Here is a 115,343-nt window from a genome sequence, read left to right as displayed (position 1 = left end):
ACTTAAGTTATAAAAAAATACCATAAGAATGTTTTTTCAAAAGCCCTACTTTAAAACACTCCCAAAAAACGTTAATTACATTGGATTTAGAGCTTTAAAATTCCATAAAAATAATTGACCAGTACTACAGCATATTTTTTCTAATATTAGCTATTCTTGAAACAACTCAAGATGCTATTTGGATTGTTCTCATTCCGAGAAATGTACCTTGCTACAGATTTATGGAATTGGCCTGCAGCTGCTCCTTCCAATGCTATTCTTTCTATTAATTTATTTTTACAATTCCGGACGCTATCTTCCCATTGAAGAAGATTTTGAATGACTATATTGTCAGGGACCTGAATACCAAAAAGATTATTATTTGCAATGTCTCTCCGCAGCGAATGAATGGTACTTCTTGCAATGTTGAGAATCTGTTCATCACTCAAGTTTTTTAGACCACCAGCGATTTGACTAAGCGTACCCCATTCAAAGTACGTATCGTCAGTCCCTGGGTTAGCTAACTTTGTCAATGCACATTGAATACGTCCCATACGTATAATATCATCATTAAGATGAAGTTGTACTAATGGCACTAATCTAGCTAAATTCGGTACATAACTAAAGGCGTCTAGAAGTGGATCTATCTCAACCGCAGCATACTTTACGACAATTCTGCGATTCAATTCCCTTTCAGGAAGCGTTGTAGCACCAGTATAAAGATTGCTTGCTCCATAACCGAAAAGAGAAAACTCGGCTGCATCAACTTCAGAAGGATTGCCACCACGCTGTCGGACAAGTTCTTTGGCTTTATTGACAAGCCATGTTTGTGCCGCTTCTGCTCGTGCAATACTTACTCTCATTTCAAAATCAGCACCTTGAGGATCTCGGTCGGCGTGGCCAGCAATTACGAATGCAACAATAGGTGAGTTCCCCAGAATAAAGCTATCTGCTATTTCTTTAGCCAATGCATCCATCTTCACCTTTTCTTCTAGTGGAAGCAAATCAATATCTGAGCTATGTTGTGGAAATCGAAAAACAGTGATTTCTTTCTTCGTCACCTTCATACGGTTGGAAAACCTATCTATTATAGTATCATTAGGACAAGTTATTGATTGGGAATAGGGATGGGAATAGGGATAAAAAGATGTGCCAACAGGAGGAGAATACAAATGAGAAGTTAAAGTTTCAGGTCCTGAATAGGGATAAGAATACCAATAAGAATTTAAATTTTCGGATCTTGAATAAGGATAAGAATACCAATAAGAATTTAACATTTCAGATTGTGAATATGAAGAAGAATACGAGGGTACAAAATATGGACGATGAAACAAGTCTATCACTCCTTATATCTTGCTCTATAATAGTAAAATATTTTATTTAACGATTTATGTTCCTGAATCTTGTCTATGCATAATTGTGCCGTTACCTAATAATAATTACTTACCAATTTAAATTCATTTATTTATGTAATAGAAATATTTAATTCATCTTTACTTAATAGAAAGTCAGCCTTAAGTTACCAATAAAATAATAGGAATTTTAAAAAGGAAAGTACACCCTTAACATACCGGGATGTATTTTCCCTTTTATTAAAATTAAAGGATTGTCATTTTAATAGGATATAAAGTCTCCAACTGTTTTCTTTATTCCTTCTTTCGTTCGTTCACAACAATTAAACCAACGGATTTTTCTTAAGTCAATGCCGTTCTCCACCCAATTATGCCCATCCCAACGGTATCCATTTACTAAACAACTTTCAATAAAAACCGGATAGTACCAAAAGTCTGTACCATCAGTTAATGTAACATAAGTACGTTTGCAAAAGCAGCAGTCCATGTTCATCCCTCCTTTATTTCATGTGTTCCCTCTAATTTATTCAATTTGTTTTTATGAGTGATTGCTCTGTGGACAATGCGCTATTTCGCTTGTTTTTCTTGCCGATTTCATATTAGATTTTTTCCCTACTAAAAAATCTAATATGAAAACACAGTCATAAAATGACATGTGGGAACAATCCTCAGAAGATGATTACATATGGAGATATATGAGAAATTCCGGTATTTTTAATCCAACAGAGATTTTGGAAATATATGGTCTAGCAGGATTCCCCGATACATATTTATGTACTATTAATCCAGCTATTAAGATGACATACAAAACCTCTTTTTCAAAAAAGAAGGGAGAGAAACTTGTGTCTAATCATAATCTTTTCATTCGAGTTTTAAGGAAAGAAGACTTCTTAGACCTGACTTTTGAGCTAGTCAACATACACACTTATGGAGCTCCTCTTTACCTTTGCCGGAGTAATGCAGGTGAACCAGCATTATTAATCGTTCATTTTCCCTCACAACATATTGTAGAAGAAGTATTTTATGAAAATGAAGATATAAAAACTCCCATTAAAGCCATGCTTTCTGGTCCAAGTCGCCTAGTGTTCAAGCTTCCAGACGACGAGGACACCTGGGCACTCACAATGGAAACTTTACTTAACTGGAAGGATTATAAATCCGTAGTACCTGACCCTATTGAACGAGATCCTTTATGGCCAGCAGCACCACCTTTTTCCTTACCAGATCCAAAGATATTCGAGGGAAAGACTTCTTTAGAAATTCCCACAGGACTTTATATTTCTCCAGATAAATCTGGTATTTGGTATAATATCGTACAATCTGAGGGACAAAATGGTCGATTTGTATTATGGCATACACAACTTGGAGAAAAGCAAAAAGCAAACGAATATTTTATCCGTGAGGGCGGCGCTACACATTTTATCACTACATCTAATCATCCTATCCCATTTAACAGTTCCCCAACCCAGAATGAACTGAAAGAAATTGTACAGCTAACAACAGATTTCTCTATGCCAAGACTTCCTACTGGAATGTCTATAGAAGATTGGAAAAATAGTTTAAAAGCACAAAATCTTCCACTAGAATACATACCGAGTCCTATTATGATTCGACGTCTGATGCTTTCTTCTGCAGGAGCTTGGGCTAACTTTGAGGCCGTGTGGAATTACCCTACGCTTTTGCACGATACACTTGGTTATAAAGGTGGTTTATCCCTAGAACAGTGGCAGCACATTATGACCCAGGGTAGAGACCAATTTATTAAAACCGTAAGGAAGGCCTTTCTATGTGATACAGGGCATGCAGTATCAATTATAACCATTACTGAAAGACAATTTGAACCTTATGATATATCAAACGAGCAAAACATGAAGGGGGCAAAAGCTGTCTTAAGAAAATATTCATACATCGAAGTCCGAGAGCCTGTTAAAAATTACGAAACGCTAGCTTCTGTTTATAAGCACGAACGTCGAGAAATTCCATTTAAATGGATAAAAATAACAACACGTACAACTCCAAAGTTAAGTCGCGAGAACAAAATAAATGTGATTCTTCCCTGTACTATTGAGGAAGACGATAAGCCTTTCTGGCCTACTAAGTCAGGCGAAGACAAACCTTTTCACTTCAAAATGATCGCAGAAGATTGGGATGGAAATATAGTTTCCTTTGAACGGCCTCTTCTGTGTGTTCCAATTGCTACATGTATGCCAACTGAAGAACAAATAGTTACAGAATATAACAAATCTATTTTTCGACTTGTCCAACTAAATCATCAGCCTATTGCCTTTGCTAATACCGATTCTAACAGTACGGGTAAGACTACACTAGAAACGGCAACAGTAACCTTTAGAGCACAGCTTGTGGAAGGTGAAAAAAAAGAAGAGTTAAAAAAATTGAAGTTACCTTTCTTTCAACCTAGCTTTCTTCCAGAAGTTGAATCAGCGGAAGTGAACATTCCTGCTGCTGAACAGGTAACCGGTCGGAAATTAGAGCAAAAATCTATCGAATTTGAAAAAACTTACTTAGATCATGGTTTTAATTCAAATGTAAATAAAGCTGAGGTTTTTATGAGACTTGCTCCAAGTCTCACAAAACTCGAATTATCCTTGCCTACAGAGAAAGCAGGTGGGCTCATTACCCCAAATTCAACTATTGAGGGATTATCGAGGGCGCTCGGTCCTGTCGCAAACCCATCTGATATTATTAGCGGGGAGTTCGACCCATCAACACTATTTGGGCACGCCAAATTTTTAGGAGGAATCACATTACAGGACATTCTACCAAAGAAGGTAAAAATTGATTTATTAAAAATTAAGGAGTTAGAATCAGTATTAGATCCTGATCAATTAATAACGAAACTTGATGACCCCAATTTCAAACTTGAATCCCCTATGCTAACGAATCGTCGTCTACCAAATAATGCTATCGAAACACGCTATTTGTGGAAGCCAAATATTGAAAACTGGGGAGATACAGCAGGTTTCTTCCGATTCTTAGCAAAAAGGGGTGATACAACATTCGAGCACGATGCTCAGCTAAGTATAAATGTTCAAATGATTACGACGCCCAACGGTAGCCCTCCTACCTACTTGGTACTAGGGAAGTTAAAAGAGTTTGCTTTGGAGTTTGTCGAAGCCATGTTGCTTAAATTTGATGAATTAAGGTTTACTGCTGATAACGGCAAGAAAATGGATGTCAGTGCAGAAGGCCTCGACCTGGTATTCAAGGGACCGCTTGAATTTGTGGAAACACTCAAAAATATCATACCGGCTAATGGCTTTTCGGATCCTCCTTTCTTAAACGTGACAGCAACCGGGATTACGGCAGGTTTCACACTAGGTATCCCGGCTTTCGGTGTAGGCATATTCAATTTACAGAATATCAATCTTAGTGCAGCGCTATCTCTCCCTTTTGTCGATCAGCCTGTTGGTGTAAAATTTGCTATTTCAGAGCGACACAAACCATTTAATGTCTCAGTAAGTGGCTTTGCAGGTGGAGGTTTCTTTAGTCTTGCACTCAGTGCTAAAGGAATTGAAGCAATTGAGGCATCCATCGAATTTGGTGGAAACATCAGCTTAAATCTAGGAGTAGCCACCGGCGGTGTGTATGTGATGGCAGGCATTTACTACGGTATGATTGGAAAGGAAGTAAACCTTACTGGCTACTTGCGCTGTGGGGGCAATTTGAGTGTTCTAGGCTTGGTTTCGGTGACAGTTGAATTCTACTTGGGCCTTACTTACCGTAAGAAAGAAAATAATCATGTAGAAGTCTGGGGGCAGGCCACTTTAACCGTTGGCGTTAAAGTCGCATTTTTTAGTAAGAGCGTCAGCCTCACTGTTGAACGCAGGTTCGCAGGAGCAGCAGGGGATCCAACCTTTGCACAAATTATGGGCCCTGAATATGAAGGTGACTATCCCTATGAATGGGAAAAATATTGCATGGCATTTGCATAGAAATAATTTATTCGTAAACTATATTCAATCTATAAAAATAACTTATAAAGGAGTTTTTTATGGATACAACTCAAAGTATATTTTGGATTGCTCTGCCCAATGGAATAACAAAGAATGAAAAAAAACAACATTTAAGATTGTCTGTTTATATAAACCCACGTTTACGGTCAGAACACATCACAACCTTAACTTCTTTTCCTGATTTTCTCAACTGGGCATGCACTATGCATCCAGACCATACGAAATTTTCTATAGAGGTAAATGATGGAACTCAGACGAAAGTAATACCAGCGTATAGGATAACACCTCCTCCTATACAAACACTTTGGTGTTCACTTTTCGAGCCAACTATTCCTGTCCAACCACATGAATTTGATGACTATTCCAGTCGGCCTATTTTGAGTTATCCGGTTAAAAACGTGTTGGAGTATCTTAAGAATTTTTATCAAAAACTTGTAAAAAAAGCACGCTTTGATCTACCTTGTTTAATTCCTCCAAGAATAGATTGGTATGGAGAAGGAAGACAGGAAGAATGTATAAGTATCTATGAATTAATTAATGAATTGGTGGAACTTCACAATCTTTTTGATGACCATGAGATACATACAGAGAAAGACTTAAGTAATTTATTGAACAATTCTCTTGAAGAAGCCAAAGTCAAAGCTCGCAAGCGCCAGGCTACAGGAAGAACTGGAGATACAATTACACCTCCTTTTCCCTTTAATCAAGGTCTGGTCAGTCCAACAGTTCCAGGTGCCTTTCGTAATCATGATATTCAAGTTGATTATTACCGAACCATGCATTTTCACCATCGTCCAGCCCGTACTCATCCCAAAACGCTGCCCGATAGTTCTGAAGCCAAAACTCACTTTGAGAAAGAAATCGACTTTCACCAAATGCTCTCGTCCTTAGGGGATTTCCCTGAGATTTTGCGCCGATTGGGACTGATTATAGACCTTTATATACCAGCTGATTCTATACCGAAAACAAATAATAACCCTGGCAAGTTTAAATTACGTATCGTTCCTAGTTGGTCTTCTCAACTCCCTACCCGTCAAAATGATAATCAAGCTTCCTGGACGGAAGACTACTGTCCATGGACGGCTTATGATTATAGGGAGGAAAATGGTTTAGAATTATTTACTGCCTACTCTTCTACAAACGAAATAGACGGTGGGATTTGGATTCCTAAAAAAGAGGATGTTGAATTGGTTCAAGTTGACGTAGATGGTGCTGCACTCAAGACATTGAACCTTGCGGCAACTATAGCAGCTCACCTGAAAAAAGATGTAACCGATAAACCTATTGATTCAAATGAAAATTCCGGGGTTTCTCCTATGCGTAACGGTGGTATCTCAGTTGTACGTAACAACAATGCCGACCACTTAAACAATATCTTTAATCGATCTAACAAACTGAACCAGCTGCTTAACAATGGTCCTTCAGAAGAACCTTTATATGCAGAGGATCTTGTACGTGGATACAGACTAGATGTGATTGATCAAAATTCAAATCGATATTCACTACATCAGCGATTTGGCCAATATAAAATACTAAATGCTGATGGGGTATACCAAATTATTGACGAAGGTTTTATACAACCTAGCATCACAAGTTCTCCTGAAACTCTAGATCCCGTTAATGAACTTTATATTCATGAGTCTCTTTTCACTTGGGATGGATGGAGCTTGTCAGCTCCACGTCCTGGTAAGAGTATTAGTCGGACTTCTAGTGCACCAAATCCCGACGAACCTGAAACCATGCCAACGAAAGTTAAAAACACTGCTATGACGCGACTTGGATTAGAGACAGATTTCATGGTGGAGCATGGAACCTTGCCCCGTCTTCGTTATGGAAATGATTATACATTCCGTGTTCGAACAGTTGATTTAGCAGGAAATGGACCAAATTTGGAGGAAGCAAAAAAGATTGAAGCCGCGTTATCGCTTGATAAATCACCTATAGGTTATCTTAAATATCTTCGCTTTGATCCAGTCAATCCGCCGGAACTTGTACCTAGACAATTGTATACCCCTATAGATAACCTAAATGATACTGATACGACCGCCTATGCAGAAGGTGAATCATTGGAGCGACTGGTTATCCGAAGCAATTATAACAAAACAACAGAAGAATATGCTGCGGCCAACCCTGCATATCTATCTTTTAACGACAGACATGTGGCACCACCTAAAGCCTCGCTTCAAATGATAGAAGAACATGGTCTTCTAGATGAAGCTCTTGATGCAAAGAAAAGTGGCATGGATCAAAATCAGATTCGTGAAGTCATACAGAATGTATATTGCTTAGCTACTCGTGAGGCTGGATCATTTAATGATGATACATTAGATTCCGTGTACTTTATTCGTACTGGGACAGATCCTTCATCGAACGATGGTTATGCAGTCCATACTGAGAAACAGCTGATTCTTCCTTACTTGCCGGATCCCTGGGCAACAGGTGTAGTTTTTCAAGGACTACCTGGTCTTAATCCTCAAGATTTATTTTACATTGACTTAAAATCAAATCCTTGGTATGAAGTTACACCGTTCCGCATTCGTATAGTTGAAGGTTCTGCTCTAACTTGGTGGGACGAAAAAAAACGAGTACTTAACATCCAACTTCCAAAGGCAAGTATAATTCCCAACATCCGTGTTAGCTCAAAATTTGGAGGAAACCTTGAGGAAATGGGGCTTTTACAGTGGGTGAAAGACGACAAAACCAGCTGGACCGATCAGGAGCTGCTGGAACTAGAAAATGATATCTTATTCGGCCGCATCTGGTTATTTACCCCTTTTCGGGAAATCACTCTTGTTCATGCTGTTCAACAGCCGCTCGATTTCCCTGCGCAACCTATTCTTAAAATAACAGATCGTACGGAAAACAGTACTGAAGCTTATCTCTTCGGAAATATCTATGTTCATATCCCTAGCACTTCCAAAGTTGATATTCTTGCTGAATGGAGAGAAAGAATTGATGATATAACTAAAAGCGAACCAGAATTAGATCCTGTTCCCTTCCGTAATCATGTTATGGAATTACCTATCTGGTTAGACAACAATAAAGAGGTTCTCCTTAAAGATGACCCTAATGCCTTGCATTTAGAGAATAACCAATCACGCCTTGTTTTCAACAGTACTCTTGCGGAAACTGTATATAAAAAATTATTAAATAATCCTATGAATCCAGAAAATCAGGAACAAATAAATTTGGCAACTAAAGTTGAGAAACACGGATTTGGAGATACGAAGTACAGACATGTCTGCTACAAAGTTAGGGCTACTACACGCTTTCGTGAATACTTTCCAACAAATATGTCAAACGAGAATCTTATTCGAGAAACTGAAGAGATTAAAATTGATGTCCTAAGTTCTGCTAGACCTTCTAAGCCTTTAGTTAAATACGCCTTGCCTACCTTTTCTTGGCAACAAATGAATGAAAATGATGAAAAAGTTACGAGTTTGCGGAGCGGAGGTATTCGGGTTTATCTCGACCGCCCATGGTGGTCCTCCGGAGATGGTGAGATGCTGGGTGTTGTTTTAGTTGAAAATATAGAACCCAATCGAGAAGATGATATTTACAGTTACTTAACTTTTTGGGGTCAAGATCCAATCCGAGAATCACCTGGACTTCCACTTCCGACTATAGCAGATTTTAAGAATTATAAAGAGGTTTATGATGCTAATCTATTCGAACTTCCTAACAAGTCTGTAAAAGTAGTTTGTTTCGAAGTAAAATGGGATAGCGAACGCAAGATGTGGTACTGTGACCTAGAGCTTGATGCCGGTAATGCCTACTATCCGTTTATCCGTTTAGCTCTTGTCAGGTTCCAACCAAACTCATTAATCTCTCCTACTGATTTACGCATATCACCCGTAGTTCTTGCAGGAAATGTTCAAACTGCACCGGATCGTTCCTTAACTGTAACACGGGACCAAAGCCAGTTTAACGTCTACAATGTCTCAGTAAGCGGTGTAACCTATTCTGCAAAGAAGTTAAACGTACCAAGCGATACGGTAGCTCCATCTACAAGCTTGATGAGTATCCAAGTTCAACGTCAGCTTTCACAAATTGAGGATGAAACCATAGGCTGGGAGGACGTTCCGAACTTAGATGAAATAGTAGTCCATCCTGGCTCTCCTGATACGAATGGTGTGGTCACATGGGAAGGCCAAGTAGCTATTCCAGAGGAAAATCAATGGTATCCGTTACGACTTGTTGTCAAAGAAATAGATGTATTTTATGGTGCACAACCAACGGAAACCTACCAACGTATAGTCTATATGGATATTATTCTCTTATAAAATGAAAATTGGTGTAACGATAAACGTAATAGCGGGAATTGAAATGATTCCCGCTATTATTTTTTAAGATTTAAAGTTTTCATTTCTCCCTCTTTTCTCTCAAGGGTCTTTTTTTCTTTATGGATAGAGTAAAACCTTAAGTTCATGCCTCTTAACCCCCAGTACATTCTTCGGTCTTTTTTATTAGTCATTGTATAAGTTGTCAGTTTGAATTATATAGCAGAGAAGTAAGGGAGAACTACTCGCCACTTAATTTATCCATTTTTATTTCCTGCATAATCTAAAAACAGGGACATGGTAGCATCAACACCTATATAGAATATAAACTTTGAAAATCTAAAATTTAACATTAATTTATTTGTATATTTTAATACTATATGTTACGATATAATAGTTGTTAAATTAAGTAATATTATTATTGCTTTCTTAAAGATTTATAATAAAAAACAACTGGTAAAATCAGTAAAAATGGGTGTTATTTTTCGGGTACGCTCGGCTAAATAAAATGCCGATAGAGATAAAAATTCAGCGGAGTTCTTTTCTGTTTCACCTCCGTAATTATACAAATTCAAAGAACAGGGACATATTTAGCGAAGTTCTTACCCATTCACCTTCGTAATGATATAAATTAAAAGAATGGTGATTAAAATTGGTGTAGCTCTACTGTATTGAGCATAAAAAAACTGCCTCCAAATTCCTAGACTTACCTAAGAATTTGAAGGCAGTTTTTTTGTAAAATAAAGAATTACATTCTTATCCTCTTAATACATTTACTTTTAATTCTATACTAATTTTTGTTATATATTTTTCCGAGAGAAGACTCCCTCCTTATTTAACTTGAAGGTTTGACGGCACCGGCACATAGGTAGGAAATGAATATTAGTTAGCGTAAGCTAAACTGTTTACTCATAATTTTTTTATTTTTATTATTTAAATGCACAGTGAAACGCCTATATAAGTTCGGACTTACCAACATTTGAACTATATCACTTTTTAAGTTAAAAATATTTGAGCTTGTTGAATTTTGTATACCGCTCAATTACAATCTCTCTTAATAATAATGATTAAAAAAACTGTAAAACGGTTATCGTTTTACAGTTCGTTATATTTTTTATTTTTTCCAAACGCCTTTTCTACTGGATATTTCTCTGCATTCTTGCGTAATTTAGCATGAACTGCCTCTTCTAAATCAATATTTAATTTATCACTTAACATAAGTAAATAAATCATTACATCAGCTATTTCTTCCTTCATTTCTTGCATTTTCGTTTCTGTTGCTTCTTCACTTGACTTCCATTGAAAAACCTCAAGCAATTCTGATGCTTCTAAGTTTAATGAAATGGCTAAATCCTTAGCATTATGAAACTGACCCCAATTTCTCTCATCTCGAAATTTTATTACTGCCTCTTGTAAATGTTGCATTACTATTAATCTCCTCTCTATCCCTTACTATTTTTTTATATAAAACTGAACACATATAGAATCTCTTCTAATTAACCCGAATCCAGATATAGTCATCCTCATATTTAACATTTAATTTTAATCGAATCCCCTTCATATAAACCTCTAATTGTTTCATAAGGTCCTCATCATCAGGTTGATCATATCTATCTAAGTTTAGATATAACTTAAACAGATTTCCATTCGTTAACTCAAACTCCCATTTTAAAAAGTTATGTAGCATATTTTCTTTATTCATATAATTATTTGCTTCCATATAATCTAGCAATTCATATAAATTATAGTATACTAAGCTACTTGGTTTAAGACCTTCACATCTTAGGTAAAATTCTCTATATCTGTCTTGTAAATGCATAATCATTTCTGTTCCACATTGATTACAGTTATACATATAACACCCTCCTCTACTAGATATCCCAATTTCTCTTCCTTATTACCTGCCCCTGAAATTATAAATTATACTATTTTATTTAATAAATATTCCTTATTCAACTTAAAGTATAATTTATTCTCCTGGTTAATTTCTATATATTTAAAACCCCTCTTCATAAAAGAACATACGCTCTTTTATGAGGGGCAATCACAGTGTATGACTATTCAATCCTAACTAATAAAATCATCTTATGTGTAGTTCTATGAAGTTTTTACACTTCAGTAAGTTGCATCAAAATGGGATTAGACCCTATGCATACAAAATTAGCAGTAGTCGGTGATGTAAATAGAAGCGGTTCAATCGTTCTAGCCGCAACTCCCCCCTTAAAAGCATTGGGTGTAAAGAAGAATGTATGGTTTGGTATTTATGAATGTAAATCAGACCGTATTTTGTACTTTGGAACATTATCCTTTATATTTTTCATTCTTACTGCTACTTATGTTATTTCTAAATTAATATGGTCATAATTAAAAAAGAGGGTGCTCACAGCTCCCTCTTTTTTTAGATAATTAAATATGCTCTCCATGATCCATAAACACTTCAATAGTTTCATTTTGTGATACGTCTTTTACATTAGTAAGACCAAAAGTAAAAACAGCAGATAACATCATCATTAATAAGATTGCTTTTTTCATTTTAGCGCCCTTCTTTCTATACTCTTTTTGTCTGCATCTAAAGCGATGTGTAAATACTTGCTGGCTTTTTCGTGATTTTCTGAACCATAGAATATATTACCTAAAAGATACGCATATTCTTTTACCCAATCATATAATTCTTCTCTTTCAAAATACGAAATACCTTCCATGACCACCTTTTCTAATTCTTCTTGTGGTGCATAGTTATGTACTGCTTTTAAAATTTGAAAATGATGACGATAACATAAGTCACTAATCTTATAGCCATTCTCAATATATTCATTAGCATTATGATTATGACCTAACTTAAAATGTTCTCTTGCTAAAAGAAACATCGTTTTAGCGTTGTTTTCTAGTGATTCCTCTAAATGCTTAATTGCTAACTCTGACATGTTTTGACTTGCATATAAAAGTCCTAAATTGTGCTTTACACGTTTAGTAAGACTTTCGTCATGAGATTTTTGGAAGGTACCTAGTGCTGAAAGTAAATATTCCTCTGCACTTTCGAATTCATTTAGTCGAATGTGTGCCATCCCTAAAGTATTTAAGCATGCTGCAGTTTTTAATTCATACCCTGGACTAATTGAAAATACTTCATTCGCCTTTGTAGCCAATTGAACTGCTAGGATCGGTTTTAATACGTGATAGTAATGGACTGCAAGCCAATAATTAAATTCAGCTTTTTCAATTTCATCATGCATGTACTCTAAAAACGTTTCAGCTTTTTCAAATTGCATTCTTGCTTCACTATGGTTTGCTGTATTAATAGCATAAATTGCTTTAAATAAATGATGATAGTACTCTAAAAATGTTTCTGTAGGCTCTTGTAATGGCTCAATTTTATCCAAAATATCTTTTGAACTATCCATATCACGAATTAGCAGATTATACCGTGCATTCAATAAAGCATAGTAGACTAATATTGTTTGGTCTTCCTTAATATTATTGATTTTATCTGCAATCTCTTCTTTTATTTTATTAGACTGTAATACACGTTGTGAAATTATAGCTTGATACCAGTCGTTTAATAATTTTGTGATTTCTTCTTTAGAAATAATTTCAACATTCATATACGCTACCCCCTTTTGTTAAATGTTACCATAACATACTTGTTTATATAAATGATTTTTTGAATATTAAAACTTGATAAACTTTTTTTGAATACTTATATTAATCAATGTTAATTTCAGATTTAATAAAAACTGATGACATATGAAATCCATCTACCTCGAAAATACCCCACTTTAAATAATTATCTGTTAATCTTATCAATCCAATTAGTACAACAGTTAACATGATACACAGGGAAGCTTTAATTGAATAGAAAATATATTTTGAATAACTTTCCTTAAAATTAGTATCAGTATCCCTCATTCCCTCGTCTACCGATTTTAATATCCATATTTCTTTAAGTGCACGTATATTTGATTTGATTTTATAGGAAAATCATGAATTATTAAAAATTTAGTTTCAGATAGAATACGTAGACCATAGGAGCTGGTGTTTCTTAATCCAGAATACATTACTGGGTCTTTTTTTATTAGTACAAGATATAAATCGTCTGTTTGAATTATATAGTTGAGAAGGAATGCTTAATAAAGAAGGAGGATCATGATGAAATATCAAACAATATTTCCCTCATTAAAAAAATCGCTTTTTATCTTTATCCTTTCTTTCAGTATGTTAATTTTCACACTCCCTGCCTCTACCTTTGCACAATCCAATAGCAATGCAAACCCTGTTACGAATTACTATGTATCTCCAACAGGAAATGACCTCAATCCTGGTACATTAGATCAACCTTTCGCTACCATTCAAAAAGCTGCTAATGTCGCAAAAGAAGGAAGTACAATCTACATAAGAGGCGGAGTTTATAACCAAAAGGTTCGTGTCACTCATTCTGGTGCCTCAGGAGCACCCATTACTTTTCAAAATTTCCAAGATGAAAAAGTAATCCTCGATGGTTCTAAAGTCAAGTTAGAAGATGATGGGTTATTTACAATAGAAGACAAAAATTATATTCAAGTAAAAGGATTAGAATTTCGTAATTTAAAATCAACGAAAGTTAACGAAACCCCTATTGGTATTTATATCACTGGAACAGGAAGTTACATTGATATTAGAAATAATTATATCCATCACATTGAAGCGAATGTACAGGATGGAAACGCACACGGTATTGCTGTATACGGTACTTCATCTAGTGCACAAAATAATTTAAATCATATTGTCATTGATAATAACGAAGTAGCAAATTTGAAATTAAGATTGAGTGAGGCAATTGCTGTGAATGGGAATGTAGATTCCTTTGAAGTTACCAATAACAAAGTACACGATAACAACAACATTGGAATTGTTCTGATTGGACATGAAGGCGTATCTCCAGTAGCTGCTTTAGATCAAGCACAGAATGGAGTTGTTCGTAATAACATTGTCCATCACAATTCATCCATCAATAATACTAGTTATAATGAATATTCCGCTGATGGTATTTACGTGGATGGTGGGAAGAAAATTATCATTGAGCAAACTCAAAGCTATGAAAACGACCTTGGTATTGAAGTAGCCAGCGAACATGCAGGAAAAAGCGCAAGCCAAATTATCGTTAGAGACAATACAATATCCAATAATATTATGAGTGGCATTGCAATTGGTGGATATGATAGTCAGCAAGGATATGCTGAAAATAACACGATTACAAACAATGTGATTTATAAAAATGATACAAAAGATCAAGAGAGTGGCCAAATCGAATTAAATTATGATACCCGCAACAATGTAATTACCAATAACCAAATCTATGCAAGTAATAGCCGTATTTTTATTAGCAATAATTTTAATAAAAACACTGGGAACAAACTGGATTACAATCATTACTATGGTGAATTCGATCAAAGTAATGGCTTATGGCAATGGAAAAGAAAAACGTATAAAGGATTTACATCTTATCAGGCAGGAATGAATCAAGAAGGAAATGAACAACATAGTGTATTTAGCAAATTGTCTCCTTCATTCAAACTTATTTTAAAATGAAGCAAATTTACTAAAATGACTTTATCTTAGCACACTTCAAATCCCCTCCCCTATAATGGCAAGGATGAATTAAAAATTGCAGTTTCAATTGAAACTGCAATTTTTCCATGCCTATAAAAACTCTGTATTTATTCTTTAAGTACATAGGCGTATCTATAATTATATAAGTAAGCTTCGGCCAATTTCTCTTAATATCAAGTACTAATACCTCCGCAGAAATTAATCTATTATTAATTCAGGAACAAGTATATTAAAAATATGAACCTTATTTTTAGTATTTCTTTTTATATTTAATAGCTCCTTCTCCAATATGAATAAGCAACTTTTATTATCCCTAAAGAAATAAAGAAATATAAGAGGATATTCACAAATTGTTCTGCTGTAATATATTGAAGTATGTTAAGGAGAAATAATATAACTATTCCCAGATAAAGAGTATTATATAAAAAATTAGTAGTTTTATACTGAATTTCTAAACCTCTCTCATCTCTTGCCTCTTGGCTTTTTTGAAATTTAAACATATATAATTCACTTAAGCATGATAAAACTATAATAATAATTACAGCATACTTTATAAATTCCATTTGTTTATTCCTCCTTAAATTCAAAAACTTCCTCTAATGGTTTTCCAAAAGCTTGAGCTATTTTAAATGCAAGAATTAAAGAGGGATTATATTTATTCCTTTCCATAGAAGCGATAGTCTGTCGACTAGCACCTACTCTCTCTCCTAAATCTTGCTGTGTCCAACCTTTTTCGGCACGACAAACAACTATCCGGTTGTTTAACAACTACCTCCACCTCCTATAAACATTTTATCCTATTTTTAACATTTTGCATATAATCTTTAACATATTGCGTACTATTTTTTACATTTTATTTAAAATATCATATGAGGAACATTGAATATTTGCAAGAAGTTGTCTCTTCCAACGACTAGTATTCTAGGAAATTGCAACTAAAGAAGTGGCTGTTTCTTTTATTCCCCTAAAAACTTAATCGCTTTGCGGTACTTCTCCAATCGTTTTAGATCTTTATCTGTTATTCTAGCAAGTCTTGAGCGATCAGAATTATGTTTTAAGTCTGCAAGTTTAACTGTACGGGCAAGAGAATTTTCTTTCACTCTGCTCAGATACTCAAAATAAGGTGTGTATTTCTCTTTTGTCAGTACCTGCACTGCCTCAACTACGTTATGAGGTATACTAGCATTTAATAAATCAGCAGCTGTTATCTCAGTATCTTCCAGAACGTCATGCAAATAAGCAGTAGCTTTCTCTTCGGCCGTATTTACAAAGCTAGCAACTGCCTCAGGGTGTTTGATATAATCCATACCTGCTTTATCTACTTGTCCAGCATGGGCTTTTTTGGCTATCTCATGAGCTATTTTTATATAATTAGGTAACATTGCAAAATCTCCATTTCTTTAAACGCCCCTCCCCCTCTAGCAAGCTGTTCTAAAAGTGAAGAAGGAAAATATTGATATAATCTCTCAGCAAATCATTGAAGTTCATCTTGAAACAAAAAAATTTATAAAAAATGCCATCCTCTCTGTATATCTCTACAAAAAGAATAGCGTTTTTTGGTTATACGGATACAATTTTATTTTAATTTGAATTATACCCCTTTCCCTTACTGGTATTTACTAAATTAATGAAGAAAATTAGTCCGCAGATAAGGAATAAAAAAGGAGGGACCCATGTTCAAAAATTAACTAGACTTATAATAAGCATTATAATACAAAGGATACAACCTATAATATCAATGCTAAAAGATAACTTCCCCTTTATTGTTTTCATTTATAACTATTCCCTTCCAGATGCCACCTTTAATTTATAATTCTCAATATAATAATAACATACGTTTCGACTTTTAACTTTTTTACATTTAATTGCTTTTGGGGGTCTGGTGCAAAAAATACTGTTATTGCGTGCACCCGAGTAGTAAGATAGCAATAACCCCTGAAATTAAAATTAAATCTGAACAGATTGAAGAATCCACTACAAAAAAGCTACCGAAGCAAAAGTAAACAACATATAGATTTGAATTATATTTCTCAACAACCAAAATTACTTAATGTGGTAAAATAATAATTGGATTGGCATCCAATACCATATTACGTTGGTTCAAGTCGCAGAAAGGCACCTTAGGGTGTCTTTTCTTTTGTTAGAAACACATTCTGCCAAAATACCTGTATCTTTGTTGATTTACGACTCACATAATCCAACAAACTTCGTATATATAATTTGTTACCCTAAATAGGTTGACGATACAAACAGTTATAGGAGGATTTTGTGAATGGTAAAAACAGCTTGTGTAAGTATGATTACTGGCATTCTTTTAATATGTTCAACAGGATGTGCCACTCAAACTGATTCTATTACAACTAAAACTCAATCAATAGATGATGGCACATATACAACAAAAGAAATCACAGACGCATTTCCTGTAGGAACCCCCATAACTACTTACATTCAAAAAGAAGAAAAACTGAACGTAAAACATCTCACCAGTATTGCACTTACAGATGGTGGCGTTGGTAGAGTTCTGGAAGCAACAGATGGTTTTGTTGTCGTATGTGGGAATGAAAAAGGAATTTTTGATGTGTTAATATTTAAAAACATGGAAGATGTAAAGAAATATGAACAGAGTTTAAAGCGATAATTAATATCCTCCTTATGCCTTTTACACAGACATCGTCCTCTTGCTCTTGCTATGGCTTTTTCTATGTACTGTATAATTGCATCATGAATACACACACGTTATAATAGTCACCTAATTACATATTAAGAGGTGCAGAAAATGAATAAAACAGAATTAACAAAAGTAGTAGCAGAAAAAGCTGAACTTACACAAAAAGATGCTGCAGCAGCAACACAAGCGTTATTAAATACAATAACAAATGCGCTAGTAAATGGAGAGAAAGTACAGATTCTTGGTTTTGGTACATTTGAAGTACGTGAAAGATCTGCACGTACAGGACGTAACCCACAAACAGGTGAAGAAATGCAAATCGCGGCTTCTAAAGCACCTGCTTTTAAAGCTGGAAAAGAATTAAAAGAGGCAGTGAAATAATTATATACATTGAAAGGGTCTTGATATTCATATCAGGACTCTTTCAATAGCCTTTTTGTTCATAAAACAAAAAAGTATCATCCAATATGGATTAGATGATTCCTCCTCTCCCACCTATTTCCGTAGGTGGGCCTTATCTTTATTACACAATTCAAATCATACTCTGATTTTTCATAAACTTTATGCAATTATACATATCTGTAAAAAATTACACCAAATAAATATTACATATAATAAAATAGTAAACGTGGATACATTCTATAAAGCAGATTCTTTTGAAAGGCTTCACTCTAATACTGATCTCAAATCTCTTGTACTTTGTGAACTAACAATCTGTTGTATATAGACGATCCTGTTTTATAGGATATGTTTACACGTATAAGAAAGGGATAATACAATAAGTTTATACTAAATGAACTTGGTTCAAGTCGGAAGAAGGCACCTTAGGGTGTCTTTTTTTGTACATAATAAAAGCCTCACCATCCTCTGGAAACGGTAAGTCATTTAAAACAAATAACAATTGCAACTATACTAACTTTACATTACATTAAAAGTTAGAGAAAACGCTTATACTAATACAGTGCGAAATAGTAGGTGAAAAAATGGAATTTAACGATTTGGGTATTACCATTAAAGAACTTAGAATTAACAAAAATATATCACAATCCGAATTATGTCACGGAATATGTTCACAAAGTCAAATTAGCAAAATCGAAAAAGGTGTGATTTATCCATCTAGTATATTGTTATATCAATTATCAGAAAGACTTGGCATTGATCCGAATCATATATTTGCACTAACTCAAAACAAAAGATTAAAATATGTAGAAAATGTAAAATACGTAATAAAAGATTGCTTAAAGCAAAAACAATATAAAGAACTTTATGAAATAGTAAAAAAAGAGAAAAACTTAAATAATTTTCAAACAAAAGAAGAGAAACAATTTCTAATATGGCATGAAGCAATCGCTATATTTGAGGTAAATAGATCAACAAAAACTGCTTTAACTCTTTTAAATCATGCGTTAAAACTAACTTTAACCAATTCTGATTTTTTATCAGAAAGAGAAATACATATTATGCAGACAATGGCTATATTTCATGGGGAAAATAAAGAATATGAAAAAAGTATTACGATATTAAAAAGATGTTTAACTAATTTTAATAAGTTAGATTTTCCTAGAGACAAAGAAATTAAATTAAAAATCATTTTCAATTTAGCAAAATGTTTAGACTTCACATATCAACATGAAGAGGCTATAAAATACATTGATAGGGGCATCAAATTAGCAATTAATCTACATACTTTATACCTATTAGGTGAACTATTCTATTTAAAAGGTCAGTGTTTATTAAAGATTAAACAACATAATGTAGAAGATGTTGTTTATAACTGGAATAAAGCATTATTTATATTTGAACTAACAGAAAAAGAATATTATATAAAAATGGTACAAGATGAACTTATTAAAATACAAAATAAATAACACTCATAATTTCGTAAAAACTACTTAAAAAAACCACAGGAAAAGTTTCTGTAGGTATTACATTTATAAACATATTATTATTTTTTATAAAACCGCATTCCCAATGGATTAGATAACTATCTAATCCATTGGGAATGCGGTTCACTTAGGTCATTAATGTTTCAGCTATTTTCTTTATTTGAAAATTACATCTACCATACTAATTTAATATTATATTCCTGAAGCCAACCATTAACTTGAAGTAAATAATCTATTATACTTCTTGCATCATTACCTGAAATTACTTCGTCTTTTCCTTCTGCAATAGCACGAACTCTTTCTACATTAATTAATGGCAAAATAGGTGATTCAGGATTGTTCAACACATGTAACATCCAATCACTAATACCTTGTAGATAAGAGGCATCCTTTGTGCTTGGATATGCACTTTTTTTGCGATAACGTACATCTTCTGGAAGTACATTTTCAAAAGCTCGACGTAAAATACCTTTTTCAATATTGTCTATGCTTTTCATTTCGAATGGGACATTCCATAAGTATTCTACAAGCCGGTAATCGCAAAATGGAACTCGTACTTCAAAGCCATTCATCATACTTGTGCGATCTTTTCGTTCCAGCATAAATGGCAAGAAACGTGTAATAAACATGTAAGACATTTGACGTTGCTTCATTTGCAGATCACTTTCACCTTCTAAGAAGGGAACCTCAGCAACCGCATCTTCAAATTTTTGTTTTTGATATTTTTCAGGGCTAATCTTCGCTTTAAAATCCTCTGATAAAATTTCTGTACTATACCATAAATTAACACTCCAAGGGAATATCTCTGCATCTAGAAACTTCTCTTGATGGAACCATGGATACCCTGAGAATACTTCATCTGCGGATTCGCCTGAAAGTGCAACTGTTGCGTCTTTTTTCATTTCCTTAAATAGCAAATAAAGAGACGTTTCTAGTTCTCCAACTCCAGGTAGATCACGCGCTCGCATTGGAGTTAATAAATACTCTATTAAACTATCTGATCCTAACTCTATAGAATGATGCTTTGTTCCTACATATTCAGCCACACGTTTCACCCAAGGTTCATCACGATCAAAACGAAGGAAGTCTTGCTCAAAGTCTTTTTCATCATTGATGAAATTCAGAGAATATGTATGAAGGCGTTCCCCTTTATTCCCAAATTCATTTCCTGCTAAACCTGTTAAACCACTGGAATCTAAACCTCCGGAAAGCATAGATACCACTGGTTTATCAGCAATTAACTGACGTTTAACCGTATCTTGTAATATGGAGCGGATTGTCTCGACTGTTGTATCAATATCATCTACATGTTTTTTACTTTCAAGTTTCCAATACTGTGTCGTAGTCGAGCCATTAGAGGTAAACGTCATATAATGGCCAGCACGCACTTCATGTATATCCTTGAAAATAGCATGACCAGGAGTACGTGTTGGTCCAAGGCAGAATATTTCAGAAAGTCCTTCTTTATCTACCTCAGCATCTACAAGTGGATGCGAAAGTAAAACTTTTAACTCTGAACCAAAGAGAATTGCGCTTCCCCTTTGAGCGAAAAATAAAGGCTTCACGCCTAGATGGTCACGACCAAGCATCAATTTCCCAAATCTTTCATCCCAAATACCAAAAGCAAAAATCCCATTTAAGTGTTGAACACAATCTTCTTGCCACTCTAAGTAAGCATGTAGTAACACCTCTGTATCTGACTTGGTCTGAAATTCATGACCTTTCTCCTCAAGTTCTTTACGTAATTCTTGATAGTTATAAATTTCTCCATTGAACGTAAGGCCAATCGTATCATTTTCATCTTTATACAGCATAGGTTGAAGGCCACCTTCAGGATCAATGACGATGAGACGTCGATGACCTAATGCCGCTCGTTTTGAAAACCAATGCCCCTCTGCGTCAGGTCCTCGGTGAATGATAGCATCTGTCATTTTTTTTAACGTTTCTTGTTCATGAGACAGGTCTTTAGACCAGTCTATCCACCCTGCAATTCCACACATAGTGTCTACCTTCTCTCAAATAGTATAGAAACCGACTAAAATTAAATATCAGTCGGTTTTCCGTAAAAAAATCCGACTAAAAACATCTTTTAGTCATGTTTATATAATAAAATGAATTGAATAAAAAATCAAATAATTCAATCGAGAAAGAAGTCACTGTCCCCTTTCATTTGAATTCTCATCGTCCGATTATAAAAATTATTACCACAAACTTTCACCTTTATCCCTAGGTTATGAAGGTGCATTCTATTATAGTTATATACTAGAAATAAAAATGGTGTATGTTATTCTATAAGAAGTAAATAAAGGACTTTCTATTAGGAGTTACAAAATTACAAATGAACTGATACAGAATGTAAAGACAGAAAACTTCGCTAAATATTTCAAGGATAGGGTGTAGACAATGATCAAATTAGAAAAAGAAAATAAAAAGATGAAAATCATTCAATCTGCCACAATACTGTTCTCTACGCGTGGTGTCCGTAACACAACGGTTGATGAAATTGCAAAGACAGCTAAAGTTGGTAAAGGTACTATTTATTATTACTATACAGATAAAACTGAAATATTATGCGACTGCTATATGCGTCATATTCAGCTCAAACGCTCACAATTATTTAATTTATATAAAGAAGAAAAAGATGTTTTACTTCGAATACAAAAAATTCTTCATTATATCAGCCTAGAATATCATCAAGATCCGTTTGTTTCTACACTCTTTCAAGAATATAAAGAGTACCATTCACCTGAAATTACAACTTGTTTTAAACAATCTGAAGAAGAAGCAATTAACATGATAAGTAATTTGCTCGAAAAAGGTTATCAGCAAGGAGCTTTGCATAAGGTACCATTACCACTTACAGCTTTTATGTTAGTACGAATGATTTTTAACTACGAACAGGATTATATAAAAGATGATAAAAGTGATACAGAATTTCTGCAGTTGCTAAAGCATATGCTGCTTAAAAACTAGTTTTAACAGCAAAAAAATAATTGTAGTACAAATATATGAAGAAGAACGTGAATAATGGATGGTTTCATAAGCTCTTTTCAGACTGGACAAACCTGCAAAATATCTAACGCTTATGTAGGAATGACTGATAAAATCCCAACCCGTGTAATTGTTCATCGACTAATAAAAGAATAACAGCGATTACAAGATCAAACTGTAAGGGAAAAAAGAATGAAATAAAGTATTCTGCTCGTAGCTAATACTTAGCGATATTAACAAGAAGTACCAATTATTTACTTGTGCTGATGGGAGAAGTAAATGATTGGTATTCTTTACGTTAGCCAATATAATTTTAATTTAAAACATGATAAGCATTCTTCCTCATTCATCGTTGCAAAAAAATAAAACGAGAAAGATTAGAATGCGAATTCAGATGATGTTTTTATCATGTACTAATATTCGGGTTCATTTCAATGTGCTTAAGCTTTTTATTTTTTACCCTATTAGATATGGGTTCACATTACTAATCTAATTAAATTAGATTTCTTTACGCACCCTCTTCTGAATCCCATACCTCAACAAATTCGAAACCTTTTAAATTGTTTTCTAAAACTGTATTTCTAAATTCATCAGATACTAAGACAGTAGAAGAATGTAATCTTTGATTTAAAAATGTTTTAAATATTATCTGCGCCTCAACTTTATTGGCTAAAAATGCGTATTTTTCGAACCCTATTATTAACCCTGTACTTAGTTTTTCCAAAACTGCTTTATTGTAGTTAATTGCATCAACTGTATTTAGAACGTTTATTAGGTAATAAACTTCACTTGTAACATCATGAATTAATGGAAGGAACTCAACATTATTACAGATTAGAGGCTCTAATATTTCTTTTGCTTTTCTGCTAATCAGTGGTGTACCAAGTTCTCCCCAGAACATAGGACAGTCACTTTTTTTATCACCTTCTACACATTCAATAAAAATTTCCCCCCACGAATCAGACAGTTTTATTGTCAAATCAATTTTCCCATCAAAATATTTTTTACGGTCTTCTTTTAAATTTAGTAGCTGAAAAGATTGATAGTTATCAAATAAGCTTTTTAATTGCCAAATTTTCATACCTTTTTACTCCTTCAGAATTTAATTATTAAGTATCTATGATTGGTTAAATTAATTTAGTTTTAAACTACCATCCAATAACCTCTCTCTTATACTATGCAAGGCAGCAACTGCATCTTCTTGATTACCCCCAAAGCGTTTCACTTCACTTAATACTCTGTATACTTCCCTTATATACTCTGGACTATGATTACCTATATGTAGCGCTTCAGTAGTCACATAATCGTTCACTTTATAGGGTAAAAATACTCCATTAGCCGCTGAATCATGGTGTATTTCAAACTCTTCTAATAGCTCTTGCACTTGTTTGGCCCTTTTATCCTTCCAAGGTGCAATATGATGTGTTGCATTAGGATATGGCGGTGTTTCAACTCCTGCATCTTTAAGTTCTGCACGCAGTTTTTGAGATGCTGAATAGGAATCGGGATATTCATTTTTCATCTCAACTCTATCAAAAACTTTATCTGCATAGTCCTGAATTACTTCTTGTACATCTTTAACTTTACTTCTTCCACCAGTTTTTGAAAACATAAATGTTTCACGAGCTTTGCGTAAAACTTCAAATGTTTTTATTTGATTGCTTCCAAATCCACTTGCACCTGCAAATGCCAACCGATCTGTCAGTGGCAATTTATTTGCGAAAGAAGACATTCCTGTAGAGAATTTTGCACCTTTTGCTAATGTAGTGACTTTACTTATCCCCTTATCACCAATAAGTCCAAGTCCAATTTGTGTAAAAGCATAACTTCCCCACTTAGCACGACTTTCAGCGTCTCCATTTATTACATCATTAATAAACGAATCTGATAATGTGTTCCACATAGCAGGTAAGGTTTCATTTAAATGCGTAACAGCGTACCCCATGTTCTCCCATGTTTCCCATTTACTAAGTGCCACAACACCATCTATTGTATCTTCAACTGCTTGACCCGTACCTTCTAAAATACCATCTATAATTTTTTCAGAAGTAGATTTTTCAGGAGGTTTCTTGCACACCGCTCCCTCTTCCATTGATCCTTCCTTTAAAAGATTATCAACTTGACGTTTTCTTTCATCAGCAATTTCTTGGATCGAAATGGTCCAATCCATATTTAATCCTTGTGTACTAAACGTACCACTTACAGGACTAAAGCCTTTTCCACTTTGGACTTCAGCAAGGCCGGCAGTAATACTAGCCACTAGTTGAAGAGCTGTGTTGTAGTTATTACTGGACGTATAGTTAAATTCATATAGATGCTCTAATTTTTCTTGCAGTTTTTTTCTCATCTCCACTAAAACAATAACCATGGCATCTATTCCAGGCAACACTGTAGCAATACTAATCGATTCTATACTTGAGATCATTCGATTAATTTCTTGAATTTGCTCTCTTATTTCTTGTTCAATGACATCTGTGGAAGCAACTTGTGATTGAAAATCGCTTGGAAATGCATCATTTTGACGGATTAATTCTTCACATAAATAAATGATACCTTGTGCTAAAGGACGAAAAGTTTGGACAAAAAATATTTTTGCACTACTATATGTTTGCCCTTGTAAAACTGTATCAGTTGCAAAGGTATCAATTGATTGGATTGCTTGCTCCATAGCTTGGATAGTAGCGACACATACAGTATTCATGCTTTGGGTCTGATTTTGTACTTCCCCTAAATACATATTTAAACTCATGCTTTGTCCTCCCTTTTTAATCGCTGTTGCCGATAGGTAAGGTCGGTTTCTAAATCAATAAGATTGCGTCTTTCTTTAAGTAATGTTTCTTTTTGATTTTCCAATTCCAATGTTAATTTCCGCTCAATATGTTGCGACTCTTGAAGCTTATTCATAAAAAAATGAGAAACATCTTTATCACCATGCCATGTTTCTAAAATCCTATTAAATAAACGATTATTTCGATTTCTCAATTCGTGAAAATCCATTTCTGCTTGTCTCTGGATTTGAATCTCTGTTTGATTTCGATCCTGTTTTTCAAATACTATCCGTAATTCATGATTAAATTCATTTATTTGCTTTTCCACATCTTGACTCATCTTATTCTTCCTACCCTTCTCCCTTTACCGTAGGTTGCCACATTAGCGAAATGTCTTTTGTAGTTCGTTATCCATTCTTTCAAAATCCTTAGCTACCAAATGAATATTATCAATGGCTTGTTGAAAGGCCCCACAAAATTGTCTAGTCAAATCTAGCATTTGTTGATTCACTTCTTGCGCCTGAGCATTAACAGATAGTGTAGTACGGCTCGACTTTGCTATAGAAAGATTTGTCGCACCTTGAATTGTATCCGATACATTTTTCATTTGTGTAGCAATTTGTGTAGCTGTTTGAAAATTACTTTGAAAGTTTCCCATCATTTAAACCCCTTCTAGTTCCAAAATCATCAAGAAAATTATACCATGTAAGAATATTTCAATGTATCAAATATTTCTAGTTACGAATTGATAGCTCTTAACGATGAGAATGAAGCTTTTCATACCGAATTTCAATTAAGGATCGCTTCACCAGATGTAGTTGAACTAGAACTATTAGAACAAATTGAAGAGATTGACCGAATCAGAACAAATACTGAAGTTACGAAGCAAGTTATGCCACTAGCAGGTATGGGTGCAATGAGGAACAAATATTTTTATGGAGTTTGGTTTAGGGTAGATGTTGAGTAAAGAAGCAGGCAAAATTGGAAAAGTAACTTCCCTTGGAGACTCTGTAAAATTAACAAGATTCTCAGAGCATATCCCCCCTATTTCAAGTCCATTATCATTGAAAGACCGATTTGCTTTTGCTGGTATAAGTCCACTTAAAAATGAAAGACCTACAATTAAAGATTTGTTTGTTACTGTATGTAGAGTGAACAGTAAGGGCGTAAACAATACTACAACTAAAAGCTTTGAAGTTACGAAAGTAGAGGAAAAAAACTCCCATGAATCTAGAGGTGCAAGTTTAAAGGAAATTAAATATACCAAAATCTCAACATCCAATCAGTCAAAAAATGGTGCCATTGACAGATAGTAATGGAAAATGAATACTAAATGATAAGAAACAGCCTGTCCAAAACCATAAAGAATTTATTCATCTAACATTAAAAGAGCACCCCTTTTTGGATGCTCTTCGTTATAACTATATATTATTTAATTTTCTTCATTTATTGGTACCATTTTTCCATGTTGAGAATCCGTACCTGTACCTTCTGTTCTTTCAACAGTTTTTGCATGTTTTCCAGGTTGTGATTCTGTACCTTCTTTTGTTTCTACCATTTTTCCTTCTTGAGAATCTGTACCTGTACCTTCTGTTCTTTCAACAGTTTTTACATCTCCTTTAGATGCTGGCACTGTATCTTTAGGTACATCAAAGTTTTTTGAGAAAGACGTTGTTCCATCTGCACTCATTGTAACCCATTGATTCGAACTATTTTCATTTGACTTTAAATTGTCCGTTTTCGCATCATCTGTACCTATTGCACCACCCGCTAATAATCCTGTACTTAAAAATGCTCCTGCTAATAATGTTTTAATCATTTTTCATTACCTCCTGTTTATTTGTAATATTCATCAAAAAAAGTATCTAGAGTTAATGTTTTAGTCATTATCTTTATCTACTTGCTTTTTGATTACATTTAGCATAAGGCAAGAATCTATAGCTGATATGGACTGTATCTGGAGATTATGTAAAGAAAAATAGATGATCAATTGTATATCCTAATGGATGCTTAGACAAGATTAAAATTTTATATGAGTTTGATAGTTGAATTATCCTTTGTTTTTGAACACAAGATTTATGGCTGGGGTAAAACCTATTGAGGACCTAATCTTTTCTAATTTAAAAATAAACTTTTAAATATTAGTTTAAATTCAAATGTTAAATTTATTGTTACTTGCGTACTTCCTCCAAAATCACTATCAAAAGTATACATTTAAATCATTGTAAATAAGGCGTTTATAAAAGATATAGGGATATGGCGGTACCCCATTGCTATCAAACTAATAAAAAGAAATGCCTCAAAAAAGATAAAATACCTACCCATTCAATTTAGGCAAAGAAATACAAAAAATTGTACGTTTCTTTGCACTCTCTAAACTAATCTTCCCTCCATGTTTCTCCACTATATGCTTAGCAATAGTTAATCCAAGACCTGATCCCCCATTATTTTCTCGAGAATCATCTACTCGAACAAATGCATCAAAAATACTTTGTTTCATATCCTCAGGTATTCCAATTCCATTATCTATAATGTTTATATATACTTTGCTTTTATCCTCAATTAACGCTACAAACACGGTCGTACCTGCCGTATTATACTGTAGGGCATTAGATATTATGTTAGAGATAGCACGGTATAGTAATCTGTTGTTAATTGGAGCAATCACTTCTTTAGAGGGAATTTGATATTGAAGGATTAAGCGCTTCGCTTGAAATAAATCATAATATTCTACAAGCAATTCACGAATAAACTCAGATACATCAGTTGGATGTACTTCAAAAGGGTAATCAGAATGCTCTAATTTAGACAGTTCAAAAATATCTTCAGTTAATACCGCAATGATTCGAATCTTATTATATATTACATTCAAAGTTCTTTCTCTTTCACCTTTTTCAGTAATGATCCCTAGTTGTAATGCTTCAACATAACCTTGAACGGTTGTAATTGGTGTCCTTAAATCATGAGACAAATCTACAAGCATCTTCTGCTTGGCTTCTTCCAACTTCTTCTTCTCTTTCTCTATTTTATCGAGTTTTTCCGACATAACATTAAACGAATGCTGTATTTGCATTAACTCAAAATATGTTTCATAGTTTAACCTTTTATCATATTTCCTACTAGCAATTTCCTCAAATCCATTTGCTAGTTTATCCAATGGCCTGGTTATTTTCCTAGCAATTTGCCTACTAAATATATATACATTCATAGAGAAAAATACAAAAAATAAAACGATTGTAGAAAGTAATATCTTATAAAAAACATATACGTATTCCTCATTTTTATCAGAAAACGTATATTCATACTTTATTGCTTTTTTAGGAACCTTAACAAGGCAATATAATGTTTCACCTTTTTTTGTTACAAATGTTGCTACAGATGAATAATAAGGAAGCTTATCATTATCAAAAAATAAAGTAGCAAATTCTCTTTGTGAATATGATAAAAGCTTATCCTTCTTTTCCCCTTTGGTATAGATAATTTGTAAATTTTCATTAAGAATTTCTACCCAACCACCAAATGATTCTATTGATTCTGAATTAATAGTTTCAAAGTTTTCAAGTACTACTTCACTTGCTTTTAAATTATTTAACTTTCCTAGTTGCTTCTCTGTTTGGTACATCAAAAATATAAATAAAATTATCACCGTGAAACCTATTGCTAGTGCAAATATAACGTAATTTTTAATTAAGATATATAAAACTTTATTTTTCATAAAGTTCTTCCTTCCTAGCAAATCTATACCCAAGTCCTCGGATCGTTTTTATATAAACTGGATTCTTAGGAGAATCGTCTAATTTCTCTCGCAGTCTACTAATATGAACCATAATAGTATTATCATCTGCACAGTAATAATCAGACCATACACTTTCAAAAATTTGTTTTTTAGTAAATATTCTCCCTGGTTCCTCCATAAAAAGTGTTAAGATTTTATATTCTGTAGCACTGAGAGTAATGGATTCGCTTGATTTATAGAGTGTACAAGAATGATGATCTAATACTAAATCACCCATATGAATTTGCTTCTCCTTACCTTCTATAGCCTTTTCATTAAATTCATAGGACCTTCTAAGGTGAGCTTGAACTCTAGCTATAATTTCTAAAGCACTAAATGGCTTTGTAATGAAGTCATCTGCTCCAATTCCTAAACCTATAATTTTATCTACTTCTTGAGATTTGGCTGACAATATAAGTATTGGGAATTGTAACGTCTCACGAATCTTTTTAATTAATTGATAACCATCCATTTTAGGCATCATAATATCAACAATAGCTAAATCAATATGATTTTCTTCTAGACACTTTAAGGCAACTTCACCATTTGAAGCCTCTATAACAAAAAAATTTTCCATTTCTAAAAAAAGCTTTAAAAGATCAATAATATCTTTGTCATCATCAACAATTAATATATTTTTTTTCATACTCTCCCTCTCGTAAGTCAGAATTTTCAAAAATCAATTTAAGGTTATTGTAAGGTAAATGAAAGTGACATGAAAGACTAAAAGTTTAATATACAGGTATGAATTAAAAAAGGAGGCATTATCACATGAAAAAATTTGTTGGAATTGCGTTAGCAGCTACCATTGGAATTGGAGGTTTAGGAACTTTTGCTACTACTAAAACTCACGCTGCAGTAAACAATCAAGAATCAACAAAATCGGTTTATCAAGTATCTGACGTGCAAGGGGAATTTATGCACATTAAAGTGGGGAAACCTTGGCCAATGACGCCAAGCGGAAAACAATACAAATATGTCTTATTTAGTGAAAACAAAATTTATGTAAACCCTAAAACTGGTGTAGTAACAGCATATGAAGAAGGAGCAGCTGAAGGCAGAGTACTTGATAAAAATGGAAATATTGTTTCTATTTGGTATATCACGGCTTTTAAATAATGAAGGGTTAATTTTACAAGGTTGAAAAGAGCATCTTTAAGTTTATTATGAAAGTAGTAAAAGAATTTCAAAACTTGTAATTACACTAAAATAAAAAAGCTTATCCTTTAACACGTAATGATAAGCTTTTTTATTATTCTTTTCATTTTTTGTTTTCGGAAGTATTTCTTTAAGTTGATAGCAATGCGGTGCTATCCCATCACTAGTTAAAATTTTATAGTGCCCCAAAATGGAAACAACGAGTTGTATATATATAAATAGCTTTTGGAAAATTGATAATTTTATTTGGGGGTACTTTAAGATTTTAGCTTGAATGACATATAGTGTTACCTCATACAGAGTGATTAGAATATTAAACTTAAACGTGTTATTTTTAGCATTCTAAATAATCGGGTTCAATGTATTTCTCTGTTTCAGGAGAGCTTTTAATTTCTATAGGATATTTCTTAAAAGCTACAACAGTAATCCTATCTTCTTGAACTAAACTTCTGGATTCATTTATAGAAGAGAAACCTGTTCGCGTTAAAAAATTGTATAGAGAGGATTTTGTCATCCAAAAACTAGTAACGTTATCTAATGATGCCCATTTTGATTTTAAACGTTCTTCTATTGATGAATTAGCAGAGTGTTCTAGCATTGTGTGTCCCTTATATTCATAATTTTTATAAAGTACTGATACATTAGGAGTAGAAGTGATATGAGTATCAATTATTACAAACCTTTTGCATACTTCATACACTTTTTCTAAAAAGGGGAATACATCTGAGCAGTCTAAATGATATAAAATACCAGAGCATAAAACAATATCAAATTGACCATATTTTTCAGCACTTAAATTTCTTACATCATCTTGATAAAAGGTTAAGTTTTCCAACCTTAATAAATCTTTAGCGAATATAGCTTTTTGTATGTTTGATTCTCTTCCTTCTATCCCTACAACAGTTGCTCCTTGCATAGCAAACTCAATAGCGTAATGCCCCTCTAAACAAGCTAAATCTAAGATTCGAAGATTTTTAAAATCACATTGTGTGATATCTTGAATCATTGTCACAATTTTTTTTAATGCAGGATTTGGTTGTCGACTATCTCTTGTATATAGAGTATCCGTTAATTTAATATCATAAGCGGTCCATTCACCATATTTACGAATAATGTTTTCTTTTTCGAGAACAAAATCTTTCATGATACAATTCGCCACCTTTAACATAATATTAGTGTAATATATATCTTTATACGATCAATATATGTGTGTATAACTTGTATTTAGACGAAGGTAAATATTTTAAAGCTTGTCACTTTATCATGTGGTACGTCAACGATCCCTTCTTTTTGGGAGCCACTCGCAAATTTATAACAATAGACAGCTCAAATAGTTAACTATTTAAACTACCTATTCATCTCACCTATCTAAATTATAGAAATAATTCTAATTTAACTAATTAAGATTTTTTATTCTACATAGAATATCTTATTATATTCATTTTTAGCCATTGCAAATGTCATAATGATAAGTGGGACAACACATTACTATCAAGCTAAGCAAACAAAATACTCCATAAAATAAAATGAAAAAATACATTATTTTTTCTTATAAAAGAAAAGCAAAGAATAAACTTTAATATGTATTAATCCAAACAAGAGAAGATGATTCATGTGAAACAATTTACTAAATTTCCGCTGACATTTTTAGTTATGTTCCTAGCCAATTTAGCGAACTATTATTTTATCCTATTTATGTAATAATAAAAGCCTTCCTAATTATAGGAAGGCAACGTTCTAAAATGAAAACCTATATTTGATTAATAATTAAATTACCTCAAACTGATAATATACACTTTTCCCATTTTCCCTAGTTACTTTAACTTCAGCAAACCCTTTGCCAATGACATCCATCCTAACCATTCCATCGTCTTGTAATGTAACTTTTACAACTTTTTCTCCATCTTTTATTGTATGCTTTGCTGCAACTCCTTCCTCAACTCTAGATTGACCAACACGCCAACAGTCACTGCACTTTTTTTGGCCCTTAGATATCATTTCATTTTTTACATGTACACTGTTAGTAGATGCATCAGCAATACCATTTGTACTCAACAAAATTAAGGAAGTTACTAAACCTATTCCCAGTTTCTTTAACATTATTTCATCCCTCCTGTGTTAATTCATACTTTTATATTAAACTGAGATTCTTTCGGGTAACTTTCATTTACCTTACAATAACCTTAAATACCTTTCTGTAGATAATGAATTCTTTGGAAGAAAGAATTCACATATACATCAACTTAAAAGTTGTAAAAGGATCTCAAGGCAAAAAATTATAAACCTTCACTTGAGGATATCAATTTTCTCATTTTAGGTATTTCGTTTATTATCTTGATAGCAATGTGGAGACATATTAGGCTTTAGAAACCTTATCTTTTCCGTCTATTACGCTGACCTTTCCTTAACGACATACAAGACATCTAGTGTTAAAGTCATCTCTTATTTCCTTTACCAATGTCCATTTGGTCCAAAATAAAAAGTTCACCAATTAAGGCGAACTTTTTATGTACTATTGCTGCGAGTTTCGTTCACATCATTCTGTCCGTTATTTGAAAAACAAAGAAGTTTTCATGATATATAATATGTATCTCTAAAAATAATGTGCTTATACCCAATTTCTTTTTAGGTGTTAAATTTGATAATTATTGTGTAATTTCTACATAACAAAGAAAAAACACCCATTACGGATGCTATTCTTTAATTAATACCTTTCTTGCTGTATTTCCTTTATAGGGGTATCTTTGATTATTTCTTTTTTCCCTCGTAGCATCCAATGGACTTATGAGCCCCAGTTCCTTTAAAGTACCAAGTGATTCCTGTTTCTGGATCAGTAAAAGAGTTAGTGAAAATCCCATTTTCATTTATCATTGACATTCTATAGGGAGCATTACTAGTAAGTCTAGGACAACTAGTATGATATTCATAGATGTCATAAGATGAAAACTGTGGTGAATCAAGTTTTTTATTAGTATGATCAACTGTAGATGTTGCAACTGAGGCCCTCATACCCCCTGTTAATACAAAACCAGTTGCTAATGCTCCCACTACTAATTTCTTGAACATAAAAATTCAACCTTTAATAGTTTTATAACTGTAACAATATTTACATTACAGTAAATATTTATAATATACATAAAATTTAATTTAATTATTATGAATATTAGGAACTCATTTTCTCAATGCAAGAAAATAAATTCTAATATATAAAGACCTTTCTGTAAATTCAAGATAATCCATGCTATTTTAACTCTATTAAAAAAGGAGCCACTCAAAGTTGAGCCGCCCCCCTTTTTATTTCACATATACATTTCAAAAAATATTCCTCAGAGTTTTAGAATTGCAAATAACTACATTAATTAAACGAATACATTATTCAAACGGACGATATTTCTTTCTTAATACTGCCAGTTCTTCACTTAATTTTTCCACATCTGATCTCCAAAACAAACTTATATTTTTCATTTGTTTTAATGGGGTAATCCGTTCCTTCTTAACTAATACATTTAACCTAGCGCGATTTACATTCATTATTTCCATTGCTTCTGATGTTGTCAAAATATAATCATTTACAAATTTTTCAATATCCTCTTTACTTTTTAATTCATACATGCTTAATCCCTCGCTTTTATAATCGTTCATTTATAATTGTCGTAACTATATTAAGTAGTGTGACTACTGCAAAAAAGATAGTTGATATAATAAAAACATAATCTATTGTTTTTAAATCGTTCCAATCAATAACAAATACAAAAACCATTGCAAATAAAAGCACAGGTCCTATCGAACTTTTAAAAATCCCCCAGAGTTTATCTTTTAAATTTTCCATCTCTATGCCCCACATGATTCATGCATACCGAATCATTCCTTTCTATAAGGTATAATCCCAAAAAACTAAATAGTTTTAAGAAATGTTATATTTACATTGTTTAAAACCAAGTTGTAACTGCATATATAATTAAAGAAAGGGCCATGATAGCTCCAACAACTATCACAATTAGTCCTATACACCCCAAAAGAATTTGAAATAGATAGTATGCTCCAATTATAATCACGAAGATCAGCGCTAAAAGTGCAAGTATCTGCAACATTATTGTTTTAAAAAAGATTAGTCCTATAATAATTACAGCTATTATGGCAAAAATCCTCATATCGAAAAAATGACCTCCAATTTTCAATAACCATATAGAGCACAGACTTTGCTGCCCTAAAATCATAGTAAATTATTTTATTTGTATATCAATTATACTTTATGTTATGATATAACAGTTGTTAAATTAAGTAAAGTTATTGCATTTTCCCATCTTAATACTTTATAATGAAAACAACGATTAAGCGAAGTAAAGACAGGAGCTGTTTTTCGGGAGACGCTCACCTAAATAAAAAACCGATATAGATCAAATTCAGCGGAGTTCTTTTCTGTTTCACCTCCGTAATTATATAAATTAAAAGAACAGGCACATATTCAGCGAAGTTCTTACCCATTCACCTTCGTAATCATACAAATTAAAAGAATGGTGATTAAATTTGGTGTAGCTCTACCGTAGTGAGTATATAAAAAACTGCCTGCAAAATCTTAGACATATGTCTAAGATTTTGCAGGCAGTTTTTCTGTAAAGAAATATAATTTATATTAAACCAATAACTAAAACTTGGTTTTATGAGGATGTTTTCAGTTTGATCACACTAAGTTTAGACTTCTTGAATTTGAAAGTATAAACTTAAAAAAAACGCCCAATTCAAGATGTTTTTTCCATGTTTATATCAATTTTTTAAACATGGCCATGTTCAGGTAAAGGTTTGAACATGTTTTCCATATGGATTGGCCCTACATTATCAGCTAATGAAGACGAAATTTCTTTATAAATTAAAGAAGGAAGATTTATTATAGTATTTTAACTTAATATACAAAAACAATATTAGTACACCTATGATACTCTAAATTGTCACATGTATATTTTCAAAAACTCTTTTTTTATCACCCTGTTTTAACTCCCTCCCCAGCCCCCTACATTGTAATATTAATAATCTAGTCTCTGCACATATCTTTTTTTGTAGAAAAACTATAGTATAATAAATAACCAGAAGATCTATTTCTAGATTATCCCTATTTATGTGCCTTTCAGTTCATTTTCTGCTATTAGTTCCTTTGTTACATACATCAAATACATAATGACTGGGAGAATTAGATAACTAACAGTTTTACCTTTATCAGTAATAGGATGCCTTTCTTCGACTAGAACGACTTTTATTATTAACAGAGTTCCCCTAGATCAAATGTAACAATTTATGAGTAGAAGAATATTTTCTGAACTTTAATGTAATGTAAAATTAGTAAAAAACGTATTTCATGAAAAAATGTTAACTAATAAAGAATTAGAAGTGATTATGTGAATAAATTATTACTATCATGTTTATTAGTTGCATTCTGTCTAAATACCGCAGGATGTTCTAATGATATGACTATACTAAAGGATAGTTCTAAACCTTCAACACCTACGAAGGTTAAATGCATTAATAAAGCGTGGTACAAAAAATATATACCATGTAATAGTTTATGATAGAGGTCATAAGGCGAAATCATTATATATTAATCATGCTATAAACATGTTGGAATTAATTGTTCTAAATCTACCTAAAAAGACTATCAATAATGGTGGTCTTGTTTATATTGGTGAGATTGTACTAGTATGATAGAATAGATTTAACTTTATGACGTAGGGTGGTTGGTTGCTGTCCTTTCTCTTTTTTTATGTAGAGGGAAAGGAGGTGACTCCTATGATGGAATATTTACTGTCTTTGCTACAGGATTTGCTGAAAGTATTTTTGATAATTCTTGTTACCGGTTATGGAAACAAACTGGTGAGTAATATTAGCAAAAAACGTCAAAGAACCTCCCTACGCCGTCGGAAGCAAAAGGGAAGTTCTAGAAAAAGAAGATAACTTTATTTAGTAACTACCCGCCTTACGGCAACAGTTACCTGAAGAGATGTATCGAGTATCTCTTCTTTTATTATATACCCAAGATATTACTGTAATACTACTGTAGTAATAATTATAACAAATGAACATAAAAAATCAATGAGTAATGGACAAAAGAAAAGACACCCTAAGGTGCCTTCCTCTTACTTATGAATCAAATTTATATTTTGTTCACTTTATTCAGTATGGTGATGATGGCCTTTGTATAGCAATAGAACCAAATCACGCTATAAGCATTAGCGGACATCAAAACATTCAAAATCGGTCTTTTATGTCCGCTAATACTTAACGTAAGTTTTGGTTCCGTTGCTACACAGACGACTATATCCTCTCTACTGACTGTGGTTGCATTTTCAAACAACAAAATTATAAAATCTATTTATATAATCTTAATGATTTAAATTCCTCGTATTCCCTCATTCTCTTGTAAAATATCGCTTTCTTCATGCCAGCCTTATCCATGTACTCAACAGCGTTGATCTTTCCTACCTTCCATTCCTTACTATCCTCTTGCATGTACCAAACATTAGAATTGAAACCTTTGAGATTACTGTTCCCTTAACTACAAAGAAAACGCTAAACTTCATATATACTTCTGAGGATGTTATGTAATACTAATTGGTTTTTATGATAATTATTCGTAAGTGGATAATTCACTACGCGCCTCTTCTATTGTATCCCTAGCAATTCTTAACGATTTTAAACATTTGTCTAATTTCGCTAAATCTGTTTGGCTCGCAGCATCTCCATAGTTGTCTATAACAAATTGCAAGTTATCCATCGCCTTTAAAATAGATGAATGTAGACCCTTTAATTCTGTTGGGGGTTCTACATATCGTACACTTGAGATGAGATAAGACATTTTATAGAAAACATCGCCTACTTCTGAAACCCACGATTTGTTTATAGTACCCTTAATTTCTGCATCAGCCTCTAAAATTCTAAATCGGGTCGCCACATCAGATAGGTCCTTTAAATAATCATCCATTACCCATGCATAATGCTGCTTGTCTAAATGTTTATAATCACTTGTTTCGGCTCCTTGCTTTACTTCTTTTTGATTTCCTATATTTTTTTTATCCGCAGTGAATTCCTCAACTGCTGCTGTAATGGTTTTTATACCTTTTTTGCTACCAACAAGAGCGTCGATAGTTAAAATACTACAGATAAAAATCACAAACATGGCAATCCACTTAGCGCATTTCAGCATAAAAAAACTCCTTACTTAATATATTTCTCCTAAATTATAATACAGGATTAACGTTCATTATAAACAACATGTCTCTTTACCTAATACCTTACCTTCTGTTTTTCCAAAATCGACATCTTTAAGTAAATCTATATCATGTCAAAAACGATGTTTAAATATTGTATCATTAAATTAAAATATAACACTATAATATTTTCCTATCAAGAATATTTTTCCAAACCAAAATCATTCATAGACTCTTCTTTTCACCATTAAACCTAATTTATACATATTGAACTACCCCCACTTTCACTTCGTTTAGAAGTGAGGGATTCCTAAGTAAAGAGTTCTATCGAACTCTAATTGATTAGGCTAACCCCGCAGTCCTTGCGGTTAGAAGCCTTATCGCTTCATTCTTTAGATTGATACTTGCGTTAATATCTCTATCATGATGTGTTTGACAAGAAGAACAGTCCCATTCACGTAGGTTGAGATTTTTAACGTCTTTATTTTGATACCCACAACAAGAACATATTTGGCTGGAAGCAAATGTTTTCGATACGACAATGACTTGTTTGCCATACCATTTTGCTTTGTATTCTAACATGGATCGAAATTGCGACCAAGATACCTCACTAATTGCTTTTGCTAACTTATAATTCTTTAACATATTCGATACTTGCAAATCCTCTATACCGATAACATCGTGGTTTTTGATGATTTCAATTGAAATTTTGTCCAAGTAATCTTTTCTAGCATTGGATATGTATTCATGAATTCTAGCTACCTTTACTCGTTGTTTATTCCAGCGAGAAGATCCTTTCATTCTTCTAGAAAGCACACGCTGTGCTTTCGCCAACTTATCTTCTAATGATCGGAAAAACTTCGGATTTTCATAGTGGGTTCCATCTGACAAAATAGCGAAATCTTTTAGTCCTACATCTATTCCAATGTAAGAACTTGTTTTCGGAAGTTCTTGTACTTCTGTTTCAACTAATAGTGACACAAAATATCTACCAGAAAGGTTCCGTCTAACCGTAGCATTTACAATACGCCCCTCTACTTCGCGACTTTTGGCAAATCGAACAAGACCTAGTTTCGGCAACTTTATTTTGTTCCCTACAACGGCAATGTTTTCATTTGTTTGTTTTGTAGTATAAGATTGTACGTTGTTCTTCTTAGATTTAAAGCGCGGTGCGCTGTTTTGTTTTTTGAAAAAGCGTGTATAAGCATCCGCAAGGTTGCGAACAGACGACTGAATCGCAATACTATCCACTTCTTTTAGCCAAACAAGCTCTTTCTTCATGGCAGGTAGTTTGGCAGAGCATGTACCATAGGTCAAGCCTTTTCCTGTCTCTTTGTATGCTTGATTCCATAAGGATAGGAAATAATTGAATACAAAGCGAGAACATCCAATCGTTTTGATGATTAGAATTGCTTGTGCCTGATTTGGATAGATACGAAACTTATAGGCTTTATTCATGATTATTTGATTCACCTCCATTTCGGTATATGACTATTATACACCAAACGTACATTCGATAGGTAGTCGAGTAACACTTTCTGTATGTCGAACAATTAAGATGGCTTCCTGCCATCCCTTGTTCGAAGCCAATTCATCTCCCACCTACTCACTGGGCTGTGACCCTTCACGCTCCTTGAGGAAGGAGTCTTCTTGGCTAAAATAATAAATAAAAAAAAGAGGATCGCCCCATACTAGAGCAGATCCTCTCTTTCACTTCACATACACATAGGCTTCGTTTGCTGTTATATAATATGTTTTACCTTTACTATTGTGCACTCTATATTGTGGTGAATTATTTACAATTACCTTTGTATCAATAATGAATCCTAAACCCATATCTACAGTACCGGCAACATCTTTATCTTGCCAAGATGGAGAATCATAGAAACGTAAATTATTTACTTTTGAAATAACTCTTTTACCAATTACTGTAGCAGGTTCATTGCCTTGGCAACGAATATATGAAGAATCATAATAAATCCATTGGTTACCACCAAAATGTAACCAGTTCCCTAATTTATTCCATACTTTATAAGCCTCACCTTTTTGTAGCTTACGAATAACACTATTTTCTGTTGATGGTCCAGAGCGGAGATTTACATTGTATTCTTCAATATATGCAATACCATTCGACTCTACTGTACCAGGTATTTCATCTGTTTTTTGTGGTTTGGTATCCACTGTAACCGTGCTCCCATTATAAACCTTTAACACGTCTGCTCGGAACTTAGCCTCAGATACGCCATGACTACGAAGATAATCCAGTGGATCTTCATGGTCTGTCCCGCCTAATTTATAAGTAATATCCCTATGGGTCCATAATCCTTTAGAGGGATGAATATTTCGTTCTCGCAAGATTTCCCCAATTAATTCTATATATTTTTCATATGAACGCTTAAATTTTAATGGATCACTTGTCTCACACAATTCAACATGAACAAATCTAGCATTTGCTGCGGGACCTGCCCCCCATGCCTGATGTTTTGTAGATGCAATTTGAATTTTTTCATTCCAATCCACTGCGTAGTGAACAAACGCTGAACGCCATGTGCGAGACTCATATTTTTGAATATTAATTGCTGGCGCCTCTGGGGTAGCTGTAGAATGTGCCACAACACCTTCATAAGCTCCAACACCATAACGGTATGGTTGTTTTGGTAAATCAGGAATAAATAGAATTCTATCAGCAAATACATTTGTTTCAATTGATAACACTAAAATAATAGCAACCACTATGGATAAAACATGCTTGTATTTCTTTTTCATTTTCTAATGGCATCCTTTTTTATAATTTTTGTATGGTCAAATAATCCACTAGCTGACAATCCGATAATCATTCCTTGAAATAAATTCACTTTAATATCTTGAGACAAAAATAAAACACCTAGCGTAATGCCAAGTGTTAAATTAAATAACGGAATATATTTTGTTTGCAGTCCAGTTGTTTTTGCAATTTGTGAAATTCCTACAACAACCCCAATCATTGCCGTAATTTCAATCATTACATACCTCCCCCTTTCAAAAAGAAGGTAAGAGCAGCTCCAATTAGTCCACCAATAATAAGGCGTAGAATCCAAGTTGTATTAGCACTGATTTTGTCTAATTGCTTATTGATATTAATAATATCCTTTTCATTACCTGTCGTCCGCATTTCTAAACTTCTAATCTCTAATCGTATATCCTTAATATCTTGCCTTATTTCCTGAACATCACCCTTCACCTCTTGTAAACTATCCATTTTACCACCTCTTTCCCACTTCTTACTTGATTAAAAATAAAAAGCCACTCATAGAGTAGCTCTTTATTCTCATCGTATGTTAAAATGTTCTTCTTTTACCCATGTGTTTTGTCCAATGTCAATATAACCATCTTTTCTTGCAAAAATTCCATATGGATAAGATCCATCTACGTTTCCTTTATACTTTCCATTCGGGCTATCATATGTGTTAATACCATAACCTGCTGGATATTTTGAGTAAGCATGGAACCACTCTACTTCAAAATGTTCTTCTTTCGCCCATGCTTCCCAACCTAGGCACAACATGTTTTCATTTCCACCATACCAAGCAGCATCTATAATTAAATATGGCATTTTTGTATTAATAACATTACCTGTGAACCAAGCATCTTTTCCAGGGCCACTATATAAATTGATACCCGATCCTTCTGGGTATTTAGACGTTGCAATTCCTAGTCCTTTTGGTTGTAGTGGTTTATTATTATCTTTGTTAAATGCTTTGTTTATCTTCTCAATGAATTGATCCAATCTTCCTTCATCGAGCATTCGGTGTGGGCAATGCTTTCCACTCCACGATTTATGTGTACGTACGTTACTAATCGTTATATTGAATTGTTTCATTAGCTGAGCAATAACAATTGCTGCATTATCTTCTGCTTTATAATATCTATCTCCACCGCTTAAAGAGTAACAAATTTCAACCCCGATAGATTTACGATTACCATCCCCGTTACCATCACCGGCATGCCAAGCATTACGATCAAACGGAATACCTTGCACTGCTTCTTTGTCGTCTACTGCAACGTGAAACGACACTGAATTATTATTTCCAATCATATACGATATCTCATTTTCTGCTGATGCATCATTGTACGTATTATGTACTGTAATGAATTCTGGTGTCATTGTATTGGGACACTTTATACCATATTTACTTGGATCCACTAATTTTCTTCTAATTTCCATTACTGAACATCTCCTTTTTCTTTTATTTTTTATCATGTAAAATTCCATTGAATTATTAAGTCCATCTAGAAATTAAATGCTCATACATGCCGCATTTTATATAATGGGTTATGATCCTCATATTCAAAAAGGAAAAAGAGCAACCTTTTACATCAGTTGCTCTTTCAAAAATTAAACTCTATATTCCGCCCAGCATTTTACAGATATTACTCTCATCTCAAGAGGTATGATAACAAGTTTTTTCATTCTACTTAATACGTGCAGATTTAAAGATATTATCTTACATTAAAATGCTCTTCTTGTACCCATGTATTTTGTCCAATATCGATATAACCATCTTTTCTCGCAAAAACGCCATATGGATAAGATCCATCTACATTTCCTTTATAATTTCCATTTGGACCATCATATGTGTTAATACCATAACCTGCTGGATATTTTGAATAAGCATGGAACCACTCTACTTCAAAGTGCTCTTCTTTCGCCCATGCTTCCCAACCTAGGCACAACATGTTTTCATTTCCACCATACCAAGCAGCATCTATAATTAAATATGGCATTTTGGTATTAATAACATTACCCGTGAACCAAGCATCTTTTCCAGGGCCACTATATAAATTGATACCCGATCCTTCTGGGTATTTAGACGTTGCAATTCCTAGTCCTTTTGGTTGTAGTGGTTTATTAGAAGGATCAGTTGTACCACCACCGTCCCCTTTTCCTAAGTAATCTAATGGATTCACAGCATTACTCTTATTAACGTTCCAAGACCCTTTATGCAATTCAAAATGCAAGTGTTGACCACTAGAATCACCTGTGTTCCCCATAATCCCAATAGTTTGTCCTTGTGTAACATAATCACCTTCTTTTACTGTTCGAGAACCACTACGCATATGGGCATATACCGTTTCCCATGTAATCCCATCAATAGTGTGCACAATCATAATACATTCACCATAACTGGATGAAACATAAGAACGACTAACTCGTCCGCTAGCCGCTGCATAAATTGGATGATAGCCCGATTCAGCAAGGTCTATCCCATGATGATCTGGTCTGCTCCCCCTAAAACCACTTGTTACTCTCGTTGTATCTGTTGGATAAATAAATTTTGCCATAATAATCTTCCTTTCTATTTATAAGTAATATAAAAAGGCACTTAAAAAAGTACCTTTTATAACATATTTTCTTAATGTTTAAATTTAATATTTATAATCAAAGAAAAAGAGATCCTTTGTTATTATCTTACATTAAAATGTTCTTCTTTTACCCATGTATTTTGTCCAATATCGATATAACCATCTTTTCTCGCAAAAACGCCATATGGATAAGATCCATCTACATTTCCTTTATAATTTCCATTTGGACCATCATATGTGTTAATACCATAACCTGCTGGATATTTTGAATAAGCATGGAACCACTCTACTTCAAAGTGTTCTTCTTTCGCCCATGCTTCCCAACCTAAGCAAAGCATATTTTCATTCCCACCATACCAAGCAGCATCTATAATTAAATATGGCATTTTTGTATTAATAACATTACCCGTGAACCAAGCATCTTTTCCAGGGCCACTATATAAATTGATACCCGATCCTTCTGGGTATTTAGACGTTGCAATTCCTAGTCCTTTTGGTTGTAATGGCTTATTATCACCGCCACCATTCCCTCCATCAAAATCTACATATTGCTTAACAATTTCAGAGTAGAAGAAATTCCCTCCATTTTTATATCGGTAACCACCATTATAGGCAACGGCAATAGGTTGACTATACTTGACCATAGCACCAGTTGTATTACCAAGTGATGGCGCAACAACTGTTTTAGAATACAAATCTGCCACCGGTAATGAATGTTGTTTATTATTAGATGCTAACCAACGAAGGTAAGCTCGTCCAAAATTATATGATTGAACAATGGCACTTAAATCTGTAATACCATTTTTCTTCGCATCATCAAAAGCACCCTTTAAATGCTTTACTCCGTAATAAATTGAATCTTTAGGATTTTTAATTGTATTCATCGCCCAACCTTGTGATTCACTGGACTGCATAATATCAGGTGTCGTTTCAGAATTCCCTCCACTCTCCACCATAATAATCCCAAGTACATAGGGAACTAATTCAAACACACCTTGTGCTGAACATTCACTTTCTACCATTGATTGCCAACGTAACACTTGTTGTGGCAGATTCTTTGTTTTAACTGAAGCAGCTAATATACTCATTACTAAATCTCTCCTTATTTTCCTATTATTTTTTCTATAGAACTCTTAATCTACTAATTACATCTAACACTTAAATGAAAAATTTTTTTAAAATTACTTCATGTTGCTCACCTTCTTTCACAACAAAAAGAGCAACCATAAAAATAGTTGCCCTTTCGTCGAAATCTTATATTACTACTATAAATCACTTTTTCAATACTTTCTGTACACTGCATGTATCCTACAAAAAGGTAACATTAAAACCCATCTACAAACTTGACAATCTTTCTTATTTCAGCATGTTTGCGTCGGATATAGCCTGTACTATAATGCAAGTCAAACGCTATTTGTTCTAAGGTCATTCCATCAATATACTTCATTTTGAGTATTTGATGATCTAATCCTGTAAACTTATTAATTAAAATCTTTAAATCAAATACTTCATTCATCTTATGTCCTAATTCATATTCAATAGCTTCAATCCGATCTTCTACTTTAGCCCCTTCCGATTCAGCAGTTAATCGTATATTTTGCAAGTCCCCACTAGTCCAGCGCTTTAATTCTGCTTTTGATTTGTCTAAGTTATATTCTAAATATGCAATTTCTTCTTCTAGTTTCTGATAATCTTTGAGCCAGTCAAACATATAATAATCCCCCTACTTTTCTTTATTTAAATGCTGCTTTTATTTTTATCACCAAAGATAAGCTAACCTCATTATCAATTTAATAAAATTTATAAATATTAATTATGATTTATATTTTTTTAATAAAGTTTTTAATCTCTCACGCTCTTCTTCAATAGTTAACTCATTATTTTTTATAGGCTGCTCTTCTGGAATATCTTCTTTTTCATGTAACCATTCTAGTACCATTTCATTTCGATTGGTATTCCCTGACCCAAATTGTTTTTTATTCTTACCAAGATCAAACTGTGCATCTAGCATAGCTACATCCTTGAGTGTTTTTACCTTTTTGGCTTCCCAATTTTTAAGAATCCCACGTACATATCTCCACTTTGGTACATTTTCATCAATTGATCTATTTACTGCTTCCCCAATTAGTTCACTACCTAATGATTCACAAAATGCACCAAGCTCTATAATTGCTATTTCACTTAATGAAATTCTATTCTTCATCAAAAATTGATGACTTATTTTAAAATCTTCATTTGTTAATTTTTTTGAGAGTAAACTTTGTTTATTATCATGAATATGATTTATATTTTGTATATCAGTATTTAGTTCTTTCGTACTTTGTATATTAGTATTTAGTAGCTTGTGATTATCCACCGGTAGGTTACCAGCAACAGGTTTTCCAGCAGGTGGGTTTTCCACTGGTGGATAATCATCCACTGGGATTTCGTAAATAATTGTCTCCCATCTAACAATTTTGTTTTTTTCATCTCTAACCGGAAATCTTCTAATATATCCGTACTCTTTTAATTCCTGCATTCCAGCTCTTAAGCTATTAATACCGTCTTTTGCATGTTGCGATAATTCTTCTCTATAAAACACCCAATCATCTGGAAGTGTAAGTATGTAAGCTAATATTCCTTTGGCCTTCCAAGAAAGCCTCTTATCCTTTAGACCGGTATTATTAATAACGGAATAATTATTATCTTTTTTTACTCGGAAAATCCCCATATTATCTACCTCTCATATTTTCAAACCTTTTTTACTTACTTATTGCAACTCTTAACTTCTCCATGACAAAATCTACTTTCCACACTTTTTAAACCAAAGTGCGGTTAAAAAGAACTTAAAGTTCGATTTATTACTAAAAAAAATATCATCTACACTCTTATCAAAAAACTGTGCAATCTTCCTAGCTGTCTCCATTGATGGCGTTCTTTCTTTTTGATCAATCATTCGAATATAGCGTTCAGTTACTCCGCAATAGCTAGCAATTTCTTTATATAAGTTTTTTTTCGGATCGTACATTTTATTTCCCATTATCACACCTCCATAAGAACAATTAGTTCTAAATACAGATTAAAGAACTAATTGTTCTTTGTCAATGCATAAAAGAACTTTTTGTGCTAAAATGAATTCAAAGAGAACAATTAGTTCAATTAGAGAGGTGAACGATGTGATAGGACTTAGAATAAAATCCTTACGAAAAAAAGAGAATTTAACTCAAAAACAACTGGCAGAAAAAATCGGCGTATCCCAAAGAATGATAGGTTACTACGAATCAGAAGAGAGGTTCCCTCCACATGATGTTTTAACTAAATTAGCTGATTGCTTTTCAGTTTCAGCTGACTATTTACTTGGTCGATCTGTTACAGGCGAACCAAACGAACAAGTAACGCCAAAAGATGAGAAAGATATAGCAAAAAGAATGGAAGAAATAAAGAAAGATCTACAAGGCGAAGATGGCTTAATGTTCTCTGGTGAACCTATGAGTCAAGAAGCGGTAGAGTCATTATTAGATGCGATGGAGTACATTGTAAAACAAACAAAAGTAATCAATAAAAAATACGTGCCTAAGAAATATCGTAATCCAGACGATAACTGATGCAAGCTTAGGAGGGAAAACATTGAAATTCGTCATTAGAGATCTAGTCCAACAACTTTGCACCAAATACAACACGAAAAACCCCTATGAGCTTGCAGATTACTTAAAAATACATGTACTAACATGGGATTTACATGAAGAAATAAATGGTTTTTATAAATATGAAAAAAGAAATCGTTTCATTGTTATTAATACTAATTTATCTCCATCTATGCAGAGAACTGTTTGTGCCCATGAATTAGGACACGCGGTTCTACATACTCATGCAAATACACCTTTTCTGCGTAAGAATACATTCTTTTCCGTTGATAAATTAGAGATAGAAGCAAATACGTTTGCTGCGCTTTTGTTAATTGACCAAAAGACCATTCAGCGTGGTGATACAAAAGCATGTATAGCATACAAAAATAATATTCCTGTTGAACTTTTGGAATTTTACAAGCCTTGCTAAAGGAATTAAGATGTTTTAATTGTTGGTTCAAACGCTGACGAGAAAAAGAGAGTGCTCCATCTTTAAAGCAGAAGAAATGTATCTATTGTTTAAAAAATCTATACAGTTAAAGCAAATAAAAAAAATGCACCCCAATTATGTGTCTAACAATTGGGGTGCACTTCAATAACAGTAGGTCTTTTTCAAAAAATCAATAAGCCCTAATATTGTCTATCCTTCACTGTACGAAAATCAATACACTACTTAAATATTACTTTCCTTGTACAGAAATTCCTAATACATAGTAATCTGGATGTAGAGTAACTACAGACTCCCCAGGTTTTACCCACTGTAGAGGACTTACATTTAATTCTACGCTATGATTATCTTTTTCAAAACGATTGATATAATCCTTATCATTTTTTACAAAACTATCAATTTCTTTTTTAAATTCTGGATTTGGATTTACTAATCTATCAATCTCTTTATCAAGAGTGAAATTCGGATTTATCATATGCATCCAGTTTTTCGCTAGCTCAACAGTTGATTTGTCAACGACAAACATGAAATAGAAGTTATCTTCATCCTTCCCAACAAACGAAAATGAACCATGAGAGTCAATCATTCTTGGCAAATTAGGAGTATATAGATCAATTTCTGATGCTACATATCTATATCTGAAATTCGCATTATATTTCTTATTTACTTCAGTAACAAGATTTTGACCTTGTTTAGAAATAGATTGCTCTCTTACAGATGAAATTTCAATTGAATATCTATCAAAGAAAAAATCATCTGTTACTAACGCATTGGGAATACCTATTGGCGTTACCCCTGGTTTTGGCTCTGGTTTTGGCTCTGGTTTTGGCTCTGGTTTTGGCTCTGGTTTTGTTTCTTTTTCAACTGCATTAATAGAGTTATATAAGAACTGACTATACGCTTCACGTGTTACAAACATTTTTGGAGAATACATATTATCTCCTGTACCAATTGTAACCCCATTTTCCTCTAATGCACTAATTGCACCGTAAGACCAAGAATTTTTATCAACATCTGCAAATTTTGTTGTTTTCGTTGCCTTAAATTTAAAAGCATTTGTAAGTGCTTGTGCCATTTGTTCACGAGTTAAAATATCATCTGGACCATACTTCCCATCACCAAATCCATTTACAAATCCTGCTTTAGCAAGTGCTAAGATTTCTTTCTCAAACAAATGTCCTTTAATATCAGTAAAAGGATTTTTGAAGCTAGCATCTGCATCTGCTGGTTTTAGGTACATATAAATCATTCGAGCAACTTGCCCACGGGTTACATTGTCACCAAAGCCAAAGATATTATTTCCGTACCCTTGCACTACTTTACGATTTGTTAAATCATAAATTGCTTTTGTAGACCAGTGATTTGCTGGAACATCTTTAAATGTTGTATCTGCCTGTACATTTGATAAAGATGTTAAAGTTGTTGCTGCAAGTACTACACCTGTTAAAATCATTTTTTTCATTTTCATGCTATTTCCCCTTCTTCTCCCAATTATTTTTACGAATGAAAATATACTTTATTTTCCAACGTAATCATAATAACACAAATACATTATATTTATATATATTTATTTATTGTTTTTAATGATAAAAATACTAATCCCCCCAGAACACTATAGACTAAAAAAACTCTTCTTGCCTATAGAAGAGTTTTTACTACATTTTTACTGTTAAATAGCATTTTCCTTTATTTTAAGTAAATGTCTGCTGTATTCTTTTTAAACTAGCCGAAATATTGTTTTAGTATTTCTAGCCCTATTTTCAACTCTTCTAATGAGTTTGTAGAGGATAGAGCAACTCGTAAATACTGATTAGGCATGGTTTGTGCGGTAATAAAGCGCTCGGAATGAAAAACCCGAATGCCGTGCCTCTCCAAATCTGTTTCTAATTGAAATGCATCATAATGATTTTGAATAGGTAGCCAACGGTAAAAACTAAAAGGATGCCCTACAGGCTTGTTGGAAGAAAAATATCCTGAATAAATTTCGTTTGCAGACTCCGCTAAAAGTTTCTTCTGCTTAACAATTTCATGTGCTTTTCCTGATAACACTAGCTCTGTTATCACCTCTACGTCTAAAGAAGATGTTTTAACATTGACATTAAATATAGCCTTTAAAATATCCTTACGTAAGGCATCCCCGAATACCATATAAGCAACCCTTAATCCTGAACAAATACACTTAGAAGTTCCACTAATATAAACACTTTGTTCTGGAAGTAAATTAAACATTGGTTGCTCATAATCAGAAATAACCCCTGCTGTCAAAAATGCATGAATATCATCCTCAATCAAAATTATTTGATGCTTTCGAATAATTGCTGCTAACTCTTTCTTTCGAAAATTTGCAATCATAATCGTAGTAGGATTAGAGCAAGAAGGCATTAAAAAAATACCATGAATATCTAATTGACTACATTGCTTATCGAGTTCACTTGGGAGCATTCCAAATTCATCCCCTTGAATGGGTACTAATTGAATATGTAGCATTTTTGCCAATTCGATAAAATTTGAATAGGTGTATACATCAGTTGCAATTCGGTTTCCAGGTTTAAACAACGCTGTCAATGTAATCGCTAAAGCATTTTGTGACCCCGAAACTATTGCTATATGGTCTTGATCCACATTAATGCCAAAAGACTTCATCCAATTGAGACCTGCCGTTTTTTGATGCGGAAGACCAGTTGGATCATTGTAATTTAATAGTTGCTCTAAATACTTTTTATCTACTACCTTTTGAATAGTCTCTGCGACAATACTATTAGTTTGCTCAAATGATGCTACTAATCCAAGATCAATGCAGTTTCTGATTTCCTCTGTAGAAATAGTAATGGAACGAGTTGCATTAGGAGCTACAAAAGTTCCACTCCCTGTGATTGCGTAAATTAGGCCTTTAACTTCACATAGTTTGTAAGCTCGGGTAATTGTTGTAAAGTTTAAATCTAAAAAATCCGCTAATTCTCGTTGTGGAGGCAATTTTGTTCCTGGAGCTAAAAAACCATTTACAATATCATGTTCAAGTAGTGCTGCAATAGAGGAATAAAACGGACGCTTTAATAGTTCCTTATTAGGTTTCCAAGACATAGAGTAATTTTCAAATGAATTTACTGGCATGCTTCACCTCTACGATTAAATTTTTATAGATAAACTCAGCATTATTTTAAAGTTAGAATAACACACTCCTCTAAAGAAAATTGTAATCCATACAATTTTCTTATTCATTGTATGGATTTTATGTGTTAAATTTGTATGCAATAAAGCTCTTGATTAAGGATGTGAATAATATGAAAAATAGAAATCAAATACGAATCGCATTCCGTGCAGCTTTCCCTTATACAATACCTATTTTTGCTGGTTTTGTATTTTTAGGAATTGCTTATGGAATCTACATGAACTCTCTGGGTTTCAGTGCAATATATCCAATTCTAATGAGTTTAATCATATTCGCTGGATCAATGGAATTTATTGCAGCTAATTTATTACTGGTTGCTTTTAATCCAATTCATGCACTTTTTCTTACTTTAATGGTGAATGCACGGCATTTATTTTATGGTATTTCTATGCTAGATAAGTATAAAGGAACTGGTAAGAAAAAGTTTTATCTTATTTTTGGACTATGTGATGAATCTTTTTCTATTAATTCTACTGTTGATATTCCAAAAGGTGTTGATAAGGGTTGGTTTATGTTCTTCGTGACACTGCTTAATCATTTGTATTGGGGTATAGGAGCCGCAATTGGTGGTATTTTTGGTTCCCTTGTACACTTCAATACAAAAGGACTAGATTTCGTTATGACAGCACTTTTCGTTGTGATTTTTGTTGAACAATGGATGAGGGAGAAAAAGCATTATAGCGCTCTTGTAGGACTGGGATTATCGATATTTAGCCTAATTATTTTTGGTGGAAACAATTTCATAATTCCTGCAATGATTATGATTTTATTAGTACTTACTATCCTAAAAAAAACAATAGAGAACATAGAGGAGGTTTCCGTGTGACAATGAGTTTACTGCAACAAGTTATAACAGTTGGTATAGTGGTTTTAGGCACAATGATTACAAGGTTCCTTCCCTTCTTAGTGTTCCCATCAGATAAACCTACTCCGCAATATGTCCAGTATCTCGGTAAGGTACTACCTTCAGCTGTCATAAGTCTTTTAGTTATTTACTGTTTTAAGGATCTGAACTTATTATCCGGCAATCATGGTGCTCCAGAATTAATTTCAGTAGGAGTAGTAATAATCCTTCACATATGGAAGAGACAAATGCTTCTCTCCATAGCAGGTGGAACAATTATCTACATGCTGTTAGTACAATTGTTTTTTAATTAAATTTAAAGTGACAAGTAATTGATCCTATCATCCTTCTATTTTAGAAATAGGATCATTATATTCAATAAACTAAAGAATAAGCAATGAATGCATTAGCATGCGCAATTCTTTTCGATAATACAGTGAGCTTCGAGAAAGATTACTATTAGACTAGTTACAACGCACCAGTGGGCTAAATCTAATTATCAATATTGTCTCTACTTCTGTAATATTTTGTATTTAACTCCAGCTACAAAAAATATGAAGAAGGTTGGCAAATATCTTACCTCTTAGTTCAGAGCATATTAATTTTCCTAGATGAATACAACTTTATTTTTAGGAATTCTCCTTCGTTTTGTCCTTTAAGGGAATCAGAACCTTAGCTCTTTCCAAATTCTCTTAGCGTACGAAATTTGCGTTTTGATGGCGCTACCCTATCGCTATCAAGGTAACAAGACAAAATACTCTCTAAAATGAAAAAGGCGTTATTCTTTCTGAGAAATCATAGGAAAGAATAACGTCTTTATATTAATATTGCAACCCGTATCTAAAACCGCAATAGCTATGTCCTTTCCTTTCTCCTTTTTCTCCCATACTAACGGAGAAAACTCATCTCTTAGCCTTAGGAACTACAGGGATAGCATAATCAATCAAAATCCACGAGGTTTCCGTACTTAGAAATCTCCCACTTAACGACCTTACAGCCTATAGAAATTGAAAGTAGTTTAATTCTCTAACATGGATTGCGGAACAACTTTTTTTCCCACTACTTTAAATTCAATTTCCCCTTTTTCTCCATATATTAGTTCTATAATTGGAATAGTTACCATTAATTTTCCCTTCTTTTTTCTTTCTGTCTCTAAATCAATTATTTTCATGTCACAATCCCCTTTATTTATTATAAACAAGGAGAAAGCACTCATTTGAGTGCTTTCTCCTTGTTTATAAGTGGACCTTGTAGGACTCGAACCTACGACCGAACGGTTATGAGCCGTTTGCTCTAACCAGCTGAGCTAAAGGTCCAAAGCGTAAAATTTACTTCATAAGACGTTTTCATATATATCATTTTACCATATAATGTATCAATCCACTTTACTTTTTATTTAATATGCATATTTACATCGTGTTAATAATGTTTATATTCTACAATCCTAACCTTTTGTAATTAGTACTATCTTTTAATACCTTTATAGAGGCCTGATTAACAGTAAAAAATTCATATATCAATCATATTAAAAATGATATAGTTACAACATTGAATTGTTTATATTTTCAAATGCTTTTATGCCATATTTCTTTATATCAGAAATTGTAACTAAATTATATGCCTGTTTCATTGTATTAAAGCAATTATCTATCTCTTCTTTTTCCATAATAGGTTTACCGGGATCATTATCTTCTAATTCTAGATGCGTAACTTCCCATGGTAAGTCAAATAGAATCATTTTTTCTAAACTCTTCCCACTATAACAACCTAAAGTATTGATTACACAGTCTAATATTTCCTTTTCTATTTGAGTTAATTGATTTGTACTATCATAATTAACTTCAAGATTGTCGTACTGATATACTTTATATTTATTAAAAATAACTCGATATACCGGGCCATGACTTCCTACTTCACAATCATCTTCAAATAAATATGTCCCAGTAAACACCTTACAAAATCCTTGCGCATAGTATAACAGCTTTTGAAGAGCTAAAGGAGTAATATCATCATTTTTATATAGCAAATAGTTAGCAACTTCCTCGATTTTCGTAGTCTGCGTAGAAGGAATATCATCATTTTCCTGTAGCTTTGCGATTGCTTCTTTAGAGACTCTATATGCTTTTTGAGTAATTAAATCTTTATTTCTTTCCAAAATATCTAGCATAAAAGATTGATCTCTACCTAATCTTTTCAATATATCCGAGTACTGCTTCGTCGGAATATCTCCATTTACATACCTTGTTAGGGTAACCTCTCCCCAACCTAAAAGTAAAGACAATGGACGTTTTCCAATCTTATATTTTTCTAAAACCTCTCTTATTTCAGAAATAGTAACTAACTGTTCCTGTTGTCTATAGGCATGATCTAATTGTTCTCAATTATAATCATGAATGTTAGGAACAAATATTTCAGATTTACACTCCTCGCAATTTGCTTCTTTACCTACATAATGATATTGCTTCCCTCTAATGACTGTCACCTTTGAAACATCTTTAGTAGAATACTTTACCATATCTCGACAAAACTCACATAAAACCAACATAAAAATCCTCCCTCATTCTAAAACCATTAGTCACTTATCTTTACCTAAAAAGATAAGTGGCTGGTTTATTCCTTTACTATTCTAAATGTTTGTCGCCCGTACTTCGCTCCAGCATTCGCAACTTTTGATGAGAAAGAAGGTTCATCATATGCATAGAAGTCTCCCATAACACGTTCTTCCCCATTTAAGTTAATCCAAACTGGTCCTTCCCATGTTTCAATCTTCCACCAGCCATTATCTCTTTTTTCCATGACTCCTACATTTTGAGCACCATACTCTGATCCGCCATTTGTTTTAGCTGAATTAAAAGATGGTTCTTTATACCCATAAAATGGTTGATTCACAGATTCTGAACTATTAGCAGCGTGAGTTACCATACTAAATGTCGAGATAGATAGAATAAAGAATAATAACATTACACCCTTCTTTAACATATACTCTCTTCACTCCTTTTCGAATAATACTATATTGCGGTTATTACATTAACATATTTTTCTTTATTTTTCTATATTTTTACTAATGAAAACCTATTTTATATTTCTATCTCATTTCTATAATAAGAAAATAGTTTTTTACTTTAATATAAATATTTAAATTTTAATAAAAATAAAAAATCCCCTGCTTTAACACAAGAGATTTTGATATTACTTCCAATTTTCACATTTAAAACTCCGACGATTTAACGGGCTTTTGAATTCTCAATATAATAATGCATTTCTAATCCTTTTCTTTCTGCACGAAGTACTGTTCCTCTCAATTTTGATAAATGTTGTGAGACCGTAGATTGCGTAAGATTTAAAATCTCTATTAACTGTGTAACATTACATGTCTTATGGTACATTAACTCATTAACAATTTGTAGCCGTACTGGATGTACCTTCGCCTTTAATAACTCTACATCTTCTTCTAAGATTTCTTTTCTCTCTTGCTTTCCTTTTAACTCTAACAATCCAAATTCTCCTTTATTATTTATTTCTATTTCCTATTATCGCCATACATAATTACTTAGGTATGGTTCCCTTTTCGCCTGTTAAGAAAATATATTTTGATCAAATCTTTAAATTTAAAAAAAGGTTATTTTTACAGAAACTACAATAATACATACTACTTGAATCTCAATAAATATAAATTAATAGAATATTCCGTCTTATATTGATAAATGCTATTAAATAGATTTTGATAGAGGAAAATTCTGATATGATACTAATTGCTGAATAATATCTTTGGAGAGGATGAAATTGAACAATGAATGTTCATATACAGGGGAACGAGCAAATAACTCATTTATTAAATGAATGGTATCAAGAAATTAGGGCTAGGCATGTAGACGCCGCTCAATTACTTAAACAAGAAATTGAAAACAAAATCCATGATATAGAAGAAAATCAAACGATATTATTATACTACTCACTACTAGATTTTAGACATCAATATTTAATTGATAGCTTAAGTATTTCTAAAGATAGCTTTAAACAAAGTGATGCTTACAAAACTCCTACAGACGATTTCCTTTCATACTATTATCACTTCTTTAAAGCCATTCATTCCAATATTACTGGCAATCATAGCCTTGCAAAAATACATTACGATAAAGCTGAATACCTATTAGAAACAATTCCTGATGAGATTGAACATGCTGAATTCCATTATGAGTTGGCCATTTTCTATTGTCATACACATAAATCGATTTTATGTATTAATCATGTAATGAAGGCTAAAGATATATTTTCAAAACATCCTGGGTATGAATTGAAAGTTGCCTTCTGTAATAACCTATATGGATTAGCATGTACTCATTTAAAGGAGTGGGAATTAGCTGAGGAACACTTTATCTCGGCTATGGATACATTCCAAAAAGAAAATTTAGAATACAATATTTTGATTGTTCGTCACAATCTAGGATTTATGTATGCTACACAGAATTTATCCGAGGTAGCATTACGTTATTTATCTGAAGTTAATCAGAAACTACCTAGCGATTATAAAGCTGTTTTTATTGAAGCTAGGGAACATTATAAATTAGGAGAACATCAAACTGCTCAAGAATTAATAAAAAAAGGCCTGCAGCTTTCTACTCAATTGGGAATTGAAGGCTATATACATCACTTTAAGATTTTAGAAAAAATGAATCTAAATAGTTGTGCTACTGATATAGAAAAAACTGTTTTAGAAGGAATTTCCTATTTTGAACGCGAAGAACTATATGAGTATATAAATGAATATACTGAAAAGTTAGCAACCCAATTTTACAAAGAAAATAATCATAAAAAAGCCAGCTATTACTTTTATGAAGCTAGTAAAGCCAGTGAAAAAAACTTTAAAAAAGGAGCATTAAAATGAAAAAATTAGCGGTTAGCTTACTGGGTATCTTAATTGTTGTGACAGTAACTTTTGGATCAAATTCTTCAACAAGCACTCAAAGTACTGTAAATATTATTAAATATTCACATGGACATACTGGATAATGAAAGGAAGGATTACCCCTTCCTTTTTTATATTTTAGAATGTTAAACGTATCCCCTCTACATCTATCTATAAAAATTTAAGAAATAAATAATTCAAGAGGTAAAATAAAAATACTACAATTAAAAACTTCCATTTGTTTCTTTTCGTTGGTTTTCTAGCATGTTGTATATAAAAAAATAAAGCAATACTTGCCATAGTAATTAAAAACATTTGATAGTAATCCATCATCTGTAATACCCCCTCCATACAAAAAATAAGAAGTCTCTTTTTAAGAGACTTCTTATTTTTAATACAAACGACATACATAGGCTAAACACATACAATAAAGTCAGGATGATGTACTTTATTGCCTTTTTATCATAACGTATAATTTATCATTTTTGTTTAATAATTCCATTCAATTAAACTTTATCAACCTTAAAATGTTTTATAATAAAAAACAAATACAAATAAAATTAATAATATATTCACTTGATGCAGAAGGAATATGCTCAAAAGATATATAGTTCGGTTACAATATCATTCATGATTTTTTAATTTTTTCCTTCCCTTCTGTTAAGAGTACTTCAAAACTTGACTGATTACCTTATGTTAATACTTTATATATGCAAAATTACATACTAACCCTCATTGAAAATAATTCTCATTGTAACTATAATGGTTTCAGGGATTGAAATTTTCACTTTCGTTTCAAATCTCACAATATATTAAAGGAGGAAATACTATTATGAAAAAATTGATTTTAGCAGGGGCACTAGGAATTGCAGTATTTTCAGGTATGAACTTACCAGGGGCTGAGGCATCAAAAGCGAGTGCAGCTACTACGAATTTAGAAATTCAAGAAGTCACAAAATACTACTCTATGAGTTCCTATGAAGTGTCTCAAAAAGAATCATTTAATCTTAAAAAAGGGAAAGAACTTACAGTCTTTGTACAAAATTCAGGGTTCCCAATTTCTTATACGGTCTTTGATGCGGATAATCAAGTAATTGGCACATTCAATGCTAATTCCCCATATGGTCGCGTATTTAAAGCGCAAAAAGACGGTAATATTTCTGTACAATTTCAAGCAGGTGTAAATTCTACGTACATGAAGAAGATGAATTTTACAGCTAAATTTGCTGTTTCTAAACTTAACCAATAATAAAAAATGTAACGATCCTCTTTACAAACAAATTAAAAAGGTATATCCCTTGCATGGAATATACCTTTAGTTTTAGTGAATTTTATATTGACCAGATAGCTGCTCTTGCGCCATACGAACTAAACGTTTCGTAATTTCTCCACCTACTGAACCATTTGCTCGTGCAGTTGAATCCGGTCCAAGTGTAACACCAAACTCCTGAGCAATTTCATATTTCATTTGTTCAATTGCACTTGCTGCAGCTGCTATTAAGATTTCGTTTGAATTATTATTTTCGTGAATTTGCATTTTTTAAACACCTCCGTTGAATTTGGTAATATCATGCTCTATTTCCAACAAAATATGCAAAAAATTATTCGTTTAGCTATTATATATATACCTAAGCTTTCATCTCTTATATAGAAATAAATAAAGGTATAGGTCATACTCTATACCTACACCTTCTCCTATCCTACTTACTTTTGAATTCCCCTATTAACCCCTGTAACTCTTGCGAGAGCCAATTTAAAGAATTTGCTAACTCTGCAATCTCTTGTACATATAGTTCTTGCTCTTTCATACTTGTCTCCACATTACTACTGCTATTCACATATGTATTTGCAATGTGTGATAATTCATTTATAAAATGAACAATAGTTTGATTATCTTTTAGAATGTCACTTGAATGATTCGAAGTCGCTTTAATTTGATTTGTAACAGATTGTGCAGATTCAGAAATCTTTTCAAAGAAAGCACCACTACTTTGAACAAGTGTTATTCCTAATTCTACTTCCTTTGAACTCTTCTGTATGGATCTTACAGCTCTCTCTGCTTCAGCCTGGGTTTCACCAATTAATTTAGCTATATCCCTTGCAGATGCCTCGGTTCTTTCCGCTAATATACTTACCTCGTCCGCAACACCTGAAAATTCTTCCCCCATCTCTCCAGCACATGAGGATTCAGTAGAAGCATTTAAAGCTAATGAATTTGTTTGATTTGAAATGGTTGTAATTACAGTAAGAATTTCATGAATTTCCTTAGATCGTGCTTCGAATGCATAAATACTAGAAGGTACATCCTGAACTGTATCTTGGATTCTTTTCATTTGATTCACGATTTGCTTAATCAAATCTTTTCCCTCTACAGAATGCTGTTCCATGTCTTCCAAAGTATTGCCAACTTGTTTTGCAGCTCCTTTAATTTCTTTCATCTTACTTTCCATTTCTTGAACAATCCCTAAACATTTTTGCACTACATATTCATGAGAATGTGCTCCTAAATTTAATCCTGTAATAGCACTTGCAATTTCTTTAAAGGCTATGCTATTCTCTTTTGTACTTACCGACAATTCCTGTGAAGATGTCAAAACCTGTTCAGCAGTCTGCCTTACTTTATCTATAATCCTATTAAACTTTTTAATAGTGTTATTAAAATAGCTATTAGTTATCCCTATATCATCAGATCTTTCATTCAATTTAATACTTAAATCCCCTTCACCAACTTTACGTAACCCTTCTTGTAAATCCTTTAAAGGCGATAGAGAGTTTCGTGAGATAAATATTTGAATTGTAATTGCGATAGTTAATGAAATTATAATAAATAGTAAACCTTGTATCATAAAGTTTTTCTTTGTAAGAGGAATAATAGAAGCTTCCAAATCCGCTGCAACAATTGCAATTATATTTTTATTTTCATCTGTAACTGGCTCTAAAATTGTTACCCAGAACCCTAATTCATCTTCATACACTTCTGTCATTTGTGCCTGTTTTGTTTGTATTACTTTATCATATGTTTTCATCCAATAAGTAGGCTGCTCATAATATTCACCTGGTTTTACAGAAACAGTATTTGCTAATTCTGTATCCAAAGCTACTATTTGTAATTCAGCTTTATCATTTAGCTTGGCTCCTATAACATATGTTTGCCCAACACTTTTCATATCTTTTATAGATTTATCTAATTGCTCTGTCAACTTTTCTTTCTTCACTCTTTGAGCTGTGGGGTCTTTTGCTAAATCCCTTACTATTTCTAGATCTAATTGATTTAATACCGCATCACCTGTTTCAAAAGACTGCCTCTCAAATATAGACATCATACTATTTTGAAACATATTAAAACTTAACGCTCCCATACTTCCAACAAGGGTCAAAATTACTAATACCGTTAGTAATACATTTTTTTGAAGCAACGATAGCTTATGCCAATATTTTTTCATTGATTTCACCTTTCTTATTTTCAACAATTCAAAAACAAAGTAGTAACATATTAAGAGGTTCTCTTTCTGTTATTAATTTAAACTTTAAAATAGCATACTAATCGTTCAACCAAACGTTCCAATTTTTTTCATTTACAATTGCATCTTTTATATGTCCAGCTGCTCCTGCAAATCTATTAAAAGGAAGACGTAATACTTCTACCACTTCATCTTTTCTATTTGTACTGATTTCTTCTAAATCGATGATATTAAAGAATTTTCCTATAATAATTGCTATAATGTTTAATAGACGACTAAGAATATTTAAAATTCCATATTTATCTCCTAAAGATTTTCAAATTAGATTTGTTGCAGTACCTTCAGCGAGGATTTTTTAAAATTTCGTTAGTTTTAAATAAAGATAAGAATTTTTAAAAGCCTCATCTTTAGTTATTTTTATCTTGCAGAACAATAAAATCTGAAAGTTTAATTCAATCTCCTATTTTATAACTTTTTTCCTTATTTTTCTATAACATTATAATATTTACCTGTACAATCTAAACTTAGACTCTTTTGGTCTTTACCCTTCAATTGTCTTAAATTCATATGAGGTAGCGCAGTAAGTTAATTTTTAATAAAAAACGTTTGTATTAAAAAATGCAAAAATACATACTCTTCCAAAACTATATGCACTTAAATATTCATATAGTAAAATAATCAGTACAAACGTGTCCTATATAGCATATTTCCTTAACGGGCTTGATATTATATTCATCATAAAATTGGTGTGACCTTAATATCTCACTTAGCTCTTTAATATTTTGATATTAACAATATAGAGTTAATATATGCCTACTTTATCGCTACACCTACATATAAGCCAAGAATTCAATTACAGAACGGTTTTCATCAATGGTAGACGAAAACATGTCAAACAAAAAGAGACTCAATTATTTATTACTTTTCGTATAGATGTAATAAAAGATTATAGGAGAAATATATATGCTCAAAAAAATAAATAGATTTATGTTTACTTTGCCTACCATTTCTTTTATTTTTCTTATTTTATTAGGATCATTTTTATTTGTAATACCATTAGGTCTATTCTTACCTGAAATACAAAAAAACCCAATAACAGAAGCACCTCTTATTCTTCAAGTTTTATTGGGGGTATTAGCAGCACCTATATATGAAACAGTAGTTTTTCAAGTATTTTTATTTTGGCTATTAAGTTGGATTCCTTACATTAAAAATCGCGATTACCTTATCATTTTAATAGCTTCAATTATATTTGGATTAAATCATCGATATGGAATCTCTTATATAGTTGGTACAACGATAATTGGTCTTTTATATAACTATGCTTATTGGGTATATAAAAAAAAGAATGAAAAATATCAGGTTACAATGCCTGCTTTTGGGGTTGTTTTTTTGATTCACTTATTACATAATTCTATTGTTTTTATATTATCAAATTTATAAATTTTTTAAAGGTAATATAGATTAATGAATTATGTTTGTACTTGTTAAAGTTAAGAGACACGAAATAAAAATTAAAGAGAGGCTAATTCACTAATACTTCTAAATAGTCTTGTTTCAGTTTGTTTATTTAAAGAATAAAAAGAGAGGGCTCTGTCAGGTAGACAGTATTTTCAAAGCGCAGCTAAGCCACCTGAGTCTATATTTGTATGGACTCAGGTTATTTAATTTCTCTTGAAATCTTTGATGATTATAAAATTGTAAATATTTGCGGACTTAAGATAGATGAGGAAATCTTTTTTATGTACACTATCCTAAAATTTTTACTTTCGCGACATACTATCCTTCATTTTTCTAACATCCCATTCTCTTTTTCCAATCGTTTATTCTTAGTACCTAATCCATTAGGTTTCATTCTACCTAAATATAACCCTTTTGTTTTCCCATGTTCTTCTAGTTCTTTAATACCTAAAGTTTCGGATCATTTCATCCGACGACTTACAATAGGATAATAAATGTCTATTTCTTTCTTAACAGTTTTATATCTTCTTTTAAGTATAAACCCACTTCCTTTTCCTTTCATTTTGTATAGCAAGTAATTCTAATTTACCCCATAGAAAAATCCCCTCCATAATAAATAGGTTAATGTGTTTTCTTTTTCCTATCTACTATGAGGGGAGAATAGCATACTAAAGATAGCTTCTTTTTTGTAAAAGATCTAAGATTCTAGTGCCGTAATTAATTGCTGACGTTCTTTATCTCTAAAAATTTTAATTTCATGTTTAAATTCATAATTTCCTTCTTCAAATCTAACCCATTCCTTACTTGTCCAATATACAACATCTACATTTGCATCTAAAATTATAGAACATATGTCTACTAATTCTTCTTCGTAAAATGGTGCTTCTTTTGCTAGTTCAAAAGCTAGTACTTTTGGATCCTTACTTTTAATTTGAAGTTCCCTTGAAGTTTGCCCTAAATACTGCCATGGAGAATATAGGGATTGCACATGAACATTTCGAGTTTCTTTAAACTGTGATGGAGAATGTATTATAGCAGCAAATGTAGGTTTGCTCACTCCTATTGTTGCACCTAAAGCAATAGAACTAATAATAAGTTTTTTAATCATTTTTTCAGCCCTTTAATTATTTTGGATATGCTTCATTTTTATACTACATTCATGTTCGTGTAAATGAAGATGATTTGACATGAGTCATCATTTTTTTCAAAAACTGTATATTAATTAACCGCTATAAATTTACCCAAAACAAAAAAGTTTCCTTATGGAAACTTTTTTGTTTTGGGTATACATTATATGTATAAAAATTAGTTTTGAAAATATTTACTTATTTGTTAATAAAATTGTATATGGATATTTTCCCTACTATTTATCTACACAAATCTCATGCAAAGCCTCACTACAACATAAACAAATTCATCTTATGACCGCGTTTCTTCTTACAAAATTAAGTGATTGTTTCAATAGCTGGTTTGGGAATCATAGAATTACTTTCTTTCTCAGCCCTAATATCCTGTTCTTTTACCTAAAATTCCAATATCCCCATTACTTCTTTTGTAAATAGTTTAAAATCAGTTAAATGTTTTTCAATAATTTGACGAACAATATCTAAATTCACACTTTGATAATCATGAACAGCAATATTACGAAATCCAACCATCGCCTTTAACTTATTTGCTAGATCAGCGCTAAGTAATCCTGCTGTAACCAATAAATCAAAGGCCTCTCGACTAGATTGGGGTAGTCCTAATTTTTTCCCCGCAACAATATGCATTGCTAAATCAATACTCGCTTCACAAGCTCTTTGTATGTTCAATATTATTGAATCTTGTTTTGTAAAATCCTCTAAATTTTCAGGGGCATTTCCATACACATCTTGGATTCTTTTTATACAACGCTCTACTGTAGAAATTTTATTTAAAATAACCTCATTCTTCATATATAGAACCTCTTTTCTTTATATCATCAAATACTATCTGTCGTTCTTCATTCAATTTTGAATACATTTTTAAGGTTTTCATTTCAAAAATGACCTTACGTCTTTCATCCGAACAAAATATTGTCTTTCCTGTATGTATAATCTGAGCTTGAAAAACTGTAGAAGCTTCGGATAAATCAACTAAATCAACATCTTTATGAACAATGTTAGCTAACTCCTGTGCTAATAAAAAACGTTCATAGTTCCCTAAAGTTGTGTCACTTAAATAAGCTATATCAATATCACTATCTTCTCGTTCTCTGTTCTCAGCCGTTGATCCAAACACAATTATCCAATAGGGATTCACCGTCTCTTGTAATTTTTCTATAATAGCTGTTATCATGCTTTGAAAAATCATCTAATTAATCCCCCTTATTATACTTGAATTTTATTATATCATAACCATTATATAACCTTTTCAGCTACGTTTTATAATAGATTAAGAAAATTAAAACACCCTCTTCATTATTAACACTTGATCATCTTTCAAACAATTAAAATGACCTCCTGTGATTTAGACCATAACTTTGCCACTTTGGCAAAGTTATGGTTCTTTTTCTTAGCGGCAAATTTATGCTTCCAACGGTAAAATTTTAAATCATTCATAAAATCGCTTGAAATTATAAAGGCATTTAAAATGAAATTTCACTAATTTTACTTAAAATAACTTAACCAAAGAGTTTTTATATATTTAATAACTTAAAACAACTTGAAAATTAACTTATTTTAACTTAATGTATCATTATGGAGGTTACTTATGAATCAAGAAGAACGATTGATACGAGTCTTTAATTATTTAGAAACACAGAAAACTATGAATATAAAACAAATGTGTGAAATGTTTCATATCTCACGAGATACTGCAAGAAGAGATATAGTAAAACTTTCAAAAAATAAAGCAATAGTTAGAACTTATGGTGGCGTGGCTTTAGCTACTTTTCATAAGAAAATTGATACGTACCAAAAGCGATCACAGACTGAATTAGCAACAAAAAAATTGATTGGAATGAAGGCTGCAAATATAATCGCAAACAATGACATGATTTATTTAGACGTTTCAACAACAGTCAACTTTGTAGCTCAACATTTGCAATCAAAGAACGTAACTATTGTGACGAATTCAATTGATACTGCTTATATGTTAGCCCAATCTGAAGATACGACTATTCACCTTTTGGGAGGAACTTTAAATAAGGTTTCTCGACATACTACAGGGACTTCTACCACTGAAAAACTCAAAGATTATCACTTTGACAAGGTGTTTATTGGAACCGCTGGTATTACAGAAGACGGGATATACTATGGTTTTGAAGAAGATATTTATTTCAAGCGTGAATTAATAAAACATGCTGATCGAGTTATTTTAGTGGCAGATCACACTAAATGGAATCAGCGTCGAAATTATAAGGGTTTAATGCTTGAATCTATAGACACTTTCATTACAAATCAAGTTATGTCTGATGATTTATATAACATTTTAAAAGAAAACGGTGTTGAAGTAGTAATTGCGAGTGAAGTTTAAAAAATAGGGAGGGTTTATTTTGATTATATCTCTTGTTTTTGACGTAGACGGCACAATTCTAGACACAGAAAAAGCAATACTAAAATCCTTACAAAAAGTTTTAAAAGAAGAACTAAAGAAAGATTATGCGTTACAGGATCTAAGATTCGCATTAGGGATTCCTGGAAAAGAAACCTTAAAAAAATTAAATGTACAAAATATAGACGTTATTCATCCGAAATGGGCCAAATCTGTACTAGATTTTTCTCATGAAGTCTCCGTGTTTGAAGAATTAGAAAGCATTATTAAAGAGTTATCCCTTAGTAAATTAAAGCTTGGTATTGTTACATCAAAAACTAAGCAAGAATTAATAGATGAGTTCAAACCATTTGGTCTAAGCGGTCATTTTGAACATACAATTTGTGCGTGTGATACGGATAAACATAAACCACACCCTGAACCATTATTAGCTTGTTTGAAACAATTAGATGTCCCTAATAATGAGACAGTATACATCGGAGACTCTATATACGATATGCAATGCGCGAAAAGTGCTGGTGTTAAATTTGCACTCGCTTTATGGGGCTCAAAGACAAAAGAAGGTTTTGAAAAAGCTGATTATATATTAAATACCCCAAAAGATATTTTGGCTTTAATTTAATCAAGCTCATTTCTAATAAAGACATTAAATTACTCATTAAAAAGTCGATTTCTTATGAAGTGACCCCCGAAAGTTAGACAGGTCGTTTCATTAGGCAGCCTCTAGGGTATGATCCCGGTATAATACCGGGATCATACCCTTTAATTTTGCCTTAATTCTTTTATGTTTATAGTAGTCTATATACTTTGCTAATTCTTGTTTGAAATGTGTTATACTTTCAAATTCTTTTCGATACAGAAATTCCGATTTCATGATACCGAAAAATTTTTTTAATAACGACATTGTCATAACAGCTTCCTTTGCAAGACATACTTTGATTTATGCCACATTGCTTAAGAGAATGACGGTATTGTTTCATTTAATAGTGCCACCCTTGATTAGAATGAATGAGGAGTTTGTCTTGATTTGTTACACGTTCAAAGGCTTGTTCTAACATTGTTGAAACAAGGGAATAGGTCGATCTTGAACCAATTGTATACGTGATAATTTCACCATTAAATAAATATAACATTAGTGATAGGTATAACTTCTCCCCAAATAACTTAAACTCCGTAATATCTGTAACCCTCTTTTCATTTTGTTTGTCGGCTTGAAAGTTACGATTTAAAATATTCGGCGCAATTTTCCCAACTGTCCCTTTGTAAGAGCGATATTTTTCCATACGAACAAGACATTTTAACCTTAATTCTTTCATAAGGCGATACACTTTTTTATGATTTATTTTGTGTCCACGATTCATCAGTTCATCACGAATACGCCGATACCCATAACACCCATCATGTTCATCATAAATAGCTTCTTGAATCAGTTCTTTTACCTCCGCATTTGAATCAGAACGATTGAACCGTTTGATCCAGTAATAGTACAGTACGTACTACATGGAATTTTTGCGAGTTGAAGTAACTCTTTGACAGGAAATTCATGCCTTAACTCATATATTACTTGGGCTTTGTCTTGTTTGATGATTGTTTTTTGCTTTGAACTAAGGCATTTAACTTTTTTAAATACGCATTTTCCATACGTAAACGCTCATTTTCCGCTTGTAGTGCTTCTATTGAACCCTCTACTACTTGTTTTATTTTTTTATCTTTCATGGTTGGACGCCCCTTTTTCTTTGAATGTAGTGCATCCAATCCTCCTGTTTCATACGCTATTTTCCATTTCCGAAGTGTTTCATAAGACGGAATATTGAGAAGTGCCGCTGTTTCTCTGATAGATGTCCGGTGTTCATTCATATAATTAAGTACGTCTAGTTTATACTGGGTAGAGTAGGTAGCGTTTTTCAAAAGCATTTGCACCTGAAGATTCATATCGTCTAATCCACTCACGAAGTAAGCTAGGAGTAACTTCTATAGATTTAGCAATTGTTTTCCGCTTTCTGTACCATCTAAATATCGTTTCACTGCTTGGATTTTCTCTATTGAAGAAAATTTAGCCATAAAAAGTGCAACAGGTAGGCCCTTATGCTATTACACATAAGAACCTATCTCAATAGTATTATACTCAACTAGTTATATAAAATTCCTTTATGTTAAATAGAAGATATCCCTACAATTATTCTGGGAAAATAAAGCTAGAGTCCTCTTCACTATTAGCGGTATCTTCTTTCGGGAATGTAATAGTAGATCCTTCATTTCCCTTATTTCCTTTATTTATTTCTTGTTCCTCAGGAAATACAATGGAAGAATCATTACCTAAGTTTGGTGAAAAACCAAGTTTAGATAAAATAGCTTTTAGATCAGGTAAAACACCAATTTTATCAGAGATTGGATCGTTAGATTTCGTTCCAGTACTAGGGTCACTTAAAATAGCCCTAATCTGGCTTGGTGTATATACTTTTCCCTGATTATTTTTTGCTATTCCTTGAATTGATGCTGCAGCACCAGCAATAATAGGCGATGCACTAGATGTTCCAGCAAAACTAGATGTATATAGATTTGTTATAAATTCACTTGGTTTAGCATCTGTAGTATCTACTGCATTCCCCCATCCATATACATCCACTCTACTACCGTAATTAGAGAAATATGAACGCTTATGAGGAACCCTTGCAGAAGCTGCCCCAACCATAATTGCTCCTGAATCTTTAAAATCAGGACTATTACGATTTAAAACTTGTTTACCATTACGGTCTCTAAATTGATCCAAATCATTTCCGCCGTTTGCACCTGCTTCAATAATAATAATTCCCTTATTTGTTCCCATACGAATTGCATCAAATATGTCTGGTTTTACTTCCACAGGAAAATAGTTCTTATCTCCATATCCATCGTAAGTTGCTTGTGCCTCTAGTAAAAGAATATCTCCAGCTTGCATATTGTTAACCGCACTTAAAATAGCATCAGCTGTATTATAATTTCCGTTATCCCTAATCTGGGATACAACCTTTACCTTAGCTTTTGGTGCAATCCCAATTCCACCTATGCTATTATCCTCCGCAGAAACAATCCCCAAAACTGAGGTACCATGATCATGGTGTTCACTCTTATTCTGTCCCGACATCAATTCTATCTTCTGATTCACTAAATCTTCATGACTTAATAACCAACCATACTCCATATCTACAAAAGTTGTTCCTTTTCCGTCTCCACCCTTTATACTCCAAGCATAAGGTGCATTAATTCCTAATGGTGCTGGTTCAAGGTAACCTTGCCTTGTAAGTCTAGGCTCATCATATGGATTAACAGATAAATTTGATAAACGCTCTTCAGGTGGCGTTTCTTCTTCCTGTAGATACGCCGTTTCAATAAGTGATGATTTCTCAAATTTTGAAAGTAAGGCTTGTACATCAATATCACCTTGGTTTTCTACAATATAATAGTTTAGCAAATTGGAAGAAATATGTTCGGAGTCGTTTATTTCTCTACCTAAATTTTTAATTTCTTTAGGGTTTAAAGAACTAAAAAGTCGATTTATAGTTACATTTGGGTATTCGTTTAAAATTCTAATTAATTCAGGGTCTTGTTTTTCTTCTTTAATGAATTTTTCTATTCCATCTTGATATGGCAAATTAGCCTCATTTTTAAATTTCAAAATTAATTGTTTCGTAACTTGCTTATGTACAGTAGAGTTCATTTGTTTATTTGAATAATTGTAACTAGCTGCATAGGCAACTTCTGATTTATCACTTGGAAGTAGTCCACCTACTCCATTAAATGCTGTTAACGCAATTGAAGAAACTATAATTTCCTTAAAAATTTTCAAAATGTGCACCTCTTTTAATTTATATATGATTATAAAATGTTTTATATGGCCTTAATTCTTTTTTATATTAGCTTCTTATATTTCCAACTCCGTTCATTTGTTAATATTTGCTTATACATCATTAATACAACTACTTCATAACATCAAACTATTAATTTAGCTGCATTGTTGTAACTATTATAGTTACACTTATAACAAATAGTCAATTTAATTTTTTATGCAATTTCGCATTTTAAATAGTACATACTTCTATCAACTTACTCCTAATTATTTTAAGATAAGTTAAACTTCTATCATTTTAAGTAATTGCATATATGTAATATAAAGCATGTAAAGGAGGTCAAAACGTGGTAATCTCAAGACAAGATTCCTGGACTAACGATAACGATTTACTTCTCGCATCAACAGTACTCCAGAATATTCGTAACGGTGGAACACAGTTAGCTGCATTCAAAGAAGTAGCAAAACTACTAAATAGGTCACCTGCCGCTTGTGGATTTCGTTGGAATTCATACGTAAGAAAACAATACCAAGAGGAAATAAAACAAGCAAAACAAAATCGAAAAATGGGAAACAATATTTCTCCCTCTCAACAAAAAAAAGAAACCAACTCTTTATCTATGACATTAGATGATATTATTCTCTTTCTACAAAATTATAAAAAAACAAATGAATTTACAAACTTACAAGGTCAAATAAAAAATTTAGAGGTAGAAAATCAGTTCCTTCTACAACGTGTAACTATGTACGAAGAAGAGTATCGTATGTTACTTAATCATATTGATAGGTCAAGAAGCTTAGTTGTAATTGATTAAAAGAAGCAGTATATTACTTTTATATACTTAGGTCGCAACCTAAAAAATTACTATATATGAATTAATTTTAAATACTAATAAATAAAGTGCACGTTTACTATTAATAAACGTGCACTTTATTTAATTCTTAAAACATAAAATTTAATTTTCAACTCCTTAACAATATTAAAATTAAGATGTTTGTTTTATAGGTATTTCTTTACTTCTATTTTCAATAAGTCTATCTAGTAGTAAGTAAACAAATCCAGAAATAATACAACCACACCTAAGATTGTAAATAACATATGCCCTAAAAGCTGATCCAGTAATACACCACCTAGAAGTGGTCCAAATGCATTACCTGTAATCCGTTGAAGATTAGCCGCTCCCATATAAGTCCCCCTCAAATGTTCTGGAGCTATATTAGCAACAAATGTCATTTGGACTGGTGACATAAATCATTTCCCCTACTGTATAAACTGTATAAGCTATTAATAATGAGCTTAGGATAACTAAATCATTTGCGGCTATTACTTGAAACCAATTAAGAGTCTCCCATGACCTCTTTCTATTCGTATAATCAGTTTCCTGAACCTCAAATACAATACCTATGTTTTTATCCAAAGTATTGTTCTTCAATTTTAATAAAGTTTCATGTAATAAACTCTCATCAATAGATTCATTAACCGGATTCTCCCCCTCAAAGCAACGTACCTCACTATAAGGAATCGTTAAATGCTTAAAAGAACTGAACTGAAATGAAAATATTTAATATGATTCATTAAGCTTAAATACTTATGAAAATCCTTGTATTCAATTTCCTCTTGCCTTAATAATTTAGAAATACCTAGACGTGTAAGATAGGTTATAGACCAATGATATATATCCCATGTTATTCCAACGTTAGATAACTCCAAATTAACCAAATCAGTAAAATCCCTTGGATATATAAATATAGGATCAAAAGCATCGCCCAAGTTTCCAATAATGGGTAGGTTTTTGATCCTATATATATCAGTTCCTTTTATTTCTTCATCTAGCATGTTAAAGAACTCTATAATCCTTTTTCTATTATCAAGATGATTATAGCTCTGAAATTCCACGACATTTATGAATTGATTAGCATACACTGTTATACCTGATGCATTATACTTTATAGCAATATTAATAAATTCATCATTAAGGTAGTCTGCATTATCAGTAGGAAAATGCAACGTTAACAGGGATGGATCAAGGGTTAGAACAAAAGAAAGAACCTCTGAAAATCTTTTTGTATATGAGTTATCAAATAAAGATGTCCCATCAAAAATATTTGCTTCTAATCCATAGCCTATTTTAAGTCAATCTGTTTACTATCTAAACCAAAGAACGGGACCTGTAATATCTTAAATGAATTCCTTCTTATAAGACAATATCAACAACAATATTAATATTTTGTAATAGACAGAGTAACGAAAAATCCTTTTGGATTTCCAACACCCTATCATCTTTTTGAATTTTATAGAATGAATATAACAAAATATGATAGAAACTATATATTCTCCGCTTTAAATTCACTTAATCCTTATAATAGGTATGTATGTTATTTTATTTCTGTTTTTTCATTTCTTCTTGCCATGTAGCACCAAAACCACCTGATGGCGTATTCCAACGGTCTTCTTGTCGTTTAATGCGTTCCATGTCTGCATCACTCGGTTTAAATTCTTCTACTTCCTTACGTTGCTTTTCCTTATTATGATGTTGTTCAACTTCGTTATTATTAGGTTTATGATTCGTAGTAACTTCCTCGGGATTTTTATTTACCTTTACACCTGCTGTACTAGATGCGGGTTTATCGTTGGCTTCAACATTCTTGCCTTCGTTCCTTTGAGACGTGTGATTGTTTGACTTACTCTCACTAGATCGCACGCCTACGTTTTTTTCTTCCTCCCAACGATTATTTTTTACATCCCATCCAACAGGAATGACTGAATACATTTCCTTATCTTGACCAACATATTCCGCACCAAATAAATTACCATCCTTAAATTGAACTTGTATCACCGCTTCTGGCGCCTCATAAGTATATTCAATTAATTCAGTATCAAATTTCTTAGTTTTAATTGCACTTGTCGCATTACGGTGTAAGGCCTTAGCTACTTCTTCGTATGGCATACCATGTTCAAGTGCTTCAAAGTAATCAACAGGCATTGTAGAATTACTTTCATCTAATGAAAACTGATACTGCACAATATCAACTTTATCCTCATGTTTTTCCGTATCAACCACTTTGTTTTCGTTATCCCTTGGCACATTATCATTCAACTTTTCCGCGTCCTTTAATTCATCACGCTTTGTTCCATCTACCTTCTTATCGGCTTGCGTGTCCTTCTTCACTTCCTGCTCACTCTTAGGTGTTTCTTTCTTGGTAGAGGCGTTCTCCTGACCACACCCCACTAATAAATTTGACAACAATAATCCTGCTACTAGATACTTTTTCATGTTCATTCTCCCTGTTTGCGCTATATTTATACAATAACATTAACGTATTTACCTTATATTACCTTATTCCCTTTCGTAATATTATAACAATATATTAAAATATACAACGATTTAATTCTCTATTATGCTATCTATTACGAGATATCTTACGAGTTTAATTCTGTCAATCACGCTACGGCTTTCTCACACTTCTTTATCACAATTTCTTCTTCTCACCCGGGATACAACCTCTAGTGAAAACAAATGAACAAAATTTCGTTAATCTGATATGTATAGGTACTTATACATATCGATCATTAATACATTAGCAGTATTGACCAGTCAAACATTCTAATTAACCCCAATATTCATCCTAGCATGCGTTTCTCATTGTAAATAAAAAAACGGCGGATTCTCCATGTAAGAGAATCCGCCATCACAAGTAACTAATCATTTCATATTTATTTTTTCTTTTACTTTCGTTGGAAGCTCGTCTGTCCTCATATCCTACCAAGCTGTTGCACCTTTTTTTCTGTGTAATATACACGTAGGAATGCTTCTGTACGAAGATTCAAGTTTTACCGCATGTATCATCTCACTGTTTACAAAATACAGTCCGAACCAAAATGCTTCCAATAGCACAACTTTTTTGTTTGCATACCATTTACAAGCCTTTGTAGAGGAATAGTATCGGTATGTCCAAGTTTGATAATTTTTTTGCACCAGAACCTACAACTGTATTATGCTCAACCGTTCTCATCACTACCATATCTTTATCAGTGAACCTCTTCTTCGTTAGTTCTTAAATTATACTTTTTTCATAATATATACGGAGGAAATATAACCTACTAGTTTTTGATCTGCAGTTTTAACTGGATACCATACAAACTGATTGCTACTATCTACAGATTCATCATATGCAAAGTTTCCTTGAATAATCAAATTCGTATTTTTACTTAACGGTTTCCCACTTGAAGCGGAAGTAGGTTTAGATCTTAAATTTACTCCATCTCTTGTTACAAGTACTTGATTACCTGTTTTTAGATGATAGATAGAAGAATGTAGATTTGTTAGTATGTACTCCTTCTTTTTAAATATAATATTTGTGCTCGTGTTAGGATCATATTCAAAATCAGCTGTACTGAAAGGAAACTGCCCCAATTTTGTATCATTTAAAAAACTGGATTGTTCTAGAATAGAAAACACTTTTTCTTGGTAAGCATTTAAATTTTTTTGACCCGTAGCTTTATACAAAGGACTGTTTGCAGGTTTTGTTCCATTATAAGCCATAACAGAGAAGTACCAGTTTTCGATTATTTCTGGTCCAGCAACGTTTACCTTAGGTAGGTCTGTTCGCTGATACATGCTACGAAGAACTTTAACACCTGCTTCAATATTATAATTAATATCATATTTTAACTTTTGTTGATCGAACTGAGGTTGATTGGTAATTTGCATAATCCCAATTCCACCATCTTGTGCTATGATTGGCTGGCCGTTTCCATCAAATTGTTTCCATCCACTTTCTTGTGTAGCTACAGCTTTTACAACTTCAGGAGGAACATTTTCTTTTAATGCTGCGTTCGTTAGTAGGCAATTTATGTGCTGACGAGAGGGATTTTGGTTCGGCTTAATTTCATCATATGGCTCACACGTAGATGCAGCAGAGACATCTTCATAGGACCAACAGAATATCATGAAGCAAGCCAATATCCCTATTCTTAATAATTGTACTTTCATTCTAGTATTCTCCAATCTATTTAATAATTTATAGTTATACACATTTTACCATAATATTTTTCTAATATTCTATATTTTAAGAACCCATAGGGTCAATCACGAGAGTTGAAATGGGACACCACGGTCTTGCACGTCAGCGATATTAGAAATAGACTTCGCCTTTGATAGCAAGAATCCCACTGACGTTAGTCAGCTTGTGGCTTTAGCCGTGGGAGTGTCAATTAACGAATTAATGTTATTTGAGACATAAAAAAGAGAGGCGTCTGCCTCCCTCTTAGAATTGAAATTCAGCTTGCTGTTCTTTTGTAATCGTCTCATATCCCTCAGGATTAACTGTGTTACTAAAGATTAACTTAGCTGATGTAATCTCCTCAGGCTTCCCCTTAATGAATAGACCTACGCTACCTTCTTTTTTCACTTTCCCATAGAATTTACTATCATTATCCTCTTTCTCCCAAATAAAGTCATTTCCTATTGCATTTAACTGCTCACCATTATTAAGTACAACCTTATCTAGACCAGAAAAATCTACGTTTTGATCACTAGTATTTTCTACACTGTACTGAATTTGTATGTAATGTAAATTCTCAGGTAAATTACTTCCACCTGTATATTGAAGTAAGAAGGATTCCGTTGACTTATTTACTTTATTCATTTTAATAATCTTCATATTTTTTACAGTGTATTTAATAGGAGCAATATCTACTGTCTGATTGACTTCCTTAATTTTCATTAATTCAGCCTCATTACCATCTACCTTAGCTTTCTGCCCTACTTTCGATAAATTCAAAGTGCTTTTCTCATCTTTTTCAGACTTGTTAGAAACATCCTTTTGCTCAGCAGAAGTTGCTTTTTCTTTCCTCTCTGTAGGTGCATCCTCACTTCCACAACCTGCAAGAATACCTCCCGTAAGCATGATACTCCCTAATAATAATGAAACTTGTTTTTTCATTCTGTCCACTCCATTATGCTGTAAATACTTAATTTTTCCACGGAAAACTTTACCACAAAAAACTTTATCACGGAATATTATGTTATATAAATAGAAATCTTAAATAAAAAATCCCATCTTTCAGTTGTAGAACTTTCATTCGTACCATAAAAATTAATCCCCTCCCCGTAGTTAAACAGATTTTCATTTTAGATGTGTATACTTATAGGAGACATGTCAATATTAATCAAACTGGATTCTATATCTATAACTACATCCGTGACCACGGTTTTTATACAATCCTAATGTAATTCTTCAATCCCCATCTGCTTTTACACCAAAGCTATATATCTCTATTTCTTTTAAAACGTGGGAATATGAAACTTCATTGGCAACAATTTTATATCATAAAAAAGCTGTATTGTCCTAGAATAGAAAAAAGCTCTGCATTACGCAGGCTTTTTTTATGATTTCATCATTAATTTATTCATAAAATTATTTATTGAATTCGCCTGAAATATACGGAAATAAGGAGATTGAACGTCGTAATATTTGTCGGTAACGATAAGAATTGAAGGAAAGAATTTAGAATTTTTCGGTTGCCAAGATTCATTTTGCCATTCTTGACTATGGAAGTATAACTCATATCTATTTATCTTATCTTGCATTATCTTTTTACTGTACACTGATTTTTGAACTTCAATAAAGAATGGCGACCTACGCCATATAGTAAAAGCATCCGGCTCCATATATTCCTTCCCATACTTTGGTTCCACTTTGAATAACTTAGGATTTTCATAATAAACAAGTTGTTTGTATACGTCCACAATACCAAGGAAATGAGGAATTTTTTGACTGGTTTTTCTGATAGAACTGGGTTGCGGAAAATAAATGTATGGGTGTTGCAATACGTTAGCATCAACATGACCATCTCTTCTTAATCGTTTCATAACTGTATTACAACAAGTTATCGCATTCTTTAATCCTTGAAAATGTAAGTCAATAATATCATCACGAGACATACATCTAAATCGTTTCAAATCATTCAAAATCCCTATATCTCTATTCTTCATCACCTAACACCCCAAATAACGGAATTTCTTCTTGCGATGAAATCTTGAGTATCTTCTCCTCTTTAGACATGCGATATGGTTTAACAATTTGTTTCGCCTTACTTAATTCCAAATAAGGAGCTTGCACTTTCTTTAATCCATTTCGTTTAAAAATCATTTGTCCAGATTGCTCTAAATGCTCTGAACCAGGAGTCCCCATAATATTACTATTAATCGCACTATCACATTTAAAGCCCATTCTTACAGTCATATTAAGTTTTAACTTACCATCTAACACCTTGGCATCTGGCCTCTGCATACTAAGCAAAAGAAAAATCCCCAGTGATCGCCCGACTGCTGAAATCTTTTCAATCGTAGTCATGCACTCTTTTTCATCTTTAAGCATAGCCACTTCATCAATAGCAAGTAGGATATATGGCTTTTGATAATTTGGATTTAATTTGTTGTACGCATTAATATGATCAACTTCATATTCTTCCATAAGTTTTCTTCGTTCCCTGATTTCCTTCCATAACTTTTGAAGCATTATTTTCATTTCGATTTCCTCCATACAAACTTCTCTTACATGCTTGACTTTACGTAAAAAATGAAATTCAGAGTTTTTTAAATCACCAAGATACAAATGCAAGGTATTAGGAGACATATATTGAATGAGTGTGGATAGCACAACACGTACCATACTACTTTTCCCGCTTCCCGTTTCTCCTGCGATTAATAAATGCGGTGAATTGGAACCAATCATGTCGTACGCAATTATTTTTCCGTATTGGTCCCTGCCGACCACAACGGGTAAATCGTAACCTTTTAATTGTGGCTGCCATTCTCTATAACAATAAGTATACGGATTTAACCCAGCATTCGAATGAAATACATGTAGGACAAACTTTTTCACATCCCCTTCAATCGTAATATTCCGTCCTAATATTTGTTGAAAACAAAACCACTTCTTTTCAATCTTCTGTGGATCTAATCCGTTTGGTATGGTAAATACATATCTCACGCTTTCTGCTGAAGAAGATATATTATATATCTTTGGATAAATAGGAAATTTCCCCCCGCGTGTTTGATGTTCCGTATATAGACCCGCTTTTCCAAATACCTCTATAAGTTGATTCCTTAACCTTTTTATATGAAGCCAATTCTTTATCATTCTCATATACTTCCCCCTAAAACATGATTAGGATGCGAAAAAATACATATCCAATCAAACAAATTCCACCTATCCGCATGCCGTAATAAATACCTTCACTTATAAATTTAGCTGCCGATATATGGTCATGTCGCACTAAATATCTTTCTAACATGACTGCCCCTATTAAAACCGTTCCCATTACTCCTAATGCAATGTAAGTATGTAGTATCTGATCCGACATATGAAGGAATGCGAAAGGACTAAATGAATTGTATTTACGATTTTTCTTTTCTTTCTCTTCGTAAGGTTGATTCATACATTCACGAAAAGAAATTGTTTCCTTCCTATCACGCATTTAAATGTCCCCCTCTATAAACAAAATGAAAAAACTAGTTAAAATATAGGGTTTATATGCCTATTACCTTGATAGCATTATCTTGACTGTTAACTTGGTAGAAACTTTGCTAGTACAAAGGCTAGTTGATTTCGCATCTAATTTGGTAATAAGTTTGCTATATACCATAGTGGCTACCTTGATACATCATATTACGTGAGGCTTGTACATTATTAACACTTTTGTTTAAAAAAATCATGCTTTGGTAAAGATGTGATTAATAGGAGATTTACGGATAGGAGTGTTCACAATGTTTGGCTTGGGGAAACCATTATCAAAGTTTGGTAAATTTTTAAGAAAGAATAATATTACTCAAACCGAATTAAAGGAATGGAGTGGAGTAAATCAAAATACAATTAGTCGCATTTCTCGTTCAAATACATTTAAGCCTTCATTAGGGAACGGCCAAAAACTAATTAGGGCCTTAAAAAGAAAAGGTTACAGAGTAGACTTTGAGGATTTCTGGATGTAATAATCAGCTCTATAAATCGAACTGATTATTTTTTATGGTTAGGAGATTAGAAACTTCATTGTAATTTTCACTAATCAATTATCTAATCTAAGAGAAATAAAATAATGAAATTGGTTATACACAGGAACGATGTTCTATAGTAAGGATTACACAATATTAAAACCTAATATAATATATATCTTTAATATATATAAAGAAAAAAGATAAAACTTTTATACAGAGAAAAAATCGTGTTCAAACATTGCTGTAATAAGGGTTCATAATTTCTCTAGCCGTAAAAAATCATAAAAAGTAAATACTGGGAACGTACTTAATGAGCTGGATGATGATTTAAAACTACAAAATATCGTAAAGTAGATATATATAAACTACATATAATCATCATTAAATTTATACAGGTAACTGAATAAATAATAAATGTTAATTTCGATGACTTATGAACAAAATTTCCACATTTATAAAAAACTACCCACAATTTATTAACAAATGGGGCAAAGTTAGGAACATAATCTACTTTTTAAACAGAATTAACAGATGTTTTTCTGATTTTAAGTAGATTTAGAGGTAAAACATGATAAGAACAGTACTTAAGGCTTTATATTATACACATCAGGTCAAAATTATTAAGATATCAACAGAATACTAAAAAATATTTCCGCTTTTTTGTAGATTAAACGACGTAATCGGATTGATAATTCAGAATAAACAAATTAGAAATTGTGAATATCTCATTTTGTTTCACATGCACTGTATGTAATTGCATAAAAAATAGAGAGTTGTGATCATTAAAATTGAAAACTTACTCTCTGTTTTGTTTGAAGTAATACTCTTCACATGTTATCTCCAACACGAATAGCCCTCCACTTTTGCTTTTTTCAAAAATAGAGAGCTGTATCATTACATTGCTGGAAGCAGTTGATCAACCGTATGTGGTACTTCACTTGTTGAACGGTAATATGCTTCTAAGGACTGTAGAAACTGAATTAAATTAAAGTCTTCAGGGACTTCAATTACACGAATCTTTTCCTTCGGTAATCTATCAATTTTTTCAATGAACAGTTCACGAATATCGCTAGGGATTTGATTTCCTTTATACCCACTAGACTTTAATAGTTCGCGAATTTCAATTTCTAACGCTGTATATGCGTTAATATTTACGCCTTGTTCATAAGCGTATTTTCTAAATAGTGATTCCTCTTGATACTGCATGTAATTACGATGGTAAGCATCTAAGGTTACAGGTACAGCATATTTCGCATGAAGCAGTTCATGCGCGTTACGGAATAGCTTTTGAACATTACGTAAAGAGTATATAGCAAAATGAGTACCAAATTTAAAAATGGCCTCTTCTTGTTCATGTTTAGGTACATTGTGTGTAATTAAAGGATAAATACCAGTTTTAGCAGCTGTATCTAATACACGGTATTGAGAAGATTGCTTTAATAATTTACTTAGTGTATAAACAAGCTTTTTCGGATATCCTTCTTGTCGATCAATCATTTCACGTAAGCCACGAACTACTTGGCGAATTTGACGATGACAAGAGTGTTTTAAAACGTTAATGAATTGGTTCATATCCTTTGCAAATTCAGCAATATTCATTTCTACTAACAAGTTTTCTATGAATTTAGCTTTACGCTTATATGTATCTCGTGGTGTAAATGGGTCACGGTATTCTGCTCCTTCTTCTTTCGCGCATAAGAAATTAGGATGTACAGATAAATGCAATGTTGTGTATTGCTTTTTATTCTTCTTCCCTTTTTCTAACTTGCAAATTTTAAATAAAGGAGATTCGGTAGCAGATAGTTTTGTTTTTAGTTCCTCAAGTACAGCACGAATCTGGTGCGGGTATTTCTTATGTAAGTAACGATACATTCCACCAAAGTGAGTTGAATTACCTTGCTCATCAACTTTAAATAAAGAACGTTTCAGGGTAGTTTCGCGTTTCTGCTGCATTGCTACATCCATGAATAGTTTCTTAGCTGCAATGGATAACTCAAAGAATTCTTTGGTAAATACTATCGGGCTAATAAATGTATATGCATTTGCTTTATTCGTTTCTTTATTCATGAAGTCAGTTAAGGTGATTTTATATTTACCACTGTACTCATTTTCAATTGTAATGATGTTATGGAAACTTAACTTCTTCAAAGCCACATAAAACTGCGAGTGGTGAATATGTGCAAATGCTTCTTTATAATTTTTATAATCTTCCCAAAGCATATGGATCGATACATGTGAAAGCTCACCATATGTATTACATTTTTTATGAAGAAATAGAAATACTTCTAGATCAGCATTTGTAATACCATATAGCTTATGTTTTCTGCCCTCATTTTTATCAAATCCACTTACTTTATCCACAATCTTTTTCATTTTCAGTGAAAAAGATGGCTTTGCTTGTTCAACAAATCCCTCTTCATCAGCAATTCGTTCTTCATAGGACATTGAATTCACAATGTCTTCTAGATAAGTATCTTTAAAACTGTAATACTTACCTTCCAAAGCTTCTACTAACTTTTGCCACGATTTAATTGTTACAATTACCGGTGTTGTTGTTTCACCATTCAAACTACGCTTGTTCTTTATAACGAAAGGTTTTGCCATCTTTTTCACCTCCTTTTATGTTAAGTTGCAGTTTTCCCCACAATTAGATATAGAATTTCATTTTTGATTATATCAAATCGAATGCTGGTGAAATCTGTCCCTTTAAGAGGAAAAATAAAAAAATGAAACGCGCCCAAATCCCTTGGGGGACAAGGGATTTGACGTTTCATAAAAAAAAGTTTATTGCCACCATAGGGCTATGAAGTTTTTTGAATATGAAACGTAGTATGTTGTGGGGTGAATCTTACTAAACCATTGATTTTATAGGGTTTTACGCTAATTTCGTTTTAAAGTTGTAGCCATCATATAGCTATAACGTTTCATGTTTTGGATTGACTAAGAAATTTCTATAAATTTCGTATAAATACTGATATATAGGGAGTTATAAATGTTTTTAAATGAAAAGTTGTAGCCATCATACCGCTATAAACGTTTCATTTCGTTTCATGTTTCCTGCCGTCATATAGCTATAACGTTTCAAGTTTTTAAAACAAGTTATATTTTATTGAAAGCTGCTGTAACCCTTGGTATATATAGATTTGTTTGAAGTTTTAAAGTTAAAGTTGTAGCCATCATATAGCTATAATAATTTTATTGCGTTTTCTTTCATATTTAATGAAATGGCTTTATATCAACGTTTATTAGTAAATTACATAGAATAAAAATTTTTTTAGTCGAATGATTTTCAGGATATTCTCGTTTCATTTTTTAAAAGTTGTAGCCATCATATAGCTATAACGTTTCATAAATTACGAAATTATAACCACAATATAGCTATTCATTATTATAAGTAAGAAGTAATAGCCGTGATAAGGCTATGCAGTTTCAAGTAAGAAGTAATAGCCGCGATAAGGCTATGCAGTTTCAAGTAAGAAGTAATAGCCGTGATAAGGCTATGCAGTTTCAAGTAAGAAGTAATAGCCGCGATAAGGCTATGCAGTTTCAAGTAAGAAGTAATAGCCGCGATAAGGCTATGCAGTTTCAAATAAGAGCTTATAGCCGTGATAAGGCTATGTAGTTTCAAGTAAGAAGTAATAGCCGTGATAAGGCTATATAGTTTCAAGTAAGAAGTAGTAGCCGCGATAAGGCTATGCAGTTTTAAATAAGAGCTTATAGCCATGATAAGGCTATGCAGTTTTAAATAAGAGCTTATAGCCATGATAAGGCTATATAGTTTCAAGTAAGAAGTAGTAGCCGCGATAAGGCTATGCAGTTTCAAATAAGGGCCTATAGCCCCGATAAAGCTATATAGTTTCAAATAAGAGTATATAGCCATGATAAGGCTATGTAGTTTTAAATAAGAAGCAGCTGGGGTATTTAAGTTTTGACTTAGAGTAACAAGTTATCTAGGCGTTAAGCAAAAAATCAGTGTGTTTAACTAATTTACTTTTAAAAATTGAAATTGTATTGTAAAGTAGTGATTTTACAAATAGAAGCAGTTTTATATAATTAAAGACAAGTAAAGAGGATTTAAATGATCCAAAATAAAAGGAGTAAAAATCAACAATTGTGCGGATTATTCAGATAACATTTCACCTTAAAGGTTATGTGGTTTTTCATCTAAATGGGAAAAATAAACGCATTTTGATTCAGTCATTCGTTTAAAGTGAACTTCCATCAGTGGGAGTCTTATAGCCTGCGAATTGTGGGATGAAAAATGGACTAAGAATTTAATCTTAGTCCATTTCTTATTTTATATCCATTTTGTATGGAATGTACCTTCTTTATCTACTCGTTTATACGTATGCGCTCCAAAATAATCGCGCTGCGCTTGTAACAAGTTGGCAGGTAGTTTGGCAGTACGATAGCTGTCATAATAAGAAATTGCTGCTGAAAATGCAGGTATCGGAATGCCCTGTTGTACCGCCATTGAGATAATTTGACGTAATCCACCTTGATATGACTCTACAATTTCTTTAAAGTATGGATCAAGTAAAAGGTTCGGTAGGTCAGTGTTTGTTTCATAAGCCTCTTTAATGTTCTGTAAAAAGGCAGCACGGATAATACATCCGCCTCTCCAAAGCATAGAAATGCTGCCAAAATCAAGGTTCCAATCATATTCATCAGAAGCTGCCTTCAATTGCGTGAATCCTTGTGCATAAGAACAAATTTTACTCATATATAAAGCTTGGCGCACTGCTTCAATTAATTCAGCTTTTTCAACTCCAATTGCTGTTTTATCTTTAGGACCAGATAAAACTTTGCTTGCGTTCACTCGCTCTTCTTTTAAAGCAGAAATGCAACGTGCAAATACAGATTCTGTGATAATAGGGAGAGAGATACCTAAATCAAGTGCGCTTTGGCTTGTCCATTTCCCTGTACCCTTTTGTCCTGCAGTATCAAGAATAACATCCACTAATGGCTTACCAGTTTCTTCATCTTTCTTCTTGAAGATATCGGCTGTAATCTCAATTAGATAGCTGTTCAGTTCACCTTTATTCCATTCAGCAAATATTTCATGGAATTCTTCTGCAGTCAAATTAAGTGTTTGTTTCAAGAAGAAATATGCTTCACAAATTAATTGCATATCTCCATACTCAATACCGTTGTGAACCATCTTTACATAGTGGCCTGCCCCATTAGGTCCGATATAAGAACAACAAGGCTCGTTATTCACTTTTGCAGAGATGTTTTCAAGCATATCCTTTACTTTTTCGTATGCATCCTTCTGTCCGCCTGGCATAATAGATGGTCCCTTCAATGCACCCTCTTCGCCGCCTGACACACCTGCACCGATGAAATTGATTCCTTCTTCGGCAAGACGTTTGTTTCGGCGGATTGTATCGACAAAGTATGTATTACCACCGTCAATTAAAATATCACCTTGATCGAGGTGAGGGACTAGGGAATCAATTGCCTTATCTGTAATTTCCCCTGCATTAACCATTAATAAAATCTTTCTAGGTGATTCAAGTGAGTTAACAAACTCTTCAACTATATGAGTACCAACTAAGTTTTTACCACGGTTTTCCTCAATGATTTCATCAACTTTTTCCTTTGAAATATCATATAGGGCAACAGAATACCCTTTGCTCTCAAAGTTAAGTGCGAGGCTTTTTCCCATAACGCCCACACCAACAACTCCAATTTGTAACTTTGCCATACTCCATCGTTCCTTTCCATGTATGTTACTCTGTATTATAGTATATATACCTAAAATAACACTTTAATCAAATAATCAATCTTTTTCATTTCAATAGGCTCCACCAGTATTCGTACAAAAGGTTATAGGGACACGGCGCATCACTATCAAGTTAAAAAATAAAGAGAAATTTTCATCCTTATTAATCAATCATGAAAAATAACCGGTTAATTATGAAAAATCACATTAAACAGCTTCCGTATCCCTTTTATTGTTTAGAAAAATCTATACAAATAAACTTAATAATAAAGTAAATCCTAATCCGGCTACAGAAACGATAGTCTCAAGTAAAGTCCATGTTGCAAATGTTTCTTTCATGCTTAAACCAAAGTACTCTTTGAACATCCAGAAACCAGCATCGTTTACGTGTGAAGCAATTAAACTACCAGCCCCTGTTGCAAGGACAACTAAAGCAAGGTTAACATCAGATTGACCTAACATCGGAATCACTAAACCGACAGTTGTTAATGCAGCAACCGTAGCAGACCCCAATGAAATACGTAAGATGGCAGCGATAATCCATGCGAGCAAGATCGGTGATAATGAAGTTCCTTTGAATAATTCGGCTACATAGTTACCAACGCCGCCATCAATTAATACTTGTTTGAAAGCGCCGCCTCCACCAATAATTAAGAGCATCATCCCAATATTTGAGATCGCTGTTGTACAAGATTCCATCACATTTTTGATTGGAATATTTCTTGCCAATCCCATTGTATAGATCGCAACTAGTAAGGATATCAACATGGCAGTATCCGCATTCCCAATAAACTCGATTGTTACTAGTAAACTATTATCTTTGAATTCCATTGTTTTTTGCAGCAAAGTAATAATTGTAGCGACTGCCATTAAAAGAACAGGCAGTAAAGCGGTAAAAACACTGATTCCAAAGCCAGGAGTTTCTACAAGTGTAAATACTTTCTGCTCACCTAAAGATTTGATATTACCGGTTTTTGTGAACGCATCAGGTACTAGTTTTTTTGCAAGTTTAGTAAATACAGGTCCAGCTAACACAACTGTTGGAACCGCTATCATAAAACCGTAAAGTAATACTTCACCGATGTTTGCATGCAATTCACCAGCGATAGCAGTTGGTCCTGGGTGTGGCGGTAAAAATCCGTGTGTTACAGATAAAGCTGCTGCCATTGAAATACCGAGATATAAGATAGAAACTTTTAATTCTCTTGAAATCGCAAATACAATCGGAATTAATAATACTAATCCTACTTCAAAAAATAATGCAATCCCGATAATAAATGAGGCAGTCACAACAGCCCATTGAATGTTCTTTTCACCAAATTTTTTCACAAGGGTCATGGCAATGCGTTGTGCGCCTCCAGAATCTGAAAGCAACTTACCTAACATCGCACCAAGTCCAAAAACGAGTGCTAAATGACCAAGTGTTCCCCCTAATCCCGCTTCAATGGTTTTAAAAATTTTTTCTGGTGGCATTCCAAGTGCTAAAGCAACCCCGACCGATACAATGATTAATGAAATAAAGGTATTTAATTTAAAGCGCATAATCAGTAAAAGTAATGCTAAAATCCCAATTGCTACAATGACTAATGGCATCGTAGTTCCCCCCTAATCTTAGCTGTATTTGTATTTATCCCGCTATTCGTGGGCAGTAAGGCCCCCATCTCGAGATTTAGATAGAAACGAGGCGTGGGGGATTACTGATGAAAGTTTTACTTTATTAAATTTCTTTGATAATTTGCAATTCGTGTATAATCATCTTCTAGCGCCCTTGATAGGTTAATAAATATCGGCAGTAATTGTCTGTATTCTTTTGTTGCATCTTCTTTCGGTGTATGTTTGTAGGTATTGCCAACCATTTCGGAAACGATTTCAAAAGAATCAATTTTTCCTGTAGCATAGAGACCTAATATACATGCACCTAGACAAGAGCTTTCGTAGCTCTTTGGAACAACGACTTCAGATGCGAAAATATCGGACATCATCTGTCGCCAAACGTCAGACCTTGCGAAGCCGCCTGTTGCTTGAATACGGGTTACAGGACCATCCATGCATTCGGTTAACGCTAAGAATACAGTGTATAAATTATATATAACGCCTTCTAAAGCTGCACGAATCATATGTTCCTTCTTATGTGACATTGTTAAACCGAAGAAGGAGCCACGTACATCTGGATTCCATAATGGTGCACGTTCACCTGCGAGGTATGGATGGAATATTAATCCGTCTGCACCAGGTCTCACGCGTTCAGCTATTTTAGTTAATACATCGTATGGATCAATTCCTAGTCTTTTCGCAGTTTCTACTTCTGATGAAGCAAGTTCATCACGAATCCAACGAAGGACCATTCCGCCATTGTTTACCGGTCCACCAATTACCCAATGCTTTTCAGTTAAGGCATAACAAAATATTCTTCCTTTTTTATCTGTTTGTGGCTTGTCAATGATGGTCCGAATAGCACCACTTGTCCCAATTGTGACAGCAATCTCCCCTTTCCGAATTGCATTTACACCTAGATTAGAAAGCACCCCATCACTGGCACCAATGACAAACGGTGTTTGTGAATCGATACCAATCTTTTGGGCTAAATCTGGATTGCAGTTGCTAAATATTTGGGTGGTTGGTACGAGTTTAGATAATTGAGCGGGTGTTATATCAGCAATTTTTAAAGCTTCCTCATCCCAATCTAGTGTTTTTAAGTCCATCATACCCATGCACGAGGCGATGGAATGATCAACAACATATTGATTAAAGAATTGTTTGAAGATATATTCTTTGATTCCAATATATTTTTTCGTTCTAATAGCAATTTCCGGATGATCATTCACAATCCATGTAATTTTACTTAATGGTGACATTGGGTGAATAGGTGTTCCTGTTCGTCTATAAACTTCATGGCCATTCAGTTCATCTTTGATTTTATGTGCCCATGCCTCACTACGATTATCTGCCCAAGTGATACAAGGTGTCAGCGGATGATCATTTTCATCCATAGCTATGACACTATGCATAGCACTGCTAAATGAAATAAACGATGGTTTTTTATCTGAATGCTGTTTCGTTATATTTGATATTGCTTGTAAAACAGCTTGGAAAATCTCTTCTGGATCTTGTTCCGCTGTGGATATATCCGGTGTGCGAAGTGGATAACCAATATTCTCAGTTTGGATGACTTCGCCTTTTTCAGTAAATAAAACTGCTTTCGTACTTGTTGTACCGATATCTATACCTAACATATAGCTACTCATGTCCTTGCTCTACTCCTTTAGATAACATTTGTTGTGACATCCAGAAATCTTCAACTTTCCCTTGAACATCATCAAAGTTTTGATGTAAGGCCTCAATCATGAGGGCTCGATCTTTTGATTCGATTGCTTTTATATAAAGCTCATGATTTTTAATAACCCGTTCAAAGTCTTCGTACTTTTCCTTGAAACGAGTACGCATTGATAAAAGGATTAAGCTTTCCATAACAGGCTTTAAATTATTCCAGATCATCAGGATGTAGGAATGCTCAATGGTTCGAATAATCGTTTCATGGAATAAGAGATCTTGATAAGAAAACTCATCAGAATCATGATATTTAATGGCGATTTTCATCATTTCCATTATTTTATTTAGTTCTCTTACTAAATCATTTGTGTCCATCTTTACAAGTCGCTCAAAGATAAACTTTTCTATAAGTAAACGAACATCATATATTTCTTCGATTTCTTTCTCGGTTAAACCAATGACAACTGCGCCCATTCTTTCTAAGCGAATAATATTTTCAGAAGCTAGTACTTTTAATGCTTCACGAACGGGTGACCGACTTACAGAAAAATCGGCAGCTAATTTATTTTCCGACAGGATGGTACCGCTTTCAATTTCACCTGCAATAATTCGCATTCTCAGTTCGCTCGCAACACGATCACCTGTAGAAGCTTTTGAAAGCCATTTTTCAGGATAAAGAAATTCCATTGATTTCGCCATAAATTCACCTCATGTTAATCAAGTATACTTGTATACAAGTATTATAACTCGGATTTTTAATTATGCAAGCGCTTTTATTGTTTGCTTTGGTTCTTTTAGAGGAAAGTCCCATAATTATTAAGCTAACAAATCGAGTCGCTCCAAAAACTATTATTGTTGATGAAGAAGATTTAGGGAATGGAAAACTGAAGAATAAGATATCCAAGGACTTAAATCAACATATTTACCACTCGGATTTACAACTTTTTGAATCAAAAATATAGATGTTAAAAATGTAACAGTAACTGAATTTGAGCATAAAAAACTTTTAAAAACTGGAATTGTATTGTAAAGTATTGATTTTACAAATAGAAGCAGTTTTATATAATTAAAGACAAGTAAAGAAAATTTCAATGATTCACAGTAAAACGTGTAAAAAAACAAAGATTATGTAGATTATTCAGATAACATTTCAACTTAAAGGTTATATAGCCATCATATAGCTATAGCGTTTCACATTTTTAAGATTCAAATTATATTTGTAATTAACATTATTAGGAGGTATTTAAATATGGAGAAAGTGTTAGCATTGTTTAGTGATGCCCTCCTACTTGCTGCTCCAATTTATGAAGAAAACAAGCAGTTATGGGCCAAATGGAATAAATATTATAAAGAAGTACAAGAGAATCACGATAAATTAGTAACATCAGCTAATATGTCCCCTTCCTTTTCGACACTTGTTTCTTGGTTAGGTCAGAAACAAGAGCAAGGAACATCGTTGTTAAACATTTATGCCAATCTGAATAAATATAAAATTGAGATTCAAAATGTACTAGATAAAATCATTGAACAAGAATTCGAAGAAAAAGTTGAAGCAGTTGAACCAACTCAAATTTCAATTTTTGAAGATAGTCAGGTAACAGAACATATAGAAGATATATCGGATGATTACTATCCTGTAACCAATGACGCAATGTACTATCAATTACGTGATGGAATAGCAAAAAATCATTTTGAGGAAGATGAAGCAGTAGCAAAACCGGTATTACCATTAGAAACGAAAAATTCAAGTGGAGTTGCACAACTATCCTCACATAAGGATGAGGATTTGAGACTTGTTAACACAAACGAAGCAGAGAGATGGTCCATATTGGTCGATGGAGTAATTAGTAATATGGATGACCTTACAGCAGATTGTTTGGATACCATTACAATCCAGTGGTTAAATCAAGCTAAATCACCAGATGAATTTATAGATTTTAGTTATGAAAATGTATTAGAAATGTGCAATATGCCAAAAGCATCTGCAAATGGTGTAGAGTATTATCGAGCAGAAGATAAGATAAAAATAGCACAACGTATAGCAGCTTTAGCTAGTATCTTTATTTATTTGAATGATGATAATGAAGTTGTAGTACTGAACGATCAAGCAGAAACGGGGCAGCAATTCGAAGTAAAACGTGAAGTCATTAAAAGGCTATTCGTACTCGATTCAGTAGTGTTATGGAGAGATAAGAATACTAATGAATATATGGGCATAGAATCCTGTAAGATTAAACCAGGTAGTTTCTTATCAGGCTATTTGTATGGCTCTAATAGTACAACTGCTTTATTATCGAAAAAAGCACTAGAGTATAATAGCTATAGACATAAGTTTCATAAACGTTTAATTCGTTATTTATCATGGCAGTGGAGAATTCGTCAGCAATACAGTACTTTAAAAAGACCATACTCCATTGGTGGAGAAAAAGGTTTACTATCTGTAATGGGTATCAAAACTACGAATGGACGTCCACATAGAATTCGAGAACAACTAGAAAATGTTTTAATTGACTTAGAAAAGGAAAATGTCATTTCACATTGGGCATATGCAGAAGAATTGGATGAAACAAAAATAGGAGAACGTAATTGGTTTAAGAATTACTTTGAAAAGTTGGGAATCATTATTTTACCTCCAAAAGAATTAATGAATAATATAGATAGTATGGTGAAGAAAAAGACAATAGATACGCAAGAGAAGCAAGAGGAGCGTTATATTGCAGATACAGTAAAACAACCTACTGTAGGATCAGAGGATATGATTCGAGAGAAAATTATGCATCAACATATGCATCAAAATAAAACAATGCGTGAGATAGCAGATGAAATAGGACTATCGCCTGCTACGCTATCAAGATTCTGTAATAAAAAAATGAAGCGTATTTCAAAAAGCGTTAATGAAAAACTGAACAAGTGGTATGAGAGACAAATGATTATAGAGTCTATGTAAAAAGAAGCAGATACCTTTACAGAGGTACCTGCTTCTTTTTAGTTTGTTCATATTCTGCTGTTGCTTTGAAATAAACTTTGATTGAAAATACCTCACAGACTCGTACTTTATGGTAAACAAGGAGAATTCATTTTGAAAAAAGATTGTTTAAAATGAATTCTTATCTAACAAATTTAAGTTTCGATTTTATAAAAAGTTTGATCATTTTCTACCTTTATTCTTCAACAAACGTGCCCATTTCTTAAACAACATGCATCGTATTATAATTTAGACATATAGACAAAACCCTAAATTACGAAGTCTCTTGTAGCTCTTTGGATATCTATTCGCGATATTGTGTTCATACACTACCGATTGATACGTTTCCGGATAAATTCTCAAGAATGTCATGTAACCTCTCAGCAAACTCTTTATGATGCACTGTGTTATAGCCCACATGGTTTCCTGGAAACTCTGCGAATTCTGTTCCGAGGTGTTCTGCTAAGTTGAATGCGCAATGGTAAGGAAAAAATTCTCGTGAAATACTTCCACCGGCTGGACGTACCTGTATCGATGCAGGTTTTAATGGGTGCTTTAATGCATCGATGTTTAAAGTATAGCTGAGAATTCCCGGGATTTCATACTCAGTGAAATAAATTGAATTGCCGAGTAGTCGCTTTGATAGCATATCCTTCGATGGTCCGGAATTGCTATCATCAATATTTGACAATAACTTCATGACCTCACTTTGATGATTTCCTTTAAGGTCTTCCATGAAATTTATAGCCTGCTTCAACTCATTTTCAGGTAAAAGTTGTAATAAAACCGGTTCGTGTGGGATTAGTAACTGTACCTGCTCAGGATGGCGTATGCACAAATCAAGTCCTGTGACAGCACCTGAACTACTTCCGAATACATAAGCCGGTTCATTGGTCAGATTGGCTAGCAGCCGATGAGCGTCTTCACTATGTGTGTGCACATGGTAATCCTCAGTTTTATTGACGAGATTGCTATGGGAATGACCACGACGATCGTAAGTAACAACGGTATACCATTTAGCAAGATGGTCGGCGATATTATGGAACTTGTCGGAATCACCACCCCCACCATGAATCAAAAGAAGAATTGGACCCGAGCCACGCACCTCATAATAGATGCTTGCTCCAAGTACTTGCAATGTTCCGTTTTTTACTATACTCATTTGTACATTCTTCCTTTCTTTTGTCATCTCCCTTAACATTACATGGTTGCTGAATGTTATAAAATGCAGGAAATAACTAAGAAACAAATTCACCATAATAAAAAGCAAGGAGCATCATTTCTTTCATCGATCAGCTTTCTTGTTCCAGAATGTGTACCCCGTCTCTGATGAGAGGTTTTAGATTTAGAAATATATATTGTTTCTTCTTGAACATACTTCTGAATTTCTAATATCAGCTTTTTAGGTAAAATAGCTGTTGCTTTTAAATAGCGCTTCTGCCAGCCCCATATCTGCCTGTATTAATCCATAAACGCGCTCAATTGCTCGGTGGATATCATGTGTACATTTGCACATAATAAGATTGTTAAATGTTAAAGGGAGGGTTTGTATGCAACATAATAAAAAAGCTATAGAAAAGTCTAGTTCTATTATGAAACTAAATTTTGCAGAAACTGATGCGAAAAAAGTGAAACAACAAATTCAAAATGATGTAAGAGAAGGACAAGGAGCAATGACTTCCCGAGAAGCAGGTGCAATGCGGGATTAATAAAACCACTCCTTACTGTTATTTTATTTTTCTAGTGAAATTTTAACCAGTAAGGAGCTATTCCTTAATCTGCTTTTGGTTCTTAAAAAGTCATTTTTTACTCCGAAATAACGTTTATTTCATGGAAGTATCTCAATTAAAGATAATCTAATTCTCGTCTGACTTTTTCAAAAGAAAGTTTAAATTGTCGTGATATAAACAATTCCAAAATTGTCTATTGTAGTCATCATCATTTATTAATACGTTAGTATCAAACTCCGCTAATTTGTTCTTTAATTCATAAAAATTGTTTGTTAGATCATGACTTTTGTCGTGTTCCTGCCCTAATAGTTGAACCCAAAACTTTTTAAAATAATTGAAGCAGCAATACATTTTCTCTATAGAATAATTAACAAAACATCTTTCTACTTTTTCTGTAATTTCATGTTCTAGCTCATATATTTCTCCTGTGGGTTGGTAGATAGTAATTAGATTACCTGAATCCATATTACTCCCAATAACAAGGTATCGTTTAAACTTCTCTAAACTTGCTAAAAACGCTTCTGTATATTCTTTATCCAATATCGATAAAGAAAAATCATTTTGTTTTTTCCATTCCACTACATCTAAAAGAAAACCATTTGAATAGGTGTAAAATTCTACATTGAGACATTCGAATTCGTTTTCTTTGATTTGATGATTAAGTAAAAAGTGTATACTATCAATGGGCAAATTTAATTTGGCTATTTCCAATGTCATTCCTCCAACCCTTAATCTTTCATCCATTTTCTCCTTCTACACAAACTCAATTAAATTTTAGCATAAAGAAATTGTCTCCTTGGGGAAAGTTACATATGAAATAATAAAAAGGTATGAGTTTACGACCCACACCTTTTTACCAGTAGAAATATTCGTTATATGCTTAGTATATCAATCACGATTAATGTCACCTTCGATATATTGACTGAGTTTATCCTTAATTGCCGTACTTTTTGGAGTTACTTCTGCTACTTTACGATTGTGAAGACAAGAGCCACCTTCCATTTTATCTAAAGGTAATGTATTTTCATCATCTTGAGGAACAGTAGCAGCCATTTGTCATAATCATTGCATTGTTAAGTTAGATGTTGTATTTTTACCATTGATTTCTGCAGTTCGTTGAATTTCATTTTCCTGCTGATTATGGGTTACTGTCGATGTGTAAGCTGTAAGCAGGCTCTCTATATTTTGTGGTGTATGCTTCGCCCTTGGCACTTCTATTGGAGTTTCAGTAATAACGGGTGCTTTGTTGTTAAGTTCAATAGGTTCTCTATGTTTACTTGTATCTGGTCCATTTTCTTTCTGAACAGCCATTACTTCATTACTTTTTGCGGATTCTGTTGTATTAGAAGTAGCAATTGATGCTGTAGTACCTTCCTTTTCTAGCTTAGGAGCAGAATTCCTTGAGTAATTTTGCACAGACTGATTATTTGTTAACTCCCCTTCATTGTCAGTATCATCTTCATTAGTAATATCATCATAAACAAGTTTGTTCCTAACGGGATATCCATGAATCTTTGGTCATGTTCAATTGTTAATTGATTAATTGTTTGTGCAATAACAATTAAAGAAACTAAATATATTATTTTATTTAAAGCTGTATACAAGATTTATTTAGTACATCTATGTTTATAGTTTAGCTGATTTTAATCGCTTTATGGCTTTATATGTGAGTTATAGTGATTATATTGATATGAAATTGACAAGTTATATGGACAAATTTATAGAACTTAATTTCAAAGAAAACCAAATGAATCACAATTTTATGTGTTATTTCTGCAAATCTCAGAAATAACTATGGAATTAATAAAAGAAATAACGAAATATAACATGACATTGACATCCCCTTACCTTTCTGTAGACAATCAACAGAAAAATGGGTTATTAAAAAAGAAGCGGAATCATAAAAATCTGTTTAATAAACTAAGTGTTTTATATAAAACTATATAGTTAAAAGAGTAATACTTAAGAGGTATTACTCTTTTTTTATAGGGATATATACACGTTTTATTTATAAGTCTTTCATATAAGTCTTTCAAATAGGTCGTGTAATAATTTGTGATGATATTATATTGACATGAAATTAATATAAAAGCATACAAAACCTTTAATTATAAGTATTTATTCATACGTCTTACATGTAGTTTTTGCATACAAGACGTATAAACCTAATAACCATGATATTAGTACGTTATTTTAGGAGTAATATATATTAGAATTATAATTCTAGATAAAAATATACATAAATACTGCACTCATATTTATTATTTAATAGTTATTGTTAGTTATATGAAACCTAATATTAACATGTTTTGTTCACTTCTTATATGAACGGCTTTCATGTACGTCTTATATATTTGACATTGATATATAGGACGTTGTTTCAATTTTATATTTTGTAAATATCATATAAGTCTTGTATATAACAACTTGATATACGTCTTACAATGATGTAATATATTTTTAGGAATAATTAACCAACGTTTTAAGGGGGGGACAACTTGAACGAGGTATTAAGCGAAAAATATAAACAAAACAAATTCACTGAGGAAGTTGTGGAAATGTTTGCAGACATTATTGAAGGAGACGAAATACTCTACAATGTATTTCATTACATAGGATCTCAAGTAAACAAACAATACCAAGAGACAAGGTATATGAGAGGAATCTCAATAAATGAAATAGTAGAAAGTGTTGTTATTGATAGGAGAGTAAAGAAACCTAAGGGTAAATCCTATTCATTAGAACTTGAAAGAACTAACATTTCAAGAAGATCGGCAGAAGGTAGTGTTGCTACTTTAGCTTCAATGTCATTAATAACAGAAAAAATTATGCATCCGTATAAGTTTTTAATTTCAACTATTAGGGGACAACAAGTATTAGTTGAATTAGGGAAACGTAAAAAAAGTAATGAGAATAAGGGAGAGATAAAATAATGGCAAAAAACTTTCTAAAAAACGAAGTAGCTGTGAAAATGACTATGGTTGGTTTTGGTCAAGCTGGAACTAGAATGGTAGATAAATTTGCTGAGTATAAGCATACAGACGGTACAGCAGTTTATAATTGCCTAGCATTGAATAGTAATGATGGGGATTTAGCTGAACTGAAAAATGTGCCGAAAAGTAACCAAGTTTCACTAAAATTAGGTGGTTTAGGTAAGAATCCTGAGCGTGCTGTAAAGGTTTTAGAATCTAATGAAGAAGCTAAAGATAAACTAAAAGAATTTATAACGGAACGTGTTAGACCAACTGATGAATTAGTACTATTTTTTGCAGGTTTAGGCGGTGGTACAGGTACATCTACAATTATTCAAGCAATTGAAGAATTCTCCGCTTTTCATAATAAACCTGTAATTGCTGAAGAACTTAAAAGTATGGCAATGAAAATTCCTAGAGAAGAATTAATAAAAAATCAACAAAAGTATGCAAGAATTGCTTTCAATAATGCTATTGAGCGTAAAGATTTCATTAAAATGGGTATTGTAGTTACACTTCCAGTTAGAGCGGATGGACCTGATGTACTGAGACAGGTGAATAAATTTTCACAAGAAATTTGGAAGTTAGCTAATGATCCAGCAAAAGGCGTTGCATTTGTTGTATTTGCAGATAACCAACACTTCTATGATGAGTTTAAGGGATTAAACGAAAATGAGAAAAAAGGCATTGGAAACTCACGAGACTATGCAAACCAACGAATTGGAGATATTATTCATGAGTTAAATACAGCTGCAAATGGTTCAGGAACATCAGTAATTCTAGATTCTCAGGACTTTAAACGAATTTTACTAGAAAGAACAGGCTGTTTAGTAATTAATAAGGTTTCACGTAATATGAATCAAATTGAAAACAGTAAAGAAATTGTAGATATGTTCTCAGAATCATTGAAAGGAAGCTCATTCCATCATCCTATTGACCTGATGAAGACAAATGAAAATGGAGATTTAGAGGCATCAAAGGTACATCATTTTGGGATGTTAGCAATTTTAGATGAACAGAAGAACATTGATGATTCATTTATGGATGATGCAAAAGTAGAAGTAACAAATAAACTACCAATCAATGGAACTGTTTTTAATGGTTATTTAGTGAGTAAAAATGACTTTATGGGTAGCGTGTATACTTTCTATAAGACAGATGCACTACCATCTCGATTATCTAAAGGATTAGTTGAAGAATATAATGAATTTAAAGAAAAACAAAGTCAAATTCAATATACAAAATCTCAAATTACTACTATTGAAGCGCAAGATTCGGACGATGATTTCAATATTAATTTTGGTGATTACTTTGAATTAGAACCAGATAAAGATGAAGAACCACAAGCTCAAAATGATGAAGAATTAGCGGCATTTATGGATCCTGATAAGATGTTCGGAACTAAATAAAAAATAAGCCTGGAATCTTCCAGGCTTATATTTCTATTTTCATTACATTTTTCATGTATTCAATCATGTTCTCATCAATATAGTTTTCTATGAAAAGTTGTTTTCTCGCAAGGTCTTCCTCTTTTTTAAACCAACCAATTTTTTTTATACGAGTTTCTTCTGGCTGTGTATTCCACTCGTTTTCAGCTTGTTTTCTTAACTCTGTACGCGCCCTATGTTGAATAATTATATTATCTAGTCTTTCTTGTCTTTGGCGCTCTTTTAACTTCTCAGGGTCTTCTGGTTCAGGTAGCATGGCACGTATAGCTTCTTCAAACTTTCCTTGATACTCTAATTCAATGTTTTGTAAATGCATTTGAATCTTTTGCTCTACTATTTTTTCAATAGTCGCTGCAGCTTCCTGCATGTTTAATTGGCTTGAGACTTCACTGGTTTGATTTTCTGGAGAAACTGGTCTTAGTTCAAATTGATGTGGTAAAAGCTCAATAATTGCATCTAGCGACCACTTTTCATCCCTCTTTAGCTTGATAAATAAAGCTATGTCTAAATCCAGTGTGTTATATAGCTTTTCATTTGTATTATTGGTTCTTAATGTTCCGTGTAACCCCTTTTCCTCTAGGATATTGAACCAATTGTATACAGTGTTATGATGTCGACCTACTAGTTTTGAAAACTCTGTTATTCGCCAAGCTTTTTCAAAAGTATCTTCATGACTAGAGTTTGTATTATTTGACTCCATATGTTCAGTTGTATTTTTGTTATCTTGTTCAATCATCGTTATACCTCCTTGAAATATAATGGCCATAGCAAAATGTAATTAACATATAAAGTGAGATTGACATGTTAAGTGTCTTTCGACAATATAAACCTTAATACCTTTATCGAACGACATTCACATGAAATGTGTCATTGATATATAAAGTGTTACTTGTCAACATGAAGTTGATAAACAAAGGTTTGGAATTAACTAATGTTAATGCCCTGTTAACAATCCATTAGTTATTAATGATTATTGTTGCTATAAAATTAACAAATTAGTCTACAATATATTAATGATAAGAAAATATTAGTGATTTGTAAATAAATTATAAGGATATAGCATTAAACTTAAAGACTTAAATGCTAAAAAGTATGTATAAATCTAAAGAGAAAAGCCCATACTAATAGTAAATAAAGGCCTATATTTATTATAGTTTATGACACTCGGTGGTAGAAAAACAAGAACTGTATAGCTAATTGGTTTTAGTAGGTCTTTAGAATGCACGTAAAGGCTATTATAGCTTTTATGCGGTTTATATAAACTTACTTTTTTAAGGGGCATCACCCTTTACAAGTGATCTCTATATAATCAAAATTGATTTATACAATTGCTACTTTTAAATCAGAAGTAATAAAAAGCGATTCATTGTTTTTTATTACTATCAAAATGTTTTCAAGAATGATATCTTCCGCGGTTTATGCAGTGAATTTTACTATAGAAAAAAGCCCTTTGGTAGATGTAGAATCTAGAACTCTATCTGTATGTATATTCTCAACTTTAGAATCTATAATTGTTAATGTTATGTCAATATTAATTAACGATAGTTGATATGATGCTACTATTAATTAATAACTAGCCCTATTAACATGTTAATCTCAGGTTATATATCAATAATAAATAAAGAGAAAACTGTTAATTTTCGTGTGTTATTAATAAGAAGCGATCAATTGTATGGATTTCTTGTTAATGTCTATCCACAATTATAGTTCTTTTAGAGTGTTTTCCTTTTTATTTTTCAATAGAAATCTGTTGTGGTAGATAAAATTTTTAACTAATGTGGATTTAAAAAAAACGAGGGCTGCTTCTAGGTGCATTTCTACTATTTAATTGTCAATGTCATATTAATGTTAAATGCAAATTGTTGATATAACATTAATAATTAAATATCATGTCTCTCTACGTTTTACTTTTAGACTATATGTCATTGTTAAAAAAGGTTGAAAACCATTGTTTAGCCGTCGTCATTTAATATTGCGATTAAAGTATAACTATGTTTTGATAGTGTGAAAATATCTTCTAGGATAGATCATCACTAGATTTACTTTGAGTAAACCTCTACAAAAGAAAATTCTGACCGATATAAATTTTGAAATCTCGAAAGCCATAGATATTTTGACTTTCTTGGTGCCTTATTGTTAATGTCATATCAATTAGAATAATATTGATACCAAAAGAAAAAACGCTTAACATGTCAATCTCAGGTTATATATCAATGATAAAAGAAAAGAAAACTGTTATTTTTTTGATGTCACTAATAAGAAACAATCAATTGTATGGATTTTTTGTTAGCTTCTAACCACAATTATAGTTGTTTTAAAGTGTTTTTTTGATTTTTCAATAGAAATCTGTTGTATTAGATAAATTTATAATTAATTCAGATCTTGGATCTTCGAAAGTTGCATTTATGCGTATTTCAACTAATCAATTGTTAATGTTATATTAATGTTAAATATAAATTGTTGATATGAGATTAACAATACAGACGGTATTCCTGTCTATTTGTTGTTTTTTATCTCTATGTAAATGATAGTTAAAGGGTGAAAATCATTGAATTGCTGTAATCATTTATTACTCAATTGAATCTTTAACTATTTTTTGATAGTGTCGAAACATTTCTCGGGATAAATCTTCACTAGATTCGCTTTGAGAAAACTACCGCAGAAGAAAAAACAGCCAATATAGACTTTGAAATCTTGAAAGTTATAAACAGTTCTTTTTTTGACGCCGGATTGTTAATGTTATGTTGATCTTAATCAGAATGATATTGATAACAAAAGAAAATAATCACTTAACATGTTAATCTCACTTAACATGTTAATACCAAATGGAAGATTGGAAATCAGTTGTCGTTTCATCGGTATCAACATGAGATTGATAGTTTTATGTTGATTCTTTTTTTATATCTTATTAGCATTGGAATATTTTTAATGCTAGTTAATCACTTAATATAATTCCTTACAATCTATTGCAATGGACTAATGTTCAAATAATATAGATCTTGAAGTTTAGATAAGCACAAACATTTCTGTTAAGTGTCCGCTTGTTAATATTATGTTAATGTCAATCGATGGATAATAGTGATAAAGTTGGTGCGCTTCGGTTGATATGTTAATCTCAGTTAATATGTTAATGTTAAATAGGGCGAGATGTATTGATTTTTTATTGGTATCAACATGAAATTGATAATTATATGACTGTTTTATAGTCTTTGTTCTAAATTGATTTTAAGTAGGACTAAATAATTTAAATTAAAATACAATGTTAAGATGTTTGTGTACAAGGAATTAATTATGGTTAACAAGCATGCACTTAATAGCGTAATTAATTGATTAGTAGAAAGTATACTGTACTCTAAAAAGCCAGCAAAGAAACATTAGTAATCCGTTAATAAGGTGAATTTTTATTTAATGATATTCGGGTAAATGTCATGTGAAGTTTAAAATTCATAAAATTAAACATATATATTATGTATTTTTAATCATATCTTATTTTATTTTTTTCTAATTTTTAAACAGAATATACATTTCAATGGATGAAAGGCTTCTCAGCTATTGAGCTTAATAAATCTGAATTGCTTATAATTAATCCAACATTTGATATGTTGTTCTCTCAAATGCGTTGTGACGAAATTTCACGTACCAAATTTTTATTATATTTTTATATAATAAGTTAATAAAGGGATTAAAGTACCCTCATGGAAAGTAATATCAATAAGAAATTTATACTTAATTAAGTTAAGTAAAACAATACAGCATCAAATGGTGTTGCAATGATGTTAGCAAGCTTAAGGTCAGCATTAACTGGATCGGTATTAATGTTCCGTCGTAAAAAGACAAACGCATAAAATAGTTCCTTAAAACGGCAGGAGAAATTCTGTCGTTTTCAAATGGAGTGATAAAAGTGAATAAAAAACAATGGATAGGCTTATGTTTAACTGTTATTGGACTTACTATCTTTTCCTGTTATTTTCCAAAATGGTATGGTGCTAGACAATCAGCAGAGTTGTTAACAACGAACGAGGCTAAACAATATGCAACCTCCACACCTTCTAAAGAAAATGAAACAACAAATACAGAACAAGCAGAAATTGTACAAATTCCCGTTTCAATGGTAAACCATAAATTAGGCGATAAAGTCGCATATTTAATTATCCCTAAAATACAAAAGAAATACTCTGTATATTGGGGAGCTGATGATAAAGTACAAAAAAAGGGTATAGGTATGTTTGTTAGTGACTTAACTACTACACCATCAGGAAAGGGACATACAGTTTTAAGTGGGCATAGGGATACTGTTTTTACTGAGCTTGGTCAACTAGAGGAAAATGATTAACTTATCGTGGAATATGAAAATAAAACATATACATATAGAATTAACAAGCATTGGATAACTGATTCAGAAAATCGAACAGTTATTGTAGACAAAACTGAGCCGACATAAACGTTAACACTTGTGATCCTTTTGACTATATAGGAGACGCTCCAGATAGGTACATAATTGAATCATCTCTACTTTCCATTCGGTGAGTATGAGAGTCCAATACATATTATTAAAATTAAGATGCTTCAATTCGGAAGAAGGCACTAATCTTGGAGCTGGTTTTTATGCGAGTACTCCAAATGGTTGGAAATTTAATGCACTTGAATAAAAAGGAGAAATAAGAATGAATGAGAATCAAATGATGCCACTTCAAGCAGATGAAAGCTTTCCTTTTATAGGGAGGCTGGTGGATGCAGAGCTTACAGAGACAGGGATTTTTGTTCAAATACCTGCTGATATGTTAAATAATACTGGTATTCTAAAAGGTATGAGCAGGGTTGAAGTATGGAGAGAGTTGGATGGGACAGTAAAATTTCGAATTGCTACGCTGTGTGAAATGTGTAAACGCGGAGCGCGTTTGTACCCAGTGGATATGGGATTTGCGAAAAAGAATATTTGTCTAGAGTATTATACATCACTTACTGGGAATTATCCCTCACAAGAACCACAAATTAACGAAAACAAAATACAAGTAGGCCAGGGGCAGCCATAAGCTGTTTTTTATTTTGCACAAAATACGGCTTTTACAACAAAACGAAGCGTGCTTATAGCAGGCTTTTTTATTTTGCTGGAAAGGAGGCGAGAGGATTGCCGGAGCATGAAAACCATGATGACTTTACAAAGGTAATCATTGGACTAACTAGAGTAGAAACAAAAATTGATGTTCTTAGTAACGTGAGAGAATTAGCAATTGAGGCGCAGCAGTCAGCAAAATACGCGCATTTACGTGTAGATTGTTTAGTTTTTTGGATGGGAACTACAGTAATTGGATCAATTATTGCTGGAGCAATCGCATTGCTTTTTAAATTCTTAGGAAAGTAGGGATAAATAATGAAAGAAAAACTAAAAAATTGAGGATTATGGATAGCTTTATTTGCACTGTTGGGAATGATAAGAATGGATACTGTCCCTAATTTTAATTTAGGGCGATATCAAGAGTATGTAGACGTGATGTTGGTTATTTTACCTGCTGCAGGTGTAATTTCTAATCCTAATGCTGGTATGGTTTGCTGACAAACAATATGAAGGAGACGATAAATAATGGGTTACATTGTAGATATTTCTCATCATAACGGTAATATCGATTGGGGCCAAGCAGCTTCTCAATTGGATTTAGTTATTGCTCGTGTGCAGGATGGTTCAAGAGTTAGAGATAGAATGTATCAAAAATATGTACAGGCTATGAAGCAACGAAATGTACCATTTGGTAACTATGCATTCTGTCGTTTCGTTTCTGAAAATGATGCACGTGTAGAAGCTCGTGATTTCTGGAAACGTGGTGACAAGAGTGCAACAGTTTGGGTGGCTGATGTAGAAGTGAAAACAATGGAAAATATGCGGGCAGGTACACAGGCTTTTATCAATGAATTACGTCGATTAGGTGCTAAAAAAGTTGGTTTATATGTTGGCCATCATATGTATGCTCCATTTGGAATGGCAAATGTAAAGAGTGACTTTGTATGGATTCCTCGTTATGGTGGTAACAAACCAGCGTACCCATGTGATATTTGGCAATATACAGAAACAGGGAATGTAGCTGGTATCGGAAAGTGTGATTTAAATAAGTTGGTTGGAAATAAATCGTTAGCGTGGTTTACTAATCAAACTGTTGAGCAAGCAACAACACAAGAAGGAGTTGGAATTATAGTGAATAAATATAATAAAGTAATCACTTATGAGTTTGGTGTAAATTTAATTCCTGATATGGTTCAAATGATGGATAGTCTTGGATATACTTCTAAAATAGTTTCTCGTGGAGATCGTCGAGGGCTTGCGCATTTTGAGACAGATTATCGTCAAGGCAACGAGTTAGACAAAGCGACGGCGTGGTTAGATGCTAAAGGATTAAAATACTTCTATACAAGAGAATAGCTTGATGAACAAAAATAAGAGCTGTCATATGACGGCTTTTTTATTGCTATTATACTAAAATTTACTTATCGATAATGCTTTAAGTACAGGCTTTACAATTAAACCTATTAAACGAAAAACTTTAAATATAGAGCGCACAACTTTCATGAAGGTGCCCCCTAAATCAAATAATATATCAAGTATGTATTGTGATAAGTTAATCTATCACTTTGCATGTTCTTCCATTTTCTTTTCAAGTGCTTTAGCATAAGCATCTTTAGTTTCCTGATTTAATTCATAAATTGCCTTATCTCACTGTTCACTGTCTACACCTGACATATGTGGAGTGCTTTTTAGTATAGCTAATTCAATCTCTTTTCCATCTTCTTTATTAGCGTCTTGTATTATCTTTGTTCCTTGTCTTGCATCTGTAACACCTTCTAAAACAAGTTCGTGAATGTCCTTGTACTTATCAGTTACTTTTATATTCTCCATACGGTCTAAAGTTTTATCCATAGCGTCTGCTGTTTTGAATACCCCTTTATATCCTATATTATTCTGTTTAGCTTCTTCTAGTTTTAACAATATCATATCCTTTTGGGTTTGAAATTCTAAAAGTTGCCCACAAATATGAAGTGCACCTCCAATTGTTAAACTGTGTCTAACAATTGGGGTGCACTTCATAACGAGGCTTTTTTATTTGTATAAAAGCACAAAGAAAAGACACCCAAAGGTGCCTTCTTCCGACTTGAATCACTTTAATTCTAAGAATATGTATTGGACTCGTATTCAAGTATTATTTTTCTCAATAAGTAATTGGTATATATTAGGGGGGGAGCTATTTTTATGTTAAGATATTTTGGTGTTATTCATCTTATTTTAGGAGGTTGGAAGATCTGTTACATGCTTTTCACATGGATTTTAGTTTCTATACAGAAAATATAAAAGTTTTAGGGTTATTAGGGAATTCTACTCGATTATCAATTGTTTGTAAATTGATTAAATATGGATCGTTGTCAGTTTCTGATTTAAGTAAGCAAACAAGAATTTCAGAAGATCTGATTGTACAACATTTGCGTAAATTAGCCTTTGAAAATATTGTAATTAGTGAACGTATAGGGAAAAGACTTCATTTTAAAATAAAAGATAATAAAACAATTGAGATTATTAAGGTATTAGGGTTACAAAGTTAATTTTAATTACTTTCGATATAAATGCTTTTGCTTTAACTTAATTGTGCAAAATCATTTGTAGCCCACCTACGGAAATAGGTGTCCCTTTTGGGGATACATGAAAATCCCTGTATCAACGTTCACTTAAAAATACGGGAATGCGCTTTCATTTTTTTGCAATTCTGTATAAATATTTATAATTATAGAAATAATTTGAAAATTTAAGGTTGATATGTAAAGATTAGAGAGGTAATTTACAAAATCGAAAGGGGATTTGATATGAATACAAAGTACGTTATTAACCCAAAAAGTTTTCGGTTTAAAGTATTAAGTCTAGTTGCAGTTTTAGTGATTGCTATTTGTACATTTTTTGCAAGTGGAAATACAAAAACTTTAGCAGCTCCTATACCTGGATCTGTACAATTGAGTGATACGTTAACTCCAGTTTCAGTTGTAGGAGATATAGAACAAATGACACCTAATTATTTTTCGTATAATAAAAATCAATCGTTTTATAAAACACAGTTGTCTATTAATGGTGTGAAATATGACAAAGGGATTGGCTCGCATTCAAATAGCACAATTAAGTATAATTTGAATGGACAGTATTCTAAATTTACAGTAGATGTAGGAATAGATGATCAAGTAGCACCTGGTCATGGTTCTGTGAATTTTGTGATAATCGCTGATGGTAAAATTTTGTATATAAGTCCGGTTAAAAAATCCCACGCGCCAGCTGAACATGTAGAAGTAAATATTGCAGGAAAAAATACACTTGAGTTAGTTTCCTATTATGCTAATGATAATATTGACAATGATCATGCTGACTGGGCGGATGCAAAATTATTTACTCAATGAGTACAATATATTACTAAACTATAATTTAATAAAAAACCCCCTTAGTTATTTGAGGGAATTTTAGTCGAAATATATCAATCTAAAAAAGTCGAGTTCCTAGCGTACAGGAAATCGGCTTTTTCTTTATGAAATTTTGCTTAACGTACAAAATTCGCGAAATGTTGGTGCTATTCCATAACCATCAAGCTAACAGAGAATGTTAATAGATAAAAATACTCCCTTCTTCCAAATTAACAAGTGATGGAAAAGTTGGCATGACAAAGAAGCCTTTAAGAATCGATTTTTTTGCTGGGCAACTTGTCTACTATCCTTCACCGTCGTTTCATACACAACTCCGAGAATATCAAAGACAGTCATCTTCTTATACCGATGACATTTACGACCGTTCTTTTTTAGCAGCTGATAAAGGCGATGCAGAATTTTCAAAAGTCCTCCTGTATCTTGGGCCATTGCTTGAAACAGTAACGGAAAGTAATCTTTAATCATATAAATCGCTTTGTATTCACTTATTTCCTGCTTTTTCTTTTCAAGTAATAGCTGCTGCATTTGAAACATGGTGGAAGAACGGATGAGAATGCCGATAAGTTGGCCATATAAATGGCATTCAAGGCGTTCTTTTTTGATTGTTTTGCATTCATTGATTTCAAAGAATGATTTCCATGTTTTAAATGAAATCTCAATCTGCCAACGTAGGGAATAGAGTGAATGGACATAAGTAGTGGGAACTTCTTCTGGCGATGTATTCGTGATATAGACATTCATCCCCATCAAGTGCTTACTTTTCTCCTACATGACAATGCCTTTCTTCTCTTCTCGTATGGCTTGTTTTTAAGGCGTGTTTGGGTTTGATTGTCTGTTAGTTGATGGAAAATCACACGTGCTGGAAGCTTCTGATTTTGGCCAATATATGCCTCGGGGATTTCTATCGTTTCATCAGGAGTTAGGCCGAACATTATTTGTACCATATCAAGCTTGATATATTCTGTTTGCTTTTTTATCGTGCCATTGTTGAAGAATTCTGGCTCAGGGTTCTTGATATAAATACGTGTATTTAGCTTTAACCTCAAGATATAGTAAGCCTTTTTATCATGAATGGATTGTAAGTCTCCTAAATCAAAGTAACCAAGATCACGCAAATATAAATCATTTTTCTTTACCGTTTCAAGGCAGGTAGTACCGTATGTTTTATCATTGTTCTTACCTGGTCCTAGCTGTACGTTTGAAAATTGGCCACTTAGTAAATCGTATTCGAACTGGATTTTAACCCCCGTAGTATTACTCCTTCCTCCAGAACCTTGATAATCAGTTGAGAAGGAATTAGGTAGCTGAAATACAGTTGCATCTAAAATACGAATACTTTTGAAAGTAGAAATTATGTCTGAAGGAATGGATCGATTTAAACAGAGTTTTTGTGTTAGGAGTGAAGTGAAAACTTCTCTGAGGAATGCGACAGCTGCTGTATTAAATAAAGCGTTGATGAAACCCTCTTGGCTGAACCAAACGCAAAGGGCGATGAGTTCATCTGCTTGATACTTACTAGATTGCTGTACAAAACCAACCTTTTTGGCTATTCCTTTAAGAACGATTGAAGAGAAAAAACGTTGTATTTTTTGTGCAAAAAGTGTCAGTTCACTAGAGATGATAGGATTCATAAAAAAAACCAACCTTTTTCGTAAACTTCTTACGATAAGCATAGCGTTTTTTCGTTATTAGAGGTATTGTTTTTACTTAGCTTGATGGGCATGGGGTAGGATCCAAAATATGAATGGTCACAATGAATTCGTGTTTATAGACAAAGGTTTTGACCCTTATTTTAATGATGGGGGTTGTATATTGATAATAAAATCCTTTAAAAACAAAAGTAAATCTCTTATTGTTATTTTGTTAATTTTTAACATGCAAAAAATAGAGTTAAAAGTGATGTAAAATGAATTCGTAGATTTGAATAAATAGGAGGGGAGTTCTAATAAAACAAAGAAATTGAAGAATTATTTGAAGTCGTACCACCAACATTTCGGAAATTTTGTACGGTAAGCAGTCAAAACTATAAAAATTGATTGTAATGTGTTCGCTTAAGCCATTACCAAAAAGATATTAACCACTAATCATCAGCACTTTGTTTTTGGTAATGAGTTTTGGTGTCAGCGAAAGAAGCCAGTGAGAAATGGGGCATTTCAGATCGTTGGATACAGCTTTTATGTAAGCAGGGCAGGATTATAGGTGCATATCGGCTCGGCTGGAGATGGGCTATTCCAGAGGATGCCGTAAAACCTGTTGATGGACGAATGAAATAACTCTTAAAACTACAGGGAAAATACAGATTGCTGTGTTATCCTTTTTTCGGAGGTATACATTTATGGATATACGAATACTGCTTGTCGAGGACGATGAGCATATTTGCAATGCAGTAAAAGTCTTTTTATCTGGAGCGGGATATAAGGTGGATGCCTGTTTTAACGGGGATGAAGCGCATACCAAGTTTTATGATAACACCTATCAGCTTGTCATTCTTGATATCTTGCTGCCGGGAATGAACGGTCATGAGCTTTTAAGGGAGTTCCGTAAGCTGAATAATACGCCGGTTCTGATGATGACTGCTCTTTCCGATGATGAGAATCAAATCAGAGCGTTTGATGCGGAAGCGGACGATTATGTGACTAAGCCGTTCAAGATTCAGCTATTGCTGAAACGTGTGGAGGCGCTGCTCCGTCGCAGCGGTGCGGTGGCAAAGGAACTTCACTATGGCAAGCTGACTCTTTTACCGGAAGATTTCAAGGTTTTTTATGACGACGAAGAATTGCTTTTGACCCTTAAAGAGTTTGAAATCTTAATGCTACTGGTGCAAAAAAACGGAAAAACACTATCTCATGAAGTTATTTTGTCCCGCGTGTGGGGCTACGATTTTGACGGTGATGGCAGCACCGTGCATACTCACATTAAAAACCTACGGGCGAAGCTACCGGATAATATCATCAAAACAGTACGCGGAGTGGGCTACCGATTGGAGGAAACTTCATGAAAAAGAATGGGATATTTGTTAAGACTTTTGCCTATACGATAGTTGCTATGCTGTTGATTGTTTTCGTAACTGCCGCATTGTTTTCAGGTCAATTCTTAACACTGTACAGGGCAGTTGAAAGGGAACAAATATTAGTGTCCTATCAGCCTTTGGTCAATAGAGTAAAAAATAGTAATTATAACGATATTCCCGCAGCAGGGCAAAGGTTTCGTGACAACAACCAATCATTTGAGTTTTGCATTATAGATGATAATGGCGGCGTAATTTACGCTACGCCGGGTGCTGATACCTCGGATAATTTCAATGGTGACTTTTACTATGTGGTGCATAATGATAAAGCCCTCGGCTATTCTGTCGTCGCCCAGACCAGACCAGGCTTAACTGCCTTTTACAATGAAATAATTGTGCGGGCATTGGTCGCGTTTGCCATTATACTCGCCCTCTGCCTTGTGTGCGCGTATGTTTTTGCACGGCAGATAACCAATCCTATCAAGCGACTGGCGGATGACGCCGGGAAAATGACAAGTCTTGAAGATGTACCGCAAAGCCTGCCTATACGCCGGGATGAATTAGGCGATTTGTCGCGTGACATTCACTCTATGTACGATAAGTTGAAAGATACTATTTCCCGGTTAGAAAATGAAATCCTGCGGGTAAGGGAAATGGAGGAAGCACAGCGATATTTCTTTTCGGCGGCTTCACATGAGCTAAAAACGCCTATCGCGGCAACAAGTATCTTGCTGGAGGGTATGCTCGAAAATGTAGGTGATTACAAAGACCATCCCAAATACCTGCGCGAATGCGTGAAGATGATGGATGCGCAGGACGATGTGATTTCCGAGATACTGGAGATTGTCAACCTGAGCAATGGGAAAATCTCTCAGGATTCTGAAAAACTGAAAGTCAGGCAAATAGTGGCTGACATACTGCCTGACTTTCAGATATTAGCTGAAGCAAACGGTCAGTGCATTGTTATGGACATTCCTGACGGACAAAACTGCCTTGTCGATTCTAAAATGCTTCAAAAAGCACTTTCTAATATCATTTTGAACGCAGTACAGAATACGCCTACAGGCGGTGAAATTAGGATATGGAGCGAGCCTGCGGCTAAACAATATCGCCTTTGCATATTAAACACAGATGCAAGGATAGACGATACAGTTCTGCCTAAGTTATTTGATCCATTCTACCGTATGGATAAAGTGCGGGGGCGGAAAAGTGGGCGCAACGGTTTAGGCTTGACTATCGTGCGGAAAACGTTGGAAGTAATGAACATTGAATATGCTTTGGAAAACGTTCCGGATGGCGTTCTATTTTGGATAGATTTGCCAAAGGCATAAATAACACAAGGAGAAAAAATAATGAAATTAGAAAACCGAAATAAACTTACAATTGCATTGTTTGTAGTATATATGCTGCTGTTGACAGGCGTCATTCTCTTCAAATTACCGTTTTATTCTTCTGAAATATCAGACGGGATACGAGTAATCAATCTGATTCCATTTCAGGGGTCTTTCGATGACAACGGAACTATTGATTTTAGAGAAATAAGAGATAATATACTTATTTTTATCCCTTTAGGTATATATATTTGTATGCTAAAAAGCAAATGGCCTTTTATGAAGAAAGTTCTTCCAATTGTTGCTTTGACATTGGCGTTTGAAGCTATACAATTCATTTTCGCAATGGGAAGAAGCGATATTACTGATGTACTTGACAATACGCTTGGAGGGGTAATCGGCATTGGTATTTATGCTTTATTGTTCAAGATTTTCAAAAATAGGACTGTTAAGGTTGTAAATATACTTGCCTTGGTAGTAACTGTTTGCGTAGTATTATATTTCGCCTATCTGTTTTATCTCAGCCATTTTGTTATGAGGCGTCTGCACCCCTGATGTTAGCAACCAAGCTTTATCACTTTGACCGACAGGGTTATTCCTCTGCCGGTCTTTTTTGATTTACAGACAAACTACAGGTTGGCTACAGGGAAAAATAATCAAGCGGCTTAAATCAAAAAAATGAAACCCATTAGGGTTTATTTCGTATGCAAATCTTTCAATTCCCTACACCTAGCCTTTAGAAAAAAGAAAGAGCCTTTACTATAATTGACGTTGTATGAGCTTAGCTTGATAGCAATGTGGCGGTACCCCTTGTTAAGTATTAAAAAATAATAATTATAAATCTATTTTATCCTAATGTTAACGTGGTACGGGTTCTTTTATTGTTCGTAAACATTATTATACAAATCAAATCCAATGTTTGTCCCAATTTTAGAATTATTTTCTACATCTACCCTATAATATTTAGGAACAACAATAAATTTACCTGGATCGATTTTGAATAGTTTATAGTACCATTCACCACTTTTTTTATGTTGCGTATTAATTGGAATAGTTGCAACTGTTTGATTAGTTTCTGTATCTATCAGGTAATAAGCCATGTTAGGTGTTGAATGGAATCATTCAAAAATCAGAAAATAATAATCTAAAGGAAAAGAAAATTGTTTTAACAGGGGATTATCGAAAAATAAAAACAAACAAAGATTTATTAAGAAAAAATGAAAATGAGTACGCACAAGATGAAACGGAAGAAGAATTACAATCTGTAAAGATAGAAATAAATAATGTAAAGAAAACAATCCTATTACAAGATGAACTAACAGATAAAATTGTAAATGAAATCGAAAGAATTGAAGCAAATAAAGTATATCAAACAGATGATGAAAAAGAAAAAAGTGAATCGGAAAAGCAAAAAAGAAAGCTATAAATAGAACAGTATAAAAAGGGAAATTAGAGCTAGAAAACAAAACCAAAGAGTTAGAAGCAAAAGAGAAAAATCTTCAGAAGAAATTAGAAGATCAGCGGAAAAAGTTTAATTTAGCAGAATGAAATTAAACTTTTTTAAAAGATAAAAAGAGATATAAACATTACAAATATAATTATCAGATAATTTTTCGGTTGTATAAAAAAATTATCTGATATTTTTTTTGCCATTATATAAGGAGTTGTGATTCAAAATAAAGGTTTGAAGAAGTACATTGAAACTACATTGAAACTACATTGGATTTACATTGGAAATACATTGAAACCACGCTGAAACTACATTGAATTTCTCTTTCTCATGATATCACGTTTTTGTTAGGCTCTGCCTAACCTGTCACCTTCGGTGATAGCAAAAAACCCTTATGCTCTTTGCAATTTAAATCACTAATTTGGAGGTTTTACCCTATGAATGTGTTAATCCGAGATCTTGATGCTAGTTTAGTGGAACGAATTGACGAACTAGCAAAGGTAAAAAAATTCTAGACAAGAATTTTTGCATAGATACATTAGTAATCTTGCAGTACTTCAAGATATGAAAGACTTACAAGATAAACATATAAAATTACAAAAACAAAGCATAATTCTCATAAAACAAAATACACAAACTATGAATTGTGTGTTGCGAGTTATTGAAGAGGTTGAATTGGATGATGATTAAATAAAAATATTTAAAGGAGCTTAAATATGTCTAAGAAAATAGTAGATAAAACTTATTATTTAAATGAAACTACAGTTGCTTATATAAAGGAATACGCAGAAGAAAAAGGAATCAAACCAAGCCATGCCATGCATTAGAAAGAATTGTTGTTGAACATCAAAACCAAAATCACGATCTATTAGAACAGATTAAAGGAGCAGTTTAAGAAGTTGTACATGAAGATTTAGGAAGAATTAGAGCTGGTACAAATCTAGCTGATAAACATACAAGGATGTTATTACAATTTGCAAACCATTATTTTGCAGTGAATAAATTTAAGGACTTAGCTACAACAAATCAGTATATGTTTAAAGGAATGTTACAAGCAGAATAGTTTGTTAAAGACCATATATTTTATCAGAGGAAAATGTAAAATTGAGCTGATAACTATGGATTTGGGAATAACATGAACTTGGTTTTAAAGTAACAGAAATGGAATTCTAGCATTTTGTGGTGTTGATATAGATAGGTTCAAATGAAGTTTTTTTACTTTACATGTTATATTGTTTCACTGACCTACTTTTTGATAGGACTAATTTTAATTCTATTAAAATTAGTAACAGATTGTCCAAACTTTACTAATCTATCTTACATAGCATGTAGTAATAAATTAAAAGGAGGAATTTAGTATGTCTTATTACTACTGTAATCATTGTAAGGATTATAAAAAGAAATATCACGATTGTCATAGAAGCAGTAAGGGTTATGAAAAATGTGATAAAAAGCATGAGGAGAAACCTTGGGTTAATGTAAAAGTAAATTGTTGTTCTGATGATAACCAATATAATCTTGTAAGAGCATCTGCTTTTAGAGCTGTGAGCACAGTTAATCAAAATTTACCAGCAAATACATTTGTTAAGGTCTTATTCCAAAATGAACAATTTGATTTAGCGAATGAGTATAATCCAGCTACATCAATTTTTATTCCAAAGACAAGAGGTGTTTATTCTGTTATTGGGACTATTGCGTTCATTCCCAATAATCTAAACACAAACTATAGAGCGCGGATAGAAATTCGAGTTAATGGAAATCCGGCAATTGCAATAGATAATGATTTTTTTGGTCCAATAAACTTTGCTAATGTTGTTGCTGTTTCATCAATCATTCAGTTAAATGCAGGGGATATAGTTGAGATTTTTGCACAAAGTAGTGTAGCTGGAGTTATTTCTAATGTAGAAAATAGTACGCATTTTGAAGCTGCAAGATTTCCGTCACCAGACGCATAGACGCATAATTGATATGAAATTTTTTCTGTGACTTTATATAGAGAAAGTCCATAATTTATATTTGACTTGCATTTATGCAGTTTTTTTTGATAGAAAATGTTTATCGTGACACAAGTTGGTTACATTATTTGAAAATCTAAATTATTTCTATAAATTTTGCATAATGTGTACTAAGAAATAATATGTCTATAAACGAAGGGGTATCATCTAATATATGTTTTGGTTGATACATTTTTGTTTTATGAACAAAAATGCTATTAAAAAAGGGTGATAAAAATATCAAATCCTTTTCACTATGTGCATTTATTTCACTGTCTCATTTAATTCTTTTCCAGATTCAAATGTAGGTTCTTTTGAAGCAGCGATTTGCATTTCTTCACCTGTTTATGGGTTACGTCCTGCACGTGCAGATCTTTCACACACTTCAAATGTACCGAATCCTAGTATCTGTACTTTTTCTTTATTAGCTAACGCATTTATTATCGTATCTAATACAGCCTGTGTTGCTGTAACTACCTCTTTTTGTGTAAGTTCTATTTTTTCCGCTACTACTTTTGTTAATTCTGTCTAATTCATTTTTAGCACATCTTCATTTGTAATTAGGTAACTATTACAACGTGTGTATTTTTATGATGCAATTAATAATATACATAGAAAAACCCCTAGCAAGAGCTAGGGGGACAATTTCTGTATGGTAGTAAGAAAGAAAAATGTGTTCATCACACAATTTATATTTTTACAGTTTGATTTTATACAACAAAAATTACCTAATCTAGATAATCTACTTATTTCTACATAAAGGCTACTTTCAATATAATCATTCAAATTACTACTAGTAAACCCTTTTTAGATATATAATTGTACTATTAAATGCAGATGATACCAAGCAAACATAATTTAATCTGCTTGTTCATAGGAGGTTAATAGCTAGAAATATGAAAATTTATAAAAAATAAAAAGGGTGAATAAGATGAAAGCAACAGGTGTTACACGAAGAGTAGATGAATTAGGGCGAATTGTTCTTCCGAAAGAGTTAAGAAGAACATTAGGAATTGTAGAAAAAGATCCTATAGAAATATTTGTAGAAGATGAAAAGATCATTTTACAAAAATATAAATCTTATAATGCTTGTGCAATAACTGGTGATATTTCAGAAAAAAATATATCATTAGCAAATGCTCAAATCGTTCTTAGTCCTGAAGGTGCTAAACTGTTAATTAAGGAAATCCAACAGCAATTAGTTAAGTAAGACCATTCCTCTTAATACATAAAATTAAAGAAAAAGACATCTATATTGTATAGGTGTCTTTTTCTTTGATTTGAACTAATATAATTTTACTAACACTACTTTTACAATTGGAAATATATTAGCAATTTTTCATATCTCCTTCATTCTAGCACATTTAAATCTGTTATTCTATATATTAAAATTTAGTTTCAAGAAACATACATAATGCCTTTCTAAAAAACGAAAATATTTTCGTGTCTGTTTCTTGCGCAAATTAGGCTATGATAAACAAAGCTAACGGTAGTTAGTGATACGACAAGGTTGGATTCTGGTGTTTTAGCTTCTATAATACAGATCAAAAAATCAGGTGTAAAGTAGGGCAGTCGAGTAACCGAACTAACAAAAATACCATTTGCGCTAGTTGGAAATACGTAGATGGATACATACGTTGTTTACATTACATATCTCAAATAATTGTACAGTATCTCGTTAATAGAGATATTGTTTTAATATTTTTAATGCCATTTCTAATTCATCTAATGAGTTTGTAGAAGAAAGAGCAATCCGTAAATACTTATTTGGAGTAGTCTGTCCACTAATAAAGCAATTAGAATGAAAAATTCAAACAACAAGTTTTTTAAAAATTTGCAATATAATCCGATAGAAATGCAATATTTACACTATCATAATAGGTTTATATATCTATACTAAACATTCAGTATATATATTCTCAATTCATTTGCTACTATACCTGTGTTAAGTTATTAGTGAAAAATAGATTTTAACAATTAATTAATATTACAGGACATAAGTAATTGCATCATTTTAGTAATATGGATAGGAATAGAATGGAGGAATTATTTTGTATAAGGTATCACAATTTAATGTACCTTTCAAAAGAGATAATATTAATTTTCTATACAATAGCCATACAGGGGCGTTTGTTAAAATTTCTGATGAGTATACGGATACTATAAAAAAAATTAGCCGAAAAAAATATAATGAGATTCCTAATTTACATTTAGAAGAATTGACTAGGGCTGGTTTTATAGTAGAAAATTCTTTAGATGAATACGGGGTTTATCATTATTTAACTAATAAAAGCCGTTTTGGAAGTGAGTATTTAGGTTTAACTATAGCAACTACATTACAATGTAATTTTCGATGTCCATATTGTTATGAGAATCATGTAGATGAATATATTGAGGGACAAAAAGAAGAAGATTTGAAAAATTTCATTCAAAATAACTTACAAAATAAGACTGAATTTTCCGTTACTTGGTATGGTGGCGAACCATTATTAAAAAAAGATCTTATAGATAGAATGTCAAAGTATATATTAGCAATATGTAAAGATAAAAATATTCAATTTAGAGCTAAAATGGTTTCAAATGGATATTTACTTAATAGAAAAATTGCAGAACATTTGGTTCAAGAGAATAACGTTAAATATGTACAAATCACATTGGATGGTGGCCCAGAGACGCATGATATGACTAGAATATTAAGAAATAAGCAAGGTTCTTTCAATAAAATTTTAAATAATATTAAAGAAATACAAGATATTATACAAGTCGGAATTCGTGTAAATGTTTCAAAAGAAAACGTTGCAGATGTTTATAAGCTTTTTCCTATTCTAATGAATCAAGGATTAAACAACAAAGTTTCCGTGTATTTTGCTCCAGTAGGGGCATACAATGACGTTTGTCAATCGATTAGTGAATCCTGTCTAGTAACAAGGGAGTTTGCAAAATGGGAGACAGATTTGATTGAATACGCGGATAAGATTGGCTTCAATATGGGAAATCTTTATCCTAAAAATCGTGGTGGTTGGGTTTGTCAAGCTGTAGATAATAACTCTTTTGTTGTGGATGCCTACGGTGATTTATTTAAATGCTGGCATGAAGTTGGAAATAAAAAATTAAGAGTAGGGAATTTAGCAGAAGGCATTACTTCGTTACAAACCTTAACAAAATGGATGAATTGGGAATTGCCAAACAAATGCAAAACTTGCAATATTATGCCTCTATGTAAAGGAAGATGCCCTGAACTGAGTTTAGAAAAACAAGATTTTGAATGTGATCAATTAAAATATAATATCAAAGATAGATTATATAGATATTACATAAAAAATCCTATTGATAAACAAAAAGTACCGGAAACTGAGGTTATTAAACAATCTAGTTAATAAGAGAGTTGAAATATACTTTCAGTGAAAGGAGGTGAATATAATGGAGTACATTGTAAAGCCAATTACATTAAATCCTAAGGATAACAGTGATCGATTAGAGTGTGGTATTAAGTTTAATTAAAACTTATTGATAGCAGAAATTGATAAGAGTAGGGTTTTAACAAAAGGATATGTCGTTTCCATCATATATGGTAAGATATATCCTTTTGTGTATTTTTCTTTTCTTAGCTACATAGGGATGTGGTACAACCCTTTGTTAAAGCTTTTTAGTAATTTAATTTGCATAAACATATTTATGTTTAATTAATATTATAGAGTATATAAAAAGACACTATACTATACATAGTGTCTTTTTATATGTTGACTAGTTCTGAAAGAAAATGTAGTGATTAATCATAATTTGTTGGATGCTTCTTGGTTAATTCTATTATAACATTA

At 32.8% G+C, this 115,343-nt stretch carries 99 protein-coding genes, 1 tRNA gene and 14 pseudogenes; 46 read left to right on the top strand and 68 right to left on the bottom strand.

Going from position 1 to position 115,343, the window contains the following annotated elements; genetic code table 11:
- Window positions 1-146: 146 nt before the first annotated feature.
- Entirely contained in the window at window positions 147-1,313 is a 1,167-nt protein-coding gene (locus AC0ONG_RS28335; protein WP_474205031.1) for an OmpA family protein, read from the bottom strand.
- A gap of 280 nt (window positions 1,314-1,593) precedes the next feature.
- Window positions 1,594-1,818 (bottom strand): hypothetical protein, encoded by a 225-nt coding sequence (locus AC0ONG_RS28330; protein WP_098295927.1) that lies wholly within the window; start codon window positions 1,816-1,818, stop codon window positions 1,594-1,596.
- A 208-nt stretch (window positions 1,819-2,026) separates the two neighbouring features.
- On the opposite strand from AC0ONG_RS28330, the gene AC0ONG_RS28325 reads away from it, so the two are divergent.
- Together AC0ONG_RS28325 and AC0ONG_RS28320 are read left to right on the top strand one after the other, a co-directional pair.
- Window positions 2,027-5,284 (top strand): hypothetical protein, encoded by a 3,258-nt coding sequence (locus tag AC0ONG_RS28325; RefSeq protein ID WP_474205029.1) that lies wholly within the window; start codon window positions 2,027-2,029, stop codon window positions 5,282-5,284.
- A gap of 59 nt (window positions 5,285-5,343) precedes the next feature.
- The gene (locus AC0ONG_RS28320) at window positions 5,344-9,588 is read left to right on the top strand and encodes a hypothetical protein (protein ID WP_474205027.1); all 4,245 of its coding nucleotides are present in this window, start codon (window positions 5,344-5,346) and stop codon (window positions 9,586-9,588) included.
- A gap of 1,092 nt (window positions 9,589-10,680) precedes the next feature.
- On the opposite strand, the gene AC0ONG_RS28315 is transcribed toward AC0ONG_RS28320, so the two are convergent.
- Window positions 10,681-11,010: a nucleotide pyrophosphohydrolase gene (locus tag AC0ONG_RS28315; protein ID WP_098033605.1), complete on the bottom strand. Its 330-nt coding sequence runs from the start codon at window positions 11,008-11,010 to the stop codon at window positions 10,681-10,683.
- A 67-nt stretch (window positions 11,011-11,077) separates the two neighbouring features.
- Window positions 11,078-11,440, bottom strand: coding sequence for a hypothetical protein (locus AC0ONG_RS28310; protein ID WP_474205025.1), 363 nt, complete (start codon window positions 11,438-11,440; stop codon window positions 11,078-11,080).
- A 194-nt stretch (window positions 11,441-11,634) separates the two neighbouring features.
- On the opposite strand from AC0ONG_RS28310, the pseudogene AC0ONG_RS28305 reads away from it, so the two are divergent.
- Window positions 11,635-11,829: pseudogene (locus AC0ONG_RS28305) on the top strand (Y-family DNA polymerase); the annotation flags it as partial.
- A gap of 162 nt (window positions 11,830-11,991) precedes the next feature.
- Here the strand turns inward: AC0ONG_RS28305 and AC0ONG_RS28300 are convergent.
- Window positions 11,992-12,117: a hypothetical protein gene (locus tag AC0ONG_RS28300; protein ID WP_000709205.1), complete on the bottom strand. Its 126-nt coding sequence runs from the start codon at window positions 12,115-12,117 to the stop codon at window positions 11,992-11,994.
- Window positions 12,114-13,187, bottom strand: a complete 1,074-nt coding sequence (locus AC0ONG_RS28295) for a response regulator aspartate phosphatase (protein WP_474205022.1) — start codon at window positions 13,185-13,187, stop codon at window positions 12,114-12,116. The genes AC0ONG_RS28300 and AC0ONG_RS28295 overlap by 4 nt, the downstream gene beginning before the upstream one ends.
- A gap of 544 nt (window positions 13,188-13,731) precedes the next feature.
- Between AC0ONG_RS28295 and AC0ONG_RS28290 the strand changes: the two genes are divergently transcribed.
- A complete protein-coding gene (locus tag AC0ONG_RS28290) occupies window positions 13,732-15,150 on the top strand; it encodes a right-handed parallel beta-helix repeat-containing protein (RefSeq protein ID WP_474205020.1) in 1,419 nt (472 codons plus the stop codon).
- Between the two features lie 290 nt (window positions 15,151-15,440).
- On the opposite strand, the gene AC0ONG_RS28285 is transcribed toward AC0ONG_RS28290, so the two are convergent.
- From AC0ONG_RS28285 to AC0ONG_RS28275, 3 genes are all read right to left on the bottom strand, one after another.
- Window positions 15,441-15,734 carry a hypothetical protein gene (locus tag AC0ONG_RS28285; RefSeq protein WP_000394384.1) on the bottom strand — a complete coding sequence of 98 codons (294 nt, stop codon included), beginning with the start codon at window positions 15,732-15,734 and terminating at the stop codon, window positions 15,441-15,443.
- Window positions 15,735-15,738: 4 nt separating this feature from the next.
- Window positions 15,739-15,939, bottom strand: coding sequence for a helix-turn-helix transcriptional regulator (locus AC0ONG_RS28280; protein WP_000933886.1), 201 nt, complete (start codon window positions 15,937-15,939; stop codon window positions 15,739-15,741).
- A 188-nt stretch (window positions 15,940-16,127) separates the two neighbouring features.
- A complete protein-coding gene (locus AC0ONG_RS28275; RefSeq protein ID WP_474205018.1) occupies window positions 16,128-16,553 on the bottom strand; it encodes an HD domain-containing protein in 426 nt (141 codons plus the stop codon).
- A gap of 890 nt (window positions 16,554-17,443) precedes the next feature.
- Here AC0ONG_RS28275 and AC0ONG_RS28270 point away from each other — a divergent pair.
- The 3 genes from AC0ONG_RS28270 to AC0ONG_RS28260 all read left to right on the top strand — a co-directional run bounded on the left by AC0ONG_RS28270 (window position 17,444) and on the right by AC0ONG_RS28260 (window position 19,707).
- Window positions 17,444-17,809, top strand: coding sequence for a hypothetical protein (locus AC0ONG_RS28270; RefSeq protein WP_474205016.1), 366 nt, complete (start codon window positions 17,444-17,446; stop codon window positions 17,807-17,809).
- Between the two features lie 138 nt (window positions 17,810-17,947).
- The gene (locus AC0ONG_RS28265) at window positions 17,948-18,220 is read left to right on the top strand and encodes an HU family DNA-binding protein (RefSeq protein ID WP_474205014.1); all 273 of its coding nucleotides are present in this window, start codon (window positions 17,948-17,950) and stop codon (window positions 18,218-18,220) included.
- Between the two features lie 602 nt (window positions 18,221-18,822).
- A complete protein-coding gene (locus AC0ONG_RS28260; RefSeq protein WP_474205012.1) occupies window positions 18,823-19,707 on the top strand; it encodes a helix-turn-helix domain-containing protein in 885 nt (294 codons plus the stop codon).
- A gap of 191 nt (window positions 19,708-19,898) precedes the next feature.
- Here the strand turns inward: AC0ONG_RS28260 and asnB are convergent, their stop codons facing one another.
- The gene (gene asnB, locus AC0ONG_RS28255; protein WP_474205010.1) at window positions 19,899-21,725 is read right to left on the bottom strand and encodes an asparagine synthase (glutamine-hydrolyzing); all 1,827 of its coding nucleotides are present in this window, start codon (window positions 21,723-21,725) and stop codon (window positions 19,899-19,901) included.
- 403 nt (window positions 21,726-22,128) lie between these two features.
- Here asnB and AC0ONG_RS28250 point away from each other — a divergent pair, with 403 nt between their 5' ends.
- Both AC0ONG_RS28250 and AC0ONG_RS28245 read left to right on the top strand, forming a co-directional pair.
- Complete coding sequence (locus tag AC0ONG_RS28250) at window positions 22,129-22,698, top strand: TetR/AcrR family transcriptional regulator (protein WP_000593069.1); 570 nt, start codon at window positions 22,129-22,131, stop codon at window positions 22,696-22,698.
- Between the two features lie 54 nt (window positions 22,699-22,752).
- Window positions 22,753-23,102, top strand: a pseudogene (locus AC0ONG_RS28245) (IS4 family transposase); the annotation flags it as partial.
- Window positions 23,103-23,224: 122 nt separating this feature from the next.
- Here the strand turns inward: AC0ONG_RS28245 and AC0ONG_RS28240 are convergent.
- The 4 genes from AC0ONG_RS28240 to AC0ONG_RS28225 are packed head-to-tail and all read right to left on the bottom strand — an operon-like array spanning window position 23,225 to window position 26,145.
- Entirely contained in the window at window positions 23,225-23,797 is a 573-nt protein-coding gene (locus tag AC0ONG_RS28240; protein ID WP_474205007.1) for an imm11 family protein, read from the bottom strand.
- 51 nt (window positions 23,798-23,848) lie between these two features.
- Window positions 23,849-25,465: an AHH domain-containing protein gene (locus AC0ONG_RS28235; protein ID WP_474205005.1), complete on the bottom strand. Its 1,617-nt coding sequence runs from the start codon at window positions 25,463-25,465 to the stop codon at window positions 23,849-23,851.
- A complete protein-coding gene (locus AC0ONG_RS28230) occupies window positions 25,462-25,824 on the bottom strand; it encodes a DUF3958 family protein (protein WP_144514398.1) in 363 nt (120 codons plus the stop codon). The genes AC0ONG_RS28235 and AC0ONG_RS28230 overlap by 4 nt, the downstream gene beginning before the upstream one ends.
- Before the next feature lie 42 nt (window positions 25,825-25,866).
- The gene (locus AC0ONG_RS28225) at window positions 25,867-26,145 is read right to left on the bottom strand and encodes a TIGR04197 family type VII secretion effector (protein WP_144514399.1); all 279 of its coding nucleotides are present in this window, start codon (window positions 26,143-26,145) and stop codon (window positions 25,867-25,869) included.
- A gap of 84 nt (window positions 26,146-26,229) precedes the next feature.
- On the opposite strand from AC0ONG_RS28225, the gene AC0ONG_RS28220 reads away from it, so the two are divergent.
- Together AC0ONG_RS28220 and AC0ONG_RS28215 are read left to right on the top strand one after the other, a co-directional pair.
- Window positions 26,230-26,451, top strand: a complete 222-nt coding sequence (locus AC0ONG_RS28220; protein ID WP_186315468.1) for a hypothetical protein — start codon at window positions 26,230-26,232, stop codon at window positions 26,449-26,451.
- Entirely contained in the window at window positions 26,444-26,797 is a 354-nt protein-coding gene (locus AC0ONG_RS28215) for a hypothetical protein (protein ID WP_474205002.1), read from the top strand. The genes AC0ONG_RS28220 and AC0ONG_RS28215 overlap by 8 nt, the downstream gene beginning before the upstream one ends.
- A 119-nt stretch (window positions 26,798-26,916) precedes the next feature.
- Here AC0ONG_RS28215 and AC0ONG_RS28210 read toward each other — a convergent pair whose 3' ends face one another.
- The 3 genes from AC0ONG_RS28210 to AC0ONG_RS28200 all read right to left on the bottom strand — a co-directional run bounded on the left by AC0ONG_RS28210 (window position 26,917) and on the right by AC0ONG_RS28200 (window position 29,905).
- On the bottom strand, window positions 26,917-27,303 hold the full coding sequence (locus AC0ONG_RS28210) for an alpha-ketoglutarate permease (protein ID WP_086398067.1): 387 nt from the start codon (window positions 27,301-27,303) through the stop codon (window positions 26,917-26,919).
- Between the two features lie 498 nt (window positions 27,304-27,801).
- Window positions 27,802-29,199, bottom strand: a complete 1,398-nt coding sequence (locus tag AC0ONG_RS28205; RefSeq protein ID WP_427339749.1) for a HAMP domain-containing sensor histidine kinase — start codon at window positions 29,197-29,199, stop codon at window positions 27,802-27,804.
- Window positions 29,189-29,905, bottom strand: a complete 717-nt coding sequence (locus AC0ONG_RS28200) for a response regulator transcription factor (protein ID WP_427339751.1) — start codon at window positions 29,903-29,905, stop codon at window positions 29,189-29,191. Before AC0ONG_RS28200 ends, AC0ONG_RS28205 begins: the two co-directional genes overlap by 11 nt.
- A 125-nt stretch (window positions 29,906-30,030) precedes the next feature.
- Here AC0ONG_RS28200 and AC0ONG_RS28195 point away from each other — a divergent pair, with 125 nt between their 5' ends.
- Window positions 30,031-30,378 carry a hypothetical protein gene (locus AC0ONG_RS28195; protein WP_474204999.1) on the top strand — a complete coding sequence of 116 codons (348 nt, stop codon included), beginning with the start codon at window positions 30,031-30,033 and terminating at the stop codon, window positions 30,376-30,378.
- A 373-nt stretch (window positions 30,379-30,751) separates the two neighbouring features.
- Here the strand turns inward: AC0ONG_RS28195 and AC0ONG_RS28190 are convergent, their stop codons facing one another.
- The 5 genes from AC0ONG_RS28190 to AC0ONG_RS28170 all read right to left on the bottom strand — a co-directional run bounded on the left by AC0ONG_RS28190 (window position 30,752) and on the right by AC0ONG_RS28170 (window position 34,246).
- Window positions 30,752-31,561 (bottom strand): class I SAM-dependent methyltransferase, encoded by an 810-nt coding sequence (locus AC0ONG_RS28190; protein WP_141550187.1) that lies wholly within the window; start codon window positions 31,559-31,561, stop codon window positions 30,752-30,754.
- Window positions 31,562-32,184: 623 nt separating this feature from the next.
- Window positions 32,185-32,517, bottom strand: a complete 333-nt coding sequence (locus AC0ONG_RS28185; protein ID WP_144514403.1) for a hypothetical protein — start codon at window positions 32,515-32,517, stop codon at window positions 32,185-32,187.
- Between the two features lie 648 nt (window positions 32,518-33,165).
- Entirely contained in the window at window positions 33,166-33,483 is a 318-nt protein-coding gene (locus tag AC0ONG_RS28180) for an LCI fold-containing protein (RefSeq protein WP_144514404.1), read from the bottom strand.
- Window positions 33,484-33,789: 306 nt separating this feature from the next.
- Window positions 33,790-34,029, bottom strand: a complete 240-nt coding sequence (locus AC0ONG_RS28175; RefSeq protein WP_474204996.1) for a DNA-binding protein — start codon at window positions 34,027-34,029, stop codon at window positions 33,790-33,792.
- 16 nt (window positions 34,030-34,045) lie between these two features.
- Entirely contained in the window at window positions 34,046-34,246 is a 201-nt protein-coding gene (locus tag AC0ONG_RS28170) for a hypothetical protein (RefSeq protein WP_098033803.1), read from the bottom strand.
- A 1,949-nt stretch (window positions 34,247-36,195) separates the two neighbouring features.
- On the opposite strand from AC0ONG_RS28170, the gene AC0ONG_RS28165 reads away from it, so the two are divergent.
- Complete coding sequence (locus tag AC0ONG_RS28165; RefSeq protein WP_176546534.1) at window positions 36,196-36,360, top strand: hypothetical protein; 165 nt, start codon at window positions 36,196-36,198, stop codon at window positions 36,358-36,360.
- Window positions 36,361-37,033: 673 nt separating this feature from the next.
- On the opposite strand, the gene AC0ONG_RS28160 is transcribed toward AC0ONG_RS28165, so the two are convergent.
- The 11 genes from AC0ONG_RS28160 to AC0ONG_RS28110 all read right to left on the bottom strand — a co-directional run bounded on the left by AC0ONG_RS28160 (window position 37,034) and on the right by AC0ONG_RS28110 (window position 45,975).
- The gene (locus tag AC0ONG_RS28160; RefSeq protein WP_474204993.1) at window positions 37,034-37,609 is read right to left on the bottom strand and encodes a hypothetical protein; all 576 of its coding nucleotides are present in this window, start codon (window positions 37,607-37,609) and stop codon (window positions 37,034-37,036) included.
- 346 nt (window positions 37,610-37,955) lie between these two features.
- Window positions 37,956-39,092 (bottom strand): IS200/IS605 family element RNA-guided endonuclease TnpB, encoded by a 1,137-nt coding sequence (gene tnpB / locus AC0ONG_RS28155; RefSeq protein ID WP_474204991.1) that lies wholly within the window; start codon window positions 39,090-39,092, stop codon window positions 37,956-37,958.
- Window positions 39,093-39,323: 231 nt separating this feature from the next.
- Window positions 39,324-40,379, bottom strand: coding sequence for an N-acetylmuramoyl-L-alanine amidase (locus AC0ONG_RS28150; protein ID WP_098438180.1), 1,056 nt, complete (start codon window positions 40,377-40,379; stop codon window positions 39,324-39,326).
- Entirely contained in the window at window positions 40,376-40,615 is a 240-nt protein-coding gene (locus AC0ONG_RS28145; RefSeq protein WP_098438179.1) for a holin, read from the bottom strand. Before AC0ONG_RS28145 ends, AC0ONG_RS28150 begins: the two co-directional genes overlap by 4 nt.
- Window positions 40,615-40,851, bottom strand: a complete 237-nt coding sequence (locus AC0ONG_RS28140; RefSeq protein ID WP_000377825.1) for a hemolysin XhlA family protein — start codon at window positions 40,849-40,851, stop codon at window positions 40,615-40,617. Before AC0ONG_RS28140 ends, AC0ONG_RS28145 begins: the two co-directional genes overlap by 1 nt.
- Before the next feature lie 69 nt (window positions 40,852-40,920).
- A complete protein-coding gene (locus AC0ONG_RS28135; RefSeq protein WP_144514406.1) occupies window positions 40,921-41,817 on the bottom strand; it encodes a peptidoglycan recognition protein family protein in 897 nt (298 codons plus the stop codon).
- 275 nt (window positions 41,818-42,092) lie between these two features.
- Entirely contained in the window at window positions 42,093-42,935 is an 843-nt protein-coding gene (locus AC0ONG_RS28130; protein ID WP_144514407.1) for a M23 family metallopeptidase, read from the bottom strand.
- A 122-nt stretch (window positions 42,936-43,057) separates the two neighbouring features.
- The gene (locus AC0ONG_RS28125; protein ID WP_144514408.1) at window positions 43,058-44,044 is read right to left on the bottom strand and encodes a lysozyme family protein; all 987 of its coding nucleotides are present in this window, start codon (window positions 44,042-44,044) and stop codon (window positions 43,058-43,060) included.
- A 236-nt stretch (window positions 44,045-44,280) separates the two neighbouring features.
- Window positions 44,281-44,667, bottom strand: a complete 387-nt coding sequence (locus AC0ONG_RS28120; protein WP_000460733.1) for a hypothetical protein — start codon at window positions 44,665-44,667, stop codon at window positions 44,281-44,283.
- Between the two features lie 102 nt (window positions 44,668-44,769).
- Window positions 44,770-45,666 (bottom strand): DnaD domain protein, encoded by an 897-nt coding sequence (locus tag AC0ONG_RS28115; protein ID WP_474204986.1) that lies wholly within the window; start codon window positions 45,664-45,666, stop codon window positions 44,770-44,772.
- Between the two features lie 72 nt (window positions 45,667-45,738).
- The gene (locus AC0ONG_RS28110) at window positions 45,739-45,975 is read right to left on the bottom strand and encodes a helix-turn-helix transcriptional regulator (RefSeq protein ID WP_000527101.1); all 237 of its coding nucleotides are present in this window, start codon (window positions 45,973-45,975) and stop codon (window positions 45,739-45,741) included.
- Between the two features lie 136 nt (window positions 45,976-46,111).
- Between AC0ONG_RS28110 and AC0ONG_RS28105 the strand changes: the two genes are divergently transcribed.
- Together AC0ONG_RS28105 and AC0ONG_RS28100 are read left to right on the top strand one after the other, a co-directional pair.
- Window positions 46,112-46,540 (top strand): helix-turn-helix domain-containing protein, encoded by a 429-nt coding sequence (locus AC0ONG_RS28105; RefSeq protein ID WP_000579788.1) that lies wholly within the window; start codon window positions 46,112-46,114, stop codon window positions 46,538-46,540.
- A 22-nt stretch (window positions 46,541-46,562) separates the two neighbouring features.
- Window positions 46,563-46,991 carry an ImmA/IrrE family metallo-endopeptidase gene (locus AC0ONG_RS28100; RefSeq protein WP_000673778.1) on the top strand — a complete coding sequence of 143 codons (429 nt, stop codon included), beginning with the start codon at window positions 46,563-46,565 and terminating at the stop codon, window positions 46,989-46,991.
- A 250-nt stretch (window positions 46,992-47,241) separates the two neighbouring features.
- On the opposite strand, the gene AC0ONG_RS28095 is transcribed toward AC0ONG_RS28100, so the two are convergent.
- Together AC0ONG_RS28095 and AC0ONG_RS28090 are read right to left on the bottom strand one after the other, a co-directional pair.
- Window positions 47,242-48,477, bottom strand: a complete 1,236-nt coding sequence (locus AC0ONG_RS28095) for an S-layer homology domain-containing protein (RefSeq protein WP_474204982.1) — start codon at window positions 48,475-48,477, stop codon at window positions 47,242-47,244.
- 254 nt (window positions 48,478-48,731) lie between these two features.
- Window positions 48,732-50,120: an aminotransferase-like domain-containing protein gene (locus AC0ONG_RS28090; RefSeq protein ID WP_061667960.1), complete on the bottom strand. Its 1,389-nt coding sequence runs from the start codon at window positions 50,118-50,120 to the stop codon at window positions 48,732-48,734.
- Between the two features lie 170 nt (window positions 50,121-50,290).
- Here AC0ONG_RS28090 and azlC point away from each other — a divergent pair, with 170 nt between their 5' ends.
- Together azlC and AC0ONG_RS28080 are read left to right on the top strand one after the other, a co-directional pair.
- Window positions 50,291-51,004 (top strand): azaleucine resistance protein AzlC, encoded by a 714-nt coding sequence (azlC, locus tag AC0ONG_RS28085; RefSeq protein WP_098438003.1) that lies wholly within the window; start codon window positions 50,291-50,293, stop codon window positions 51,002-51,004.
- Window positions 51,001-51,336, top strand: coding sequence for a branched-chain amino acid transporter permease (locus AC0ONG_RS28080; protein WP_000178819.1), 336 nt, complete (start codon window positions 51,001-51,003; stop codon window positions 51,334-51,336). The genes azlC and AC0ONG_RS28080 overlap by 4 nt, the downstream gene beginning before the upstream one ends.
- Before the next feature lie 704 nt (window positions 51,337-52,040).
- Here the strand turns inward: AC0ONG_RS28080 and AC0ONG_RS28075 are convergent.
- From AC0ONG_RS28075 to AC0ONG_RS28055, 5 genes and pseudogenes are all read right to left on the bottom strand, one after another.
- Complete coding sequence (locus AC0ONG_RS28075; protein WP_000691090.1) at window positions 52,041-52,193, bottom strand: hypothetical protein; 153 nt, start codon at window positions 52,191-52,193, stop codon at window positions 52,041-52,043.
- A 71-nt stretch (window positions 52,194-52,264) separates the two neighbouring features.
- Window positions 52,265-52,338: transfer RNA gene (locus AC0ONG_RS28070), tRNA-Ile, on the bottom strand.
- 224 nt (window positions 52,339-52,562) lie between these two features.
- Window positions 52,563-53,567: pseudogene (locus AC0ONG_RS28065) on the bottom strand (type II toxin-antitoxin system antitoxin SocA domain-containing protein).
- Window positions 53,568-53,641: 74 nt separating this feature from the next.
- Window positions 53,642-54,001, bottom strand: a pseudogene (locus AC0ONG_RS28060) (hypothetical protein); the annotation flags it as partial.
- A gap of 245 nt (window positions 54,002-54,246) precedes the next feature.
- Window positions 54,247-54,516, bottom strand: a complete 270-nt coding sequence (locus tag AC0ONG_RS28055) for an ArsR/SmtB family transcription factor (protein ID WP_061663378.1) — start codon at window positions 54,514-54,516, stop codon at window positions 54,247-54,249.
- A gap of 296 nt (window positions 54,517-54,812) precedes the next feature.
- Here AC0ONG_RS28055 and AC0ONG_RS28050 point away from each other — a divergent pair, with 296 nt between their 5' ends.
- From AC0ONG_RS28050 to AC0ONG_RS28040, 3 genes are all read left to right on the top strand, one after another.
- Entirely contained in the window at window positions 54,813-55,907 is a 1,095-nt protein-coding gene (locus tag AC0ONG_RS28050; protein WP_098280861.1) for a Rap family tetratricopeptide repeat protein, read from the top strand.
- Complete coding sequence (locus tag AC0ONG_RS28045) at window positions 55,904-56,032, top strand: hypothetical protein (RefSeq protein WP_255259137.1); 129 nt, start codon at window positions 55,904-55,906, stop codon at window positions 56,030-56,032. Before AC0ONG_RS28050 ends, AC0ONG_RS28045 begins: the two co-directional genes overlap by 4 nt.
- 728 nt (window positions 56,033-56,760) lie before the next feature.
- A complete protein-coding gene (locus AC0ONG_RS28040; RefSeq protein WP_474204977.1) occupies window positions 56,761-57,177 on the top strand; it encodes a hypothetical protein in 417 nt (138 codons plus the stop codon).
- Window positions 57,178-57,249: 72 nt separating this feature from the next.
- On the opposite strand, the gene AC0ONG_RS28035 is transcribed toward AC0ONG_RS28040, so the two are convergent.
- Together AC0ONG_RS28035 and AC0ONG_RS28030 are read right to left on the bottom strand one after the other, a co-directional pair.
- Window positions 57,250-57,465, bottom strand: coding sequence for an alpha/beta-type small acid-soluble spore protein (locus tag AC0ONG_RS28035; protein ID WP_061667306.1), 216 nt, complete (start codon window positions 57,463-57,465; stop codon window positions 57,250-57,252).
- 163 nt (window positions 57,466-57,628) lie between these two features.
- On the bottom strand, window positions 57,629-59,371 hold the full coding sequence (locus AC0ONG_RS28030; protein ID WP_098438006.1) for a methyl-accepting chemotaxis protein: 1,743 nt from the start codon (window positions 59,369-59,371) through the stop codon (window positions 57,629-57,631).
- Between the two features lie 981 nt (window positions 59,372-60,352).
- Between AC0ONG_RS28030 and AC0ONG_RS28025 the strand changes: the two genes are divergently transcribed.
- A complete protein-coding gene (locus tag AC0ONG_RS28025; RefSeq protein ID WP_098438007.1) occupies window positions 60,353-60,832 on the top strand; it encodes a CPBP family intramembrane glutamic endopeptidase in 480 nt (159 codons plus the stop codon).
- A gap of 715 nt (window positions 60,833-61,547) precedes the next feature.
- Here AC0ONG_RS28025 and AC0ONG_RS28020 read toward each other — a convergent pair.
- The 3 genes from AC0ONG_RS28020 to mntA form a co-directional block, all read right to left on the bottom strand.
- Window positions 61,548-61,958: a hypothetical protein gene (locus tag AC0ONG_RS28020; protein WP_097889088.1), complete on the bottom strand. Its 411-nt coding sequence runs from the start codon at window positions 61,956-61,958 to the stop codon at window positions 61,548-61,550.
- A 415-nt stretch (window positions 61,959-62,373) separates the two neighbouring features.
- On the bottom strand, window positions 62,374-62,787 hold the full coding sequence (gene hepT, locus AC0ONG_RS28015) for a type VII toxin-antitoxin system HepT family RNase toxin (protein WP_016089836.1): 414 nt from the start codon (window positions 62,785-62,787) through the stop codon (window positions 62,374-62,376).
- Window positions 62,777-63,184 carry a type VII toxin-antitoxin system MntA family adenylyltransferase antitoxin gene (mntA, locus tag AC0ONG_RS28010; protein ID WP_046956012.1) on the bottom strand — a complete coding sequence of 136 codons (408 nt, stop codon included), beginning with the start codon at window positions 63,182-63,184 and terminating at the stop codon, window positions 62,777-62,779. Before mntA ends, hepT begins: the two co-directional genes overlap by 11 nt.
- 399 nt (window positions 63,185-63,583) lie before the next feature.
- On the opposite strand from mntA, the gene AC0ONG_RS28005 reads away from it, so the two are divergent.
- Window positions 63,584-64,348: a DeoR/GlpR family DNA-binding transcription regulator gene (locus AC0ONG_RS28005; RefSeq protein WP_097889086.1), complete on the top strand. Its 765-nt coding sequence runs from the start codon at window positions 63,584-63,586 to the stop codon at window positions 64,346-64,348.
- A gap of 19 nt (window positions 64,349-64,367) precedes the next feature.
- The gene (locus AC0ONG_RS28000; RefSeq protein WP_097889085.1) at window positions 64,368-64,988 is read left to right on the top strand and encodes an HAD family hydrolase; all 621 of its coding nucleotides are present in this window, start codon (window positions 64,368-64,370) and stop codon (window positions 64,986-64,988) included.
- A gap of 90 nt (window positions 64,989-65,078) precedes the next feature.
- Here the strand turns inward: AC0ONG_RS28000 and AC0ONG_RS27995 are convergent.
- Window positions 65,079-66,427, bottom strand: a pseudogene (locus AC0ONG_RS27995) (IS3 family transposase).
- A 115-nt stretch (window positions 66,428-66,542) separates the two neighbouring features.
- On the bottom strand, window positions 66,543-68,192 hold the full coding sequence (locus AC0ONG_RS27990; protein ID WP_098438009.1) for a S8 family peptidase: 1,650 nt from the start codon (window positions 68,190-68,192) through the stop codon (window positions 66,543-66,545).
- Between the two features lie 347 nt (window positions 68,193-68,539).
- Here AC0ONG_RS27990 and AC0ONG_RS27985 point away from each other — a divergent pair, with 347 nt between their 5' ends.
- On the top strand, window positions 68,540-69,007 hold the full coding sequence (locus tag AC0ONG_RS27985) for an RsfA family transcriptional regulator (RefSeq protein ID WP_098438011.1): 468 nt from the start codon (window positions 68,540-68,542) through the stop codon (window positions 69,005-69,007).
- A 171-nt stretch (window positions 69,008-69,178) separates the two neighbouring features.
- Here the strand turns inward: AC0ONG_RS27985 and AC0ONG_RS27980 are convergent.
- From AC0ONG_RS27980 to AC0ONG_RS27945, 8 genes and pseudogenes are all read right to left on the bottom strand, one after another.
- A pseudogene (locus AC0ONG_RS27980) lies at window positions 69,179-69,472 on the bottom strand (MFS transporter); the annotation flags it as partial.
- 51 nt (window positions 69,473-69,523) lie between these two features.
- A pseudogene (locus AC0ONG_RS27975) lies at window positions 69,524-70,391 on the bottom strand (endonuclease); the annotation flags it as partial.
- Window positions 70,392-70,573: 182 nt separating this feature from the next.
- Window positions 70,574-71,467, bottom strand: coding sequence for a hypothetical protein (locus AC0ONG_RS27970; RefSeq protein WP_098438012.1), 894 nt, complete (start codon window positions 71,465-71,467; stop codon window positions 70,574-70,576).
- A 786-nt stretch (window positions 71,468-72,253) separates the two neighbouring features.
- Window positions 72,254-73,186, bottom strand: a complete 933-nt coding sequence (locus AC0ONG_RS27965) for a transglycosylase SLT domain-containing protein (RefSeq protein ID WP_098438014.1) — start codon at window positions 73,184-73,186, stop codon at window positions 72,254-72,256.
- 274 nt (window positions 73,187-73,460) lie between these two features.
- The gene (locus AC0ONG_RS27960; RefSeq protein ID WP_098438016.1) at window positions 73,461-74,138 is read right to left on the bottom strand and encodes a hypothetical protein; all 678 of its coding nucleotides are present in this window, start codon (window positions 74,136-74,138) and stop codon (window positions 73,461-73,463) included.
- A gap of 443 nt (window positions 74,139-74,581) precedes the next feature.
- Entirely contained in the window at window positions 74,582-75,157 is a 576-nt protein-coding gene (locus AC0ONG_RS27955) for a replication-relaxation family protein (RefSeq protein WP_098438022.1), read from the bottom strand.
- A gap of 22 nt (window positions 75,158-75,179) precedes the next feature.
- Entirely contained in the window at window positions 75,180-76,346 is a 1,167-nt protein-coding gene (locus AC0ONG_RS27950) for an FtsK/SpoIIIE domain-containing protein (protein ID WP_098438017.1), read from the bottom strand.
- Between the two features lie 10 nt (window positions 76,347-76,356).
- Entirely contained in the window at window positions 76,357-76,677 is a 321-nt protein-coding gene (locus tag AC0ONG_RS27945) for a hypothetical protein (RefSeq protein ID WP_098438019.1), read from the bottom strand.
- Window positions 76,678-76,966: 289 nt separating this feature from the next.
- Between AC0ONG_RS27945 and AC0ONG_RS27940 the strand changes: the two genes are divergently transcribed.
- Window positions 76,967-77,188: a helix-turn-helix domain-containing protein gene (locus AC0ONG_RS27940; RefSeq protein ID WP_097962115.1), complete on the top strand. Its 222-nt coding sequence runs from the start codon at window positions 76,967-76,969 to the stop codon at window positions 77,186-77,188.
- Between the two features lie 897 nt (window positions 77,189-78,085).
- On the opposite strand, the gene AC0ONG_RS27935 is transcribed toward AC0ONG_RS27940, so the two are convergent.
- A complete protein-coding gene (locus AC0ONG_RS27935) occupies window positions 78,086-79,795 on the bottom strand; it encodes a hypothetical protein (RefSeq protein WP_098438021.1) in 1,710 nt (569 codons plus the stop codon).
- Between the two features lie 817 nt (window positions 79,796-80,612).
- Here AC0ONG_RS27935 and AC0ONG_RS27930 point away from each other — a divergent pair.
- Window positions 80,613-80,813 (top strand): hypothetical protein, encoded by a 201-nt coding sequence (locus tag AC0ONG_RS27930; RefSeq protein ID WP_474204969.1) that lies wholly within the window; start codon window positions 80,613-80,615, stop codon window positions 80,811-80,813.
- 675 nt (window positions 80,814-81,488) lie between these two features.
- Here AC0ONG_RS27930 and gndA read toward each other — a convergent pair.
- From gndA to gntR, 4 genes are all read right to left on the bottom strand, one after another.
- Entirely contained in the window at window positions 81,489-82,898 is a 1,410-nt protein-coding gene (gndA, locus tag AC0ONG_RS27925) for an NADP-dependent phosphogluconate dehydrogenase (protein WP_474204967.1), read from the bottom strand.
- Between the two features lie 264 nt (window positions 82,899-83,162).
- A complete protein-coding gene (gene gntP / locus AC0ONG_RS27920; RefSeq protein ID WP_098438161.1) occupies window positions 83,163-84,509 on the bottom strand; it encodes a gluconate permease GntP in 1,347 nt (448 codons plus the stop codon).
- Window positions 84,510-84,625: 116 nt separating this feature from the next.
- Entirely contained in the window at window positions 84,626-86,161 is a 1,536-nt protein-coding gene (gntK, locus tag AC0ONG_RS27915; RefSeq protein WP_474204965.1) for a gluconokinase, read from the bottom strand.
- The gene (gntR, locus tag AC0ONG_RS27910) at window positions 86,154-86,885 is read right to left on the bottom strand and encodes a gluconate operon transcriptional repressor GntR (RefSeq protein ID WP_061667515.1); all 732 of its coding nucleotides are present in this window, start codon (window positions 86,883-86,885) and stop codon (window positions 86,154-86,156) included. Before gntR ends, gntK begins: the two co-directional genes overlap by 8 nt.
- A gap of 550 nt (window positions 86,886-87,435) precedes the next feature.
- Here gntR and AC0ONG_RS27905 point away from each other — a divergent pair.
- Entirely contained in the window at window positions 87,436-89,133 is a 1,698-nt protein-coding gene (locus AC0ONG_RS27905; RefSeq protein ID WP_098438156.1) for a helix-turn-helix domain-containing protein, read from the top strand.
- Window positions 89,134-89,473: 340 nt separating this feature from the next.
- Here the strand turns inward: AC0ONG_RS27905 and AC0ONG_RS27900 are convergent, their stop codons facing one another.
- Both AC0ONG_RS27900 and AC0ONG_RS27895 read right to left on the bottom strand, forming a co-directional pair.
- Complete coding sequence (locus AC0ONG_RS27900) at window positions 89,474-90,313, bottom strand: alpha/beta fold hydrolase (protein WP_098438169.1); 840 nt, start codon at window positions 90,311-90,313, stop codon at window positions 89,474-89,476.
- 116 nt (window positions 90,314-90,429) lie between these two features.
- Window positions 90,430-90,603: pseudogene (locus tag AC0ONG_RS27895) on the bottom strand (hypothetical protein); the annotation flags it as partial.
- Window positions 90,604-90,701: 98 nt separating this feature from the next.
- On the opposite strand from AC0ONG_RS27895, the gene AC0ONG_RS27890 reads away from it, so the two are divergent.
- A complete protein-coding gene (locus AC0ONG_RS27890) occupies window positions 90,702-90,860 on the top strand; it encodes a hypothetical protein (RefSeq protein WP_176519894.1) in 159 nt (52 codons plus the stop codon).
- A gap of 147 nt (window positions 90,861-91,007) precedes the next feature.
- On the opposite strand, the gene AC0ONG_RS27885 is transcribed toward AC0ONG_RS27890, so the two are convergent.
- Window positions 91,008-91,598, bottom strand: a complete 591-nt coding sequence (locus AC0ONG_RS27885; protein WP_098438167.1) for a hypothetical protein — start codon at window positions 91,596-91,598, stop codon at window positions 91,008-91,010.
- A 171-nt stretch (window positions 91,599-91,769) separates the two neighbouring features.
- Window positions 91,770-92,360: pseudogene (locus AC0ONG_RS27880) on the bottom strand (type IV secretory system conjugative DNA transfer family protein); the annotation flags it as partial.
- A gap of 84 nt (window positions 92,361-92,444) precedes the next feature.
- Between AC0ONG_RS27880 and AC0ONG_RS27875 the strand changes: the two are divergent.
- The 3 genes and pseudogenes from AC0ONG_RS27875 to AC0ONG_RS27865 form a co-directional block, all read left to right on the top strand.
- A pseudogene (locus AC0ONG_RS27875) lies at window positions 92,445-92,828 on the top strand (hypothetical protein); the annotation flags it as partial.
- 551 nt (window positions 92,829-93,379) lie between these two features.
- Complete coding sequence (locus tag AC0ONG_RS27870; protein WP_098438154.1) at window positions 93,380-93,814, top strand: hypothetical protein; 435 nt, start codon at window positions 93,380-93,382, stop codon at window positions 93,812-93,814.
- On the top strand, window positions 93,814-95,262 hold the full coding sequence (locus tag AC0ONG_RS27865) for an FtsZ/tubulin family protein (protein ID WP_061667521.1): 1,449 nt from the start codon (window positions 93,814-93,816) through the stop codon (window positions 95,260-95,262). Before AC0ONG_RS27870 ends, AC0ONG_RS27865 begins: the two co-directional genes overlap by 1 nt.
- Before the next feature lie 25 nt (window positions 95,263-95,287).
- Here the strand turns inward: AC0ONG_RS27865 and AC0ONG_RS27860 are convergent, their stop codons facing one another.
- Window positions 95,288-96,037, bottom strand: coding sequence for a MerR family transcriptional regulator (locus AC0ONG_RS27860; RefSeq protein WP_474204961.1), 750 nt, complete (start codon window positions 96,035-96,037; stop codon window positions 95,288-95,290).
- 3,010 nt (window positions 96,038-99,047) lie between these two features.
- Here AC0ONG_RS27860 and AC0ONG_RS27855 point away from each other — a divergent pair.
- The 5 genes and pseudogenes from AC0ONG_RS27855 to AC0ONG_RS27835 all read left to right on the top strand — a co-directional run.
- Window positions 99,048-99,146, top strand: a pseudogene (locus tag AC0ONG_RS27855) (LPXTG cell wall anchor domain-containing protein); the annotation flags it as partial.
- A gap of 56 nt (window positions 99,147-99,202) precedes the next feature.
- Window positions 99,203-99,828 (top strand): annotated as a pseudogene (locus AC0ONG_RS27850) (class D sortase).
- Window positions 99,829-99,965: 137 nt separating this feature from the next.
- Entirely contained in the window at window positions 99,966-100,334 is a 369-nt protein-coding gene (locus AC0ONG_RS27845) for a hypothetical protein (RefSeq protein ID WP_474204959.1), read from the top strand.
- Window positions 100,335-100,429: 95 nt separating this feature from the next.
- Entirely contained in the window at window positions 100,430-100,663 is a 234-nt protein-coding gene (locus AC0ONG_RS27840; RefSeq protein ID WP_474204957.1) for a hemolysin XhlA family protein, read from the top strand.
- A 219-nt stretch (window positions 100,664-100,882) separates the two neighbouring features.
- Window positions 100,883-101,713 (top strand): GH25 family lysozyme, encoded by an 831-nt coding sequence (locus tag AC0ONG_RS27835; protein ID WP_098438146.1) that lies wholly within the window; start codon window positions 100,883-100,885, stop codon window positions 101,711-101,713.
- 291 nt (window positions 101,714-102,004) lie between these two features.
- Here the strand turns inward: AC0ONG_RS27835 and AC0ONG_RS27830 are convergent, their stop codons facing one another.
- A complete protein-coding gene (locus tag AC0ONG_RS27830; protein WP_257145975.1) occupies window positions 102,005-102,376 on the bottom strand; it encodes a hypothetical protein in 372 nt (123 codons plus the stop codon).
- A gap of 230 nt (window positions 102,377-102,606) precedes the next feature.
- Here AC0ONG_RS27830 and AC0ONG_RS27825 point away from each other — a divergent pair, with 230 nt between their 5' ends.
- Window positions 102,607-102,885, top strand: a complete 279-nt coding sequence (locus AC0ONG_RS27825) for an ArsR/SmtB family transcription factor (protein WP_098438145.1) — start codon at window positions 102,607-102,609, stop codon at window positions 102,883-102,885.
- Window positions 102,886-103,143: 258 nt separating this feature from the next.
- Window positions 103,144-103,722: an NPCBM/NEW2 domain-containing protein gene (locus tag AC0ONG_RS27820; RefSeq protein WP_474204954.1), complete on the top strand. Its 579-nt coding sequence runs from the start codon at window positions 103,144-103,146 to the stop codon at window positions 103,720-103,722.
- Between the two features lie 294 nt (window positions 103,723-104,016).
- Here the strand turns inward: AC0ONG_RS27820 and AC0ONG_RS27815 are convergent.
- Window positions 104,017-105,374: pseudogene (locus tag AC0ONG_RS27815) on the bottom strand (IS4 family transposase); the annotation flags it as partial.
- A 486-nt stretch (window positions 105,375-105,860) separates the two neighbouring features.
- Between AC0ONG_RS27815 and AC0ONG_RS27810 the strand changes: the two are divergent.
- From AC0ONG_RS27810 to AC0ONG_RS27785, 6 genes are all read left to right on the top strand, one after another.
- Complete coding sequence (locus AC0ONG_RS27810) at window positions 105,861-106,016, top strand: helix-turn-helix domain-containing protein (RefSeq protein WP_346725853.1); 156 nt, start codon at window positions 105,861-105,863, stop codon at window positions 106,014-106,016.
- 62 nt (window positions 106,017-106,078) lie between these two features.
- Window positions 106,079-106,741, top strand: coding sequence for a response regulator transcription factor (locus AC0ONG_RS27805; protein ID WP_097890038.1), 663 nt, complete (start codon window positions 106,079-106,081; stop codon window positions 106,739-106,741).
- Entirely contained in the window at window positions 106,738-108,081 is a 1,344-nt protein-coding gene (locus AC0ONG_RS27800; RefSeq protein ID WP_474204951.1) for a sensor histidine kinase, read from the top strand. Before AC0ONG_RS27805 ends, AC0ONG_RS27800 begins: the two co-directional genes overlap by 4 nt.
- A gap of 21 nt (window positions 108,082-108,102) precedes the next feature.
- Window positions 108,103-108,636, top strand: coding sequence for a VanZ family protein (locus tag AC0ONG_RS27795; protein ID WP_113302846.1), 534 nt, complete (start codon window positions 108,103-108,105; stop codon window positions 108,634-108,636).
- 550 nt (window positions 108,637-109,186) lie between these two features.
- Entirely contained in the window at window positions 109,187-109,507 is a 321-nt protein-coding gene (locus AC0ONG_RS27790; protein ID WP_240678658.1) for a hypothetical protein, read from the top strand.
- Window positions 109,508-110,889: 1,382 nt separating this feature from the next.
- Complete coding sequence (locus AC0ONG_RS27785) at window positions 110,890-111,486, top strand: ABC transporter permease (protein ID WP_098438135.1); 597 nt, start codon at window positions 110,890-110,892, stop codon at window positions 111,484-111,486.
- Between the two features lie 303 nt (window positions 111,487-111,789).
- On the opposite strand, the pseudogene AC0ONG_RS27780 reads toward AC0ONG_RS27785, so the two are convergent.
- Window positions 111,790-112,023: pseudogene (locus AC0ONG_RS27780) on the bottom strand (HU family DNA-binding protein).
- Between the two features lie 433 nt (window positions 112,024-112,456).
- On the opposite strand from AC0ONG_RS27780, the gene AC0ONG_RS27775 reads away from it, so the two are divergent.
- Together AC0ONG_RS27775 and AC0ONG_RS27770 are read left to right on the top strand one after the other, a co-directional pair.
- Window positions 112,457-112,735 carry an AbrB/MazE/SpoVT family DNA-binding domain-containing protein gene (locus AC0ONG_RS27775; RefSeq protein ID WP_098438133.1) on the top strand — a complete coding sequence of 93 codons (279 nt, stop codon included), beginning with the start codon at window positions 112,457-112,459 and terminating at the stop codon, window positions 112,733-112,735.
- A gap of 841 nt (window positions 112,736-113,576) precedes the next feature.
- Entirely contained in the window at window positions 113,577-114,902 is a 1,326-nt protein-coding gene (locus AC0ONG_RS27770; RefSeq protein ID WP_098438132.1) for a radical SAM/SPASM domain-containing protein, read from the top strand.
- Window positions 114,903-115,343 lie beyond the last annotated feature (441 nt).

The organism is Bacillus sp. TCT6 (genome assembly GCF_056033845.1).
This window is presented reverse-complemented; position numbering and strand designations above follow the sequence as displayed.

Coding starts and splice junctions, on each gene's coding strand:
- hepT (WP_016089836.1), bottom strand. CDS start 62,787: ATGAAGAATGAGGTTATTTTAAATAAAATTTCTACAGTAGAGCGTTGT.
- AC0ONG_RS28170 (WP_098033803.1), bottom strand. CDS start 34,246: ATGGAAAATTTAAAAGATAAACTCTGGGGGATTTTTAAAAGTTCGATA.
- AC0ONG_RS28205 (WP_427339749.1), bottom strand. CDS start 29,199: ATGAAAAATAAAGTTTTATATATCTTAATTAAAAATTACGTTATATTT.
- AC0ONG_RS28260 (WP_474205012.1), top strand. CDS start 18,823: ATGGAATTTAACGATTTGGGTATTACCATTAAAGAACTTAGAATTAAC.
- AC0ONG_RS28120 (WP_000460733.1), bottom strand. CDS start 44,667: ATGTTTGACTGGCTCAAAGATTATCAGAAACTAGAAGAAGAAATTGCA.
- AC0ONG_RS27785 (WP_098438135.1), top strand. CDS start 110,890: ATGTCTTATTACTACTGTAATCATTGTAAGGATTATAAAAAGAAATAT.
- AC0ONG_RS28230 (WP_144514398.1), bottom strand. CDS start 25,824: ATGAGTCAAGATGTGGAAAAGCAAATAAATGAATTTAATCATGAATTA.
- AC0ONG_RS28225 (WP_144514399.1), bottom strand. CDS start 26,145: ATGATGGGAAACTTTCAAAGTAATTTTCAAACAGCTACACAAATTGCT.
- AC0ONG_RS28030 (WP_098438006.1), bottom strand. CDS start 59,371: ATGAAAAAATATTGGCATAAGCTATCGTTGCTTCAAAAAAATGTATTA.
- AC0ONG_RS27885 (WP_098438167.1), bottom strand. CDS start 91,598: ATGACATTGGAAATAGCCAAATTAAATTTGCCCATTGATAGTATACAC.
- AC0ONG_RS28140 (WP_000377825.1), bottom strand. CDS start 40,851: ATGGATAGTTTACAAGAGGTGAAGGGTGATGTTCAGGAAATAAGGCAA.
- AC0ONG_RS28315 (WP_098033605.1), bottom strand. CDS start 11,010: ATGCAACATTTACAAGAGGCAGTAATAAAATTTCGAGATGAGAGAAAT.
- AC0ONG_RS27805 (WP_097890038.1), top strand. CDS start 106,079: ATGGATATACGAATACTGCTTGTCGAGGACGATGAGCATATTTGCAAT.
- AC0ONG_RS28320 (WP_474205027.1), top strand. CDS start 5,344: ATGGATACAACTCAAAGTATATTTTGGATTGCTCTGCCCAATGGAATA.
- AC0ONG_RS28200 (WP_427339751.1), bottom strand. CDS start 29,905: ATGAAAAAAAATATATTAATTGTTGATGATGACAAAGATATTATTGAT.
- AC0ONG_RS28290 (WP_474205020.1), top strand. CDS start 13,732: ATGAAATATCAAACAATATTTCCCTCATTAAAAAAATCGCTTTTTATC.
- AC0ONG_RS27960 (WP_098438016.1), bottom strand. CDS start 74,138: ATGAAAAAACAAGTTTCATTATTATTAGGGAGTATCATGCTTACGGGA.
- tnpB (WP_474204991.1), bottom strand. CDS start 39,092: ATGGAGGTGAATCAAATAATCATGAATAAAGCCTATAAGTTTCGTATC.
- AC0ONG_RS28295 (WP_474205022.1), bottom strand. CDS start 13,187: ATGAATGTTGAAATTATTTCTAAAGAAGAAATCACAAAATTATTAAAC.
- AC0ONG_RS28045 (WP_255259137.1), top strand. CDS start 55,904: ATGAAAAAATTAGCGGTTAGCTTACTGGGTATCTTAATTGTTGTGACA.
- AC0ONG_RS28310 (WP_474205025.1), bottom strand. CDS start 11,440: ATGTATAACTGTAATCAATGTGGAACAGAAATGATTATGCATTTACAA.
- AC0ONG_RS27935 (WP_098438021.1), bottom strand. CDS start 79,795: ATGGCAAAACCTTTCGTTATAAAGAACAAGCGTAGTTTGAATGGTGAA.
- gntR (WP_061667515.1), bottom strand. CDS start 86,885: ATGGCGAAATCAATGGAATTTCTTTATCCTGAAAAATGGCTTTCAAAA.
- AC0ONG_RS28005 (WP_097889086.1), top strand. CDS start 63,584: ATGAATCAAGAAGAACGATTGATACGAGTCTTTAATTATTTAGAAACA.
- AC0ONG_RS28165 (WP_176546534.1), top strand. CDS start 36,196: ATGATGGAATATTTACTGTCTTTGCTACAGGATTTGCTGAAAGTATTT.
- gntP (WP_098438161.1), bottom strand. CDS start 84,509: ATGCCATTAGTCATTGTAGCAATTGGGATTTTAGCATTACTTTTACTG.
- AC0ONG_RS27795 (WP_113302846.1), top strand. CDS start 108,103: ATGAAATTAGAAAACCGAAATAAACTTACAATTGCATTGTTTGTAGTA.
- AC0ONG_RS28160 (WP_474204993.1), bottom strand. CDS start 37,609: ATGCTGAAATGCGCTAAGTGGATTGCCATGTTTGTGATTTTTATCTGT.
- AC0ONG_RS27800 (WP_474204951.1), top strand. CDS start 106,738: ATGAAAAAGAATGGGATATTTGTTAAGACTTTTGCCTATACGATAGTT.
- AC0ONG_RS28195 (WP_474204999.1), top strand. CDS start 30,031: ATGAAAAAATTTGTTGGAATTGCGTTAGCAGCTACCATTGGAATTGGA.
- AC0ONG_RS27830 (WP_257145975.1), bottom strand. CDS start 102,376: ATGAAGTGCACCCCAATTGTTAGACACAGTTTAACAATTGGAGGTGCA.
- AC0ONG_RS28035 (WP_061667306.1), bottom strand. CDS start 57,465: ATGCAAATTCACGAAAATAATAATTCAAACGAAATCTTAATAGCAGCT.
- AC0ONG_RS27820 (WP_474204954.1), top strand. CDS start 103,144: ATGAATACAAAGTACGTTATTAACCCAAAAAGTTTTCGGTTTAAAGTA.
- AC0ONG_RS28115 (WP_474204986.1), bottom strand. CDS start 45,666: ATGGGGATTTTCCGAGTAAAAAAAGATAATAATTATTCCGTTATTAAT.
- AC0ONG_RS28050 (WP_098280861.1), top strand. CDS start 54,813: ATGAATGTTCATATACAGGGGAACGAGCAAATAACTCATTTATTAAAT.
- AC0ONG_RS27860 (WP_474204961.1), bottom strand. CDS start 96,037: ATGATTGAACAAGATAACAAAAATACAACTGAACATATGGAGTCAAAT.
- AC0ONG_RS27930 (WP_474204969.1), top strand. CDS start 80,613: ATGCAGTTTCAAGTAAGAAGTAATAGCCGCGATAAGGCTATGCAGTTT.
- azlC (WP_098438003.1), top strand. CDS start 50,291: ATGAAAAATAGAAATCAAATACGAATCGCATTCCGTGCAGCTTTCCCT.
- AC0ONG_RS28095 (WP_474204982.1), bottom strand. CDS start 48,477: ATGAAAATGAAAAAAATGATTTTAACAGGTGTAGTACTTGCAGCAACA.
- AC0ONG_RS28190 (WP_141550187.1), bottom strand. CDS start 31,561: ATGAAAGATTTTGTTCTCGAAAAAGAAAACATTATTCGTAAATATGGT.
- AC0ONG_RS28150 (WP_098438180.1), bottom strand. CDS start 40,379: ATGAAAAAGAAATACAAGCATGTTTTATCCATAGTGGTTGCTATTATT.
- AC0ONG_RS27900 (WP_098438169.1), bottom strand. CDS start 90,313: ATGAGTATAGTAAAAAACGGAACATTGCAAGTACTTGGAGCAAGCATC.
- gndA (WP_474204967.1), bottom strand. CDS start 82,898: ATGGCAAAGTTACAAATTGGAGTTGTTGGTGTGGGCGTTATGGGAAAA.
- AC0ONG_RS28250 (WP_000593069.1), top strand. CDS start 22,129: ATGATCAAATTAGAAAAAGAAAATAAAAAGATGAAAATCATTCAATCT.
- AC0ONG_RS28265 (WP_474205014.1), top strand. CDS start 17,948: ATGAATAAAACAGAATTAACAAAAGTAGTAGCAGAAAAAGCTGAACTT.
- AC0ONG_RS27950 (WP_098438017.1), bottom strand. CDS start 76,346: ATGAGAATGATAAAGAATTGGCTTCATATAAAAAGGTTAAGGAATCAA.
- AC0ONG_RS27940 (WP_097962115.1), top strand. CDS start 76,967: ATGTTTGGCTTGGGGAAACCATTATCAAAGTTTGGTAAATTTTTAAGA.
- AC0ONG_RS28090 (WP_061667960.1), bottom strand. CDS start 50,120: ATGCCAGTAAATTCATTTGAAAATTACTCTATGTCTTGGAAACCTAAT.
- AC0ONG_RS28275 (WP_474205018.1), bottom strand. CDS start 16,553: ATGTTACCTAATTATATAAAAATAGCTCATGAGATAGCCAAAAAAGCC.
- AC0ONG_RS28240 (WP_474205007.1), bottom strand. CDS start 23,797: ATGAAAATTTGGCAATTAAAAAGCTTATTTGATAACTATCAATCTTTT.
- gntK (WP_474204965.1), bottom strand. CDS start 86,161: ATGAGTAGCTATATGTTAGGTATAGATATCGGTACAACAAGTACGAAA.
- AC0ONG_RS27905 (WP_098438156.1), top strand. CDS start 87,436: ATGGAGAAAGTGTTAGCATTGTTTAGTGATGCCCTCCTACTTGCTGCT.
- AC0ONG_RS27845 (WP_474204959.1), top strand. CDS start 99,966: ATGAATGAGAATCAAATGATGCCACTTCAAGCAGATGAAAGCTTTCCT.
- AC0ONG_RS28130 (WP_144514407.1), bottom strand. CDS start 42,935: ATGGCAAAATTTATTTATCCAACAGATACAACGAGAGTAACAAGTGGT.
- AC0ONG_RS27970 (WP_098438012.1), bottom strand. CDS start 71,467: ATGAAAAAGTATCTAGTAGCAGGATTATTGTTGTCAAATTTATTAGTG.
- AC0ONG_RS27775 (WP_098438133.1), top strand. CDS start 112,457: ATGAAAGCAACAGGTGTTACACGAAGAGTAGATGAATTAGGGCGAATT.
- AC0ONG_RS28330 (WP_098295927.1), bottom strand. CDS start 1,818: ATGGACTGCTGCTTTTGCAAACGTACTTATGTTACATTAACTGATGGT.
- AC0ONG_RS28235 (WP_474205005.1), bottom strand. CDS start 25,465: ATGAGTTTAAATATGTATTTAGGGGAAGTACAAAATCAGACCCAAAGC.
- mntA (WP_046956012.1), bottom strand. CDS start 63,184: ATGATTTTTCAAAGCATGATAACAGCTATTATAGAAAAATTACAAGAG.
- AC0ONG_RS27825 (WP_098438145.1), top strand. CDS start 102,607: ATGGATTTTAGTTTCTATACAGAAAATATAAAAGTTTTAGGGTTATTA.
- AC0ONG_RS28285 (WP_000394384.1), bottom strand. CDS start 15,734: ATGGAATTTATAAAGTATGCTGTAATTATTATTATAGTTTTATCATGC.
- asnB (WP_474205010.1), bottom strand. CDS start 21,725: ATGTGTGGAATTGCAGGGTGGATAGACTGGTCTAAAGACCTGTCTCAT.
- AC0ONG_RS28325 (WP_474205029.1), top strand. CDS start 2,027: ATGAGAAATTCCGGTATTTTTAATCCAACAGAGATTTTGGAAATATAT.
- AC0ONG_RS28110 (WP_000527101.1), bottom strand. CDS start 45,975: ATGGGAAATAAAATGTACGATCCGAAAAAAAACTTATATAAAGAAATT.
- AC0ONG_RS27890 (WP_176519894.1), top strand. CDS start 90,702: ATGCAACATAATAAAAAAGCTATAGAAAAGTCTAGTTCTATTATGAAA.
- AC0ONG_RS28135 (WP_144514406.1), bottom strand. CDS start 41,817: ATGGAAATTAGAAGAAAATTAGTGGATCCAAGTAAATATGGTATAAAG.
- AC0ONG_RS28040 (WP_474204977.1), top strand. CDS start 56,761: ATGAAAAAATTGATTTTAGCAGGGGCACTAGGAATTGCAGTATTTTCA.
- AC0ONG_RS28180 (WP_144514404.1), bottom strand. CDS start 33,483: ATGTTCAAGAAATTAGTAGTGGGAGCATTAGCAACTGGTTTTGTATTA.
- AC0ONG_RS28210 (WP_086398067.1), bottom strand. CDS start 27,303: ATGATTAAAACATTATTAGCAGGAGCATTTTTAAGTACAGGATTATTA.
- AC0ONG_RS28125 (WP_144514408.1), bottom strand. CDS start 44,044: ATGAGTATATTAGCTGCTTCAGTTAAAACAAAGAATCTGCCACAACAA.
- AC0ONG_RS28020 (WP_097889088.1), bottom strand. CDS start 61,958: ATGATTAAAAAACTTATTATTAGTTCTATTGCTTTAGGTGCAACAATA.
- AC0ONG_RS28185 (WP_144514403.1), bottom strand. CDS start 32,517: ATGTTAAAGAAACTGGGAATAGGTTTAGTAACTTCCTTAATTTTGTTG.
- AC0ONG_RS27945 (WP_098438019.1), bottom strand. CDS start 76,677: ATGCGTGATAGGAAGGAAACAATTTCTTTTCGTGAATGTATGAATCAA.
- AC0ONG_RS27965 (WP_098438014.1), bottom strand. CDS start 73,186: ATGAAAGTACAATTATTAAGAATAGGGATATTGGCTTGCTTCATGATA.
- AC0ONG_RS28270 (WP_474205016.1), top strand. CDS start 17,444: ATGGTAAAAACAGCTTGTGTAAGTATGATTACTGGCATTCTTTTAATA.
- AC0ONG_RS27865 (WP_061667521.1), top strand. CDS start 93,814: ATGGCAAAAAACTTTCTAAAAAACGAAGTAGCTGTGAAAATGACTATG.
- AC0ONG_RS28300 (WP_000709205.1), bottom strand. CDS start 12,117: ATGAAAAAAGCAATCTTATTAATGATGATGTTATCTGCTGTTTTTACT.
- AC0ONG_RS28175 (WP_474204996.1), bottom strand. CDS start 34,029: ATGTATGAATTAAAAAGTAAAGAGGATATTGAAAAATTTGTAAATGAT.
- AC0ONG_RS27835 (WP_098438146.1), top strand. CDS start 100,883: ATGGGTTACATTGTAGATATTTCTCATCATAACGGTAATATCGATTGG.
- AC0ONG_RS28075 (WP_000691090.1), bottom strand. CDS start 52,193: ATGAAAATAATTGATTTAGAGACAGAAAGAAAAAAGAAGGGAAAATTA.
- AC0ONG_RS28145 (WP_098438179.1), bottom strand. CDS start 40,615: ATGATTGAAATTACGGCAATGATTGGGGTTGTTGTAGGAATTTCACAA.
- AC0ONG_RS28025 (WP_098438007.1), top strand. CDS start 60,353: ATGCTCAAAAAAATAAATAGATTTATGTTTACTTTGCCTACCATTTCT.